We start from the raw sequence: 115343 nt of genomic DNA, 5'->3' as shown, positions 1-115343 counted from the left end.
AATGATAAACAATGATCAACTAAATCAGATGTTTAATCGTGAGAGTTATAAATTAAATGACGAGTTATGGGGTAGTAAAGAGAGAGAAACAATATATCTTGAAGGAAATCATTACTCTAGGGCTAAAATTGTAACTCAAGAGTTAATAAAACAGCAGCAGGAGCAAGAAGACTTTCTATTAGCAAAACAACTTCAGATAGATGAAATTTTGGAATATTGTGATCTTTCAAAGGATATCTCTGAGAGAGTAGAGATTGAGAGGGAGTTTGATGAGTTATTGGCAAAAAATGCTGATGGAAAAATTGGTGATGTTATAGGGCAGTGCATTAATGATGTACAGCAACGTATAAAATGCCTTGAGGAGCCAGTCTTATCAAGAAGGTGCAGTGTGGAAGAAGCACGTGTAGAAAAAACATTTTATCAACAACAAGTACCACAACCTGTAAGATAAGTCTTCAGAGTCTAGTGTGCCGTAGAGACACAAGGAATGTTCAAGTAAGAGCAAACTAAGTGCAAAAGCTACGCAATAGATGGGGGTGGGCCCCTCGGAGCCGGCTTACAAGAGCAGGCTTCAAACAACCATAAGCTGCTTTGGTAAAAAGCTAAGGTAGTGAGCGTTATGGAAAAGGCGCAAATATGCGTCATGTGTAAAATAGAGAGATGAATGAAAATGAACCACTGATAAAGTGTCGAAAGGAATTGGATGATGTCAAAACCAGGGGTTAGACTTAACCTGGGATAAATCTATCGGGAGCTTGTTTACTGGATAGATGGCGTCCGGCATAGAGGTGGCATGAATCTATTTTGGGCTATTGCGTGGAACTGCGGGAACCTGTCGTTTCGATGATAAGGGAGAAATCCAAGGAGCTGATCTCTGAGGATGAGAGTACCGATGCGGAAAACAGGGGCGGATCAGCTCGTAGTAGTGAAGAAGTTTCTGTAATGGAAATGGAGCGAAGGAGCTGAGTTATTTAGTTTTAGTTATTTATCAACCGAAAGGGAGGAGTTAATGAATAAAACAAAGTCTTTTGATATACCAAAGCAACTTATTTGGAGAGCTTATAAACAAGTATCGAAAAATAGAGGTGCTGCTGGTGTAGATGGGGTTTCGATAACAAAGTTTGAGGAAAATCTAAAAGATAATCTATACAAACTATGGAATCGTATGACATCCGGAAGTTATTTTCCAGAGCCTGTAAAAGCTGTAGCAATACCGAAAGATATGGGAGGAGGACAAAGAATTTTATGTGTTCCTTCAGTATCAGATAGGATAGCGCAAACAGCAGCAACAATGTATCTCGAACCGTTAGTGGAGCCAAAATTCCATGAGGATTCATATGGTTATAGATCGAATAAATCAGCATTGGATGCGGTAGATACAGCGCGTAAGAGATGCTGGAAGTACGATTGGGTGGTAGACCTTGATATATCAGGGTTCTTCGACAATCTGGATCACGACTTAGCACTTCAGGCTATCAAGAAACACACAGACTGCAAATGGGTCATACTATATGTTGAAAGGTGGATGAAATCCCCTATACAACTTGCAGATGGCAGTAAAGTAGTTAGGGATAAAGGAGTTCCGCAAGGAGGTTCAGTTAGCCCAATCATCTCTAATATATTCATGCATCATGTGTTTGATATATGGATGAAAAAGAACTATCCGACGGTACCATTTGAGAGATATGTGGACGATGCGATAGTGCACTGCAGAACAGAGAAACAGACAAGATTTGTGAAAGTAATGATCGAAGAAAGATTGGCTGAGTATAGGTTGAAATTACATCCTAAAAAGACACAGATAGTGTACTGTAAGGATGACAATAGGAGAGATGAATTTCCTAAACAAAGTTTTGATTTTCTGGGTTACACATTCAGACCCAGGTTAGCAAGAAATAAAATAGGGAAGCATTTTGTTTCATTTCTCCCAGCAATTAGCAACAAGGCCAAGAAAAAGATTACTACAACCATAAGATCATGGAAAATGCTACGAAATACGCATATAACATTAGAGGAGATATCAGGAAAAGTAAATCCAATAGTCAGAGGCTGGTATCAGTACTATGGCAAATTTTACAGAACTGAGGTCTACAAATCTCTAAAGAATGTAGAGCGGCATCTAGAAAAGTGGGTCAAAAGGAAATATAAGAGACTCAGGAGTCACGGAAGACTAGCAAGACAATTTCTAGGAAAGGTGAGAGATAGGTCTCCAAATATTTTCTATCATTGGACACTAGGTTTAGGGTCAAAAAGGCTAAATAATGGGAGCTGTATAAGCTGAGAGGTTTATGTACAGTTCTGCGAGAGACTGGTAGGGGAAGTTCCACTGGTCTACTCTCCCTCTCCCTCTCCTATACTTCTATAGGGGGGCATTCTATAATAAAAGCCATGCTCATTTTTAACCACTGCTTAATAAGAATAAAGTCTTAGCAAAACAAACACAAGAACAATAGGATTTCTTGCTTGCAAAGCAACTCCAAGATCGGGAGGAAAAAGACTTTTTCCTTGCAAGGCAACTTCAAGAGCAACCCTCACGCACAATCCCTTAACCCAAATGGAGGAAGTAAAAATAGAAGATCAGCAGCAACAAATACTTATAAAATAATAACTCTATGGTTAATGTGCGAGATTTAATTAAAAAATGTTGTCATTCGAGTAGCTGACACTGGGCTCCAATGTCAATTACTCGGATAACAAAAAAACACAGGCTTCACATGCATCTGCAGTACTGTATTAGTCTACTATCTTCATTCCCACAACATTATACCCTGAATCAACATGTAAAATTTCTCCAGTTGTACCACTACTCAGGTCGCTTAATAAGTATAGTGCTGCCTTGCCAACATCTTCTATTGTAACATTGCGTCTAAGTGGAGAATTACTTCTATTCCATTCCGATATGGAGTGAAAGTCACTTATTCCAGAAGATGCCAAAGTTCTGATTGGACCAGCAGAAATTGCATTTACTCTGATGTTCTGTGGTCCGAGATCACATGCTATATATTTTACACTTGCTTCAAGTGCTGCTTTACATAAACCCATCACATTATAATTTGGCATAACTTTTTCAGCACCATAGTAGGATAAAGTAAGTAAACTACCGCCATTTAACATCATTTTTTCCGCTCTTTGCGCTAAAGCAGTAAAAGAATAGCACGATATATGCATTGCATTAATAAAGTTGTTTAGTGAAGTATTGACATATTTACCATTTAGCTCATTTTTATCGGAGAATGCTATTGCATGTACCAAAAAATCAATAGCACCCCACTTCTCCTTTATTTCCTTAAAAGCATTATCTATAGTTTCCTCATTTGAAACATTACAGTGCAATATTAACTCTACATTTAATTCACTTGCTATTGGTAATAATTTCTCTTTTATTGTTTCATTTTGATAAGTGATTGCAAGCTCAGCTCCATGTTCTGAGAGGGTCTGTGCTATACCATATGCTATTGACCTTTTATTTATTATTCCGGTTATTAACCCTTTTTTGCCCTGCAATATCATAGAATTATTTGCCTTTTTTATAATTTGAAATATTAACTAGGCAAAGTCAATTATGTTTTAACTGTAGCTAACGTATAAAAAAGGTTCTGTCGCATCTATAAACCATAGGAAAGAAGATCATTAAAGGTGGGATTATAGGAGTTATTAACATAGCAAAATTCTCAAAAGTAGAAACATTATTTTAATAATTTGTCTTTTTTGAATCATACGAATATTTTCGGTTCTGTCGCATTTGTAGGGAAGTAGAAAGAAGAATGATATAATTGTCTAAAAAAAAAGCAAAGATGTTTCGTATCAATCAAAAATTGTTGCCATATTTCAAAGGATTTAGCTTTTCAGCGGATGTTATCTGTATACATGAAATGTCGATTCTCTTTGAGCTATCGAGATTTGGAAGAAATGATGAGTATAAGGGGAGCAAAATGCTACGTTACAAAGGTGGGTTATCACCACTGATAGATGAGGCAGTAAGGAAAAGAAAGAAGCAGGTTGGTAGTAGTTGGAGAGACTTACATTAAATTAAACGGTAAATGGGTTTATTTATATACTGTAGACTTGTGTGTTAGTAGAGACAAGTCTGCAGCACTTGCATTCTTTCGTAAAGCTTTCAGGAGTAACTATCTTCCTGAGAAAATTGTAATTGATAAAAGCGGCAGTAATACTGCTGCTCTTGATGATTTGAATGCAGAAATTTCTGAAGATTATAGCTCTTCTTATAATAGTCCGAACGGAGGTAAAAACGTCTTTATAGCTATTATAAGCCAAGAGGCCAGCAGTATGTTATTATGACCTGTTCGGATTATTGTGAGAAGAGCTATACAGTTCTTCAAATAAAATATCTAAATAATATTGTTGATAGATTTATCAAAAAACTAATAAAGCCAATGCTTGGGTTTAAAAGCTTCCATTCCGCAAAGATTACCATCACAGGCATAGAAAATATTCGTATGATTCAAAAAAGACAAATTATTAAAATAATGTTTCTACTTTTGAGAATTTTGCTATGTTAATAACTCCTATAATCCCACCTTTAATGATCTTCTTTCCTATGGTTTATAGATGCGACAGAACCGTTGGTAAACATGAAAGCGCTTTACAACGTTTTTTATGTGAAAGCCAATGTCAGCTACTCAAATGATACCATTTGTTATAAACTCACTTTTACTCTATGGTCTTGTCGATATCCTGAACAGATACAATATTTTTTATTTATAAAATGAAGTAACTACTTATCGTAAAGTTGATCTATAGATATAATACTACCATTTGATGACTTTTCAGCACATTTCTCACTTTCATATTCTTTATCAGAATCAACGCTAAATACTAAAGTATCTCCTGAAATTTTATCATGAAACTCACTAATAGCAAAAAACGGTACAGTGACTTGTTCTTGTTTTCCACGAAAGCTCAAACTGACGCTAAACTTATCTTCAAGAACTTTTAGACCAAAAAATTGATGCTGTAATATAATAAGCATTTGAGTAGGGTATGATTCTTTCAAGTAGTCTGGTATGACAACACCATTAAAGCGCGTAAAAAACAGTATCTCTAAGTGAGGAGTAAAAACATTATCTAATATAGTATTCAAAGCCTTTTTGATAACTTGAAATTTAGCATAACTAATCGACTTCTGATAATCTGTTTTATCCATATAACCCTTACATGTTTGGGGGAACTTCTGTTACCCGGCGTTCCCTAAACCGTGCTTATAGCAATGAAGTTATAGTGCCTAAATTAAGCAGCTAATGCAACATTGTCTTCAGCAGCAAAGTTATCGTTTGCATCTAAATTGTGAACTCTTAGCGGTGGTATCTAACCGAGCAAAGCTACCATCTTTACTATGCATGTCGATCCTTACTCGCCCCCGTATCAATCAAAAAATATGGTGGAGGCGCCGAGTACTGCCCTCGGGTCCAATACACCTATTACAAGGTAATTTTATTGCCATAGTGTATAAAAAATACACATGCTTATTATACAGTAGTATTGAATAAATGTCAAGTTATTGAACTCCAAATTGATTGGCAACTAAAAAACTAATATAAAAATTACTTCGCCTATTTATCTAATCTTAGTATACTCACAGTAGAGGTATTTTTAGAGCTCAAAATCTATCTTCGTCTGCAGACTTTTCTATCAAATAATCAAACTCAGTAAAAATGTAGCGTATCTTCTTCAGCGCACATGGGTGCACACATATGCTTAATCTCTGTCGTATGTGCGTTACATTTTTTCTGTTCTTTATTAATAAATATGGGGGATTCTATGCCTAATTCTTAACAAAAAACTACTCAAATGCTTTTGTAGCTATTGAATTTCTGAGTTCAAGAAAGCAAGAGACAGTGTGAGAAATGGCACAAGCCGAAAAAAAGATAAGTTGTGGAACAAAAAATGCAGACAACTGTGGAAAATTACCCACTGGAATCCAGACTTTGATTGTCAAATAAAAAATTCACATCTTAAAAGGATCATATACATTAATTTCCTTAATTTTCACTTTTTCATTTAATAATCTTAAGATGGGCTGTAAATCATCGTCGATTGATAAGCACAGTACTTCTCTATCAAGATAATTGGCTAAATGATTCTTCTTCTCAAGAATTTCTGTTTCTTCCAATAAGTCACATTTATTTAACACTACAATTTCCTCTTTTTCAACAAGATCGCTATTGTAAAGCTTCAGTTCATTATGCGTACAATTATAAGCTGAAATAATGTCATCGTGAGTTACATCAATTAAATGCAGTAAAATTTTGCACCTTTCTATGTGCTTTAAAAATTTGTGTCCGAGCCCAACTCCAAGATGAGCATCAGCGATTATTCCAGGAATATCTGCTATTACAATTTCGCTATAATCCACTTTTGCTACACCTAAATGTGGTCTTATAGTAGTAAATTCATAATCGCCTACTTTCGTATCAGAATTTGAGCAGCGGGTTAAAAATTTAGATTTACCTGCATTTGGCATACCAATAATGCCAACATCAGATAAAACTTTTAGCTTCAATATTATATTTCTTTCTTCGCCAGGCTGACCATGGGTAAAATGTCTTGGTGCCCTATTGGTAGCAGATTTAAAATTGGTATTCCCAAGTCCACCTTTTCCACCTTGCACTACTTGAAATTCGATGTCGGGTTTATCAAGATCTACTATCACTTCCTCACTTTCTTCATCGATTATTTGTGTACCAACTGGAACTTTAAGTATAATATCTTTTCCTGCTGTGCCAGATCTATCTCTACTCGTACCACTTTTTCCATTACTCGCTTTAATGTGTCTTCGACAACGAAAATTAAGCAAAGTGTTGAGATTTGCATCACTGATGAAAATTATGTCTCCTCCCCTGCCACCATTACCACCGTTTGGACCACCAAATTCAACGAATTTTTCTCGACGAAAACTCGCGCAACCATCGCCACCATCACCTGCTTTTAAATATAATTTAACTTCGTCTATGAAATCCATGCTAACCCGCGATAATATTTAGCATTTTCTCCTAATGAACTTTCTATTCTCATCAATTCATTATACTTTGCAAGCCTATCAGAACGCGACAGCGAGCCAGTCTTTATTTGCCCACAATTCGACGCAACTGATATGTGGGATATCGTTGTATCTTCTGTTTCACCTGAGCGGTGAGAAATAATAGCCCTATAGCCATTTGATTTTGCCATTTCAATAGCAGCAAAAGTTTCCGTAAGTGTTCCTATCTGGTTTGGCTTGATTAGTACAGCATTTGCCATTTTCTCCTCTATTCCTTTACTTATTAGTTCACAATTTGTAACAAATAAATCATCCCCGACTAATTGAATTTTACTTCCCAATTTTGCAGTAAGTAATTTCCAACCTTCATAGTCGTCTTCATTCATTGCATCTTCTATAGAAATTATTGGATATTTGCCTACAAGGTCAAAATAATACTGAACCAATTCCTCTGAAGTGAGTTCTCTGTTTTCAAATTTGTAAACTCTATTTTCATAAAAAGTAGATGAAGCAACATCAAGACCCAGTGCAAAGTGATTTTTCATCGAATAACCAGCAGATTCTACAGCCTGAATTATCAGATTAAGAGCTTCTTCAGTGCTACCAATGTCTGGTGCAAAACCACCTTCATCTCCTACGTTTGTGCTATAACCTTTTTTCTTAAGAATGCTGCGCAAGTTATGAAATACCTCTGCAGATATTCTTATTGCTTCACTGAAAGTTTCAGCACCAACAGGAAGAATCATAAATTCTTGAAAATCGAGTTTATTATCCGCATGTACTCCACCATTAATGACGTTAATTAGCGGAACTGGCATCTGCTCTTCCCCTACTCCCAAATACTTATATAACGGCATTTTAAAGCTGTTTGCTGCTGCTTTTGCAACAGCAAGAGACACACCCAAAGTTGCATTTGCTCCAAGTTTAGATTTATTTTTTGTTCCATCTAGTTCAATTAAAACTTTATCAATTGCACTCTGGTTTGCTGCATCCATGCCAATGATTTTATTTGCTATCACTTCACTCACAGATTGAACAGCTTTCAGCACTCCTTTACCACAATACCTTTTTTCATCTTGATCTCTCAGCTCCAATGCTTCTAGTTTACCGGTCGAAGCCCCAGAAGGGACAGCGGCTCTACCTGTTGCTCCATCACATAGTTCTATTTCTACCTCAATTGTTGGGTAACCCCTGCTATCTAAAATTTCTCTTGCAAATACACTGCTGATCGTCTTTTTCATCATGCTAAACCTCCACTAGATTCACAATTGTGTTCACGTTCGGGAAATGTCACCCCAGCGCTGTAACATTTCAGTGTACGAACATTGTAACCTACAGATAAACAGATAATTTGAGTAGCAGATGGTGTCATTCCAGTGCTTGACACTGGAATCCAGTTTTTATTATACAGCCACTTATTTAAAGTTAAGTCTTCTGGATCCCAGTGTCTGGGCACTGGGATGACACCATTCTTAATGGAAGCTATCCCCATATCACAATGTCTGTACAGTTGTTTGCCTAGACACTGGGATCCAGTTTTACTACACAATTTTATCATATAAATCACCAATGCTTAAGTTTATTTTACTAGCAGCAGCTTTGCAGCTTCTCTTGCTAGTTTAGCTATATTACTACCAGCACCAATAAATAATACTACATCTCCTGAACTTGTCGAATTACTAATAAAATGTGAAATGAGTAAAGCATCATTCATAATCTTCACATCATTAAACCCATTACTGATCAAGGCTTTTTGTATATCATCAATTCCACAGCCAGGAATAGGCTTATCTTCTGGAGGATGGACAGGAGTAAGAATTACATAATCAAACATCATGAAAATTCGTACGAACTCATCAAAAAAATTACGAACACGAGCAAAACGAAGCGGCTCGATAATTCCTGTTACCTTTCTTTTAGCAATCGAACGTGCTGCTGCCAGGGTTGCCTGTATTTCATTTGGGTGGTGAGCATAATCCTCAATTAACTTAACACCTTTAATATCGGCAATTAAAGAAAATCTCCTTGCTACTCCTTTAAATTCCAAAAGACCTTTTTTAATCTCTTCATCACTAATTCCAAGTTTCACTGCAACTGATATTGCAGCCAGGGCATTGCTAACTTTATGCATTCCTATTGCATTTGATAGCACTACATTCTTTATAATTCTGGTACAAGGTTGAATATCTTCTTTTTGTCTTTCGAGAGCGAGTTCTTTTAATCGAAACACTATATGTACATTATCATCATCAATTTCAATGCGTTGAACTAATTTTCTAATTATATTAAGTTTAGTCTCCCAATCTGCCTCTGATAAATCACACTTTTCCTTCGTTATGTGCTCTCTTACCATCTTAACTTCTTCCCATACTACCTCTTCTAGTATATCCGCGCGTATTGATTTGCTGTTACATTCACCAAAACGTTTTCCAGGACAACGATAGTAACTTCTTCCTCCCTTAGCATTACTCATTCCATAATAAACGGATTTGCAACACTGACATATCACTAACCCTTGTAATAAGTATTTTCTTCCACTTTGTTGCATTTTTTCTATTTGTAGCTTTTCTTTTTCCACACTGTATCTCTACGACTTATATATATTTTGCCTATAGTAAAATACGCACATAATGAGCCAAATCAAGGAAAGTGCAAACCAAGTAATTGCGTATTCAAGATGCTTTATTGGCTGTATAGTCAATTTGCCACCAAAATTATCTTGCCACAATATACATTTCTCTAGCTTAATACCTAGATCATTGGAGATTTCTTCTGTACTTAAGGTAAACCATGTATTTGAAGCAATATCATTTTTGATAAACCAATTTTTGCTACCATCACAATACAAAACGCCATCAGCAGCTACTTTTTCAATTTTTGCTTTTTCTTCTTTTTTTTCTCTGACTATTCCTTTATTTATTAACATGTAATGTCCATTGATAAGCAACATAGGAGACAGCACATGATAGCCACGTTGACCTGCGAAAACATATAGTTCTATATCACTTAAAATTCCGTCGATTTTAACGTTTCTGTAGTTAAACTTTGAAAGATTATCACTAGGCAGTAGATGAATAACTGGAAGATCCATATTTTTGATAATATTATTCTTCCAGCTCAATCTAAATAACTGCCATAACCCGAGTGAAAAAAGAAGTAAAAAAGGTATAATGAAAATAAATACTGTTTTTCTTAACACTCTATATTTGTGTTCTCAAGTAATTTTCAATACCCATAAGCTCAATAAGGTCAATCTGTTCTTTGATCCAATGTAAGTGCTCTTCCTCATTTTTCAGTAGTCCTTCTAATAACATTACACTCACGAAATCCTTTTCTTTTTCAGCAACGGAAATTGCCTCTTTGATGCCCTTAATACCTTCTTCTTCTAAGTTAGAATTATCTTCTAAGATTTTCTGCATTGTATCTTTTGTGAACTTTCCTTCATACTTTGAGATTTTATTTGTATCTTGAAAATTTGGCATGCCCTTAAGCAGTAAAATTCTTTCTGCTAGCCTATTTGCATGCTCAAGTTCTTCATTAAGCTCGTTTTTCATCTTTTCTGCAAGTTTATTAATTCCGCTATCTTTAAGAATCGCAAAATGCAAAAGATACTGGCGTACAGAAGTCAGCTCATTTGTAAGTAATTTATTTAAATGTTCTACTATTTCTTTATTCACAACCTTTCTTTAGCTAATATACCAATGTAATCTACATAACAATCAAGGCAACATCAATTCATTTTTCTCACAACAATCGTATCAAATAGCACATCATGAAATGCTTGTTTCCTCTGAGAGAAGCAAGCAACTAAATACCAACTGAAGGTAAGCATCACTATAATCACTTCTAGTGTACTTAAAGCATTTACTGATGTTTGAAAAAGTTTGATAAAGGTGATAATTGAATTATTTAGCATAGGAAGAAAAAACTGAGAGATAGTGCGATCAAATGCTAAGCTCAAACCTATTTTAGAACTATCTAAAGTGATAGTATATATATTCATTAACTGTTGACCAGGAGTTGCTTGAGCTGTTGAAGATATAAAATATGTAAAGTAGCCACAATTTATACACATGTATGACAGGTGTAAAATTAATGGAAAATCCCCTAATGACAACACAATTAGTAAGGTTGGAATTAATAAAATTGCTACATCTATTAAATATGCGCAAAAGCGCCTGTGTACACTAGCGATCTCTGTCATTACCACCTATCTTTCAAATACTTTACTATGAATTCTGTAAGTTTATTAAAATGTTGAAAATATAACAAATCTTCATAACCTCTTATTGATTGTCCGTATACAATAGGTAAGCAATTTGCATTTTGTGCACATAGAATGTCTGTGATGCTGTCACCAACAAAAAACACATTTTCTCTATTTACAGGTAGCGTACTCTCCTCTAGTGCAAATAGCAGTGGAGTTGCAGATGGCTTATCTTCTGCAGTATCACATGATCCAACTATTCTTTCAAAGTAAGAATCTAGTTTAAAGTAGGCAACTTCTTGACGTAAATTAGTATTTTTCTTATTGCTAACTATCGCTAGGTAAATATTGTGGCTTTTCAGTGTCTGCAGCATTTTCTCTACTCCTTCATTCAGAGTAATATTTTGTAACAATGCATTATCTAGGTATTTTTGATATATCTGATTCGCTTTTTTCCACTGATCACCAAACAAATTGACCATGTAGCTCTTTCTTGATTCATGAGAATTTCTATCAACAACTTTACTGCCAGATCCCATCAAATCTAAAGTATGCTTAATGGCATTAGAAATATTATCTTGAGTATCAACTAAGGTATTATCCCAATCGAATACTACCGCTAATCGGCTATTTTTCATTTTTATATTGTGACGTATTTTAAACTAATAAGTAAATAATATTTTGATGATAAAGCTTCTATGTTAATCATTTTTACATAGTAACCTAATACACTGGTTATATTATATGGTTCTGTCGCATCTATAAACCATAGGAAAGAAGATCATTAAAGGTGGGATTATAGGAGTTATTAACATAGCAAAATTCTCAAAAGTAGAAACATTATTTTAATAATTTGTCTTTTTTGAATCATACGAATATTTTCTATGCCTGTGATGGTAATCTTTGCGGAATGGAAGCTTTTAAACCCAAGCATTGGCTTTATTAGTTTTTTGATAAATCTATCAACAATATTATTTAGATATTTTATTTGAAGAACTGTATAGCTCTTCTCACAATAATCCGAACAGGTCATAATAACATACTGCTGGCCTCTTGGCTTATAATAGCTATAAAGACGTTTTTACCTCCGTTCGGACTATTATAAGAAGAGCTATAATCTTCAGAAATTTCTGCATTCAAATCATCAAGAGCAGCAGTATTACTGCCGCTTTTATCAATTACAATTTTCTCAGGAAGATAGTTACTCCTGAAAGCTTTACGAAAGAATGCAAGTGCTGCAGACTTGTCTCTACTAACACACAAGTCTACAGTATATAAATAAACCCATTTACCGTTTAATTTAATGTAAGTCTCTCCAACTACTACCAACCTGCTTCTTTCTTTTCCTTACTGCCTCATCTATCAGTGGTGATAACCCACCTTTGTAACGTAGCATTTTGCTCCCCTTATACTCATCATTTCTTCCAAATCTCGATAGCTCAAAGAGAATCGACATTTCATGTATACAGATAACATCCGCTGAAAAGCTAAATCCTTTGAAATATGGCAACAATTTTTGATTGATACGAAACATCTTTGCTTTTTTTTTAGACAATTATATCATTCTTCTTTCTACTTCCCTACAAATGCGACAGAACCCTAAAAAAGAAGTAATACATATAATCGGTATAGGTGGAATTGGAATGAGCGCAATTGCTGAAATTCTTCATAATTCCAGTTATAAAATTCAAGGCAGTGATACGCGATCAAACGACAATATAGATAGGTTACAAAAATTAGGTATAGAGGTCTATATTGGTCACGATGCAAGTAGTATTAGACAAGCTCAAATAGTTGTACATTCTTCCGCAATAAAACCTGATAATGTGGAGCTAGTTGCAGCAAGAAATAACAATAAAACAGTTTTGCATAGGTCAGACATGCTGGCTAAAATTATGAAAGGTAAATATGTGATAGCGGTTTCTGGTTCAAGTGGCAAGACAACAACAACAGCTATGATTGCTTCCATTTTTGATCATTCTGGTACTGATGCTACTGTAATTGTGGGAGGAGTATTAAACTCCTATCAGAGTAATTCAAAACTTGGCAAGAGTGACATTTTTTTAATCGAGGCTGATGAGTCTGATGGAACTATGTTAAAAATTCCTGCAAATATTGCTGTTGTAACAAGTATTAATGACGACCATATAGACCATTACGGTACATTTAACGAAATCAAAAATGCATTTTCTCGATTTGTAAACAACGCGGATTTTGCGGTTTTACCTGATTCTGCAAGCGTCAATTATGATGAGAATAATTCTATAACGTTTGGGTTTGGGAATGATAAGATTAGAGCTAGCAACGTCAAACAACACAATAATAGCATAGAATTTGATGTATTGATTAGTATAAACGAAAATAACTGGATTCCATTGTCAACTACTCAAATAGTTGATAGGGATGGGATAAAAGCAGCTCTTGATTCGTCACTTCAATGCTTGAAACGGGACTCTCGTTTCAATGTTGAACAAAATACTATAGAACTCAAGAAGACAATCCCTAGAAAATCTCTACATCCCAAAAAAAGTAAATCGTACTAATGCTATTTGAACGAACTAGCGCAAAAGTAAGCTAAATTTTTTAAGGTACAAAAATAGCAAGAAACAGTTGTTTGAAAAAAATTGGAATTTGATTGGATTGCTGAAATTTGGCTCTCAAACTTTAGACGCATGAGCAAGATAATACTCTTTAACTAATATAGATTAGGTGATTTGGAAGAGATACATCTAGAGCAGCTGGCAAAGTTACAATACATATTACCGCAATAACTAGAAATGAGAAGGATCTATATGGTGATTATAGATTTTTCCAGATCTTGAAAACAATAAATAGACAGTAAATTAGAACTACTGCAAAAAAAACAAGAATAGCTACACTGGTTGCTTGACCATCGTAAACGTAGCTTGTTAAGCCGATAAAAATAGCCATGATAGAAGCTCTAATAAATGAAATTGCAGAAGAAGTTGTGCCTTTCATTTCAGGGAAAACGTTTATTGATGAGTTAAAAACCACTGGCTGGCATATTGCACAACCAATAGAAAAAATAATCATAGATAGTGTTACCAAGTAAAAAGAATGGGGCATGATTACACTGAGTATTACAAGCAATAGAGATCCGATAGCACCCACGCTCGTACCAGAAATTACACACCATGCTGCTCCAAATTTTTTTAGGATCTTAATGGCAAATAGGCTAATTAGTGAGAAGGACCCAACTATTGCACCTTGATGTAGTGCATAAATAGTGCTGGATAAGCCAAAAGTTTCCATATACAAAAAAGGTCCGCAAGTAATGAATGACATATAAGCAGCAGAGAAGAGGCTCTGCTGCAAAGACAGAACCATAAATTTTGAACTCGATAATAATTTTCTGTAATCTTTCATCATTTTTTTCAAACTGAAAATATCGCGGTCCTTTTTTGTTTCTGGTAACAGAAAAAGCAGTAAAATCCAAGAGATCAAACAAAGTATTGCAACAGTTGCATAATTACCACGCCACCCTACAGCACCATTGATAAAACTTCCTAAAACAGGTGCAATTGCCATGACAACTGTAAGAACAGAATTCATGATTCCAATAAATTTTACTGCTTTGTCGCCTTGATAGCTATCTGCAATTATGGCAAACACAACTACAGACGTGCTGACACCAATACCCTGAACAAAGCGAGAAATTAAAAGCCAAAAAATCGACGGTGCAAAAACACAACCAACAGCGCCGACGAGTAGCAAAGTATTACCTATGATCATCATTCTCCTTCTACCATAACACTCGGATAATGGACCAAAAAACAACCCTCCTATGCAAAAGCCTAAAAAATTATAAGCAATAGTTAATTGAATTGTGCCTTCTGATACGTTAAAATAGTGCACCATATCAGGAAAACTGGGTACGGAAATGTCAATTTCAATGAACTTAGCAATTAGAGACAGGATTAACAGAAATGGTAGTAACATTTGAGATTTTCAATTAATGAATAAGAATATCACATTTAAAGCGTTGAAAGAAGGACATTTTTTACTGTTATTAAAATGGTTAGAAACACCTCACGTAAAGCTATGGTGGGATGCGGATATAAATTGGACACCAGAGTTAATTGAGAAAAAATATAGCAATTATGTCAAAGGATTCAAACGTTTAAAACTTAAGACACAAATTATTGAAAAACCAATGCATGCATTCATTATTAATTGTGACGGAGTTGATATTGGTTATATTCAATACTATAACAAACATGATTTTCCACCTGAGCAGGGCTACGATACTTCTGAGCTTCCAGAAAGCTGTGCTGCTATAGACTGGTATATCGGAGAGCTGGATTATGTGGGCAAAGGCATTGGTTTACAAGCTTTGAATATATTTTTAAACGAATTTGTCTTTAAAGTTTATGAGAATGCCTTTGTCGACCCAGGTATAGCAAATGTTTGTGCAATCCGTGTTTACGAAAAAGTTGGCTTTAAAAAAATTATGGAAAGTAATAGTGCGATTTTAATGATTAAGGCAAGAATTCCTGAGAACCATTCAAGATGAGTGTTTTTTCAACAATCTACCTAAATTACTACAAGTGGTTTATAAAAATATACAAGGAGCTTTATACAAACTTAACATAATTTAATCATAAAAATATCATTATTAAGTCCTATATAAGAACAAATTTTGGCACTCAGTGAATCTTTTTTTAACTAACTATGAACTTGATTAATTGGAAAATAAATTTTACTTACTTTTACAATACCTTAAAATCTAATATCACTTTATCAGCAAAGATATCACAATAGGCTAGTATGTTCTTTACTCTTTTCCTCAAAATATTACCTATTTACATTACAATACTTATTGGTTACTTAGCAGGAAGATATCTTAAAATTGATAGAAATACTATATCTCAAATACTCTTTTATATAGCTAATCCAATAGTGATTTTATACGGAGTATCTCATACAGAAGTTAATTTAAAAGTAATTTCTCTGCCGATTTTGATATGGTTTATAGGTAGTACTATGTCCTTATCAGTGTATTATCTTTCTTCTTTTTTATTTAAGGACAACACGAGAAACATATTAGCGTTTAGCTCGGGCAGCACAAGTATGGGTTATTTTGGTCTACCGATTGCCATGGCTTTATTTGATGAAGATTCAGTGTCTGTGTATGTTGTCTGTTACATAGGAATGGCACTATTTGAAAATAGTTTGGGATTTTATATAGCTGCAAATGGTATCTATACTGCAAAAGAATGCGTATTAAAGTTACTCAAACTTCCCTCATTATATGCAATGATTCTAGGTTTCTTTTTAAGTATATATGATATACAAATACCCACTTTTTTGACAGATGTTATGATAAATATCAGAAGTACATTTATCACATTAGGAATGGTGCTGCTTGGAGTAAGTATTGCACAAATTACAAATTTTAAAGTAGATTGGAAGCTTGCCTTGACCACTATTGTAGCAAAGTACATATTCTGGCCGTCATTTGTTTTGGGAATTGTCTTGCTAGACAAGCATGTTACAGGTATATACGATGAAAGCATCTATAAAGCACTGATGTTACTGGCTATTATTCCGATTTCTGGATCCAGTATAATACTTGCTAATATTTTAAATTACCAACCAGATAAAGCTACTTTATTGCTCCTAATTAGTACTGCAGTGGGACTATTTTATGTTCCACTTATAATATCATTATTTTTTACTAAACTTGTCCCTTTTTGATCAAAAATTTAAGCGCTAGCCTATTCACAAAACTTGAATTTAGACTAGACTTCTTGGATAATCATAAAAGAAACTAATCCTTTTTTCCTCTCCTTTCTTATTTTTTTACACAGAATAGGAAGTTATCAATTGATGGAATTTTCGCAATAATGTCAATAGCAGTAAGATTTCCTACACCTTTTAGCAGGTCTATAGTTGAATTTGGATGTTCTATGAGCAGCAACAAATAAATGTAACTTGCCTTTTTCTATATGATGCTATTAACCGAATAGGTATTCGCTTGACATTTCCATATCTTTGTTATCATTAGTAATACTAAAGGGAAAACTAAACTTAATAAGATTTGGAAGCATATTGTTGTTCTATGATTCACGTAATGCTGCTATGCCTTCGTTGCAGACGTTGTCATAAAGTAAATTAAATTCTTTAATATTTGAAAAACTACCACCCCTTAGCGCACTCATTAATATTATTTCACTTTCAACATCAATATCATTAGAAATTAAATCAAGTTTAATAAGATTTGGAAAGTTACCATTCTTTAACATTTAGTGATTGCTATTGAGCCTTCTGCGCCAATAATGCTAGAAGTTAATTTACACTCAGTAATATTTGGAAGATTAATATTCTCTAATGCTTCATTTAAAACTTCTCCGCACTGAGCATCAATATAACAATTAGATAAAGTCAAGCTTGTAATATTTTGCTTTTTCTGTAAAAAGTTTACTAGCTTTTCCATATATACATATAGATTATTTAACTCTAAGGTGTTACTATTAACATATTGATTAAAGTCAACTTCCATGGTTTCTGTAAGTTATAGAGCTGCTAATTATAGCATAAATTTAAATAATTGTCAACCTTATGAACAACTAACTTTACTTCTTTTTAACCTGATACCTATGCTTTGTTTCAAATTTCCATCAAAAAGTAACATTACCCCCTCCAGTCAACCTTTCTGCTTCATTTCGTGAAATCAATGCCTCAATAAATTCATCTAGTTCACCTTCTTTTATAATCTGTTCTAGTCGATGTGAAGTGAGATTAATTCTATGATCTGTTATTCTTGATTGTGGAAAGTTATAAGTTCTTATACGTTCAGAGCGATCTCCAGAACCAATTTGGCTTTTCCTCATTGTTGACCTTTCCATTTCTTTTTTTTGTCTTTCAATTTCGTATAGCCTTCCTCTCAACACTTTGAGCGCTTTAGCCTTATTTTTGTGCTGCGATTTTTCATCTTGCTGTATTACAACTATCCCTGTTGGCAAGTGGGTGACCCTTACTGCGCTGTCAGTTGTATTCACTGATTGCCCTCCAGGACCACTGGATCTATAAACATCTATGCGTAAATCTTTTTCTTCTATTTCAAAGTCAACCTCTTCTACTTCAGGTAATATTGCAACAGTAGCTGCGGAAGTGTGCAATCTTCCTGAGGATTCAGTTTCTGGCACTCTTTGTACTCTGTGCACCCCTGACTCAAATTTCAGTCTTGCAAAAACTTCTGTTCCATTAATGAGTGCAGAAGCTTCCTTATAGCCACCTATACCTGTATTAGAAATACTTATTGGCTCAAACTTCCAATTTCTTCTTTCTGCATATTTTTGATACATATGAAATAACATCGCTGCAAATAATGCTGCTTCTTCTCCGCCTGTGCCTGCTCTAATTTCTAATATTGCATTTCTTGAGTCATCTTCATCTTTGGGTAATAATGCCAACTTTAGTTTTGCTTTTACTTTCGGTAATAGTATCTTTTGCTTCTCAAGAAGTTCTTCTTTTGCTAACTCTTTTATATCACCATCGCTGTTCTCATCTTTCATGATTTCTTCTAAATCTGAAATTTCCTCTTTTAATATATTATATTCATCGATTATCTCGATAATTGGTCTGAGTTCAGAGTATTCCTTTGAAAAACTAACGAATTCTTTTTGACTCAAATTGGTAGGGTTTTCCAGATTTCTCTCTACATCAGAAAACTTTTTTTTTAAGTCTTGTAAATTATTCTCTATATCCATATAGTACAGGTCTAGTTTTCAGCTGTTTAAGTAAGTAATATATACTGAAATAAAAAATTTCTTATATCAAGCAATAACACTATAATTGTCTCGAATATTTCTACCTAAGTATAATGGCAAAACAGATAACATCAATCTGCAGCTTCATATTTGGAGCTTCAGACAAAAAATCATTACCAGATGAGTCGGCTCCAGAGATTGCATTTGCTGGTAGATCAAACGTAGGAAAATCAAGTTTAATCAACTTGCTGATAAACAGCAAAAAAGCTGCAAGAGTTTCTTCTAAACCTGGATGCACTAGACAAATAAATTTTTACTCTATGTACAATGATAAGTTTAGGATTGTCGACCTACCGGGTTATGGCTATTCTTGTGCAAGCAAGGAAGAAGCAGTACAATACTTAAACCTAATTGAGTACTATCTAATTCACAGGAGAAATCTAAAAAGAGTGTTTGTGCTTATAGATAGCAAGGTAGGATTAAAAGAAATAGACAAAGACTTTGTTTATTGGTTAATATGTAATAATATTAACTTTAATATTGTGCTAACAAAAATAGATAAAGTGAATCAGGAAAGTCTAGATGCTATTCTAGAAAATACTCAAAAGTGGGTTAATAATGAACATGTATCAATTCATCAAATAAGCATTCGTGTTAAGCATAAAATCACCAAGGTAAGAGATGAGTTTTTCAAATTTACAAGATAAAAAAATGAAAAGTGATGAATCTTTAAATGGTAAGATGCCATTGAAGGAAAAAACAGAAATATTATTTGAAGTTCTGTCTAACATACCTAAATTTGTAGGCGAAACTTTTATCATCAAATGCAGCAGTGTAATAATCTCAGATGAAACGCTGCTTAGTGCTTTTGCGCATAATGTTGTTCTGTTGAAACAGCTTGGTATAAATCCGGTGGTAGTTCATGACGGAGAATATGAAATTAACTTAGTGTTAAAAATGCTAGGTATGAATGATAAGTTTATAAATGGTGTCAGACTTACAGACAAAAGCACTATGAAAATCATTGAAATGGCACTGTGTGGTTCAATTAATAAAAAAATTGTTCAGCATATAAATTCTGCTGGTGGTTCAGCTATTGGACTATGTGGAAAAGATGGCAACCTCATAAAAGCTGAAAAGATAAGCACTACGCTTAGGGAAAATAGATTAAATAATATTGAAAAAATACTAGACATGGGATTTATCGGTAGACCAACTGAAATCAATCCTGATATATTATTCTTTATTGAAGAATCAGATTCTATACCAGTTATTGCACCTATCGGTTATGGAAAAAATGGAGAAACATATCATATTGATACTGATAGCACTGCAAGTGCAATTGCACTTGCAGTTTACGCATCTAAAATGATAATCTTGAGTGATACAGATGAAGAAATAAACAAAGTTGGCAATGGAAGAGTCTTGATTAAAAATTTAAAAGAATCGATTGATTGTGGAAAAATTAAAGGAGAAAAATTTGTTGAAAGGCTTATGTCATATACTAAAATGGTAGAAGAATGTGCAGGGGTTGTTCACATAGTTGATGGTAGAGTACCTAACATTATACTTGATTTATTTACTGAGAATAATTCAGGTATATCAATAATGGATGATTAATAGCTGTACTGCTTATAACCATATGAACATTGAAAATTTGGGAATAGCTTATGTCAAATTCCTATTCTCTTTTCCAGTTTTTTAGGTTTTTTTTTCTTGCAAGCATAATAGTTTCGTATACATAATGAAAGCAAATGGTATTTTTAGCTTGATAACAGAGGAAAATAAAGAGGGCTTGGGTGTAACACTCAAATAATGATTTACCTTATGGATACCGCTAGAAAAGTTGACTAAGGTATACAATTCTCTCTGCGTCAAGTTACTCAAGATATCGAATCTACAAACGCTTTGGATTGAGTGTGTTTGATCAATTTGAGTGCTTTAAATGAAAGGCGAAAATTGAGCATACTACGCCTCTGTACACAGTATCTTTAATGCAAATGCCCATGTGATTCCATAGATAATCTCTGTTTTTTTATTTTATCTGTCCATTTATCATTCTCTATATCTTGTTTGTTGGTTGCTCTTTTTTCTTGCTCAACAATTGCCTTATCTATCTTCTGATGAATTGCATCAATTGCATTAATTGCATTTTTTTCTTTGTATACTTCGCTTTTTCCTTCAACAATTAAATTGGTAAAAATATTTACAACAAACTGCACTTGATTATGATTAACCTGACCTTTTATCGAAGAAGGTAAAGAGTTTAATTCCATCAATACTTCTGATGCTGTTTTATCTTGAGTGGAAAGCCCTAAATTATCTGCTACTTCACTTATTAATAACTCTCTGTTTTCTTTATTATCTTCCAATTTAGTATAATCACGCAGTAGATCCATAACTGCAGATACTCTGACTTCAATAATATCATCAACATCTTCACCTACTAGAGCAACTCCTGATTCCAATAACTTCTCTCTGAGGTTTTTGCTTAAAAGATTAATAAATTCTTCATTTGCATCTGATCCTATGGTTGATATCGTACCATCTAAATAGTTATTTACTTTGATTTGAGTACCTAAGTCATGCTCTATTTGTATTTTTGTCTCATATTTAAATCCTAGTTCTGCACAGAATTTCTGAAAATATTCTTTAATAATGTCAAACAAGCTCTTGCCATTATCTTTATAGTTTTTTAGCTCTTCAGGAATAGTAAGTGATAACTTACCTTCTTTATATATTATACCATTTTTGCTATCTTGAGATTCAAGTGTGAATTCTAATGAGCTGGATAGGTCACATATTTTCTCTTTCGGATTGTTAAGCGTGGTTATAGGCATTGCCATATCAGACTTCACTTTTATGTGGTTGTGATCAGTGCAGTAAATGTTTAGCGCTTTTTTAGGACTATGTGGAATCAAGCTACAACTACTGAGTGCTGCATGAGATTCATTAAATATACCAGCTTCATACCCTGCTTGATTACAATTGGTGACTAGCTCTTCTAAAATAGCATTACTTGGAACTTCTGCCCCAGCGTACCTGAACATTTCCTTGAAAATTTCCTTTGCTAATGCACGGTAATCTTTTTTGGAGAATAGATGATAAGAGCTTCTCCCTGCGTTATAAAATCTCTCAAATTCCTTTCTATATTCATCAATTTTTTTTTCATCAGCAACTGTAGGGCTATTACAATGATTTTCCCAAACTTCAGATAGTCTATCTTGATCAAGCTCCTTAAGTGCTGGTTCCATAAAAGCTTTACCTTCTTCAGAGAGGTTATCAAAATTATCACGGTTAAAAATCTCATTTTTATAATCTTTAGCTCCTTCCTTAAATGCAATAATAAAATTTTTATCTATTTCTTTTTCATTAATAATAAAATTCATTCTTTGAAAATCTAAGAACATTGTTTCACCGGAATTCGCTAATTTATTATCTTGATCTGCTCTTAATTTACTAAAATTGAATTCTTTAGCTGTGGCCTTTAATCTAACTACCGGACTCTTCTTTGCCTCTTTCATAATTAACACCTTACTATAAATATGCTGTAAGTTGTACCATATAATGATGAATAATTTTATAATATATAAAAAAGTCGATAGTCTATTTCTTTATTTTAGGGATATAGGAAAGGCGTAGATTTCTCTTTTCATTTGTAGCATGCTGCATTAATATTTACGTATTAATCTAGAAAATAGTGATGAATAATATTGTAATTGTTGGTCTGCAATGGGGTGACGAAGGCAAGGGTAAAATAGTAGATTATCTTTCTGAGAATGCAGATGTAGTTGTGAGATTTCAGGGAGGAAATAATGCAGGGCACACTATAGTAATAGATGATGAGGTTTATAAATTAAATTTACTGCCCTCTGCTGTTTTGAGAGCGGACAAAATATCTATTATAGGAAACGGTGTTGCTCTTGATTCACATGCTCTAGTCTCAGAAATAGAGTCATTGAAAGTTAAAGGAGTGGACGTAAACTATAACAACTTGATGGTATCCGAGAGCTGTCCATTAATACTTAGCGTACATAAGGACAAGGAAAAGCTATTTGAAGATTTAAACGGAAATCACAAAATTGGTACAACAAACAAAGGGATAGGGCCATGTTATGAAGATAAAGTTGGCAGGAGAGCTATACGCCTTTGTGACTTAGAAAACACAGATGAGCTGAATCAAAGAGTGGATGCTCTCCTGAGTTACCATAATGCTATCAGAAAAGGACTTAACTACCAGGTAGTTAAAAAAGAAGAAATATTAAAGGAAATTCAAGAGATTTCAGAAAAAATTCTTTTATATAAAAAACCTGTGTGGAAGATATTAAATGATTTTATGAAAGAAGGTAAGAAAATAATATTTGAAGGCGCTCAAGGCGCATTTTTAGATATCGACCACGGAACTTACCCTTTTGTTACTTCAAGTAATACCGTAGCATCGCAAGCGATAACAGGCTCAGGATTATCCTACAATGCTCACATTATTGGTGTAGCAAAAGCGTATACAACAAGAGTGGGTAATGGTCCATTTCCTACTGAACAAAATAACGAGATTGGAGACAGCTTATTTTCTATAGGTAAGGAACTTGGAACAGTAAGCAATAGAAGAAGGCGCTGCGGATGGTTTGACGCAGTTTTAGTGCGCCAGGCCGTACAACTCTCTGGAGTTTCAAGCATTGTATTAACCAAATTAGATATTCTTGATTCTTTTGATACTATTAAAATAGGCACTGGTTATAAGTATGGCGGAAAAATGTATGATTATTTACCCGCATCACATTCAATACAAAAAGAATTAGAGCCAATATATGAAGAATTTCCTGGTTGGAAAGAGAAAACTCAAGGCAAAAGGTCAGTTAAGGAATTACCTGCAAATTTGATGAAATATGTGAGAAAAATAGAAGAATTAATAGGTGTACCAATTCATCTAATTTCAACTAGTCCCAATAGAGAGGATGTTATTAAGCTTAAAAATCTATGAAAACGTCTTGTTAACTTTTATCTAATAAAAAACGATACTTGTGTGACTTCAAGCAATCTATTATGCAAAGTAGCAGCGTAAACGTACAGTGAGCAGTGTGATTTTTCTTAAATACATGTTGATTGTTATAATATAAACATAGTTAAAGGAGGCGTATTATGATTGCAGGTTTGACTAAGGGAGACAAAGCAGTAAAAGCGGAAAAAACAAGTGATCAGCTGAGAGAATTGTCAGTTGCAGAATATGTAGTTAAGTCAATACATGACTTGCAAAAATTGCATAATAGATTATGTTCATCACAGGGCAACAATTGTGTTAATGATAGAGAGAAGTTTGTCCAAGATAGTGATGGGCTTGGTATATTTCAATTTCTCAAAAGCTATATTAATGATGCAGAAAAAAATGAGCCTTCCATTAAGAACCTTACTATAATGAAATTTCTTCGCTCAATTATAGAAGATAGGGAACTGTATAAAAAGTTATGCAGTTTCGATGATTTTCTCGATTGTGAGTTAGAAAATTTGAGAGATAAGATAAGCTTATTAGCGCTTTTGAGAGAAAAGATGGACTTTACTGATATACAAAAAGCTTATGGTAATTGGCGTTTTAGTAATCTAGTAGGTGATAATGATTTTAAGCGAATGTATGTGGATGAAGCAGTAAAAGAAAGAGAAAAGCCTGTTAATGAGGACTTTGAGAAAAATATAGGTAAATACATAGAGTTAGTAAAGGAAGGAAAAGAAGTTGCAAGTAGGTATTTTGGAAAATGGAAAGAGGACTTTCAAGTTTACTGTGAAGAAATTGACAATAATAATAAAGTTTTGAATATTAACCTTACTCATTACGACAATAGTGAGCCAACAAAGATTAGTGACGTTTTACAGCAAGAGAAAGATATTAAAGAACTGAATATCTATTGCAATAAAAAACATGAAATACACGCTCATAAAAAAGATAAGAAAAGATATTATGAATTTAAAGAAGGTGCATATTATGAAATGACAAGCACTTGGGCTGCAAAAGATGGATCAGGAATGTGTACCATGATTATGAATGTGAGTAGCGATGGCATAACTGAAATACTAAAATTTAATGGTGAAGATTTTGTTTCATCGAAGGAGATTTTAGAATTAATAAAGCAAAACGATGAATTATATATTCAAGGTCTCTCCTTATATGATGCTGTAATGGAATCACTAGAAGAGAATAGGGCTACTCCTATTAATCTTTACAATGAATCTATGGTGGCTTATCAAGGTAAGGAACCAGAGGGGAAGTTAGATCATAAAGTTGATGCTGATAATAGCCTTCCTTCTTCTCCTTCTATTAATAGCAATGCATTGGAAGCCAATTTACAGCATACTGAAACTCAACCAGAAATTGCTTCACAACAAATAACTGATTTACAAAACAGTTTTGGAAAAGAAGAGCGAAAAAACACGGAATTGCAAACTGAACTGGCACAAAAAGATGAAAAGTTAGCAAGTGTGTTAGCAGAGTTACAAGAGAAAGCACAAGAACTTAAAAATGTATGTGAAGCAAAAGGAAAGCTAGAGGGTAAGCTAAAAGGTGTTAATACAGAAAAGAAGGAGTTAGAAGACAAATTAAAAGAAGCAGCACACATAATGAAGGAAAAGGAGCAGTATGTAAGCAATTTAAAACTTCAAGTGCAAGAGTTGAAAGATGAGCATAAAGCACAACTGGAATCTTATGAACAAGGGATATGCAAACTAGCATGGGAAGTTGAAGAGTTAAGAAGCAAGCTAGAGTGTGAGAATGAATGGGATGATAAAGTTGTAGAAATAGCTGATGGACTGGGAGAAAAAATTCATGCTGATGAACAAAGAAGCCTCAATAATCAATTTTATACTCCAACAAGAAATATTTTTAATGAGACTAATAATGAGTCTTGTGTTCCACTGGAAGAAAAGATGACGTTACTCAGATCTTCAAGCTCTGATGGCGGGTATGGTAGTGATAATGGTTTATCTTCTAACATGAGTTCTATTGAACAAAGAAGCTTCAATCATCAATTTTATACTCTAGCAGGAAACGTTTTTAGTGAGCCTGATAGTGCCTCACAAAAGAAGACAGAGTTATCCAGATCTTCAAGTTTTGATAGTGGACTTGATAGCGATGAGGAAAATTGTGATAATGATTTATCTTCTAACATAACTTCTATTGAGAAGGTAGTAGAGAGTAGAAGCGTAGGTAGCTCGCTTTCCTCTTGCATTGTTAAGGAGATGATTGGAGTTAAGTTGCAAGAGCAATACTCAAGTAGAGTATAAAAATCTCCTGTATTGATAATAATTTAAAATCTATAGTAGACTGAAAAAGATTATTAAATTATAATACGACAATGATAAAAGAAGACAAATCAAAAACAATTTTTGAAGTGGAAGGGGCAGTAACTGCTTTACTACCTGCAGCAGAATTTAGAGTGAAGCTGGACAATGAACATGAGATTATCTGTCATGTATCAGGGAAAGTGAGAAGAAGTAAAATACGCATAATTATAGGCGATAGGGTGTTGGTTGAGATGAGTGTTTATGATAGGAATGCAAAAAAGGGTAGGATAATTAGAAGGCTTAAAGGTACAAGTGACAGAACGATCTCTAAATAATCTTATTCTTGCTTCATCATCGAAAAGGCGTATAGCTTTACTAAAACAAATAAATATTGAGCCAGGTTTAATTTTGCCAGCAGACATAGATGAAGTTCCTTTAAAAAAGGAACTTCCAAGAGATTACTCAATCCGTATGGCAAAAAGTAAAGCTGAGAAAACACAAAGTTCAAATCCAAATTACTTTGTGCTTGGTGTTGATACAGTTGTTGCTTGTGGTAGAAGGATACTGCTCAAAGCTGAAAACGTTGAGCAAGCAGAAAAATGCGTTCGCTTGTTATCAGGAAGAAGGCATAGAGTATACACCAGTGTGTGTTTATTAACTCCTGATCAATCTAAACAGCATATTAGGACTGTAGTTACAATAGTGAAATTTAAGCGTCTCAGCGAACAAGAAATTAAATACTATTTAGCATCAGAAGAGTGGAAAAACAGGGCAGGGGGGTGCAACATACAAGGTCTTGCAGGAATGTTTGTATTATTTTTACGTGGCTCATACTCTTCTGTAATAGGGTTACCATTACATGAAACCCATTGCTTGCTAAGTAATTACTTTAACCTATACTAATACCACTGTCCTTTTTTTGTTTTTCTTCAGCAATAAGTTTAGCCCAGATTCTATTTCTATTTGCTAATGCAATTCTATTGCGATCAGGACTATCATTGCGTTCTGTTAAAGTATCTTTTCTTTCCTCTTCTACTATTCCAGCTTTCAGTTGTGCTGCATCTTTTTCTAGCAATTTATATAGTTCGCTATTTTTGTCTATAGTCAGATTAGTATTATCATTTTCTTGTTCTGCTTCTTGTTCTGCCACTTTTCTTTCTAATAACTTACGTACAGGGTCATATTTTTTACCTTCTTTTATTTCTTTCAACATACTTTCTGAGAATAAATCTTTAGTAGCCTGGTGTGAAGGTTCTCTCAATCCTTTATTCAATTTTTCCAATGTATCTTTTGGTTCAATGGTTTCTAATTTCTTCTCTAATTGCTCAGAATTGACCTGAAAATTATAGTTACTAGTGTAAGTTGGAGATGAGTAACCTGAGTCGTTTATTTCTTTCTCCGCTGCATTGTCTTTTAGCAATCCAGCTGCTAATAAATGTTCTTTTGTTTGCCCACTCATTTTCTTTTGATTTACTGGTTTTAGCAGGAATTTCTGAGTTTCTTTATCCAACTTACTGGTAAATTCCGTAAGTAGGGTATCATCTCTTTGTTCAACATTCATTAAGCTCGCTTTTAACTGTCCAGAATTTACTCGAGATTTTTCATGATTAGAGTGAGTTGGAGATGAATAGCCCGAATCGTTTGTTTTTATGTCTGTTGAGCTGTATTCTAGAGATTCATTTTCTTGTTCGGTTTCTTTTTGTTCATCGTTTCCTCTTTCTTCGTTTTCCTTAGTGCTAAGATAATCTTTTTCTTGTTTATAATCTGATTGAGGCTTTGAAAGCGTTATATACTCATCTTCGTTATCGCTCCAACCATCTTCGAAGTCAGAAAATTCTTCATCATACTCACTTTCACTACGTAATAACTCATTTTTTGCTTTCCATGCAAGAATCGAAGCTACATCATTTAGTGGTTGCTTATTTCCAGTATTGCGTGATTCTTTAGCGTTTTCATACTTAAATGCATCTTTAACTTTTTTGAATGCAACGTCTTGTACTGGTGCAGCGCTTTCAGTAGTTGTAGGATCAAAAATTGCACCTTTTTGCCGATTATTAGATATTTGCTCACTTTCATCTGATTTTCGGCTTCCAGGTACAGCATGTCCAAATGTAGCAAATGTAGGATTGTCATACCGTTCATCCTCTTGTGTATTATCTTGATTGTAGATTACAGACTTGGTGAAAATAGTACTGCTTGAAGAAGCATCAGAATATGGAAAATTGTAGTTATTTCTACTATTAATCCGTATTGGCTGATACTCATCTTTTTTCTGATTATTAGGTAATGAACTAGCTCTAGGTGGAAGTGACGGTGGAATCTTTTTAGCAGATGCGTTATTAGAATTTGTAGTGCTAGTCGTTACATGCTTAAACTCAACTTCTTGATCTTGAGTAGCTTGAACGCCAATACCTTTACTAATATCACTTTCTATGAAAGTTTCAGATGATTGTTGTTTCTCTTGTTCTTGTCCTTTCTCCTTGAATTGTATTTGATATAGGAATAAGCCACCTATTTTTACATCTGTGTTTGCTTTTAATTGTTCCTCAGTAACACCATTACGTTCAGTTAGATCTACACCATCTTTATCAATCTTGATTTTGATAGTACATTTTTTTCCATTTTTGTCATGCCAATTCAAAGTCATTTCATATGAACCATCGGTTACAACATAATGCCTTATTCTTTTCTCTCCTTCTTCGGCAACAAAACCGTGCATTCCGCTCTTTCCATCACTATGCAGTGTTGAAAATCCCGAAATTCCTTTCTTCTGACAAAAGTCACTATTTAAAAACTCGCTGATTTTAAACTCTTTTTTGTCATCTCCCAGTGTAATACTTGCGTGATCGCCATATATTGAAACTCCTGCGATATCATCAACATACTCTTTTAACCTTGCTTTAACTTCACTTTCAAGCTTTTGTTCGGCTTTCTTTATCTTGTTCTGCTCTGGAAGAATAACTTCATAAGCTTTATTTTTGTCTTCATCTATCTCCAAATTCCAGATGGGGTGCTTTATTAGAAACTTTACTGCATTAAAACCAACTCTGGAATTATAAATTGGGTCGTCTTCCTTTTTTATTTCATCGAATAAAGTAAAAAATCCTCGAATGAATTCATGATATTGTTGTGTGCTTTGAGTATTCATATTTTCCCTCACTAATAACCCTCTGCCTTTTAGCCTTAGCTAGTACAATTATTACGGGAATTGATTTAGTTTTTATTAAAGAAGTTGTATTGCTAACGTGATGACATGAGCTATTTTATGTTCACATCAAGCAATTTAAGTTGTCATTCCAGTCTGGAATCTAGATTTTTCTAGACTTGATCCTATAGTCAAATTCATAACTACAAACGTTATAATATAAGAGTAATTTTCACCAAAAAGTATGTCATTCTAGTAGCTGACACTGGGATCCAGTCGCACTCAGTTAGTGAGCATAAAATTATTATGTTAAAACATAACATTTTTGATGAAGTTCATGAAAGGCTGGATTCCAGACTGGGATGACAACTTAAAATATTGCTTTAGCTCTGTTTTTGCAACTTCAAGTATTTGCTACTCATAGTAAATACTTCTGGATCTTGAGAAGTGAGCTTGAGTATAGCAAGTATGTTAATAAAAAGCAAAGCAGCAATCGAGATATCAGCTATATCCCAGAGTAACTTAACTCCACCGATTGCACCAAATGGAATGATTAAGGTAAAAACTACAGTCCAGATTTTGGTGTATTTATTATCCATAGATACATAGCGTATTGTTTGTTTTGAACAAAAAAACCAAGTAAAAATAGTAGTAAATGCAAAGCAAAACATTATGGTCATAATAAAATAGTCAATATAGGGCCAATTCATAGCTTTTCTAAAAGCAAATATGCACATGTTAGTGCTCTCTAAATCAGTAATCCAAGAATCTGTGACAAGCAGTACCATTGTTGTAATGAATACTATGAGTGCAACTATAAAAGGAGATATTATTGTGATTAGACTCTGTTCAATGATAAATTTATTGTTATTTTTTTTAGGAGTAATCGAGGAGTGTACAATTCCTTCGAGGCCAAGTCCTATATCTGTTGCAAAAATACCTCGCAAAGTTCCAACTTGAATAATAGTCAACATTTCTAAAATTAAACCTAAAGATAAACCAGAGTTAAAGCTACTAGTTGTAAAAAAACTGCTTGTTATTAATTTTAGAGAAGGAAGGATATTTTCACTAAACTTAAATAATATTATACCGCAAAGTGTAAGGTAACTCACCGTCATTATCGGTATCATAGCCGATATAAAAATTTTAATTTTTTTTAAGCTGAGAGCTGCAACAACAAAAAATATTATGGCCATTACAATGCCGCCAATAACTACAGGTACATCTACCATGCTGAGTGGTATTGATAGAGAATTTACCTGAACAAGATTACCAACTGTTATTGAAACTATTACCATAACAATTAGAAACACAATTGTAGCTTTGCTAGAGTTAAATGAGTCATTCATGTAGGCTACAGGTCCACCTATAAACCGTCCATTTTTTTCTTTTCTGGTTTTTATACTTAGGTAACAAGTAACATATTTTATCACAGAAGTAACAACAATAATGATTGCCATCCATAAAATGGATCCCGGTCCTCCGGTTTTTAGAGCAACAGCAGTTCCTGAAATATTTCCTACTCCTAAATTTCCCCCTAAGATTGTAAACAGAGCAGCTATAGAAGAAAATTTATTTTCTCCTCTTTTAGCTCCAATAAGTGAAAGGGCATACGGTAGTCTAAATATCTGCAACCATTTTAGTTTAACCGATAGGTAAACACCAGCAACTAGTATGAGTAGTATTGTTGGCAGTAATAAAACAAACTTTACTGTATCCATCTGTAAAAGAGAGATTTTTACTTGAGTATATAGCAAAAGTTGAAAAATACCTAACCTATTTTCTATGTATGACTTCGGTTCCATTATTCTAGCACCTCTTATCTTGTCATACCAATCACAACTGTATGAGCAGATCAAATTTTGCAACTTCTTCTTCAGCGCACAATTCAGTGCAAGAAAAAAGTAAAAGTAGGATTGAGTATATACGTATTTTCATAAATACTCTATTTATGAAGAAAATAATTTAAGTTCTATCTATTATAATAAAAATATTATATAAATCATTTGTTAATATAATATTATGCTAATACAAATATACTAGCAATTATAACTTTAATATATTATTTTTTTATTTTTAAGCAGTTATAATATTAAAGAGACGTAACAAATATAAATAGTAGTGGCTTTGCATAGAAAGTCACAAATTTATTTCCTTTATAAATGTAAGACTTTTTAGAACTAGAAAAATACCTTGGAGCAAGTTGCTCCAAGGCTCTTGTTTACTTAGAATCCACCCATTCCGCCCATTGCTCCTGCACCCATAGGTGATGAAGCATTTTCTTCTTTGTTTGGTAGATCAACTATCATAGATTCAGTAGTAATAAGTGCGCTTGCTACAGACACTGCCGTTTCAAAAGCAATACGAACTACTTTTGCCGGATCAATTACACCAGCTGTTGATGCATTAGCGTAGTTCATAGCCTCAACGTTGTATATAAGCTCTTTATCATTCTGCTTAATCAAATAGTCAATTATAACAGCAGATTCAAGACCAGCATTTTTAACCAATCTTTTGATTGGAGCACTGAGAACTTTTTTGACAATGTTGATACCTATTTGCTCTTCATCGCTTGAAGCTTTTAGCTTATCAAGAGCAGATGCAGCGTAAAGAAGTGCAACTCCACCACCGGGAACTATACCTTCTTCAATTGCAGCTCTTGTTGCGTGAAGTGCATCTTCAACTCTATCTCTGCGTTCTTTTACTTCTACTTCGGTTGCTCCACCAACTTTGAGCACAGCAACGCCGCCTGATAATTTCGCTAAACGCTCTCTCAGCTTTTCTTTATCATAATCAGAGGTTGAAGTTTCAATCTGAGATTTAATCTGGTTAACTCTAGCATCTACTCTGTTTTTTTTATCAGAGTCGCTGTCTTCACTAACAATTGTGGTATTGTCTTTAGTGATTTTAACATTTTTAGCAGTACCAAGATCTTCAAGAGTCAAATCTTCCATCTTGATTCCAAGCTCATCTTTTATGACATACTTAGCACCTGTTAAAGCTGCTATGTCTTCGAGCATCTCCTTTCTCCTATCACCAAAACCTGGAGCTTTTACTGCAGCAACTTTTAGACCACGTAATTTGTTGATCACTAAAGTGCTTAATGCTTCACCTTCAACATCTTCTGCAATGATAAACAAAGGTTTACCAGACTTAAAAATAGCCTCAAGAATAGGAAGTAAAGGTTGAATAATATTAAGTTTTTTTTCTGTAATCAGCAAATATGGATCATCAAGTTCCACGCTCATCTTTTCATTATTTGTAACAAAGTATGGAGAGAGATAACCACGGTCAAACTGCATACCAGTTGTAAGTTCAACTTCTAATTCTTTTGAACCCTTACTCTCTTCAACAGTGATGACGCCTTCTTTTCCAACCTTTTTAACAGCATCAGCAATGCTATTACCAATATCTTTATCACCATTTGCAGAAATTATTGCAACTTGTGCAACTTCATCCATTTCCTCTAAAGAAATTGTGCGAGACATTGATGTAATCTCCTTTAATATCACATCTTTTGCCTTCTGTATTCCATTTTTGATACAAATACGATCATTTCCAGCTGCAATTGACTTTGAAGCTTCCATTATCATATTGCTAGTCAGTATTGAGCATGTTGTGGTACCATCACCAACTTTGTCATTACACTGAGAAGCACTTTGAGCAATGGTGCTTACTATCGCAGAGTGTAATGGTTTTTCAGGCTTTATACCTTTCATTACCTTATAGCCATCCTTTGTGACCTCTGGTCCACCATATGGCTTGCTAATTCCTACTGTATTTCCCCTAGGCCCTGCAGTTGCTCCCACCGTTGAGTCAACCATTGCTGCAACTTCACGAAAGGCTTCTTGCAACTGTTCGCCTGATACTACTATGTTAGCCATTTTTATCACTCCTTAAATTAATAAAAAATTTAGAATATTAAAATACATAATGCACTATATAGCGCATTAGTTTAGTAAAATAGGAATACCTACTTGATAACAGCAAGTAGGTCTGACTCCTTCATCACGACATACTTTTCATTATCATGCTCTACTTCTGTCCCAGCCCACTGCCTGTAGAAAACCTTATCACCAGTTTTTACAGTTAAAGCTATACGCTCTCCGCTTGAGTTGCGTGAACCACTACCAATTGCTATAACTTCACCTTTAGTAGGCTTCTTTTCAGCACTTGATGGTAGTACAATTCCACCTTGTTTTTCTTCAGTAATAGGCTTTATTAGCACGTTATCATCTAATACATTCAAATTTACACTTGACATTTATGTTTCCTCATTAATAGATTAACCTACAATTCTATGTAGTCATCTAAAGGTTACATTTCAAGGGTTGGAGTTAGTAAAAGTGTATAATTAAGGTTTGAACAGAAGTTTTATGGGTTACATACCGCTAGCAAACCGTAGTCTAATATCTTTATACGGACCAGATACGAGAGATTTTCTTCAGGGTGTTATAACAAATGATATTAATAAACTAAGTAGCCAGCAGGCAATTTACTCTTTATTACTCAACCCTCAGGGAAAATATCTGTACGATTTTTTCCTCATTGAGCATGATAAATATATTTATTTGGAGTGTGAAAATGCCCATCTACAGCAAATAATTGAAAAATTAGACTTGCTCAAAACTTACCTTAGAGTGAGGATTAAAGACATTAGTTCACTATATAAGGTTGGAGTTTTATTTGATGCTAAGTTGGCGAAGTGTAGTAGTAAGTCACAAGTTATTTTTCAAGATCCAAGGCACAAGCTGCTAGGAATGAGGATCATACATGAAGATGAAATAAAAGAACCGGTTGGAGATTTTATTCAGTATGAAAAAGTTAGAATTAAAAACCTTGTCCCAGATGGAGCAAAAGATATGGTGCAAAATTCATCATTTCCGCTGCAATATTTAATCGATAAGATAAATGGTATAAGCTTTAATAAAGGGTGCTATATAGGTCAGGAAGTTGTAAATCGAATGAGCAGACAAGAAAAATTCAGAAGGAAACTTTACCTTGTTAAGGGAAAAAATGCACTTCCAAATATTGGCACTAAAGTAATCAGTGAACATAATGAAGAAGTAGGAGAACTACGCTCTAGTGTCGACAATATTGGACTTGCATTGCTTAATACTGGAAAAAGCCACGCAAATTTATATGTCGGTGGAGTTAGCATTAAGACGTTATAAAATATCTATTCGAGTAAAAGCCCCTTTTTCTTGTTTAAGTGTTTGTGATATTTAGTTAAATTATTGACTTTATTATTTAAATATATCATAATTAAAGTATATTATTATTTTTAGTAGGAGAGTTTGATATGGCGTTAACAGAAGAACAAAAAACTTTATGCAATGATCTAGAGCTTGTAATAAAAGGAACCGGAACTAAGGATATAGTTCAAATACTTGAAGAAGCTAAAACAGAAGATCTTTTTGCTGTTTTTAAATTATATAGAGGTGAAAAAGGAGACGAAGATTCTTCTTATACAAGAGTTAGCCTTTTATTCGATCTTCTTGGTAATAATAAAATTTGCGAATCAGCCGTTTTCGATATGGTTAAAAAGAGAAATATATTAAAAGAATTTTTAAGTATCGATCTTGGCTTTGTAGAATCGGATAATGGTATTCGCGAAGATTATAGAATGGTTGATATTATTGTGAAATCTTCAGTTAATATAACTGAATTTTTAGATTTAATCAAAGACAAATTTGGATTAAAAGAGTTTTGGAAAGCTTTACCTGAAGATTCAGATCGTAATATGATTAAAGGTGCTTTAGAAAGAGAGATGGGGAAACTGGAAGATGATCAAGAGAAAAGTAAATATAAAAATTTTCTAGAAGAAATCAGGATAATCGAATTGGAACAAGAGCTCAATACAATAACGTTAAGGGGAATGGAAAGGACACTAGATTTTGGAGATAACCGTGAGTTAAGGAAAAATGCAGCTAAGAAAGGAATGAAATTTGGTGCTATTGGTGGTGCTATAACTGCATTGGCAGTTGGGTTAGGATTGTATTTTGGTACTGGTGCCGCATTAACGGCATTGCCGACTATAATTGGTATAGCTTTAGTCGCTGCATTATTAGTTGGAGCTACGATTGGTGCTATTACGTACGATGTTTTAAAGCCTAAGAGTTGTATAGATACCGTTTATACGACAAAAGGGTTTGACACTGTAAAACAAGAAACTAATACAGCGACAGGTATATCAGTTTAATTAAGTAGAGCGAAGAAGTTTCTTCTTCCTTTTTCTCGAAATTTTTTACTTCGTTAGGTACCCTTAATCCTATTCAGGGTACCTAGATCTGATAATAGGTGTAACCATAAACTCGTGCAAAAGCCCCTTTTTCTTGTTTAAGTTATTCACAGAATTGTTAATAACTAAGTTGATAACCTAGTAGAGTATATAATTTTACATTTCTGAGTACTTTGGAGATCTATAATAAATATGATCTCCAAATACTAATATATATATATAATTGAGAACAAAAAAACTGTGGATAACTCTGAAAAAGATCAAAAAAGACATCAAAAAGAGTATGATTAGATTGAAATATTTACAGAAAAACTTACTCAATTGATAAATATCTTAACGCTTTTTAAGAAAAGACAAATAGAGGGTCGTATTGGAGCTAAAAGATAAAATTTTTAAGTGCTTTTGAAGTGATACTTTAGGTATTTTTAAAGTAATACTTTTAAAGTATCAATTGAACATTTTTGAGCATTAATCTGGAGGTTCAACAGGCACTTTTTTATGCTGTTTGAGAAGAGCAAAAATTGAATTTTCTCTTGCTGAAAGCTTGTGTTTCTTATATTTTCCATAATATACATTATGTAATTTTCAATACTAATAAAACTATTTCCCAATCTTTTAAACAACAACCTATCGAACCTCCGGATTAGTACTTAAAAGGAACTATTAAAGTACCTCTTTAAGTATTAAGAAGAACTTAAAATTTCAACCTTTAGCTCCAATACGACCCTCTATTTGTCTTTTCTTAAAAAGCGTTAAGATATTTATCAATTGAGTAAGTTTTTCTGTAAATATTTCAATCTAATCATACTCTTTTTGATGTCTTTTTTGATCTTTTTCAGAGTTATCCACAGTTTTTTTATTCTCAATTATATATAAAAAATTTGGAGAAAAGAGGAAGAAGTCTCTTCTTCCTTTTTTTACTTAACTACACTACCATACTTGCCGCTGTACTAGCTTTTTGTTCTGCATCAACGCTATCTAGCTTCTCACTAGGAACCTGCTTTGACATTGTATATGTAATACCAAAAACAACAAACCCTGTTGCTATAGCAACAGCTGCGCCAATAAAAGCCGATATTAGTAATGAAAGACCAGCAGCAGCAAAAAGTCCATTACCAACTCCCACTCCAGCCGTAATACCAACAATAGCAACAAATTTCATTGCTTTATTGCTTGTATTTATCTTCTGCCTTTTTTAAAAGCTGCTTTGATTCATCACGGGCATGTTTTCTTGCAGTCATTCCATAATGATCCTTTATAAAAAGATTAGCACCTGCATCTAGTAAAATTTGTGTTACCTCTTTGTCATGACTATTGTGCAAAGGAGTTTTTCCAAAAGAATCTCGTGCATTAACATTAGCACCTTTGTCTAATAGATATCGTATTAACTTCTTCTCCTCCTCCTCTAAGCAATCAAAATCTCCAACTATTACATGCAATAATGTAACTTTATATCTATACTCTCTTTTCTCTAAGCTAAATAGATGATTTATATCAAATTCTTCCTCCTTCCACCTTTGATATGTATCGCAAGCTTCCGTTGAAACGATAAAAAAGGGTGAAGTTACTGCTATTCACTTTTTGTATCTTTTTTAGCAAAAGCTTCCTCCCAAGTGCCTTGAGTTGCTGCACGGCTATACTCTGTTACTCTATTTTCAAAGAAATTTGTATGTTCCACGCCATTTAGTATTTCATCAAGCCACGGAATAGGGTTATCTTGAACATTATATATAGATTTAAGACCTAATTGCGTTAACCTTCTGTTTGCTATGTAACGTATATAATTGCGCACTTCCTCTGCAGATAGCCCTTCAACATCTCCTAAATCAAAAGCAAGACTTATAAATTCATCTTCAAGTTCAACAATAGTGCGACATGCAGAATATAATTCTTCTTTGAACTCGTCATTCCAAATTTCATTATTCTCTTTAATAAACGTATTGAACAAATTGATAATTGAATTGGTGTGCAAGGTTTCGTCACGTGCTGACCAAGCAATTATTTGCCCCATACCTTTCATTTTTCCAAACCGTTGAAAATTGAGCAAAATTGCAAATGATGCAAATAACTGCAATCCTTCAGTGAAGGCACCAAATACTGCTAAAGTTTTAGCAACATGTTTTTTATCGTGCTTTTTACTTTCCTCAAATTCTAACATGTATTCATACTTCTTTCTCATAGCATCATATTTTAAGAATGCTTGATATTCACTTTCTGGTATGCCAATCGTATCTAGAAGGTATGAATAGGCTGCAATGTGTATAGTCTCCATATTGGAAAAGCTTGCAAGCATCATACATATTTCTGTTGGCTTAAATATATTTGAATAATGCCTCATATAGCAATTATTTACTTCAATATCTGCTTGAGTAAAAAACCTAAAAATCTGGGTCAATAAATTTTTCTCTACATTAGAAAGTTTAGTTTTCCAATCTTTCACATCATCAGCAAGCGGAACTTCTTCAGGTATCCAGTGTATCCTTTGTTGCTGCAACCATGCATCATATGCCCAAGGATAATTAAAAGGCTTGTATATTGGATCTGCTTCTAGCAATGACATAAGGTACCTAATTATTTTGAAGTAAATATTATATTAAATGATATTGAGAATCAGTCAATTTAACTTTTTTGAAATTTGACGACAGATAGTTTATCAGTGTATTATGATTTCAAATAACTAATTGACAAAATGCGAGTATTAATATTTTCTGTTTTGCTGTTTTCAGTAGGCTGCATGCACACTATCTATAATCACGGAGTTCCTGGCATTAATGTTGAACTGTGGAGCAAAATAAAAGTAGGTGATGATAGAGAAAAAGTGGTTCATACTTTAGGATTGCCAACATTAGTATCAAAGTTCGACGAAAATGTTTGGTACTATGTCTCATATAAAATTAAACAAGCTAACTTCTTGGGAAAAAGGAAGTACAGTAGTAAGTCTCTGCAAATTTCGTTTAATCAGAATGACGAAGTTATAGATATAAGAGAAATCAACGTTGCAGAAAGGTCTTTAGCTGTTGTTGATTGAAAATTTGCTGATCTATTTTTCATCACAAGTAACTAATTCAGGTAACGTAAATTCACCTATTTAGAATAAAATCTAACGTGACTTCGCGCCAAATGTGATGATGCTCAGCAGGTAAGCCAATTAACGGGCTACATTTATACACTGCACGCATTGCATTATCTGCTGCTGATCTAAAAAGAGGATTATTTTGATAAGAACTACTATCTGCTACGTTGGCTACAACGATCTCGCCTTTACTGGATAATAATAAGTTAATTTTTATACTAAAATTTTCTTTATAAACTATGCCCTCAGGAATGCTCCAACACTCTGTCAGTTTATCCCTTATAGAATTAATAATTTCTGTTACAGCCAATTCATCATCTTTGTTCTCAATATTTTTCTTATCTCTTATTTCATTTTTCACCTCTTTGATGTCTTCTCTTAGTTTTCTTTCTACACCCTTTTTTCTTTTGGGAATTGGAATACCCTCATCAATTTCCTGTATTTCAATAATTTGCCTCGGTTGTACTAACTCAACTAATTCTTTTTTTCTTTGTGGTATAGGAATAACTGATGAATCATTCGTTTGGGCTTTCATTGAAAAAAGCAAAAAACAACATAGAGACAAAAGAAGAATATAATTAAAATAGAGAGGGCGCATATGTTAAGCAGCTTGTTTTACTGGTTTAAAGCTAATATTGCACATAAAGTCAATATATTTCAGTTGACTTAAACTCAAATTTGCTACACTAATTTTATTATCTCTATAATATCATATGGTCAATATACTCTAAATGAGATGGAAAGATGAAGGTGTTATTATAGCTGTTAAAAAATACGGTGATAAAAATTTAATTCTTTCTCTATTTACAAAAAATCATGGAAAGTGCAGAGGATTAACTAGGTTAACAAACAATAGCAATTATAAGTTTCAAATAAGTAATCTATTACATGCAGAATGGAGTGCTAAGCTACCTGAAAATCTAGGTTTTTTAAAGTGCGAATTGATTGAATCTCCATTTCATCATTTCTTTCAAGATAGGTTAAAAAGCATTGCTATTGTTTCTTTCTCGTCTATATTAGAAAAAGTGCTTCCAGAAAGTGAATCCTGCATCAAGTTGTATGATAATTTTAGACACTTCATCGATGTAATAAAACATAATAGCCAGTTTTGGCAAAGTCATTACCTTAACTTAGAGCTTCTGCTTCTTACGCAACTTGGATTTAAGTTAGACCTATCAAAATGTGCTGTAACAGGTGTGAAAGAAAATCTACAATTTATTTCTCCAAAAACTGGTAGAGCAGTGTCAAAAAAAGTAGGTGACTGTTATGCAGATAAATTACTACCTTTTCCACAGATGTTGCATGATGTATACAATAACAACCTACAAAATAGCTACTCATATCAAGAATTCAGACTAGGGTTAAAAATTACAGGGTATTTTTTAAATAAATATCTATTTCTGCAGTTAAATGCGAAATTTCCGGAGTTGAGAAATTTTATGCTATCATTTGAATCTTAGTTACTACTTATTTAAAAGAACTTCAACCAGTAACCACTCTATTTCTACCACTGTTTTTTGCTTTATATAAATATTTGTCAGCACGTACTATAAATTTTTTAACATCATCAAGGTCAGATCTTTGCATTGCTGAAATTCCAATGCTCACAGTTAAATTATGGGTTGTATTTTTATCCACAAGTATAAAAGGTTCTTTGGCAATAATTTTCCTTATTCTCTCTGCAATAGTATACGCATCTGATACATTGGTATCTGGCATTACAACAACAAATTCCTCACCACCAAACCTAGCTAATAAATCTGTCACTCTGATATTTTCAGAAATTCTTTTCTGTATTTCCTTTAAAAGTTCATCTCCAGCATTATGCCCAAAGTTATCATTCACCATCTTAAAATAATCTATATCAAGTATCATAAGAGATAAACTTCTATCTTTTTCCACAGAATCCTTAACAATATTTCTTAAGTGTGCATCAAAATATCTTCTATTATAACAGTTAGTTAATGGATCCTTTATAGACATTTCCACATTATTAAATAAATTCATTCTCAAGGCATCTTGATACCTTTTGCGTTTCACTTGCAAATTAACCCTAGCTATTAATTCACTCTCATCTAAAGGTACTGTTAAATAATCATTAGCACCTACATCAAGTGCCTTTACTAAATTGCTTTTATCATAATCTTCAGAAAGGATCAGAATTGGTGTATAACGTGTTTCTACTTTACTACGAAACTTAGAACACAACCGTAGGCCGTCAGTTTTTGAAAACTGCATGTCAGAAATAATCAGGTCGTAATTATCCTTAATACCAACCTTTAATGCTTCTTTTGGATCGTGCAGTATTTTAATTGATCTGAAGCGTTGCTTTAGAACATTGTGTATCTGCTCTGCTTGAAAGGTGTCCTCATCTACAACAAGTATGTTAGCATCAAAAATCTGATTAGAATAATCCATAATACTGCTTTCTGCTACTCCACCAATCTCAGCATTAGTTTCTCCTCTCAAGCACAACTCATCTATTATCATTTTTAAGCGCACAAGAGACTTAATTCTTGCAGATAAAGCAGTTTCATCTATCGGCTTAGTTAGAAAGTCATCCGCACCAGCATTAATTCCTTCCACTCTATCATGAGTGTCATGCAGCGCAGTTACCATAATTATTGGAATATAAGTCGTTAAGGGATCATTCTTTAGCTTCTTACAAACCTCAAAACCACTCATTTTTGGCATCATGACATCAAGTAAGATAATATCTGGCTGCTGTTCCGCTACTAAATCTATCGCCTCCTCGCCATCATAAGCTACAATAACTGTATAGTACTCTGCTTTTAGCTGAGCCTCCAAAAGCTTAACATTAGATGGTATATCATCTACTACTAGGATTTTTGCTGTCATTTTTTGTACTATCTACATTGTAAGTAGGATAAAGCTTGCCATCTTCACCAATTATGTAATTGACTTTTTCAACGTTATGCTCTTCATATAATTCTTTAATTCCGGTATCCTTCAACAATTTCCTAACTCTTGATTTTACAACCCAGAAATACCTATATATATTTTTAATAAGATTAAGAAATACAGGTACTTTACTTTTATCAAGAACAATTATACTCACTAAAGCTACAACTAAAACTTCTGACAGACCTATATTAAACATTTTTCCTATGAAGCAAGTATTTTAACTCTTCTGATTATGAGTATTAATTTACTTAAATCAAGTTTATAAGCGACCATCTCATCTAAAAAGCTATTGTAGCGCTCTATATAATCCTTATCATTAATAGCCCAAGTTTGAACCTTGTCTACATGATTATCAGTAGCTTTTATAACTTTAACAGCTAGCTTATGTTGATAATTGCTTAAATCATCTAATAAATCATTAATTAAGCTGCGATCCCAATAGGAAGAATGGCTTTTCATCTTGCCAGCAACTGTTCTAATCATATCAAATCTTAGCAGCGACTTTAATTCAAAGTATATTCTACCAGCCTCAAGGATGGACAAAGATGTCTGCTCAGCAACAGATATAACGTCCAGCGCATAAATAAGAATACGTAGATCAGCAACCCTTTTTGCTAGATCTTTATTTATGTTAAGCTCTAACAAAGAAGCTAATCCATGATTATAGACCTCTAATAGGTGCTCATCTAAAATATCATGGCCTAAAGTTTCAATTGCACCCCTAAATTTTGTAACACCATCTAGTTCTACAAGATTAAGCTTACCAAGATTTTTTACTAACCAAAATGATACCCTACCAATAAATTTTTGCACACTTCTCACTACTTGCAAATATGAATCAACATCAATTTTTCCATCCAATTCATCAATTTTCTGCCAAAGGCTAGTTAAATTATATAGGTGATTAACAACGATATATATGTTAACTGCTTCATGTACTTTAATTCCAGTACTCTCAACCAAATTATTAATAAATATACAGCCCATCCTATTTACTACATCGTTTGTAATGCAAGTAGAAATAATTTCCCTACAAAGTTGGTGTTTCAATATGGAATCCTTGAACTCTGTTACCATCCTTTGTGGAAAGTAATTTAGTAAGTAATCACGGCACAAAAAATCTTTTTCAGGTAGCTCAGAGTGTATAACTTCATTTTTTATTGCTGTTCTTGCATAAGACATCAGAACAGAAAGCTGAGGAGAACAGAAACCTTCTCCATCAGTTAACATTCTTGCTACCTCTTCTTCAGCTGGAAGAAATTCTACATCTCGGTTTAGCAGCCCAAATTTCTCTAAACTGAGTAATAATTTATGGTGCTGCTCCAACTTTTCTTTAGCTTGCAAGCACTCAAGAAGCAATGCTTTTGTTTCAATCCTGTTATGGTTTTCAAGTACCTTAGATGCAACTTCATCTATCATGCTAGCCAGTATTTCATTCCTTTTTTCCAAGGAAATTCCCCCTTCTTTCATAATTGCAACAAAAGCAATCTTGATGTTAACTTCAAGATCAGAACATATTACTCCTGCTGAATTATCAATAAAATCTGCATTGATATACCCACCTATTTTAGCATATTCTACCCTTCCAAGCTGCGTGCAACCAAGGTTGCCACCCTCTATAAACATAGAAGCTCTAATATCATGACCGTTTACTCTTAATTCATCATTTGCTTTATCGCCAACCATGCCATGGCTTTCACTTTTTGCCTTAACAAAGGTGCCAATTCCTCCATTCCATATGAAATCCACTTTTGCCTTGAGCAAATATCGAATCAAATCATTTGGAGATAATGTATCTTCCGTTATATCAAAGCACTTTTTCATTTCTTGAGAAATTTCTACTTGTTTGCTACTACGTTCAAATACCCCGCCACCATGAGAAATCAAATCTCTATTGTAATCCATCCAAGTGGAAAACGGTAATTCAAAGAGCCGTTTACGCTCCACGAAACTCTTTTCCGCATCAGGATTTGGATCAACAAAAATATGCATATGATTAAATGCTCCAATTAAACTCATATTTCTTGAAAGCAGCATGCCGTTCCCAAATAGATCGCCAGCCATATCTCCAATTCCAATAACAGTTGTATCCTGGTAAATATCCTTATTCATTCTCCAAAAATGGCGTTGTGCTGCAATCCATGCACCTCTTGCTGTAATACCCATCTTTTTGTGGTCATAACCTGCTGATCCACCAGATGCAAATGCATCTTCGAGCCAAAAGTTACATTCAGAGGATATTTCGTTTGCATAATCAGAAAATGAAGCAGTGCCTTTATCTGCTGCAACTACCAAATATGGATCATCTTCGTCATACCTAATCACATTTTCTGGTGGAGTTATTTTGCCATCAACTACATTATCAGTAATATCAAGCATTCCTCTGATGAAATTCTTATAGCATTCAACACCTTTCTCCCTTAAAATGTTTTTGTCTTTATAAACTTGCTTTATTACAAACCCACCCTTTGCGCCAACAGGTACAATGACCGCATTTTTTGTCATCTGGGCTTTCATGAGTCCCAAAACTTCAGTGCGAAAATCTTCCGTTCTATCCGACCATCTCAAACCACCACGAGCCAACTTCCCTCCTCTTAGATGTATTCCCTCAAAAAGGTTTGAATAAACATACAATTCACGGTATGGGCGCGGGTCAGGTAAACCATTTATTTTACTTGAATCAAATTTGATAGATAAGTATGGCTTATCATCTTGATAATAACTGGTTCTCAAAATTGCCATTATCAAGTTAAATATCGAACGCAAAACGTAATCATGTGAAACGTTGCTGATCTCTTTTAGTAGTTCTTCAATTTTTTCTATCAAAATGCTAGTAGTTTCTGCCCTATCAATATCTATTTTAGTATCAAATCTTGAATGAAATAATTCTACTAAATACCTTACTACTTTTGGATACTCTGATACTACTTTCTGGATATATTCTGGGTTATAGCTAAATGATGTCTGCTTTAGGTAGGCGCTTAGCGCTCTAATCAGAAGCACTTCCTTCCACTCGAGCCCAGCAATAATGATCAAGCTGTTAAAATAGTCATTTTTTATTTCCTTGCTGAACACTTTTACAAGTGTTACCTCAAACTGCTCTTTTAAAGTAATGTTGTCTATTAATTCATCAACTCTTGACAACACAAAATGATGTATCCATATTCCACCGTTGATTTCTATATAATAACCATTATGAGATAGAATCTTAGCCCCTAAATTCTTAGTAACCTTTAATATCTTTGACAATTCAAGGCCTCCGTTGCTTGGAGTATAAACCTTCAATTGATAGTTGAGATTGTCACGAGTAAGCCTCAAATCAACTTCACTGACTTTTTTCTTTCTCACTATCTCCAATTTTTTCATATCATAATACGCATCATGAGGTTCAAAATTCTCTTGATAACTTATCGGAAATGCCTTGCAATAGCGGATAAATATATCCTCAACAGTGCTAAAAGTATTATATAAATCGTCTATAAAACGATCTTCCCACTTTTCTGTAATGTTTCTTAACTTGTTTTCGATACGCAAAACTTCATCATCAAAAACGCTAGCGCTTTTGGTTCTTAGCACCACGTGTAATTTCATCAAATCATATTCATTGATAATGTGATTGTTATAAATATCTGAACTTTCTGCATTCGTTTCATCTTTCAATATATCGCGTATCTTAAACATTAGTCTTGCACTAGCATAACGCATCGGTATCAATACTATGCAACTAATAAAATTCCCTACCTTTCTCAAAAATAATTTGACTCTTGGTCTAATCGCAAGAGACATGATCGAGGTGCAAATTTCAAATAACTCGTCTTCATTTGATTGGAATAATTCGTCACAAGAAAATGCCTGTAAAATGGAAATTAAAGCTTTATTGTTATGGCCACCAGGAACAAATCCTGCCTTTTTTTCTATTGTTGTAACCTTATCCTTTATTAACGGAATAGTTCGAATATCTTGAACTTCTGCTATAGAAGTAAATAGCCCAAAAAAATGCTGTTCCCTTATTACATCACCCTGATCATTAAATTCTTTCACTCCTATACAATTCATATAGGTACGCCGATGAACTATTGAGATTAGGTCTGATCTTAGTATGTATAAAGAATTCAAGCTTTCAGAAAAAATTGATGAATTTTGGTACTCTTCACTTGCTCTCATTAACCCGAGGCTCTCCTTACCACTTAGAGCAAGCTTTCCTTCTTTATTAGTAATGTATTCTTGATAACCTAAAAATACAAAATTGTTATTTTTCAACCAAGCTAGAAAATCTCTGCCTCCAGCATCCAATGCCGGATGCTCAAGAAGCTTCTTGAGCATCAATTGCCAGTCCTTTACAACGCAGTTAACTGCTTTTAGCGTCTTTCGTAGAGATTCTTCTAGTGTATCAACAAAGCTACCACTTATGCCTTTAATAATTACATATATTACTGACTCTTTGATTCCATTACTTTCTTCCAAAAGATGAATTTTATCTATTAGGCTATTTTTTCTTTGAACATTAATTATGCTGTTACTATAATAGCATATAGTTAAACCGTGTGACTTAATAGTGGAAATGACAGAATCCACTAAAAAGGGCATGTCATAATTTGTGATTTTAATTATAGTGAAATTGCCTTCTATTCCTGAAATATCATTTACATTACTTACTGCCAATTTACTTTCTTCTTTTTCTTTTTTAAGAATGAAGTTGTATGCATCTTCTGCAATGTATAAAAGAAATTTATCGTTGACTTTTAGGTCACTATTATAAACAAAATTATAAAAGTACTGTATAAACTCTTTAATTTTTGCTTTCTCTTTTTTATTCCCTTGATCAACTAGCTTAAATAAAGACTCAACATTAACATTATGATTTATACACATTTTTCAAAACAAAAATACACAGCGAATCTAGATCTTTTTAACTAAGATTTCGTTACCAGAAGTATACACTATTAGCTCATCTCCTTCTACTATTTCCCCCGATAAAACTAACTTAGCTAGATTATTTTGAATGCATTCTTGTATTACCCTTTTCAGAGGCCGCGCTCCATATTCAGGGTCATATCCAGTTTGTGCTATTAGTTCTTTAGCTTCTTGCGATAAACTAATACTCAGTTTACGCTTAGCAAGCATCTTTTGTAAATAAGAGAATTGAACATCTATAATTTTATCAATGTCATCTTTGGTTAAGCTGTGGAATATAATAATTTCATCCAGTCTATTTAAAAATTCTGGACGAAACGCTGACTTAACTATTTTCATCACCTCATCTTTCACAGATTCGGTAGCTCCTCTTAGCATCACCTCAGCACCAAGGTTAGAAGTTAGAATCAGTATGGTATTGCGAAAATCAATCAATTTACCGTGGCTATCGGTGAGCCTGCCTTCATCCAAGATCTGCAGCAATATATTAAATATATCTGGATTTGCCTTTTCTATCTCATCAAACAAAATTACCTGATATGGTCTTCTCCTTACTGCCTCAGTTAACCTGCCACCTTGTTCATAGCCAACATATCCTGGAGGCGCACCAATTAACTTTGAAACGGAGTGTTTTTCCATATATTCTGACATATCAAAGCGTAGAAGTGCTGATTGATCATCAAACAAAAATTCGGCAAGGGATTTTGCCAACTCTGTTTTTCCAACTCCGGTTGGACCTAAGAATAAAAATGAACCAAAAGGTCGATTAGTATCCTGAACACCAGAGCGGGAGCGCCTTACTGCATTACTTATCGCTTCAATTGCATCTCTCTGCCCTATTACTCTTTTTCCTATTTCATTTTCCATGTTAAGGAGCTTTTCCTTTTCACTATGTATCATGTTATCAACTGGAATGCCTGTCCATTTTGAAACAATATTTGCAATATCACTCTCAGTAACTTCTTTCTTTAGGAAACTATCAGTAACTTTTTCCTGATTTTTTAACTCATTTTCAAGTTGAGGAATCACACCATACATCAATTCCCCTGCCCTTCCTAAATTTCCATTACGCTGAGCCAGTTCCAACTCTTTTCTCGAGTTATCCAATTTTTCAGCTGTTTCTTGTATTTTAGCTATCTTATTCTTTTCCATCTGCCATTTACTGCTTAAGTCAGCAAATTTACTGTTTAGACTCTCAATTTCCTCATTTATCTTTTTTAAACGTTGCTTAGAGTTTTCATCACTTTCTTTTTTCAAAGCCTCTGATTCAATTTTTAGTTGTATAATCTTTCTCTCAAGTTCGTCAATAACCTCAGGTTTGCTATCCATCTCAATTCTTACTCTGCTTGCTGCCTCATCAATTAAATCAATCGCTTTATCAGGTAAAAATCTATCTGTTATATATCTATTAGAAAGCGTTGCAGCAGCAATTATTGCACCATCTGTGATTCTAATACCATGATGCACCTCATATCTCTCCTTCAAACCTCTCAGTATTGAAATAGTATCAGTTTCAGTTGGTTGAGAAATAAACACAGGCTGAAAACGCCTTGCAAGCGCAGGATCTTTCTCTATATGTTGACGATACTCATCTAAAGTTGTAGCTCCTATACAGCGAATTTCTCCACGTGCAAGAGCAGGCTTTAGCAAATTTGAAGCGTCCATTGCACCACTTGTTGCTCCTGCTCCAACTAAAGTATGAAGCTCATCTATAAATAAGATAACTTTCCCCTCTGCTTTTGAAATATCATTGATTACTGCTTTTAATCTTTCTTCGAATTCTCCTCTGAATTTTGTTCCAGCAATTAACGCACCTAGATCCAAAGCTAAAACTTTTGCATCACGCAAACCAAGTGGTACATCATTTGCAACAATTCTGTTTGCTAAACCTTCAACTATTGCAGTTTTTCCAACACCAGGTTCACCTATCAGTACTGGATTATTTTTTGTTCGCCTCAACGATACCTGCATAGTTCTTCTGATTTCCTCATCACGACCAATTACAGGATCAAGCTTACCTTGCATAGCAAGCTCTGTAATATCTTTTGTATACCTCTTTGCCGCATTTAATTTTTCCTCGCTATTTGGAGAGTCTGCACTGCCACCTTTTCTCATTTCTGCAATAACTGAATTTAATTTTTGCGGTGTTACACCACCTTCTGCTAAAATTTTACCTACAATTTCATCTTTTTGTGCAGCAAGGCCCTGCAGTAACCGCTCAACAGTAACAAATGTGTCTTTATTTCTCCTCGCAATACCAATTGAATCATCAAAAACTTTTGCTACCTCTCTTGAAAGCTGAAGTCCACCACTACCTGGTCCTCCAACCACTGGAAACTTTTTAATTGCACTACTCACAGCATCAGAAATATTCTGAACATTTCCACCACAAGCGCCTATCAAATCCTGAACTAAACCTGACTCATCTTCAAGCATTACTTTAAGTAAATGTTCAGGCATAAAAATCTGATGCCCAGCTCCCAATGCTTTCATTTGAGCGCTCTGGATTAGGCTTTTTGCTTTTTCGGTAAATTTATTCAAGTCCATAATACAAATTTAACTCATACTTGCTGGTATATATAACAACTACTTTCTCAATTTTAAACTTAAAGTCATTCATCAATAAAAATTTTCTAAGTTCATACAAAACAAGAAAAAGCAGATTCTCTACAAAAGAGAAAACTTATATTAAAATATTAATTTGTTTTAAAACTAAACTAATATTAAGATATAAAGCATATAGCTTAATTTTTTTATAAAAGAGCAATGAATATCAATGATTTTAACATAAAGAACTTAACAACAATTTCTATAGTACAAGAAATAAAGAATGGCGTTAGGCTTGTTCCAGACATAATCAAACCTGGAATACAGGGTATATTTTAGGTTCTGTCGCATCTATAAACCATAGGAAAGAAGATCATTAAAGGTGGGATTATAGGAGTTATTAACATAGCAAAATTCTCAAAAGTAGAAACATTATTTTAATAATTTGTCTTTTTTGAATCATACGAATATTTTCTATGCCTGTGATGGTAATCTTTGCGGAATGGAAGCTTTTAAACCCAAGCATTGGCTTTATTAGTTTTTTGATAAATCTATCAACAATATTATTTAGATATTTTATTTGAAGAACTATAATCTTCAGAAATTTCTGCATTCAAATCATCAAGAGCAGCAGTATTACTGCCGCTTTTATCAATTACAATTTTCTCAGGAAGATAGTTACTCCTGAAGGCTTTACGAAAGAATGCAAGTGCTGCAGACTTGTCTCTACTAACACACAAGTCTACAGTATATAAATAAACCCATTTACCGTTTAATTTAATGTAAGTCTCTCCAACTACTACCAACCTGCTTCTTTCTTTTCCTTACTGCCTCATCTATCAGTGGTGATAACCCACCTTTGTAACGTAGCATTTTGCTCCCCTTATACTCATCATTTCTTCCAAATCTCGATAGCTCAAAGAGAATCGACATTTCATGTATACAGATAACATCCGCTGAAAAGCTAAATCCTTTGAAATATGGCAACAATTTTTGATTGATACGAAACATCTTTGCTTTTTTTTTAGACAATTATATCATTCTTCTTTCGACTTCCCTACAAATGCGACAGAACCGAAAAACTTCCTCTTATGGCTGTAAAAATGTTATGATAAGAGCTAATGTTCATGAGTAGGGAAATACCAAAATATTACTATCTTCCATCTTTTCTCTTTTCAATTCGTGCAACCATTTCTTTTACACTTACATTCGTGGAAGGTAAATTTTTGCTGGCAAGATGGTTGATCGAAGATTTTTTATTCCCTACTGGAAATGAACGAGATTGTTTTCTCTTCACACTGATATCCGTTTGTGTTACTGAAGTAGTTTTGTTTTCAGCAGGCAACACGTTCTTTACTTGATTTCGCTCAAATCTTTCTTTTAATGCCTTTACTTTACTACTCTCGCGAGTCACTTCTTTTTTCATAGCAACTACTAGTACTTTTGGTCCATCAGCTTTTTTTGCTGATTCTTTACCATCTTGATTTTCAGATTTTAGTGGTAGTATAGGGTTACTCTCAGCTGATTTTTCCACTACTATTTTTTGCTCTGTGCTTACTTTTTCGCCTAAATCTTTAGGCTTTGGTGGTACTGCAGGTTTATCTTTTTTCGGTTCTTGTCTAATTTTTTGATTGGCAGTAAACATTTTCTCTGGTACTGGTGGTACTCTTGGTGGTTTTGGTGGTGCAAGAGATTGAAGTTGTTGTTTCTTCCTATGTGCTCTTTTTGCTTCTATATGTTCTTTAGGAATTGTTGCATAAATCGGCTCCTCTTTAATTGATTGTAGATTACGCAAATCTTTTGTTAAAGATTTACTTTTTTCCTCTTGATAATTTGATATTTCTTCATACTCAGGATCTTCGTTTAATGAACCTCCATAACCTGAATCTTCTCGCTCATATAAGAGATTTTTCTTTTGCTGTCTATTTTCTAAATTTATTCCATATGACCTATATTTATCTTGACTTCTTTCTATTCGCTCTAAATCTGAAATTTTTTGAATAACATCTGTATATTCGATTACTGTTCTAGCAGTTGAAGGAGGCAATTTATCTTTTATAAAATTACTTATATTCCTAATCGAAACATCTCTTCCTAATATTCTATTGAATATCCTAAGAATTAATGGCTTTTTATTTACCTTCTTTACACAATTATTCAAGTCATCACGTATAACAAGCTTAGCTACATCTTCTGCCTTATCTGTAAAACCCTCTAAAGCATGAGATAAATCTGTTACTGTTTTACCATATTGTTTCTCTGAATTTCCTAGCTTTATAGCTTTGATCAGAGAATCGAGATTTTTTTTATAATCCTCACTTTTAAATGGATCATTCATACTAATTGTAATATTTTATTGAAATATAGATCTAAAATATTAAGATCTAGTGAATATTACTTTTTTAGTTCATATATAGCTATAGTTATACGGCGATAATGCGTAGCAGAATAACGATTTCGTCATTCTAGTATCTGCTGTTACCCCTTATCTAGGTGTGTAAAAGTGAAATCTAGTTTCGCTATATAACACAAGTCTCATACAAGTAGCTTCTCGATTGAGAGTTGTCTTCTGCATTGAGCTCAACATTATTTACTACTTTTTCAGTAATAATTTCGGCAAACTCAGGAGAAAGTTCTTTTGCAGAAAATGCAGCATGTACAGCATTTTTAACAAAGAAACACGTAGCAAGTGCAAATACTGCTGTTGGTACACAGCACCAAGGAGAAGCTATACTAAAAAAGTTGTAGAAGCTACTAAAGTAAATATTGCTTGAAGCATAATATACTGTTTATCAATGCCAACATATTCAGCCATCAATTTTCTAACTTTGTTATTGCTGCCGTATGGCAAAAAAATATCTTAATAAAAGCTGTTACACTATTACTAGCAAGATATCAATCACGCTCTATTGGATCTACATTTTGATTTAAAATCGCCTATTTTCTTGCACCTTTTTGCCATTCATAGAATGTTAACTTTAAACCTCTTGGCTACACATGCTCTACTTTCCCCTACATCCAATGCTTTTTTCCTTAAATCATAACTATATGCTGCTGGCATTCACATCTCCTCACTACTTTACCTATTCCATCATGTTCCGACTATTAGGAAAAGAGCTGTAATTTTCAACACTAACAAAACTACTTCCTAATCTTTTACACAGCAACCTATAGAACCTCCAACTTCAGGAAAATAGTTGAAAGACAATCAAGGAAACAAACCTTTCTTCTTCATTTTGATTGGTTTCTTATTTCTCTAAAGTTTTAATGTATTCCGTTAAAGCCCTGAATCCAATGTTAGAAACTGTATCTTTTGTTATAAAGGCTATTTCCTTCAATTTTTGATGTAAACTAGGTGGCAACCTTAACACTGACTGTGCTGGCCCTGGTTTTCTAACAGTAGATAAGGCTTCCTCATAAACAGATTCAAATTTTCTAATTGCTTTTAAATCGTCTGATTCAACAATACCCATACCTTTGCGAGAGGCACGTGAAATTGCAATTCGCTGACTCAAAAAACTATCGAACCTTGTTAAGTTGTCAAAACAGCTTAAAAAAGCATCACATTCTTCAATTCCTGTTTTAGTTACAACTGGATTAGTATTCATTCGATTAAGTAAGATTCTTGCTTGAAAGTTTTTGTTACAACTCTGAGCACCGGCAACTAAGTTGCTCAGAGTGTTAAACGTCCACATATCAGGTGCAGATGGAAGAATCGGAAATATAGCTAGATTAGCTAATGATAAGGCAGCCCTTAAAGTTTCATCTGCTCTTCTTGCGTCAACAATAATATCTTGATATTTGGACTGTAAAGCTTGTAGCTCATTTCTGATTATTACACCAATGTTAATTTGGCCTAACACCTTGTGAATACTGTTAATTTTCGGTAAACTTTTGTCCTTGTCTCGCTGGGATGCCCACAAGGTAGCTAGCATTAATGGGTCAAGATCATAGAGAAGGACATTTCTACCTTCCCTAGCACGCATCACCGCTATATTTGTGGCTATGGTCGTTTTACCAGTACCACCTTTTTGACCACCAACAACTATTATCATAACACACCTCATAATATTTTAATTCACTTGGCGTCTACTAAAAAATCAATAAGGGCAGTTTACATAATCCCATTTCAATGTTCAAGAAAAAGTGCTCCGGTGCTCATTCTTTGTTTATAAATAATATTCTTAATTCAATCCTTTGCTTTCTTCTCAATATATCTACATATCAGAATAGACAGCTCATATAATACCAACATTGGAATTGCAAGCCCTACTTGGCTTAGTACATCAGGTGGAGTTAAGATTGCAGCAATAATGAAAATTACTACTATCGCAATTCTACGTTTATTTGACAAACTTTGTGCAGTGATTAGCCCTACTCTCACCATTAAGGTTAGTATGACTGGAATTTGAAATGCAGTACCAAACGCAAACATGAATTGAAGAACAAGGTCTAAATATTCACTAACTGATGGCATAAACTCTATTGGTATACCGAAAGATTTACCGCTATGTTCAAAAGCAATAAAAAATTTCCAGGCTAGGGGAAATATGTAGTAGTAAACTACAGCGGCTCCCGTTACAAACAAAACCGGTGTTGCAATTAAGTATGGCAATAACACTGCCCTTTCTCTTTTATATAAGCCAGGTGCTAGAAACATATAGAATTGCCATGCAAACACAGGAAAAGAAAACAACAGTGCACTCATTATTGCAACCCTGAGATATACAAAAAACGCTTCTGTTAAGTCTGTATAGATTAGAGAAAAATCATTGCTATCTTTTGTAACTTCTATTAAAGGTGCAAGTAAAAAGCGGTATATATTTTCTTTAAAGTAGTAACAAAACCCGAAGGTAACACAAAAAAATAGAAAGCAAAAAATAACCCTTTTTCTAAGTTCCGCAAAGTGCTCATAAAATGAAGCATATTTTTGTGAGTTTTCGTTCATACTTTACAATAAAGATATATCTAACATTCTCAGTGAAAAAGCCCATTCATTATCGTACCACGCTGCAACTCTACAGATATCACCTGTGACATATGTACCAGCTAAATCCACAATTGCACTATAAGGGTTATGGACAAAGTCTATTGAAACTAAAGGCTCGTTACATATGGAAAGCACATGATTTGCTGAATTCTTAAACATTTCATTTATTTCTCCAGCTGTTACCTTCTTATCAGTCGTAAATTTAAAATCAACCATAGAAACGTTGCTAACCGGAACTCTAATAGCAGTACCATCTAGCTTACCCTTTAACTGAGGAATGACAGAACCAATTGTTTTTGCTGCTCCAGTTGTAGTTGGCACCATAGAAAGGCCACAAGCTCTTGCCCTACGTAAGTCTCTATGGTTGCCATCAAGAATATTTTGATCATTCGTATAGGCATGTATAGTGGTCATAAAACCGCTTTTTATACCTAAATTGGAGTGTAAAACGTGTACAATCGGAGCCAGACAGTTTGTAGTACAAGAACCTGCTGAGATCACTTTATGCTCCTTTTTTAGCATATCGTTATTTACGCCGTAAACTACAGTTACATCAGCATCTGAAACTGGAGCAGAGACAATTACTCTCTCTGCATTATGCTTTGCTGCTTCCGCACGCTTGTTGAATGCACCAGTGCATTCAAGCACTACATCAACATTCCAAGGAATATTTTCAGGGCTACGTTCTCTATATAAAGAAAATTTCCTGCCATTTATAGATAGCCAATTTTCAGACTCGTTAAAATCAATATCGCCGTTAAATTTGCCATGAACAGAGTCATATTTAATCAAATGTGCATGCTGCTCAGCACTGAGCGACCCATTTACCGCCACAACTTCTATTTGCTCGCTATAGTTTTCTACTTCAAAAATAGCACGCAATACACTTCTGCCTATTCTACCAAGACCATTAATTCCTACACGAATTGTCATTTTTCCATCTTAAAAGTTTAATTATAGAGGATATTGCCTGATATTTCATTCTATTCTTTTAGCTGTTAATCCTAATGTTATAATATATTGATTGACTAAAGAAACTGTATCACTTAATTAATAATATCTAAATTTTAACTTGGAGTAGGTTATGCATGGATTACCAATGACAAATTCAGATAATCAGTATCAGCAAAGAAAAATAGAAGCATTGCAAAAAGAAAATAAAGGACTGTCAGAAAAAGTGAAAACACTACAGAAAATGTCAGTGCTGCACAATGAAATGCTAGTAATGCTACAGTGGAAATCAATACCAGAGAAACTGCGCACAGAAATATTAAAAAAACTGCTAGAAACACCTCAAGAAGCAGCAGCATTTCAATTAGAAGAAAGAGATGAAGATCAGCAAGTAATAGAAGACATACTGGATATGCAAGAAGAATTTGAATCTTCACAAAATTTGGAAATGCGGGAGTGTTAAATAAACCATACGCGTCAAGTTAAGGAAAAGTGGTATAAGGAAGAAAGGAAACGAAAAAAAACTATTTTATATATTAAGTAATAAAGTTATTAATTTATAGATTCTTCTGAAAAAATCATCTTCTTCTAGATAAGAACTCCCTAAAAAAATAAATGTAACAAATAAAATGCCCATCTCAAATGTTGCTATATTTCACGATATTTCCTTAACTTGACGCGTATGGTTAAATAAACTGTGTCAAACCGAGAAGTAAAGTAATAAATTGATAAAAAAATGGAGGTTTGACAATGAGTCAAGCAAACACAACTACCGGTTTGGTAGACTATAAAGAATTAGAAACAAATATCTTATCATCTATACGAGAAGGAAGACCATTGATAGGAAGAGATGGAGCATTAACACCATTTATAAAAAAACTGCTAGAGGGAAGGCGAGATAGAAAACCATTTGTCGGCTGAAAGCGAAGAAAACAACCGAAGAAATTCAAAGACTTTACGGACAAGTATTTGAACTATTGACACCAAGAGATAGAGAAGGAAGTTTCGAGCTACAAGTAGTCAGAAAAAGGCAAACAACCGAACTTGAAGCAAAGGTTTTAAGTACATATGCCAGTGGCATGGGATATAGCATCGCATGTAGAAGAAATATAAAATATCTGCAGCAGAGATATCAAGTATTACTGACAAATTGTTACCGGTAATCAACGAATGGCGCAGTCGTCCGCTGCAATCTGTATATCCAATAGTGTTCATGGTTTTTTAAGGTCAAGGAGGACGGGCATTGTGTAAGCAAATGTATGTATAACATATTAGCAAAATGGCAGAAAAGAAGTTTTGGGTTTTTATTTGGCTGAAAGTGAAGTTCTGGTTGGGAGTACTAAATGACCTAAAGGAGAGAGGAGTAGATGATATTCTGATAGCTTGTGTTAAAAAGCTTTCCTACAGCTATAAATAGCGTATTTCCTAAAGCAGAAATGTATAGTACATCAGATAAGAAATTCACTGAAATATGTATCGAGCAAAAGTTTTCATGAATGATTTGAAAAAAACATATCAAGTAGAGAAATAGCCGAGAATTATTTACTTGAACTGGAGGAAAAATGGGGAGAAAAATATACTTTAGTTTTGGGAGAATAATTGGGAAAATCTGTCTAGTTATTTTAAATATTCCGGCCCTGTAAGAAAGTTAATTTATACCACAAATCCTATTGAAGGGTTACATAGACAGATCAGAAAATTTACTAAAACTAAGGGCTCATTTACCAGCACAAATGCCTTGCATAAACAGGTATATTGTGCTATAAAGAAGGCAGGAGAGAAATGGACTATGCCTATACATGATTGGGCTTTAACTATCTCTCAACTTGATATCTTTTTTCCTGGTAGGTTAAAAATCGAGTTGAACTAAAAATGCGATTTGACACAGTTTGTTTAACACTCCCGGAATTCAAGCATATTTCTCCCCTTAACATAACTCTACTCATAGCCAGATATATGAAATTTTCAGTGAGTAAATCTTATTCTTTCGATAGTCTTCTATTCCTAAAGCAAGAGTCCTTTCTACAACCCACCTTCTTGGCTGCACTTTAAACCCCTCATTGGTAGTAGCTAAGGCGGTGTGTCTTTGTTGACTTAGAACCTACATGAAGGCCTTTTGACAATCTCAATATCCATACCATATTCTTCCTTTATATGATTTTTTAAATTTTCTCCTTGGTATCCCATCACATAGTAAATACCGCCATTTACACCTATACACAATACATAGAAAATTGCTTCTAATATTTCTCTTTTGCTATACTTTGACGACCTTCCTCCTTTCCTGTATGATACTCTGGAGTAGCTTTCTATTCTTGTCCATTCCCTTTGACTTAGGTCTGCTGGATGCTTTTTTCTCATCTTTACCCAGCACTAAAACTTTAGATATTATAGCCTTTTACTAATCTCTGGACAAGCTCTAGCTTCGGTAAACTCAGTAGAAGGTTCTTTTGCAAAAAATGCAGCATGTACAGCATTTTTAATAAAAAAACACGCAGCAAGTGCAAATATTGCTGTCGGTACATAGCGCAAAGGAGAAGCTATACTAAAAAAAGTAGCAGAAGCGACGATTAAGCAACAACAAGTCAGTATCGTTTGATCACGTAGATAACGTCTATCAACTCCACCGTATTCAGCCATCAACCCTTTAACTTTATCATTGCTACCGTATGGCAGAGTAAGCGTTTTAATCAAATTCATTACACCATTATTAGTGAAATATGGAGCACACTCTATAACTCTGGAGCCATTAACCTCCTGATTAGGATCTGCACCATACTTTAGAAGCAACTCTAAATATTTTTCGCGTTTATCGTTGTCACAATTGATTGCTTGATATAATGGACCTCGACCATTTTTATCTACCATATTAGGGTCAGCACCATATTTCAAAAGTATTTCCATAGTATGATCATCATCACACAAAAGCGCTTCAAACAAAGGATTTTTACCATTTTTATCTACCATATTAGGGTCAGCACCATATTGTAACAATAACTCTACAATTCTGCTGTCATCGAGAACCATATAATAGTGTAACGAAGCTTCATTATGTAATAGCTTTATATTAGGATCAGCACCATTTTCTAAAAGAAGTTTCAAAATACTATAATCTCTTGAATTTTTGGCTTGCATTAAAGCAAGAGATAATGGAAAGTAAATACAAATAAGTTCTTCATTGATGTAATCACCAAATCTTCCATCTTTACTGCTTTTAAATTTGGAAAAAAGCTTTTCAAGAAACTTTATATCCTGATTATATAGAGACCTACTTAAGTAAAACCTCAAATCTCCAGGCGAATTAATTTCATTTAAATTTTCGTCAGTTAGATTTGTAACCTCTTCTATGCTTTCCTTAGTAAGAAATTCATATGCAGAACCTAGCTGCTTAAATTTTTCTTCATTTTGTTTCTTCACAACCTCATTTTTACCTGAATGTTTATCAGGATGATATTTCAAGGCTAATTTTCTATACGCTGATTTAATTTCTTGTTCACTGGGCGCATCGCTTGATTCAAAACCTAATATTTTTAAAGCTTCCTTTCTACCTACAATAAATTTCCCACTGAAATATGTTAAATTAAACGTAACCCAAAATTTCAAAAAGTAAAGCTTTTTATGTCAAATTACGTCTATTTCATAACTGTACAAATATTGTAGATCAGGAAACTTCAGTCCTTGATACTGGAATAACATCTCTATACTACTTAGAGTCAATCTCAATATTAAAAAATTTCTCAAATAGAAAAAAGGCAAAAGGAACCCTGTCAGATACTATCTAGTTTTTAAATTGGCGTTCTTTATTGTCTAATTTGACATCCACTCAATAGATACCATTTTTGCATTTAATTTACAGAATGTAGTCTAAGTACAAACTTGTGAAAGGCTTATGTGTAATGCTTCTCCACATAATCACTAATAATTTCCTTAAATTCTTCAAAAATATTATCACCTTGTAAAGTTTTGAAATATTTGCCGTCTTTGTAGACTGCTGAAACAGGTTTTTCTCCGTATCCAGGCAGGCTGATCCCCAGATTTGCATGTTTGCTCTCTCCAGGACCATTTACTATGCATCCCATAACAGCAACGTTCATATACTCTACACCAGGATTCTTTTTCTTCCATACCGGCATATGAGTTTTTATGTAGCCATTTACTTCCTTAGTTAATATACGAAAACGATCGCTACTTGTGCGTCCACAACCAGGACATGAACTCACCTGAGGGTTAAAGTAGCGCAAACCTATAGACTGCAGTATTTCCTGACATACTACCACCTCATTAGTGCGTGATTCACCAGGGCGCTGAGTTAAAGAAGCCCGGATAGTGTCTCCAATACCATTTTGCAATAAATAAGTAAGCCCTGCTGTGGTATTTACTACGCCTTTGTTACCCATACCAGCTTCGGTTAAACCCAAATGCAGCGCATAATTGGAAGATTGTGCAAGTGCCGTATAAACTAAAATTAAATCTTGCACTCTACTGACTTTACATGAAATGATTATTTTCTCTGCATTAAGGCCAATCTTTTCAGCTTTTTTTGCACTACCAAGAGCAGACATTACAAGCGTCTTACGTAATATAACATCAGAAGTTTTTGGATTACTAGACAAGGAGTTTTCATCCATTAATTTTTGTGAAAGGTACTTATCAAGACTACCCCAATTTACTCCAATTCTGACAGGAAGATCATGCGTTATTGCATACTCTATAATTTTTTCAAATTTTTCATCACGTTTATCACCAAAGCCTATATTACCTGGATTTATCCTAATTTTACCCAGAATTTTAATGTTGTCTGGATAATCCTGAATCAGCCTGTAGAGCTCATATTGTCCACAGCCTACTAATATCTTACCATCAAAGCCTTCTTTATTTATTTCCTCTACTATATAAGGTATTGCTTTTGCTACTTCCTCTGAGTTCAAAGCAATTCGCACCAATTCTGAACCTGCATGCGCTAGTTCTATTACTTCTTTTGCATATTTCTGAGCACTACTTTTTATGTTGTCAGAATCTATATGTGCACCAAGTGCCATGGATTGAACAACTATAGGATTATTTCCACCTATCTTCACTTGTCCAACTTTTACAGTATGAGTTTTATGCCTGGAAACCGGCGATGACTCATATGCATCATCACTCAATGTCAGGTCTCTATCTAGCATATTATTAATCGTGACACTATTTTACTGTGTCAACTACACTGCCAAATGAACTTGAACCATTTAAACTATGCTGTGGTGTTCTATTTAGATCAGTAATAGAATCATGAGAGCACGTTCTTCTTGATGGACTTTCTTTTATAGTAACATTTATAGGGGAAACTTTTTTTTCTCGTGTTGAAGTAACTTTTTTCCCTTTTTGTTGTTCACTTTTATGCTGCTTACTTTCATACTGAGAAACTGGCTCTTGATCTATAAATACAGCACCCTTTAAACGTGCAAGATTAATACCATGCTGATTGATCATAGCATCCTCCCCATCTTCAACTATGCAAGCTCCCACGTTGTTTGGCTCGTTATCAAGGCTAGCAATTTTTTTTTCTTTTAATTTTTTGATTAGATCTTCTTTATTTATGTTAGCATTAGATTGCACTTGTAACTTTTTTTTCTTGAGAATCTCCCTACGCTTTTCATATAATTTATATGAATCAGCAAATTCCTCATCTTCATGAAAGTTTGCACCACCAGGATTACCAGGAGGTATGTATCTCTTACTGAGCTTTACTTTAGACTTAGCTTCAACATTATGTACAGTTAAGAAACTAGAAACCAAAAGTATTAATGTAAATAAAACTTTAGAAAAGATCTTAAGCATGCTATAGTGAATATTGTACTTTAAAAGATACCAATTAACGAACTTTAAGTAAATCAGAATCTCTACTAACTTTATAATACAAACATCTTTCTAAAAAATTTACTACCAAAACCTGCAAAATCTAAAGAAAGTTTAAGGTGTTACAAATTTTACGTAACACCTTTTCAAGAAGAGCATTATCAACTCAAAAAGTCAATCAGTGGTGTTTCATGACTAACAACATTGCTTGCGTCAACTTTTCCATTTGGTGTACCTTGAGACAAGTCATTTTTCTTCTCTTTATCAAGTTTAACTCCCTGATAGATACAGAATGCAACAAAACTAGTTACAGCTATTGCAGCAACAGCACTGACTATGGCACAAGTTAGTATTGCTTGTTCTTGTCCCCCTACCATGTCTGCAAATGTTTCTACTTTTTCTTCTAAGCCTGTAAATTTTTCTTGCAAGCCGCTTAAGTGCTCTTGCATAGCTTGAAACTGCTCAGTACCAATCTTGTCTTCTAATGCACCAAAAACTCTTTCAAATTGCTCAGCATCTATCTTTTGAGCTTCTTGCCATTCTTTTAATGCACTAAATACCTCTTCAAACTGTTTAGCATCAATATTTTGAGCTTCTTGCCATTTTTTTAATTCACCAAAAACTTTTTCAAACTTCTCAGCATCTATCTTTTGACTTTCTTGCAATTCTGTTATACCTAACCAATTGCGGAAAATTCCTTTTACCATTTTAACCCCCTAGCTAATTAATATATTATAATTTTACATTCCCAATGTTTAAATTATTATTAAATTAACTATCACTATACATTGATCTTAAAATAACTTTCCTTGGTTTAAGTTAAGGGTTATTCTACCAATATCTCTCTCTTTCCTGAGTAACTCGGAGCGCTGACAATGCCTTCTTTCTCCATTCTTTCAACAATATTTGCAGCTCTGTTATAGCCTATTCTAAGCTGTCTTTGAATATAACTAGTTGAAACCTTTTGATCCCTCTGAATGATGGCTACTGCTTGCTTGTATAGATTGTTCTCTTCATCTTCTGTTTCACCTTCTGATTCCGCGAAAGAATTTTCATCTTCTTGAGTGATTTCCTCCATGTAGTTTGGCTCACCTTGCGTTTTTAGATGATCAACTATATTTTGCACCTCATCATCACTTACAAATGGACCGTGAACTCGAATAATCTTACCACCAGAGGCCATATAAAGCATATCACCCATACCGAGCAATTGTTCAGCCCCTTGTTCACCAAGTATTGTACGGCTATCTATCTTAGAAGTAACAGCAAAACTAATTCTCGTTGGAAAGTTTGCTTTTATCACACCTGTTATCACATCTACAGATGGGCGTTGTGTTGCCATTATGATGTGTATTCCTGCAGCACGAGCCATCTGAGCTAAACGTTGAATAGAGCATTCTATATCTTTGCCAGCAACAAGCATTAAATCTGCCATTTCATCTACAATCACCACAATATACGGAAATGTCTCCATTTTAATCGGTATTTTTTCAAACAAAGGTTTACCAGTTGTTGAGTTAAAGCCAATCTGTACAACACGTTCCAATTCTATTCCGCTATTCATCGCTTCTGTAATTTTTTGATTATAGTTTATTACATTCCGCACATTTAAATATGACATCATACGATAGCGATTTTCCATCTCTTTCACGATCCACTTAAGAGCAATAACAGCTTTTTTTGGCTCTGTTACCACTGGTGTTATTAGATGCGGTATTGCATCATATATTGAAAGCTCAAGCATTTTTGGATCGATCATTATCATCTTGCATTCATCAGGACTTAGTCGATAAACAAGCGACAGAATCATCGTGTTAATTGCAACCGACTTACCTGACCCTGTAGTTCCGGCAACAAGCAAGTGGGGCATTTTAGTCAGATCTGCAATAACTGGTTTTCCGCTTATTTCCTTGCCAAGCGCAATTGGAAGATTTAAGTTTGCATTTTGGTATTCTGGCGATTCAAGTAAATCACGCAGCATCACAATCTCTCGCTCCTTGTTTGGCAATTCTATTCCCATGGCATTTTGTCCACGAATTATTGAAATACGTGCAGAGAGTGCACTCATTGAACGTGCAATATCATCTGCAAGACCAATTACTCTTGCAGATTTTGTACCTGCTTGTGGTTCAAGTTTGTATAAAGTCACAACCGGTCCATAACATACACTTATAATTTTTCCTTGCACGCCAAAATCACTCAGCACCTGTTCGAGCAGAGATAAATTCTTATTGCTCTCTAATGCATTCAACTGTTTTCTCTGCATAGATTCTTCTACTTTAGAAAGTAAGTGAATGCTTGGAAACTCAAACTCGCTAGAAGGTGGTTTAAAAATCTCTTCGGTAGCTTTTTTCTGTCTTTCTTTTGATTGTTGTCTAGTGGTTCTATATTTTCCCTCTATTACTAATGGTGCTATTGAATAATCAGTAGTTTTACGTAACCTGAAAAACAGAAACTTTGCAAAAAAGGAAGCTATTTTTTTGCATAGGAAAAGTAAAGAATAAACTGTTCTCTTCCAACCAACCAACCCTACAACACCTATTGATGCTACTACTGTGAATATGTAAAATGGGCAGTGGTCAATTAGAGCATTACCAACTATTCCACCGTGCATGTATCTAGCAGTAATGCCAAGCGAAAGTTGCGACAATATAGCATATATTGCTACATTGATTAACGTTAGGTAGATAATTTTCAGCAATGATGCTCTGAAAATTAAAAAGTAAACTATGGTTGTAGCTATTGTAATACTAGCGAGTCCAAAAAATTGAACTAATATATCAGCTAAATATGAACCTACTATTCCACCTAAATTTGTTACTTTCTCATCTGTAGCTGTATTTAAGGATGGATCTTGATAATTATAGCTAAAAACCAATATATATATATACATTAAGAGTAACAGGTATATCGCTGATTTTAGCTGTTTTTTTAACATCTACTTAAAGTAATAAGTAATTGTATATTTTACAAAGTGAATTGCTATTATCAATATCATCACGGATAAATCTAATCCATTGAACGGTTGTATATACCTTCTGATAACCTTTAGTGGAGGATGGGTAAGTCGGTTTAAAGTTTGCATTATGTTTCTTACAACTTCATTATACATGTTCACTACATTCAATTTAATCAACAAATCGAGAACAACTGAGCATATTAGAATGAAGCTGTAAAGATCAAGTAGCAGGTTAAGTAAGTATATGATTGGATGCATATTACTAATTTATACTAAAGTCTATTATGTGTAGTGATATATATAAAATCAAGCCTCACAATAATTTTCATGCTGAAATAGGTATAAACAATAACTGATTAGTCTGTTTATCAACTGATATGTCGGTTCTGTCGCATCTATAAACCACAGGAAAGAAGATCATTAAAGGTGGGATTATAGGAGTTATTAACATAGCAAAATTCTCAAAAGTAGAAACATTATTTTAATAATTTGTCTTTTTTGAATCATACGAATATTTTCTATGCCTGTGATGGTAATCTTTGTGGAATGGAAGCTTTTAAACCCAAGCATTGGCTTTATTAGTTTTTTGATAAATCTATCAACAATATTATTTAGATATTTTATTTGAAGAACTGTAATCTTCAGAAATTTCTGCATTCAAATCATCAAGAGCAGCAGTATTACTGCCGCTTTTATCAATTACAATTTTCTCAGGAAGATAGTTACTCCTGAAGGCTTTACGAAAGAATGCAAGTGCTGCAGACTTGTCTCTACTAACACACAAGTCTACAGTATATAAATAAACCCATTTACCGTTTAATTTAATGTAAGTCTCTCCAACTACTACCAACCTGCTTCTTTCTTTTCCTTACTGCCTCATCTATCAGTGGTGATAACCCACCTTTGTAACGTAGCATTTTGCTCCCCTTATACTCATCATTTCTTCCAAATCTCGATAGCTCAAAGAGAATCGACATTTCATGTATACAGATAACATCCGCTGAAAAGCTAAATCCTTTGAAATATGGCAACAATTTTTGATTGATACGAAACATCTTTGCTTTTTTTTTAGACAATTATATCATTCTTCTTTCTACTTCCCTACAAATGCGACAGAACCCTTAATCCACTCTATTATGTTCTGAGACCATACATCTAAGACTTTTACTTGTTACAACTACTGTGCCTGCAATCTTATCGTGCCAAGTTTGGCAACGTTTGTCGAAGCTTGCCCATATGAAACCTAAGAATAGTGGTGAAGTTGACAATATAAAGGAAAAAAACCTCTTTATTGCTTGTTTTAGAGTCAATTTTTCAAAAGTTTGTGCATTTACAACTCTGAGTCCAAGTAATAACTTTCCAGGTGTAGCGCCAAATCTTATCCACATATATGCTACATAACTAAAAAGCATAATAAATTGAACTATCTGATTTAGAACTAGTAACTTGATTAGTTTACTCTGCATTGCTGTTTCCTCTGCAGATAATGGTGTTTGCATCTGATATTTCGCAGCAATTTGGCCTAATATTTTACTGCTCTCTGAGTTCATGAAGAGTTGGCTTAAGGCTTGGCCGCAAAGCTGCAAGAACAAAACGATGATAATTAAATCAAGCAGCACTGACAAATAGCGTCTAAGTCCTGTTACGTAACATATTCCATTTTCATCTTTCTTTACCCTTTGAATAGCATTTATCGAAGAAAGAATGGAAAATAAACGATTAAAAAACTTGTGTAACATAAAGCATTTTCCAATATTTGAGTGCCCCTGGCCGGACTTGAACCAGCATGCTTTTGCAAGCAACAGATTTTGAGTCTGCCGTGTCTACCATTCCACCACAGGGGCCTACTTTAATGCTATAAGCAACACAGGATTAGTCAAATTTTTTCTCTTTCAAGTAAGGACTGAATATTCTACAATAATCAATCATTACTCTGAAAAATTAAAATGAATGAATTAGCCAATCTTATTGATTCAAGAGAAGAAATATGTAAATTGCCACACAATTTAGAAGCAGAGCAAATGCTCATTGGTGCAATGGTTCGTGATAATAGAATTTGTGATGCAGTCGAAGATATAATTGCAGCAGATAATTTCTATGATCCACTACATCAAAGCATTTTTACCCAGATATCTAAAACCAGAAAACACGGTATAGTTGCTAATGAACTGAGCCTCAAGATGTTTTTCGAGAATGATAAAGCATTTGCCGAATGTGGTGGAGTTGAGTACCTAGCAAAACTTGCAGCAAAGGCAAGCATTGCGCTTGACATCTATAGCTTGACCAGAATAATCCGTGATACTTATTTAAGGAGATGCTTAATCAAGCTCGGACAGGAGATAGTTGACGATAGTTACAACTACGACATTGAAAATCCTGCACAGGTACAAATTGAGCAGGCAATGACAAAGTTGTTCAACTTAGCAGTAAAAAAGCAAGGTGATAAGACATATATAAAGCTTGCAAGTTCAATTAAAGATGTGGTTGAGAAGATCAGCAAGCTGAAGAATAACCCAGAGGCTCTAGGTATTACAACCGGACTTCAAGACCTAAACCAGCTTCTTGGTGGTTTGCAGAAATCTGATCTGTTAATTATAGCTGCAAGGCCCTCAATGGGAAAGACAGCATTGGCGCTGAACATCGCACTTAATGCTTGTAAGATTTTGCAAAAAAGAACAGATAAACAACATTATGTAGCATTCTTTTCACTTGAAATGTCAGCAGAGCAATTGACCGCAAGATTGATTACTATAGATTCAGGCATTGGTTATTATAAGGCACTGACTGGGAGAATTAGTGATTTTGAATTACACGAATTCATTAATGCTAGTACAGATCTATCCGAATTACCTTTCATCATAGATGACACTCCTGCGTTATCAATTAGTGCTCTTCGTACCAGAATACGTCTTCTCTATCAACTATATAATGTAGAGTTGGTCTTTATCGATTATCTGCAGTTAATTCGAGGAACAACAAAAAGGAGTAGTGAAAATAGAGTGCAAGAAATCTCAGAAGTGACGCAGGGTTTAAAAGCAATTGCAAAAGAACTAAATATTCCCATTGTTGCACTATCACAGCTCTCTCGTTCTGTTGAGCAAAGGGATGATAAAAAACCACAACTTTCTGATTTACGTGATTCAGGAAGCATAGAGCAGGATGCGGATATAGTAATTTTCCTTTATAGAGAAGAATATTATGAATTAAGAAAGCAACCAAATGAAGGAAGTAATAAACATCGAGAGTGGCAAGAGAAAATGGAGAAAATTAGAAATATTGCAGAACTGATCATTGCAAAACAAAGAAACGGGCCAATTGGTAGTGTGAAACTACATTTTGACTCCAATAGAGGTGCATTTAAAGATTATACAGAAAGATATAGTCTGTAGCGGTTTTGAGTAATTCTGGAAGTGTTTAACAAACCATACGTGCCAAATTAAGTAGCTATCGTGAAATATAGCAATATTTAAGATTGGCATTTTATTTGTTACATTTATTTTTTTAGGAAATTCTTATCTAGGATAAGATATTTTTTTAGAAAAATCTATAAATTACTAACTTTATTACTTAATATATAAAATAGTTTTTTCTTATTTCCTTTCTTCCTTACGCCACTTTTTCTTAACTTGATGCGTATGGTTTATTTAACACTTCCGATATAGAACTAAAAAATAGCAAATTCTCTATAACTTGAATATAATTTTAGCTTTACCTAAACAGAAAGATGAATTACTTAATGGATTTTGTTTTAATATCTCTTTCCTTGCCACTTTTTATTACTGAGAATTATTTGTTAATTACTGCGTTGATCCCACTTTTAAGTGCATTAGCTATTTCTTTTACTAGTAAATGGCCCAGAGTGAACAGTAGCGTTACTGTTGCTTCTTCTATGCTTCTGTTTGCGTATACATCTCTATGCACTTTATATTTGGTGTATGGTGATCATTCTCAATTTATTCTCATGGATTTTGGTAATAATTTGCATATTAGTTTAAAGCTAGAGTCTAGTGGAGCAATATTCAGTTTATTAATATCATTTTTGTGGGTACTAACCAGTATATATGCAATATGTTATATGAGAAATAACTATGCTGATAGCAATCACTCAAGTTTTCTATGCTTTTTTTCAACATCAATCAGTTGTGCAATGTTTATTGCTTTTTCTGGAGATTTGCTCACTACATTTGTCTTTTATGAGCTTCTAACTATTAGTACATACCCTCTGATTACTTACAACTCAACAAATGAATCAGTAATTGCAGGACGCTATTACTTTGGTTTACTATTTCTCTCTTCTTTAGTATTATTTTTTCCTGCAATAGGCCTATTATATAATGAATTCCATACTTTAGATTTTGTAAGTGGTGGAATATTCAAGTTTGATACTTCACTCATCACTTTTATTGCAGTGTGTTTTGCTATGCTGATTTATGGAATAGGAAAAGCTGCATTAATGCCAATGCATTTTTGGTTACCAAAAGCAATGGTTGCACCAACTCCTGTGAGTGCACTATTACATGCTGTTGCTGTTGTGAAATCCGGAGTTTTCATCATCATCAAAGTTATATTATACACTTTTGGCGTCGATAATATGCAACGTTTTGTGCAGCAAAATTGGTTTGCTGGAGGGTGGCTTCCGTACGCTGCTGGATTTACTATCATTACTGCATCGTTGATTGCATTAAAGCAAAAGGAATTAAAGAAATTGCTTGCTTACTCTACCATCTCCCAATTGTCGTATATTATATTGTTCGCTTCAATTTTTAGTGAATTCAGCATGAAGATTGCAATCTTTCAATTAGTTTGCCATGCATTTGCAAAAATTACTTTATTTTTTTTTGCAGGTATCATAATAACGAAAACGGGTGAAAAATATATAGATAGAATTCACGGTATAGGACGTAGTATGCCAATTAGCATGATAGCATTCACTATAGGTGCATTGTCCATGATAGGAGTACCTCCTGCTCCGACTTTTTGGAGCAAATTTCTCATCTTTCAAGCTGTTTTCAACTCTAGTAATGTAACACTTTCTGTGTTTGTAACTCTAGTGTTAATTGTTAGTACTATACTCAATGCTCTATACTTTTTACCAATAATTTACAACGCCTTTTTCTCAAAACCTTCTAGAAATTATTTTATTAAAAAGACACCAATGCTTCTAGTTTTACCCCCAGTTATTACTGCTATATGCACTTTAGTTATTTTTTTTAGCTACCAAATAATGTTATAAATATAATCATCTATATTTATAGCTATTAACAATAAATTTAAATGGCACTATTCCAGCTAGAGTTGCTTTTATATTTGACAAAGTGAAGCTGACCTCCACAGCATAATCTTTCATCTTCTTATTTTGCTCAGCTGTAAAAACTACAGTAGCGTTTCCAGCAAATGTAACTAAGTTCTTGGTCAACCGGTCAATAGATAATGTTGTTACGTTTATGTTGGTAATTTTTCTTGTGGATGAAACAGCTTCATTGTTCACTTTTTCCTGAAAGTTTTGGTAGATTTTGTATACAGAATTGTTTTTTATAAAATTTTCTTGATACTTTGGCTCAACAGTCCGAGAGGACTCATATGTTTCAATATATTTACTTATTAAATACCTTGCTATGGAAATGTACTCATCTTCTTTTTTACTAAAACTAAGTTTATGTATTGCAGAGAACTCATCTTCTGTGTGGTTCATATACTTCACAAAATTTAAATCTTTTTTAACAGGAAGTAATAGGTATATGTTTAGTAGTGATAAAAATAAACATACTAAGAGAAGTAACGCTATTAACGCCATCCAAGATCTTTCTACAACGCAGAACAGGTATCTGTGGCAATACCATTCAACTGCTTTCCTGAAGTAACTTTTGTTTTTTACTGATTCAAGTAATTTATCTTCCATAATACAAACCCAATTATATAATATACTGGATACTCTAAAAAACTTTAAAATATGTCTAAATTTTCCAAAATAGGATGAATTATTATATCACCTTGTTCTGCAATAAGGTGAAATTTATCAATTTTGCTCACATCTAAATTTATCATTTTTACACTAAAGCTTTCAGGATCATAAGTATTACTTTCTGCACTTTTGTGATAATTATAATAGTGTAATGTGTTTTGATCATCGAAATAACCAAACTCATCAGCAAGGGTTCCCACTTTTTTGCCTTTACCATCTCTGGCTAGCTCAAAAAGATCAATTACATGATTTTCAGATCCAGGCTCAATAAGACCTTCTACAGCAAAAAATTTAGGTGCATGACCAACATACTCCTTAAATTTTAGATTATTAGTCTTTTTTACACTACCAAAATCCACGAATTTATATTCATCTGAAAGATTAGAATATTGTGGATCATACTTTTTATATTCAAAAAACTCATTACCTAAAAAATTACAAAACGTTAGTTTATAGTCATCATGATTGAGTTTAATAACTTTAAGATAATGAAAATCTCTAGGAATCTTTACTTCTTCTTTCGTAATATGATTAAGTATGACTAACTCGCCACTGAGCATGCGATAGCCAATTTTTGGCAAAGTAGCTATATTGATTGCCTTGTTTAGCTTAAAATTTGCCTCATAGATGCCACTTGATAGCTCCTTCCCTTTTTCTAAAGTGACGTCTTGATCTAAAGATGTATTCTTGATTAAACTCAATTCTTTCTGCATGTTCAGTATAGTGTTTGTTAAAACTTCTATTGATTGCCATACAGTTAATTTATTATCATTCAAGTTATATACTTTCAGTATTAAATTAGCAGAATTTTATCATAAATTTATGTTAAAAGTATTACATTTTTGTGTCATGATGTTAACTACATTAGCTAAAACATGCTTTTTATCTAAGCGAAATTGCTTTGCAGCAACGAAAAGTTCATCTATTTCTTTCCATTGACTTAGTAGAATTTCAACATTATTTACTTCTTTCTTTATACTTTCTAAAATGGAGGTTTGAATTATATGTGATGCTAGTTCTAGCTCAATCTCACTATTAATTATTTTATTAACTATATCAGAATTATTTAGATTACGGAAAAATGTATAAAAATGCTTATGTGACTCATAAGCACCACTGTTTATTGCATTTATTATTACTCCCGGAGTTCCAGGAAACAAAGTAATGATCTCACTAAATATTTTATCGTCGAATTTACACTGAGATGAAACAACCTGCTTTGTTTCATCGTAAGTTAATGGAAGTAAATTCAGCTGAAAACACCTACACCGGATGGTGGTTTGTACATCATATGGCTTATGGCTAATTACAAATATTTTAGAATTTTGTGGCGGCTCCTCTAATATTTTTAATATTGCATTTTTAGCATTATTAGTCATTGACTCTAAGCTATCTATTATAGCTATTTTATATTCTGATTGAATGGGGCTTAAGTGCAAAAAGTTTTTCATTTCTCTCACCTTTTCCACTCCTATTGTATCACCTTCAACAATGTGTAAGTCTAATGCTACTTCATCGTAATTTTTGATAAGAAACCAATTAGAAAAGGATTTTGCGAATGTTGCTTTTCCTATACCTTTTTTACCACAGATCAGCCAAGATTGAACAGACAAGTTGTTCATTATCTTTTTTTTTGCTTGGTTGTGGCCTATCACCTTTTTCATTCTTTCTCCTATAGATCTTAGTTTGAAAATTCGTTATTTATTGTTTGTAATGAAATTTTACCTTTTCTTAAAACCTTAATCTTGTCTCCAGTTAAGTCAATAATAGTAGATTCTATACCAGAAACTAATTCATCATCTTCAATTACTGCAGATAAGTGTTGCTTAATAGACTGAGGTATATCTCTTGCTTTGCATATACTTTTTTCTCCTGAAATGTTAATACTAGTTGCAACTACTGGAGTTTTCAGTTCATTTAATATTGAAATCGCAATAGGATGATCAGGAATTCTTATGCCTATACTATCTTTAAAGAACTCATTTGGTAATATACTGTTATCTTGAAGTGGTAAAATATAGGTCATTGGTCCAGGAGAAAAATAGTTTATTAAATCGATATACTCTTCCTTTACCTTTGCTATATTTATCAAACTATCAATATTACTAACAAATACAGAGAGCGGCTTGTTTTGAGAACGCTTTTTTATTCGATATATTTTTTCTATAGATTCGTTACCTAGCGCATTACAAGAAAGAGCATATACTGTCTCTGTTGGAAAGCATGCTAACAAATTATTTTTTATTGCATTTATTACTTCAAATACCATATAGCTAAAACTTATGTCTACAATAGCTCTGGGTTTACAGTTATCTCGCTATATGGTAGCAATTAAGATACCGAAATGGCTAGCACGCATCTGTTGTATACTTACAGTAAATTTTATTAGCAACTGCTCGTTTTTACAACAGATTTACTACAATCCGAACTCCGCATTGATTTTATCGACTATATCCTGTGGCGGATCATCTCCCCATCCTGAATGTAAAATCTCTCCATAATCTGCAACATCTATAGAGCCAGTTCTACTTTTTGCCAGAAACATTTCTCTTTTATCTTTATCAACTAATACATAGTGCCAAGCTGATCTTCCTCGATCTTTACCACGAACTAGATATATGAGATCTGATCTACTTCTTCTTGTTGCATCAGCAAAGGATCTTTCGTTGATAGTTCTGCTTTTACTCTTTATGCCGCCACTTTCAGAAAAAGCTTCCTTGGCTTCAGCTTTTTTGTTTGCCAATTCAGAAATTTTTCCTTTTGCTCCTAGTGCATGTTCTTTGGTATTTTGAGATGAATACTTACTGGAAAAACCTCCTCTTGTCTCATTAGAGGTCCTATTTGTAAAACGCTTAGTAAACGAGTTATCGTTATCATTTTCTGCCATAAAAGTCTCCAAATTTTAGATTGTAGAATCCAAATTTTTACTACACCCTATCATAGGTTAGTTAAATTAATATAAATGAAGGATAATATAGTAATTATTACAGGAATTACAGCCTCAGGTAAATCAGAATTATGCGATAACTTGATAAAAAAGTATAAAAACATTAGCATAATAAACTGTGACTCAAAGCAGGTATACAAAGAGATTCCCGTAATTACTGCTCAACCACCAAAGCAGAAAGAATTTTATAGGCTATACGGTTATGTTTCAGCAAGAGAAAATTATTCCGTAGGTTTATGGCTAGAGGATTTAAAGAGGGAAGTTAACAACGCGCTGAAAAATTCACGAATACCCATCATCACTGGAGGAAGTGGGCTTTACATTAGCAGCTTAATCAAGGGATTATCATCGATTCCACAAATAAGCCAGGAAGTGAGAGAAAACGTAAATGAACTTAGGAAAAATTTAAGTAAAGAGGAATTCTACAAATTAGTGCTAAGCAAAGATCCAAGGATTCAAGGTAAAATATTTATTAATGACTCACATCGCCTCTCAAGAGCACTTGAAGTTATCACTGAAACTGGCAAGACAATCTTTGTATGGCAAGAAAATAGACAGCCTCCTTTGTTCAATAATTTTAAGGTATATACAATTCTACCTAAACGTGAGGATATATACCGAAAAATAAATTCTCGTTTTATTGAAATGGTTGAAAATGGAGCAATTGATGAAGTAAAAAACCTACTTAGCATGAACCCATCTCCACATTTGCCAGCTATGAAAGCACATGGAGTACCAGAAATTATAAGATACTTAAAAGGGGAGATTACTTTAGACGAAGCAATACAGATTGCTCAAACAAACACAAGGCATTATGCAAAACGCCAGTACACTTGGTTTAAAAATCAATTTCCGAATTCTCAAGTGATTGACTGTGCAAATAAATTGACAGAATTTTAGATATTTTGATTATTATGTATTATATTGCTATGCCTATGCAAACTTTTCTTGATAGTATTAAACTTTTTTCTTAAAGAACTTTCATCATTGCCTAAATTGTGATTATTAAATTCTTTGTAAAAATATTCTTACTTATGAAGCGCTACTATACCTGTAAGAGCCTTTATCACTAAATGAACTATATCACGCAATATTTCATCCTCAATTTTTCTATATTCTCTCACTAATCTTGTAACCACAATCTCCACTTTCATATCCTTGTATAGCTCTTCTCATAATAGTAGGAACAAGATAAGATAGTGATTTAGTATAACAAGAAGGTAAAAATGCCAGCAGCGTACAGTTATGACTTAAGGAAAAAAGCCATTCAGGCGTTGGATGAAGGAGAGAGCAAAACAGCAGTAGCAAATTTTTGGCCCTCTCTAATAACTTCAACATCACTAAATTCAAGGGATTGGTCTTCTATTATTTGGAATCTTTCATGTCCTTTTCCTGCAACTAGCAGAATCATATTTTCATCATGTGCTATATTTATACCTTTCTCTATAGCTTTTTTTCTATCTCCTATCTCCAGTGCATCAGGGCAATGTAACAAAATATCGTGACGAATTTTCCCAGGATCTTCATCACGCGGATTGTCATCTGTGACTATAACTTTACCTGCAAGCATTTGTGCTATTTTACCCATCTCTGCACGTTTTGTTTGATCACGATTCCCGCCACAACCGAACACTAGAACTATCTTTTTATTGAAGTGCCATTTTAAAGACAACAGAGCTTGTTTGAGTGCACTTGGAGTATGAGCGTAATCGACAAATGCAAAAGTGTTCACTTTTTCCATTCTTCCAGGTGGAGAAGCGAGTTTATCTATACACATTCTTTGATAGTCCATACCAGATGAAATAACTACACCGATTGCACACAACAAATTATATGCTTGAAATTGCCCAAAAATCGGAAAAAATGCGTTATAAATTTCATCACCGATTTGAATTGTTAGGTATTGACCATTGGCAGTGGGTATCTGCTTTAATAAAGTAATGTCAGAGTTTTTTTTTCCATAGGTTATAACTTTGTTGCCACGCTTTTCAGCTATGTTGAGCAACTCTCCATATTCGCCTATATCTGCATTTAAAATCGCTGTTTTTTCTTTTGGCAATACCTCATCAAACAACCTTTTCTTGGCCTCAAAATACTCATCGATACTTTTGTGATAGTCCAAATGATCTTGAGAGAAATTAGTAAAAGCTGCAGCATTGAGCCTAAGTCCATGGATTCTGTATTGATCGATTCCATGGCTTGAAGCTTCTAATGCTAAGTGTTCTACGTTCTTATTATTTATGTCACGCAATGTGGAATAAAGATCATCTGCACTTGGCGTTGTAAGGCTATTATCTTTTCTATTATTATTGACACATGTTCCCAGTGTTCCTATAGACGCTGCATTATCTTGCCAAATCTGGCGACAAAACTCCACTACTGAAGTTTTACCATTCGTACCAGTTACAGCAGCAATATATTTAGGTTGTTTGAATTGATAAAACCTGCTGACTATTTCACTGTATATTCCTTGAGGGTCCGAGTGGTAAAGCACTGCAAAACTTGGAGTACTTGTCATTCGAGTAGCGGACACTGGAATCCAGTTTTCATTATACAATTGTCTAGTATGCTTATTTACAATTAAATTTTCTGGATCCCAGTGTCTGAGCACTGGGATGACATCTTTCTTGGCCCCTTGTATTACAACGTCTACACAGTTGTGTACACATCCATTAGGAAGACATGTTACGTGTTCTTTACTCCTTTCTGACACACAAACAAAAAGGTAACCTTCTTTAACTCTCTTAGGATTACATGTGACGCCTTTGATTTCAATATCAAAGTCAGCATTTACAATGTTATGCAGTAGCTCTTTCAGTCTCACAATCATCTTTAACACTTGAACATGGCAGTCTTATTAATGCAGTATTCAAGTCAAAAATCAAATCTTCAGGATCTTCTAGTCCGCAAAATATTCGCACAAAACTTCCACCATAATCTGAATTCATTACAGATCTTGACATAGATCTATGGTCTACTGGTAATATCAAACTGTCACATCCTCCCCAAGAAGCACCAATGCCGAAAACTTTCATGTGATCAACCATGCAGCCTAGTTCTTCACATGAATATTCTCTATCGAGTACTATACTAAATACGCTACTTGCCCCTTTGAAATAACTTTTCCATAAATCATGCTGAGAATAGGAAAAAAGTGCGGGGTATAAGACTTTTTTGATTTTTGGATGTTTTTCCAGCCACTTTGCTACTTGCATTGCTGTACTTTGATGCTTCCTCATGCGTGTTTGCAGTGTTCTAAGTCCCCTGTGTGCAAGGTAACAGTCATGCGATTGAATGGTGACTCCATAATTTTTATAGCTCTCATAAAGCAATTTAAAAATTTTACTTTCAGCAACCATAGCTCCCATCACTAGATCTGAGTGACCGGCTAGATACTTTGTCACCGCGTATAGTGCAACATCAATTCCATAATCAAGCGGCTTAAACAACAAAGGAGTGGCCCATGAATTGTCACAAACGGTTACGATTCCAAGTGCTTTAGCAACTTTTACTATATGCTCTATATTTGAAATCTCAAACGTTATAGAACCAGGAGTCTCAATCATGATGAGTGAAGTATTACTCTGAACTAAATCAGTTATATCCTGTGTCGGATTATAAAAAGTTACTTCTACTCCTCTTTTTGGTAGTTCATTTTCGGCAAATCTCTTTAGCCTATAATAACTATTATCTTGTATCAGGACATGTGAACCTGCTTTAGTGAAAGTCAAAATAGCAAAAGTAAGTGCAAATAATCCAGAAGGGTAGATGAGTGCTTGTCCCCTACCCTCAATTTCAGCCAGTGCATTTGAAAAATAATGAACAGTAGGCGTACCAACATTACTGTAACTGTAATCCCTTGCAACACCATCATTGATTACATCGTATATACTTTCTCCATTTGCTGCATTTAAGTAGTCCTTGTAAGTAGGAAATAATATAGTAGAAGAATGATAAACTGGTGGGTTCATCGACCCTTTATAATCATTAAATTTTCTTCCTGCTTTAACTAATAAAGACTCTTCGTTCACATTTTTATTATTTATTTTTTAGATTGTATTCGCTTTGCGTATACAAGTGAAGAGAAATCGCATGTAATCGCTCTATTTCACTCTTTAATAATTCATAGATCAATTTATGCCTCTTTAAAGAGCTCATTCCAGAAAAGTCGTTAGATATTAATACTAATTTGATATGTGAAGGTAGTGTCGAAGAAGAAGCAAAATAATGATCTACATGCTTTGCTGATTCATCGATAATATTAATATCAATTACACCTATTGAATCGCGTAATTTTTCTTCTATTGTCTTAATAATATCCACAATAGTTCCTTTAAGCAACAATACGCTCCTCTTGTCATCCCACAGTATCTGGGCACTGGGATGACAATCGAATTACTTATTCTCTTCTTTATTATCCATGTCTTGATAATCAGAATCTACTACTTTTTCTTCCTCATTATTTGTTGTGGATGAGCTTTCTCCACCTTGTTGTTGTTGAGATTCCTTATACATAGCTTCTCCAAGTTTCATAGATAACTGAGAGAGGTTAGTAACTTTCTGTTGTATTGAATCAGCATCATCAATGTTGTCAGATTTACTCACTTCCTTTAACTCATTAACTGCATTTTCAATAGCAGATTTATCTTCTGGAGAAATTTTATCACCATATTCTGTCAGAGATTTTTCTGTAGAATGAACTAAACTATCCGCTTGATTCTTCACTTCAATAAATTTCTTACGCTTTTCATCTTCTTGTGCTTTTTCCTCAGCTTCTCTCACCATCCGATTTATTTCATCCTCCGATAAACCACCTGAAGACTGAATACGTATTTTTTGCTCTTTTCCAGTAGCTTTATCCTTTGCAGAAACATGCGCTATTCCATTTGCATCTATATCAAATGTCACCTCAATTTGAGGAACCCCGCGAGGAGCAGGTGGTATTCCTTCTAAACTAAACTGACCAAGCAGTTTATTATCAATCGCCAATTTTCTTTCACCTTGATGTACCTTAATTGTAACGGCTGTTTGGTTATCTTCTGCAGTTGAAAACACCTGAGATTTTTTTGTGGGAATAGTAGTATTACGTTCAATAAGTGGAGTGAACACTCCCCCTAGAGTTTCAATACCAAGAGAAAGTGGAGTTACGTCAAGTAGTAACACATCTCTTACATCACCTTGAATAATTCCTGCTTGTATTGCAGCCCCAATTGCTACAACTTCATCAGGGTTAACTCCTCTATGTGGATCTTTGCCAAAGAATTCTTTAACTTTCTCTATGACTTTTGGCATACGAGTCATGCCACCAACAAGAACTACTTCACCAATTTGACTAGCAGACAAACCAGCATCTTCAAGAGCTTTTTTGCAAGGAATTATAGTCCTTTCAATTAAATCATTCACTAAACTTTCAAGCTTTGCTCTTGTTAGCTTCATATTTAAGTGTTTTGGGCCACTTGCATCAGCTGTAACAAACGGTAGATTTACTTCTGTTTCCATTGCACTTGACAATTCTACCTTTGCTTTTTCTGCAGCTTCTTTGATTCTTTGCATAGCCATTGGATCGTTTTTCAAATCAATGCCATTACTTTTCTTGAATTCACCCAGTAAATAATTTACTACTGCATTATCGAAGTCTTCTCCTCCAAGGTGAGTATCACCATTTGTAGCCTTTACTTCAAAAACTCCGTCACCTATTTCAAGAACTGAAACATCAAATGTACCACCACCAAGATCATACACTACTATTGTGTGTCCGTGCTTTTTATCAAGACCATAAGCAAGTGCTGCAGCAGTTGGTTCGTTAATTATTCTGAGGACATTTAATCCAGCAATTTTTCCTGCATCTTTTGTTGCTTGACGTTGAGAATCATTGAAGTACGCCGGCACTGTTATCACAGCATCCTTTACTTCTTCCCCAAGATAAGCCTCAGCTGCTTCTTTCAGGTTTTGTAGTATAAATGCACCAATTTGACTAGGAGAGTATTCTTTACTATCAGTTGTTTTAACCCATGCATCACCATTTTTTGCTGCAAATACCTTATACGGTACACCTAGATTCTTCATTTCAGGATCGCTATATTGGCGACCTATCAATCTCTTAGTTGCAAAAAAAGTATTACTTGCATTGGTAGTTGCTTGCCTTTTTGCTGGAGCGCCAATCAACCTTTCTCCAGATGAAGTAAATGCAACTATAGATGGAGTAGTTCTTGCTCCTTCTTTATTCTCAATTACTTTTGTATCCTTGCCTTGCATTATTGCAACACAAGAATTTGTTGTTCCAAGATCTATACCTATTGCTCTTCCCATAATGAATACTCCCTTTTAAATATTATCTGATGTAAAATATATAAGTATAAAACTCGTTAATTACAAGTCCCGTTTAGTTGTTAGAGCCCAAAAGGCGCGAAAGCCATTTAGTTAACCAAAAGTTGCCCGGTAGTTTATCTGAACTACCAGCTTCTTTATCCCTGCTATTCACAATTTGACATCCAGAATTCTGCAATGGCTTATAATCATTAAAATTAATATGGTCTCCTTGCTTTAAAATAAATGTATCTGCATCTAAGCTATTATCAATACTAACATTTAATGTAATATTGAACTCTTTTTCGATTGTAGAAACCATATCACGCTTATTATTAAAAATGTGCGCTATAACTGCACTGCGTGCTATTAAATCAAAGGACTTATTTTGATTTTTATTAGCAATATGTTGCAAATCCCTTAGTATCGATGCAACAACCACTTCGTTTGATTTCACTCTTCCAATACCTTTACAGCGTAAGCACTCTGTAGTATTAATTTCCTGTATATTTGGTTTAATTCTTTGTCTTGAAAAGACCATTAAACCAAAGTCATTGATAAAGCTAAATTGAACTTTAGCTCTATCATCTTTAAACGCCTGCTTGATAGCAAATTCAACATTTTTGCAATACTCAAGTTTCAACATGTCAATAAAATCAACAACTATTAACCCTGATAAGCCCCTGAGATTCGCTTGCCTTGATATTTCAGATAATGCCTCCATATTAGTTCTATAAGCTGTTTCTTCTATGTTATCTTCTCCTGTCATTTTCCCTGAATTTACGTCTATTGAAACAAATGCCTCAGTTAAGGTTATCACCAAAGACCCACCAGATGGCAATTCTACTCTATTGCTATATAATTCAGAAATTTGATCTTCGACTCTATAGTAAGTAAAGATTGGAACAGAACCTCTATATAATCTAGGACGCAATTTCCCTTGTAACACATTTTTAGTGTATTTTCTTACCGCTTCACAAACTTCTCTATCAGATACTATAATTTCTGTATCATTACTACAAAAGTCACGTACAGATCTCATAACTACATCTGCTTCGTTGTAAATTAATGATGGAACATTTAAAGAAGAGAAGTTTTGCTGGATATTTCGCCATAATAAGGTCAAATTATCGTAATCTTGCTCAATTTCTTTCCTACTTTTTCCTGCACCAACAGTTCTTACTATTAAACCTGAGCCTTTTGGTAAATTTATTGAATTTAATATATCCTTTAACTGTTTTCTAACGTTGGTATCTTCAATTCTGCGAGATACTCCACCCCTACTTATGGAATTGGGCATGAAAACACAGTATCTACCGACCAAAGTTACGTATGTTGTAAATGAAGCTCCTTTATTTCCTCGTTCTTCTTTAGTTAATTGAACCAATAACTTTTGATTTACTGAAATCACATCTTGTAACTTATATTTTCTATGTAAAGGTACCTCCCTCACAAAACCACTGCTGGATTCATTACTAGCTGTAGAATCCAGGCCTTCTTCTGTGCAATTATCATTTGAACAGTCCACACCGCTCGAATAGCCTTCGTCAGGGAAAATTTCCTTCTCTTTTTCTGGAATATTAAAGTAATTTAGAGATATCTCAGAAAAAGACAAAAAACCTTGCTTATTTTTTCCATACTCAATGAACACGGCCTGCAAAGCAGGCTCTATACGCTTTACATAAGCAACGTATATATTACCTCTTAATTGTCTTTTTTCCTTGAATTCTTGTTCAAACTCTACAACCCTACCATTAACTAGTAGGGCAACCCTTACCTCGTTAGAACAGGTAGTACTTTCTATCAATAATAACCTTTTGCCATCACTCGCCACTTATTTACCGTCTGCTTTTCATTCTGAAATCTTTTTATACTACTTAATATATTATTGATTGTCAAGAATTTTGCGACCTGCATTATTGGGTTGACTTTCAGTGTTTTGCGTTCTAAACTTGCATAGAGTTTATTATATCACTAACAATTATGGCGAAAAAAAATGCTTCTTTGCTTGTCAAGCTAGTTAGCACTGCAACTAAAACAACAAAAACTGGAGAAGAGAAACTAACAGGCTATTTTTGTGTAAAAAAACGTAATCCTAAGAACCTTCCCAAAAAGCTCGAGTTTAGGAAGTATGACCCAGTGGTCAGAAGACACGTATTATTTAAAGAAGAAAAATTAAAGTAAGTTTATTGTTATATATAGTTTATAATCAAGTTATACTCTAATAATAGAGCTCAGAGATATAATGGAAGGGAAGGTGAAACTCATAGTGTTGATCATTACACAATTAATAAACATAAAGTATAAAACACAGAAAACGCTCTAAAACCTAAAGTGTCACACGTTAGTAGGTCAAAAATCTAAGGGTTTTCCTTAGAGGGTTTATTGGACTAGATCGGATCAATATATAAACGTAAAAATAACCTGAGCTTGACTAATATAAAAAGGTTCATGTAATTTGAATACAGAGTAAGCAGTAAAATGGCAAAATAAAATAGATAAAAAAATAGAAGTAAATGCAGATACTGATTTTTCATAAATCAAAAGGTGTGCTAAGAATTCCAGCATCACGTGTATAGCCGTGCGGACATTGTGGTAATTTGCGTAGTAGAAGGTGTCATCCCAGTACTTGATACTGGGATGATATACTTCTGGTAGATAATGTCGGTATAGTTGTGATTGGAATAGAAAGCACTAAGTTTGCAATGCTATCTGAATAGATAAAAGAACTCATTACTCAGTGAAACAAGACTTGAAATTTTGTGCAATGCTGCTGATTATATCTAGATATGCATCCTTTCCAGGCTCTACATCTGATCCAATAGGATCAAGAATCACCATTTTTACGTCACTAGAAAAGACATTAGGCTTTATGCTATCCTCTCGTGAATGAGAAACAATACATTTAACGTTTTCCTCTTTCATTACCTTTTTTAATTTCATTAAACTCTTCATACCTATGTAAGAATCCTCTTCTATAGAAAGAATGGCGCTTGGGTAACTTAAATCAAAATATTTTTCGAAATATTGATAAGCATCGTGAGTAACTATGTATTTTTGATTTTTTAACTCATCCAATTCTTTCGTAATTTTTTCTACTTCTTGGTCTATCTTTCTTATAGCCTCCTCTGCGTTAGTATTGTATCGATAGGTATTTTCTTTATCTATATTAGATAATGTTGCACTGATAGAAAGTATCATACTTTTTGCATTTTTAGGACTCAGCCAAATATGCAAATCTTTTTCATCTTGAATGTGACTAGAAAATGAATGTGGTCGAGCAGGAAGTAGATCGATTGCACTTGATAGCGGTATTAACTTCTTATTTTCTTTAGCGAAAGTTTTAATGAATGTTTCCAAAGAATCATCGATATAAAATATAATATTACTAGATTCTAATTTACTTGCATCTGAAGGCCTGAGCATGTAGTTATGTTCAGACACTATTTCGTACATTAGTAATTCTGGCTTTGAAATCCCATCTGTAACAGAAGCTACAAGTGAGTGTATAGGTTTGATTGTAGCTACAATTTTTAAATTGGATGAAAAGGCACTATTGTAGTATAGTGTAAGTGAAAGTAATAGAAAAAAAATCAGTAAATGTCTCATATAAATATTGAGAAGAAGTCAATTTTCGCCAAAAAGTTAAGTAATGTCAATAACTGCATTCTAAAAATAGAAAACCTTACTCTTTCATACGGTAATAAAAAAGTTCTTGATAATATCAACATATCAGTACAAAGAGGAGATATAGTTACAATACTTGGTCCAAATGGCGGAGGTAAAACCTCTTTAGTGAAAGCAGTTGCTGGTATAAATAAAGGCTATATTGGCAGTATTTTATTTGCCGATAATGTAAAAATTAGCTATATGCCACAAAATTTTAGTATTGGTAATTTGATGCCAATAACAGTTGAGTCTTTCCTTTTCAATAGCTCCTCGAAGAGATTCAAAAAAAATCAATCTATCGTTACAGAAGCGATAGAATTGGTTGGCATCGGTAACATTTTAAAGAATCAAGTATTAGAAATTTCTGCAGGACAAACACAACTACTGCTACTTGCACGTTGTTTAATTTCAGAATCTGATTTGATCATTTTAGATGAACCAGTCAGTGCAATGGATATTAACGCACGAGCTAAATTTTACGATATTATAAATAAAATCGCAAAAGAACGATCAGTGTCGATTCTCATGACTTCTCATGACCTTAACTCTGCTCTACCATCCTCAGATTACATAATTTGCATAAATAATACTATCTATTATCAAGGTAAACCTGATGAAATTATGGAGATAAATGAAATATTTGGCAGTTACGCAGCGAAATGATTCAAAATATTCTACGTCTTCTGCAAATAACTACAGTGCTAACACGCTACAATGTGTTACCTTATTTACTTCCACCATCAAAAAAATCAATAAATAAAATACAAGGTCATAAACTAAAGCGTGCTCTTGAAAGATTAGGTCCGGTGTTCATTAAATTTGGGCAATCCATTTCATCACGCACTGATATTTTAAATGAGGACATAACAAATAACTTGCTATTGATATGTGATAGATTGCCATCATTTTCGTATAAAATAGCAGTTAAAACTATAGAAAGTGAGTTTAATTGTAAATTAAGCGACATTTTTTCAAGTTTTTCTGAAAAGCCAATTGCAGCAGCATCAATTTCTCAGGTGCATAGAGCAGTTACAATTGAGGGTAAGGAAGTTGCTGTAAAGGTTTTGAGGCCAAATATTGAGAAAACATTCTCAAGGGATATAAAAATGCTTTCTTGGCTTGCAGAAATTGCAGAAAAATTTAGTGAACAATCAAAAAGGCTGAAGCCAGTTGAATTAGTCAAAACTTTTGCTGAAATTTGCCGATTAGAGTTAGATCTACGCTTTGAGGCTGCCCACTCTTCGGAACTGAAGGAAAATACTAAACATGACAGAGGTTTCTACGTACCTGAAATAGATTGGAGTAGAACTTCAAAAAAGGTTTTAACATTAGAATGGATGGAAGCTATACCAATATACGAAGTTGAAAAGCTGAATAACCGAAAGCAAATAGCTATCAATCTTATAGAATCTTTTTGTAATCAGGTATATAGGGATTGTTTTTTTCATGCTGATATGCATCCTGGAAATTTAATGATCGATAGTAATAACAATATTATTGCCCTGGATTGTGGAATCATGGGTAGAATAGATCGTGAGACATGCTATTACGTTATAGAGATACTCAAAGGCTTTTTAAATAGGGATTATGATCACGTTGCAAAAATGCACTTTAGAGCCGGTTATGTTCCATCACAGCATAGAAATTTTGTTACAGCTTGCAGGGCAATAGGTGAGCCCATTGTTGGACAGCCTATACAGAAGATTTCATTTGCTCGATTACTTACTCAGCTACTAAAAATAACTGGTGATTTTGATATGAAAGTTCAAACACAATTGTTATTGCTGCAGAAAACTATGATTTTATTAGAAGGAACATGTAGGAAAGTCTATCCAGAAATCAATATGTGGAAAGTAGTTGAAACATGGATAAACAGTCAACATGAAAGTAAAATAGGGTATAGGGAAAAAATTAAAAGCTCTTATCCCATCAAAACAATCCAAGGAATATTTAGCCTTATAGAAAAATTAAACCTAATAGCTGACAAAAAATTACAAGTGAAAAATAGATCAAATGGAAAAGCCTACTTTTTACTTTGGTCTGTAATTATAATTCTCATCGTTAAACTTTTAATTTCTTGAACTAAAAGATAATAAAAGCAAGTTTACAACAACTATTTAAGTCTTGAAACCACTCAGGTTCACATTCACTCGAATTATCAAGGTATTTTCAGGATGTATAAAACTTTCAGCAGAGTTTAGAGAAGAAGTAAAAACCTTAACTCTATCTTAAACTGATAACATTACCAAATTCAGTGCTTGTCACATCACTCAGTACTGTACTTGCTTTATATGAACAGTAGCACCCAATTGCAATGAAAACAAGTGCAGCTACAGCAAGTGAAATACATATTTCTAAATTCGATATTGTTAAACATGCACCAACAGCAAACGCTCCAGATAACACAAAAGAAGCATAGGCATAGTTACTTTGCCTTCTATTATAAATGTTTGCTTCTGAAAGTTTTCTGTTTTTGTTCTTTAAGTCTTGATTTTGAGCTTGAAGTTCTGATCTCTCTTGCCTAAAATTCCTTTCTAACTGTGAAATTTTGTTAGTGTCTCTTTCACTTACAACCCTATTCAGCTCTTTCTCTTTTTCTGTAAGTCGAATTTTTGTTCTTTCAAGCTCATTTCTAAGGTTTTCGAGCTGCTGCAATTCTTGAGCAATCAAATCGTCGTTTATTTCCGGGGCAACATTATGTACATTTGCTGAAGACTGTTCCACAGTTGCAGGGAATTTTCCATTTAGATATTCTCTGACAGGATTAAAACTTTTAAGCAACTCAATAACAATTTGATCATTCATAAAGCAATTATCTTCTACTAATTTTTTTATATCATCCAAATCTTTTCTATTAATAGCATCAGTTAATCGCTCTTTCATAACTTGCTCAATTATTTGCTTCACCCATGGATTTTGCTCTATAGCTGATATTGGCTTTATTTGACTAAAATCTAGCTCCTTATGTTTTAAAAGTTTTCTCAATACTTCTTTGTTACTTTCTGTTATTCCTTGTAAACATGATTTGATAATCAGGCTAAGTGGTGTTTCTATTTCTCCATTTGAATTTCTTTTCCAACAATTAGGGTTGAGTTCTTGATTTAATAGTTCTTTTGCTCGGTCAATATTTCTGTTAGAAAGAGCATTCAATAATTGTTTTCCTGTTTCTGCTTTTTGTATTTCTATGATCAAATGCTCAGCACGATTTTTTTTAGCACATTTCTCAGGATCTTGAAGTCTTTTATTTAGTAGATACATCATTATTCTCGGATGACTTAGTAAGAGTTGTAACACTTTCCTTTGTTGAAAGGACATTGCTAGATGCAAAGCTGTATTGCCATCACCTTTTTTTTGAATATTAACATCTATGCTTCGGTGAAGTAGAAGTAACCTAATCATACTCTGATATTCTTTTTCTTCTTCTGTTTCAGAGCCTGCAGATAAATCATAAATTATAGATATCAAAGGTGTCATGCCTTCTTCATTAAACGCATTAACATCCGCACCTTCTTGCAATGCTTGTTGAAAATGATTCAAAGCTTCTTCAGGTGTTACTCTTTCATCATCAGTGCCTTGAAATTGAATAGCTTTAAATAATTTTTTTGTTGATTGTCCTGAAGTTGTTTGATTTTGAGCTCGTAATCCTGTATCATTAACAACACTTCTTCTAAAACCTACATTACTTCTCGAAAGCATACTAAATTCTCCTCAATCTATAATTTATTAACATAATTATAAAAAAAACAAAGAAAATTGCAAGTAATTTAGTTAAAAATTTTAGAACTAATTATGATTCCAAAAATTTTTCTGCATCAAGTGCAGCCATGCACCCTGTACCTGCTGCAACTACTGCCTGGCGATATACCTTATCTTGAACATCACCAGCAGCAAACACCCCTGCCCTACTGGTTAGAGTTGTTCCAGGTTTCGTAATTATATAACCTTGCTGATCCATTTCAACAAAGCCCTTAAAAATACCTGTATTTGGTGCATGCCCAATTGCAATGAACACTCCATCTACTTTCAATTCCTGGGTTTTATTGATGTCTGTCGATTTAATTGTAATGCCAGTAACTTTTTTAGGATTTTCTTCTCCAAGAATCTGCTCTACGGTATGATTCCATATTACCTTTATCTTATCATTTTTAAAGAGCCTGTCTTGCATTACTTTCTCTGCTCTTAACTTATCACGCCTGTGTATCAGTATAACTTCCTTAGCAAATCGAGTTAAAAATATTGCTTCTTCAACAGCAGTATTTCCACCACCAACCACAGCTACAACTTTATTTCTAAAAAATGCACCATCACAAGTTGCGCATGCCGAAACTCCGTAACCTTGAAATTTCTTTTCACTCTCCAGGCCAAGCCATTTTGCTTGTGCACCAGATGCAATTATAATTGCATTTGAATAGTAGTCACTAGCATTACCACAAGATCTAAATCCATATTCACCAGAACCTTCAAGTTGTTCTACACTTTTTATCTCATCGTCTATTATTCTTGCTCCCGCCTTCTCTGCATGCAACCTCTTTTGTTCCATGAGTTCTGGACCTTGTATAGAAATAAAACCTGGATAGTTTTCAACATCCGTAGTAATTGTAAGCTGACCACCAGGTTGCATTCCTGTTACTACAATTGGCTCTAAATTTGCACGTGCTGCATATATAGCAGCAGCATAACCCGCTGCTCCAGATCCAATAATAAGAACTTTTGTACTCAATTTATAATTCTGCACTGTGTGAGTTTAGATAATCAGCCACTCCTTCATCGCTTGCCTGCATTGCTGGCTTACCTTTTTTCCACCCTGCTGGACATACTTCACCATGCTCTTCATTATGTTTTATTGCATCAATAATTCTAATAAACTCATCGATATTACGCCCTAAAGGAAAATCATTTATCGATTGGTGACGTACAACAAACTTATCATCAATAACAAAAGTTGCTCTTAGTGCAATTGAGTCATCATATAAGACCCCATAGTCTCTTGATATAGACTTTTTGATATCAGACACTAAATTGTAGCTAACCTCTCCAATACCACCATCATTAACTGGAGTGTTTCGCCATTTATAGTGTGAAAATTTTGAATCTATACTTATTCCTATCACTTCAACATTACGTTTTGAAAAATCTTCTATTTTGTTGCTAAATGATATCAACTCAGTTGGACAGACAAAAGTAAAATCAAGTGGATAGAAAAAAAGGACAGCATACTTATCCTTTATATGTTTACTTAAACAGAAATCATCAACTATTTTTCCACTAGCAAGAACAGCCGAAGCAGTAAAATCGATAGCGGATTTTGTTACAAGATTCATAACTAACCTATTCATTCTTAATATTTATAATTTTATACCTTGATACATTTACATGCAAGTTTTCTTTAGCCCCAATCCTATAAAAACGGTTCTGTTGCATCTATAAACCATAGGAAAGAAGATCATTAAAGGTGGGATTATAGGAGTTATGAAGCCATTAACATAGCAAAATTCTCAAAAGTAGAAACATTATTTAATAATTTGTCTTTTTTGAATCATACGAATATTTTCTATGCCTGTGATGGTAATCTTTGCGGAATGGAAGCTTTTAAACCCAAGCATTGGCTTTATTAGTTTTTTGATAAATCTATCAACAATATTATTTAGATATTTTATTTGAAGAACTGTAATCTTCAGAAATTTCTGCATTCAAATCATCAAGAGCAGCAGTATTACTGCCGCTTTTATCAATTACAATTTTCTCAGGAAGATAGTTACTCCTGAAGGCTTTACGAAAGAATGCAAGTGCTGCAGACTTGTCTCTACTAACACACAAGTCTACAGTATATAAATAAACCCATTTACCGTTTAATTTAATGTAAGTCTCTCCAACTACTACCAACCTGCTTCTTTCTTTTCCTTACTGCCTCATCTATCAGTGGTGATAACCCACCTTTGTAACGTAGCATTTTGCTCCCCTTATACTCATCATTTCTTCCAAATCTCGATAGCTCAAAGAGAATCGACATTTCATGTATACAGATAACATCCGCTGAAAAGCTAAATCCTTTGAAATATGGCAACAATTTTTGATTGATACGAAACATCTTTGCTTTTTTTTTTAGACAATTATATCATTCTTCTTTCTACTTCCCTACAAATGCGACAGAACCTTTTCATGATACTGTTTATAATCCTCAAGACTCTTTGATATTTTGCCTTTTAACTCTTCTTGCGAATCTTTGCTTTTTAACGTTTCTTGCAAATTTTTGTCTTTTAACAACTCGTTAGCGTGAGATTTTTCAATTTTTTGCTTCCATTCATCATACGTATATTTACCACGTTGTGTATCTTGACACTCGCCTCCTACATTAAATAGTTCTTCATTACAGATTGTATTACCCTGATAAAAGTAATCGCTTATATTAATTTTATCGCTAGTTAAAGTTTGTCTAATTGCTGCTTTATTTTCTGCAAGTTCTTCTCTGTACTTGTTAATGCAATTTAGTAATTCTTTTTTGCAATCTGTAGTCATAAGCTGTTTCCTTTAATAAAATAAAACCTATTTTAGCATAAAATAATTAATACTTTATTACTAATCTGAGGTATACTAAGGTAGTGATAAGAAGTCCAGCATCTACAAAGTTTGTTTAAACTATTTTCAAAACGAATAAAATGTAATTTTAGGTAAATAAAATGAATTACGATGTAATCATTTCAGGTAGTGGGCTAATTGGTCTTATTACTGCTATTGGCCTGAGTAATGACTCTGTATCTGTAGCCGTAATTGAGAAAAATAGTTTACCACGTGCAGTTGATGATAATCGAGCATTTGCTATTTCTCAAGGGTCAAAAAAAATACTAGAAAAATTAGGAATTTGGCAGTTCTTAGAAGATGAAGCTGAACCAATACTTGATATATGCATATTAGATGGAGATAGCCCATTTACTGTTCATTATGACCATAAAATGGTTGGTGAAGAGCCAATGGGTTATGTAATCAAGAGCGCTATTATATGGAATGCAATTAATAATAATTTTTTGCATAAACTCAATATATATTCTCCACGTTTCTATAAAACAATCGCTTGTGACGAAGGATACGTGGAAGTTACTCTTGATAATGATCAAAAATTGATATCATCGCTATTTATCTGCGCTGAAGGTAAAAACTCTAAGCTGCCAGAGTTGTTTTCTATAACAATAATAAAATTTGATTATAAACAAAATAGCATGGTATTTAATGTAAAACATGAACTACATCACCAAAACTTAGCTGTAGAGAGGTTTTTTCCTGGTGGTCCATTTGCAATTTTGCCAATGAAAGGTGGCTATACTTCTTCAATAGTTTGGACAGAAAAATGCGAAATTTCAAAAATGCTGATGAGCTTATCTGAAGAGGAGTTTATCATAGAACTCAAAAAAAGATTTGGTTCTTATTTGGGAGAAATTGAATTAGAGGGTGAAAGAAAATCTTACCCTTTGAGTTTTACTTTTGCGAGAAAGCTTCATAAAAGCAGAATTTTGCTTATTGGCGATGCAGCACATTCAATCCATCCAGTTGCAGGTCAAGGACTTAACCTTGGAATGAGAGATGTAGAGAGTGTTATTAGACAAATAACTGCTGCAAAATCCTCTGGCATTGATGTTGGCAGTAATTATCTATTGAAGAAAATTTCACGTGATAGATACTTTGATAATTTTACTATGGCACTTGCAACTGATGGACTAAATAGAATATTTTCCAACAGAATACTTTGCGTTAAAGTTCTGAGCAATCTTGGTTTAATGGTAGTTGAAAATTCAGATTTTCTTAAAAAAAGCTTCGTTCGACATGCTATGGGGTTGGTTCTGTCGCATTTGTAGGAAAGTAGAAAGAAGAATGATATAATTGTCTAAAAAAAAAGCAAAGATGTTTCGTATCAATCAAAAATTGTTGCCATATTTCAAAGGATTTAGCTTTTCAGTGGATGTTATCTGTATACATGAAATGTCGATTCTCTTTGAGCTATCGAGATTTGGAAGAAATGATGAGTATAAGGGGAGCAAAATGCTACGTTACAAAGGTGGGTTATCACCACTGATAGATGAGGCAGTAAGGAAAAGAAAGAAGCAGGTTGGTAGTAGTTGGAGAGACTTACATTAAATTAAACGGTAAATGGGTTTATTTATATACTGTAGACTTGTGTGTTAGTAGAGACAAGTCTGCAGCACTTGCATTCTTTCGTAAAGCCTTCAGGAGTAACTATCTTCCTGAGAAAATTGTAATTGATAAAAGCGGCAGTAATACTGCTGCTCTTGATGATTTGAATGCAGAAATTTCTGAAGATTACAGTTCTTCAAATAAAATATCTAAATAATATTGTTGATAGATTTATCAAAAAACTAATAAAGCCAATGCTTGGGTTTAAAAGCTTCCATTCCGCAAAGATTACCATCACAGGCATAGAAAATATTCGTATGATTCAAAAAAGACAAATTATTAAAATAATGTTTCTACTTTTGAGAATTTTGCTATGTTAATAACTCCTATAATCCCACCTTTAATGATCTTCTTTCCTATGGTTTATAGATTCGACAGAACCTTTTTTTTGACTCTGTTGAATTAAAAAGGCTAACTACAGAACGGCCAACTCAGTCTAGTCTTGTAACGGCTTACTAAGGATTCTTTAAATATCGATCCTCAAAAAAATCGGCGTAGGTTTAGGCAGTGTAATGCCTAAGCTTACACATGCGTTGCACAGAGATTTTAAATCACGTTGTTCTTTTGGAATTTGCAACTGATCGAGTATCATTTTTGCTGACTTTGGAGCAATTGGCTGCAGCAAAATGCCAATCATTCTAATGTATTCAAGTAATTTGTAGATTACTAAATCCATGCGCTCTCTATCGGTTTTACTGAGTGTCCAGGGTGCACTTTTATCTATGTAAGCATTGGCCTTGGAAGAGATATTGATAATCAGGAGTATAATCTGGTTAAATTCATACTTTGATAGATGATCCATTACTTGATCAATTATGGCTTTGCAATTTGGTAAACTCTCATCATCTTTAAGCAAATTGCGATCGACCACTGGTACAACTCCAAAGCATTGCTTGTGCAGAAATGAAATTGTTCTTTGCACTAAATTGCCTATATTGTTTGCCAGCTCTGAGTTTATGCGGCTGATCATGTTCTTCTTACTGAAATTACCATCTTGACCGAAACTTGCTTCCCGAAGGAGAAAATAGCGTAGTTGATCAACACCAAACTCTTCTGCCAGACCAATTGGATCTATAACGTTACCAAGGGATTTGGATATTTTTTCCCCCTCGTTCAGCCACCAACCATGAACTGCAATTTGCTTTGGCAGTGATAAATCTGCTGCAAGGAGGATCGCTGGCCAGTATACAGCGTGAAAACGCAATATGTCTTTACCGATCACATGAACGTTGAAGGAGTTTGTCCAAAATTTCTTATATTCCTCATCTTCTATATTAGGAAAGCCTATTGATGTGAGATAGTTAGTGAGCGCATCTATCCAAACATAAATTACGTGCTTGTCATTCCCTGGTACTTTTATTCCCCAATTAAAACTAGTACGAGAAATCGAAAGGTCAGTAAGTCCTGATTTTACAAACGATACCACCTCGTTTTTTCTGCTCTCAGGAAAGATGAAATTCGGCTGATTTTCGTATAACTCTAGTAATTTATTTTGCCAACTTGACAAACGAAAAAAGTAGCTCTCTTCTTTTATCCACTGAACTTCAGCACCTGTTGGTGCTCTGCCATCTATCAACTCTGATTCCTGATAAAACGCTTCATCACGAACTGAATACCAACCTGAGTAAGAATCCAGATATATTTGCCCTCTCTCTTCAAGCCTATTCCATAGAGCTATAACTGCTTTTTCATGACGTTCTTCTGTGGTGCGAATAAAATCATCATAATCAAAGTTCATTAGCTCAGCCAATTTTCTGAACGTAACACTTATTTCATCTGTAAATTCTTTTGGCTCTATTCCCTTTACCTTAGCCGCTTTTTCAATTTTCTGTCCATGTTCATCTGTACCAGTGGTAAATTTGACGTTCTTTCCAGCTAATTTCATAAATCTAGCTGTAACATCACAGATAAGGGAAGTATATGCGTGGCCGATATGTGGCTTGTCGTTTACGTAATATATTGGCGTAGTGATGTAAAAGCTCTCAAATTGCTCCATCTTGTAGTGCTTAAAGCTTTATCGTATCTGCACTAGTAATAAAAATCAATATATATCCTATCGTACAAGCAATCTGAAAAGCCATTATACCGCTGCGTTTTGCAGCGGTATAATGTGAGTAACTTACGTTTGAGTTGCTATGATATTGTTGTCCATAACTTCACAACTGTACAAACATTCGTCTGTGAAAGCAGTGTGTTAAATATTATAGCAGATTTTGCCTCAAACACAAAAATGTCATCCCAGTGCCCAGACACTGGGATCCAGAAAAATTAATTGTAAACAAACGACTATACAACATGTTCAATAAAATTACAAAAAAGCTGGATTCCAGTGTCAAGCACTGGAATGACACTATTTGCTGTACAATTTACCTTCTAAAATCAATGTTCATACATTACATCCATGATTTCCAGAATGTTTTTCCGCATTAGAATGAGAAAACAACCCACTAGGTCTGGTGTCATCATAAGAAGGAGCAGTTGGATCAGTATTAAAATCGTAAGGAGGTGGTGCCTCGCGATGAGAAGAATCTCCCAAATCATATCCAGGTCCTGATTTATGATAGTTAATTACCGCTTCTTCAGCCTTCTTAATATTTTCTGACTCTTTCTTATGTTTCATATGAAAAGCCACACCACCAGCAAGACACACAAGAGAATTAATGCCAAGAATGACTAAACCCCAAACTGGTAAGACTGGGTTAATAGCGAAACCTATCAAAGCTGCTAAAGAAATTGCACCAACTGCAAATTCTATATTTCTGAACATTTTAAGTTGACTATCTAGATAATCTATTTTTTCTGACTTTCTAGCCGTTTTTTCGCTGCTGTTGTACCAAACACACATTAAAGCATGGAAAGCAACACACGCAACTACAGCTACTATCCCTAAAGCTAATAATTTCCTGCTGTCTTCTGAGTCTTTTTTCTTATCTTCTCTGCTTTGGTAGCCAACAGTATCAAAACCAGGGTTATTTATAACTGTAGTACGACCACCAAACAGGTTGCTAAGTAGTAAATAATCCCAAAAATCTAAACCTCTATTATCGTTTATATGTACGTGCGTGACTTGAGGGCCTGTAGTTTGTTGCCTATTGCTTCTATCATATTCTGTACTGTTCTGCTCATTAGTTAGATTACTGAGCTTAAATTCCTTATACGCATCTTCAAAAATTTTATCACTCCAGTTCTCAATATTTTGCATACCACGAGAACGTAAAAATTCTTGAACACCATTGTCACTGCCATTTTCTTTTATATAGGCAAGTGCATACCTTTTTAAAACACTACTACGCATAAAAATTCCCCCAGAATTAAGATTAAATTAATAAAGAATTATTATAACAGAGTAACGTTTTCTTGTCAATTCAACCATACCCTAATACCCAGTTAATATCCTTTCCACCAATTCTTTTACTGTCGGTACGTAGCCATTCTCATAAAATGGGTCTTGCTTAAATCTGTAAACATTGTGTCCAGAAAACATGAGTTCATTTTCAACATTGCCGTCATGTACAATGTTTTGCAGTGTCTTTTGTATACAGAAACTCCGTGGATCTGGCTTTCGCCCTGTTGAATGGTCACCATGATCTTTCCAATTGCTAAACAGACAATGGCTCAAACATCCCATGCAATTAATTTGATCTTGTCTTATCTCCGCAAATTTGCTTGGTGTCACAAAAATAACAGTTGTATCTGGAGTTTTCATTGCCTCTGTATAACCTTCCTGAGTCCACTTATCTGCCAGTTCTTTGTCTTGTGCAGTAAGGTAAATCTTTCTACCTCTGCTGCCCATTGCAAATTCATTGTTAAACTCTCCGCTTGCACTTTCCGAAAATTTTATTTGACGTGAATTCCTCTCCTGTAGCTCACGTATGAAGTTATTTCTTACTGCAGATGAGTAAAACCCTGTTGGACTAAATTTGTTTAAAAATACATCACCTTCTTCTAAAGTAAGTAACTTCTTTTTCCACTCTGTAGAAATCGGGCTTTCTTTTGTTAAAAGTGGACGAGTACCAAGCTGAAAAGCTATTGGTCCGATTTGTAAATTGTCAAACCAATGTTCCCAATCCTTCAAATGCCACACTCCCCCTGCCATAACAATTGGCGTTTCAGCAAGACCAACTTCGTTCATGAAAGATCTAAGCTCTGCAACTCTTTCAAATGGAGCCTGTAGTAATTCCGGATCTTCACTATTACTTAGTCCATTGTGACCACCAGCAAGCCACGGATCCTCGTATACTACTCCACCAAGTAAAAAAGAAGATATTTTTTGGTAAGCACGTTTCCATAACGCTTTAAAAGCGCGTGCTGATGAGATAATAGGGTAATAATAAACTTGATATTTAGCTGCAATTTCTCCGAGTCTGTAAGGCATACCAGCACCGCAAGTGATGCCATGAACTAAGCCTTTTGCTTTTTCTAATATACCATGAAGTACATGTTCTGCTGCCCCCATTTCCCAAAGCACATTCATATGTACTCTCCCATGGCCTTTTGATATTTCATTTGCTATTTTTACTTGACTAACTCCAGCCTCAATGCTATATTTAATTAATTCTTCGTGCTTTTCATTTCTTGTTTTACCTTTATAAATTAGTGGTACCAGCTCGCCATTGCCATCGATAAGTTTAGCATTTGCACCAGAAAACGTACCAACAGCATCCGCTGCAGCAAATGCCCCACTTGATCCTCCATCACTGATTGCAATACCTTTACCGCCCTCAATGATTGGCCACACTTCTTTCCCTGAAATCACTATCTTTTTTATCTTATCTTTCAAAATTTCCTCTTAATCTTTCACTCTATTTTACTTAATTACTAAAAAAATAATAGCTTTTCTTTTTATACCTATGCATTCAGTTTTAAATAGGCATAGGAGATGCTATAAATATAGTTTTATAAGAAATTTGCTATATGATCATAGGTTTAACAGGTGGGATTGCAGTTGGAAAGAGCTTTGTAGCCAATTGCTTTAAAGAATTTGGTGCCGCTTTGTTTGATGCCGACTCTGTCGTGCACCAGCTTTATAAAGTGGACAAAAACATAATAAGTTATGCAGAAGAAAAATTTCCTGGGGTGGTAGTAAATGGTAAAATAGACAGAGCAGTATTGTCTGAATATTTTTTAGCCTATGATGAAAATTGGAAACAATTCCAATCTTTAGTGCATTCCGTTGTGCGAAATGAATTAGAAATTTTTATTGCTCAGGAGAAAAAAAATGATAGAAAATATCTAGTTCTAGACATTCCACTCTTGCTGGAAACAAGATTCCGTTTATATTGCGATTTTATTGTTTTTATCCATGCAGATAGCACTGTACAAGCTCAAAGGCTCAGTGAGCGTAATATGGATAAAGAAAAGCTGAATCTAATGTCCAGTATTCAGCTACCTATTGAAGAAAAAAGGCAAATGAGTGATTTCATCATCGATACCAGCGCAAATGTTTTTTCTCAAGTGAAAAAAATAGTGGATTCATTAAACCTAAACACGTAGCTTTACGTCATACCGTCACTTGGCCGCTAACAAGCAGCGGGATGACGGTTATCAGGGTAGCTGTCATCCCAGTAGCCTCCCTCTCCTGTCATCCCAGTGCTTGACACTGGGATCTAGCTTTTTGGTAATTTTATCGAAAATGTTTGCTCGTTTACAATCAATTTTCCTGGATCCCAGTGTCTGGGCACTTGGGATGACACCCTACTTAACCGTCATACCGCCGCGGTATCTCTTAGCCACTAACACGTAGCGGGATGACGATTGTCGATAAATCTAAGTTACTTTAGCAACAGTTATTCTCCACCAGATTACTCCGAATTTTAGCTGTACTATCAGCAGATTTTACCATTAAAATCTCAAACCTTGAGCCTGCGTTCAAAAATGATTCAACTGACTTACCGAAAAAATCATATCTCCACCCCTTGAATAGTTTATCTATCTGCCCAGATATTGAACCAGCTAACTCATCTTTTGATGAAACTAACTTTCTTGATATGTTATTTTCCTTACATTTGCTCTCTAAAATAATCGAGAGTATATCAAATACAGATTTATCATAATTATCTGACAGAGTATAATTTTGCTGCACAAACTCCTTCTCATTCTCATTGAAAATATTCATAAATTCTAATAAATCTTCCTCTTTTATATTTTTTGTGTTCCTCTCAAGATCATCTAAAACCTCGTCAATACGCTCCACATTTTTTTCAATAAGACCAATTATTACAGCATTATTAATTACTTTATTACGATTGATGTTATAGCGTTGTGCTAAAGTCTCTTGCCACTCACTCACTGCTTTAATAACTAACATTAGCCTCGGATTTGCTTCATAGTTAAATTTAATCCTCCTCCATGCATCTTTTGGACTATGCAAATACTTATTTATATCAACCAATAATTCCATCTCTTCTTGAAACCAACTCATCCTATTACTTTCTTCAAGTTTATTGCACAATATTTGGTATAGATCATATAGATATACCACGTCGTTTATTGCATAGTCTAGTTGATCCTCAGACAATGGACGCCTTAACCAGTCTGAATTTTTAGCTTTAATTTTATCCAGTGCTATTCCTTGATATTGCTCTACTACTTTTGAATAACCAATAAAGTCATGATAATAATGGCAAAACATAGCAGCAACTTGGGTATCAAAAATAGGAGTGGGAACACATTTAAACACAGTGAGTAAGGATTCTATATCCTGCCGGCAGCTATGAAACACTTTGATTATTCCCTGATTTAGCATCATTTTCTTAATGAATGATAAATCAATTTCTGGCACTAATGCATCTACAATAAAACTCTTCTCTCCGTAAGAAATTTGAATTAACGATAATTTTGGGTAGTAGGTTAAATTATTTCTAATGAACTCCGTGTCAATTGCTATAAATTTTGGATCTTTTTCCATCAATTCTTTACATGCATTTTCCAGTTCCGATGTCGTACTAATTAGCATATATTTTTTATTCAGTGGCTATATTTTACCACTTATATTAAATCTTTACAATTGATTGAAATTGAGAGCACAATTGTATAATAACTAACTCTTCTGTAAATATACAGTTTTGCCAGACACAACGGTACGTACTACGTGCCCTTTCACTTTGCGTCCACCGAAAGGCGAATTCTTTGATTTACTAGCAAAGTTGTCAACTTTAATTTTCCATTCATGATCCAAATCAACTAAAATTAAGTCCGCTGCAAGGTTTTTCTGTATGCGGCCACGTGACACATGTATGATATCTGCAGGCTTATATGTCAATTTTGCAAGCACATCAAGTAGACCCATTTGTCCACTGTGATATAGTTCAAGTGAAATGGGCAGCATTGTTTCAAGGCCAACAATACCAAATGCAGCATTTTCAAGTGGCAAATCTTTAGAACTAAGATCATGCGGAGCATGATCGGTTGCAATACAATCAATCACACCTGTCTTTAAACCTTCAATCATAGCTAAACGATCTTCCTCTGTACGCAGTGGCGGGTTCATTTTTGCGATTGCTCCATGTTGCTTTACTATATCTTCAGTTAAAGTAAAGTGATGAGGAGTTACTTCACATGTAACATTTAACCCCAAATCTTTTGCTCGTTTAATAGCATCAAGTGAATCTTTTGAAGAGACATGTAAAATATGGTAGTGTACATTTTTTATGTCCTTCATTAGTAGTATATCACGAGTTACCATAACCGATTCTGATGCACTCAAGATCCCCTTTACTCCCAATTCTTCAGAAATCTTACCCTCATTAATTGCGCCATCAGCAGATAGATTTAAATCTTCTGCATGTTGAGCAATAGGAACACCAAGCATACTTGAATAAAGCAGTGCCTGTCTCATAATCATTGGATTCATAACTGGCATACCATCATCGGTGAACCCAACCGCACCTGCTTCCTTTAAAAGCGCCATTTCAGTTAATTTTTCTTCCGAAGTGGTAATTTTGGCGTAAAATTCAACATTCACATGTGAAGTTTCAAGTGCTCTATATTTCAAATATTTAGCCAAGACAACACTATCAATTGCTGGAACAGTGTTTGGCTGACAAACTACAGTTGTAACGCCTCCTGCAGACGCAGATTTGCTGCCTGTATGTATAGTTTCTTTATGCTCTTGACCTGGTTCACGAAAATGTACGTGAATGTCAATAAGACCTGGCATTAGAACAAGCCCTTTACAGTCTATTGTTTCATCAACCCCATTTGGAACTCCATTTGAAAATAATGATTCACCAAAGTCAACAATTTTATCCCCTTCAGTCAATAATGAACCTTTTATATCAAGCTTAGTTTCGGGATCGATAACACGAGCATTGGTATACGCAATTTTATAGCCTTCCTTTTGTCCTGCCTGCAATAAACTCCAAGTTTGTGTCATTATATTTGAATATCGATTATAAAATAAATCTAAAGTTTTCTTTAGTAAAACACAACCAAATTAAAGTGATGATATAAAACTAGCAATAAAGAATATTTAAATTAATACTCAAGCAGCTATTCTATAACTACCATTTTCGATTTCAACGTTATTAAGTGCGGTATTTGCGTTATAAGAACAGTAACATCCTACTGCAAGAAAAGTTAATGCAGCTACAGCAAGCGAAACACACATTGCTAAATGAACCATTGTTAGACTTGTACCAACAGCAAATGCTCCAGATAATACAAAAGAAACAGAAGCATAATTACCTTGCCTTTTACTATAAATTTTTGCTTTCAAGAATTTTTCATTTAGCTCTTCATCCTTGCTTTCAGATTGTTTCTGTTGAGTTACTTCATCAGTTAGACCTTGCCTTGTATCATTCAGCTGCCCTTCCGGTTCTGTCGCATCTATAAACCACAGGAAAGAAGATCATTAAAGGTGGGATTATAGGAGTTATGAAGCCATTAACATAGCAAAATTCTCAAAAGTAGAAACATTATTTTAATAATTTGTCTTTTTTGAATCATACGAATATTTTCTATGCCTGTGATGGTAATCTTTGCGGAATGGAAGCTTTTAAACCCAAGCATTGGCTTTATTAGTTTTTTGATAAATCTATCAACAATATTATTTAGATATTTTATTTGAAGAACTGTAATCTTCAGAAATTTCTGCATTCAAATCATCAAGAGCAGCAGTATTACTGCCGCTTTTATCAATTACAATTTTCTCAGGAAGATAGTTACTCCTGAAGGCTTTACGAAAGAATGCAAGTGCTGCAGACTTGTCTCTACTAACACACAAGTCTACAGTATATAAATAAACCCATTTACCGTTTAATTTAATGTAAGTCTCTCCAACTACTACCAACCTGCTTCTTTCTTTTCCTTACTGCCTCATCTATCAGTGGTGATAACCCACCTTTGTAACGTAGCATTTTGCTCCCCTTATACTCATCATTTCTTCCAAATCTCGATAGCTCAAAGAGAATCGACATTTCATGTATACAGATAACATCCACTGAAAAGCTAAATCCTTTGAAATATGGCAACAATTTTTGATTGATACGAAACATCTTTGCTTTTTTTTTAGACAATTATATCATTCTTCTTTCTACTTCCCTACAAATGCGACAGAACCCTTTGTAGTACTCTCTCAATTTCTTCTGTAAGTTTTTTACCATTATTCATAAAATATACTCCTCGTTAATAACAAATTGTTTTTAATTATTTACTGCTGTTTTTTATCAGCATTGGCATAAAGCTATAGCTTTCGAGTGAAGTCAAATCAATTTTTCAATCTTTTTTACTTATTTTTTCATCAAGAAATTAAGATATTAACAGATGCTTATTTTATCTAATTGAAAATTAATTCTTTATGTAAAAGAAGTTGTTACTATTTTAGAAATAACATCAGTAGAAAAACCTAACTTGAGTAAATTATTTGCAACTTTCATTTCCTCTACTTTATCAATCTTCTCTTTGTAAATTTGCTTTCTTTGCAATAAAAATTCTACCCATATATTCAGTTCATCTAGTGATTCTTGATTATCAATTTTTCTATATTCTCTTGCCCAACTTAATAATTCATTTTCTGCTTCACCATCTTTGCAATCATTTTCTTTATATTCCTTTATCAAATCTTCAACATCCACTGATAATTCTCTTGCTATTTCCCATAACCTTTCACTTAAAATCGTAACACTCCCTTGCTCGTAGTGATGTATCTGTGAAGGTCCTATATTAAGCTTTTTTGCTAATTCTTCTTGCGTATAGCCTCTTCCACTTTTTTATCTCTTGTCCTCTGTTTGGCTCTTATCTCTCTTTATCAGCATATTCTTCGGTTGATAAGCCTGTTGCTTGATAGATAATCTCAGTATCAAGCCCTACCTTAACTAGATCCTTTGCAATTTTTATTCTTGCTGCTTTTATATTACTTTCTTCCTCAGTTCGGATAGATTTGGTTAATGCATAAATTGCTTTGCGTCCTTCTATTCTTTTGTATTTTTCTATGAAATTATACATTTCCTGGATCTTAGCTTTGTCAAAACAACTGCTTTCTTTTAGTACTTTTCGCCCAGGAAAGAGATTTCTAATAGGAATTGATAACACCTCTGCTATAACTTTTAGCTTTTCAGTTGGAATGCCACATGTTCCTTGCTCATATCTTAGCAGTGTATGATAGTTTATGCCTGCCTTTTCTGCTAAGTTTTTCAGGGTATATTTTTGTTTTAACCCCCAGCTCCTTACTTTTTGTGCTATCTGGTACCTTATCGAGATGTTTATCATAAATATTATACAGGTTAATACTACCAAATAAAGATATACAAAAGGGATGCTTCTTTCTATGTTTGAATTTTAGTTGAATATTTCTTCACAATTGTGTATAATTATTAATGCTTTTTAAGTGGATTTTCTATGGCTCTCTCAAGATTTTTAGATCCTAAGCTTGATTTAACATTTAAGAAAATTTGTAGGGTCGAGAACTGGCGCGCCTTCTTTAGGGTTTAGTGGCTATTCCGTCGTTTTCACTGTGGGCCTCAATCCAAATTCCCATGTTAACGTTTCCAGCTCCCGCCTCGTCAAACGCAGCATGCGGTTTTCCCGCACTACGCTTTCCTAGCAAGTTCTTTACCAAAGTTTATCACATATTGTGTTGGTGATGCTTTCGGTCTGTAATACCTTATTCTGTAATCTGAATATAGACCCAGCGTTTTGTATATCCATTCGCTACTCCACTTCTTCCACCCAAACCCTTTCTTTGCTTTCCTGGCTCGCATTAAGTTGCGTCTTACCTTCTTTTCCACCCAATGTTTTACGTAATTGAACTTTCGACCAGAGTTCCCTATCCTAAAGTAGTTTACCCACCCTCTCAATATCGGATTGATGTCATTTATCACTCTTTTTATCGGTTGCGATTTATGGCGCCGAAATATTTCCTTCAACTTGCGTAGCAGGTTTGTTCGTGCTTTCATCTGCGGTGTTTTCCTGACATTCCACTTTCCTTGTCTTGTGATATTCTCTTGAAAATCAAACCCTAGGAAGCTAAATGTTTCTCCTTTCTTTAGGTCGATGACTTTTGTCTTTTCTTCATTTACGCTCACTTCTAGTTTTGCTAATTCTTCTTCCAACCTTCTGTATACTGCTCTTTCTAGCCATTCCCGTTTCGGGTATTCTCTGATCAGTATCACTAAATCGTCTGCCCATCTGGCATATTCCATACGTTGGTACTTTCCTTCTTTGGTCACACCTTTTGCTTTCTCCAACATTTTATCTACCTCATTTAGGTATATATTGCTTAGTAGTGGCGAAAGTGGTGATCCTTGTGCTATTCCTCGTTTTCCTCCTGTTTTGAGGATTAGCTTAACCATGTGCATGATTTCTTTGTCATTTATTCTTTTGGCAATCTTTTCCATCAGAATATGATGTCGCACATTGTCGAAGTAGGATTTCAGATCTACGTCAATTACTTTTGTATTGCCTTTGATTGCTGCTTCCGTTACTTTTTGTACTGCTTCATGCGCATTACGCTTAGGTCTATACCCGTATGATCCTTTTTGGAAGTCTGATTCGAATATCGGTTCAAGTATTAGCTTCAGTGCTGTTTGCACTATTCTATCCCGGATGCAGGGTATGTTCAACTTTCTGAATTTTCCTCCAGATTTTGGTATTTCCTTCTGCCGGTTCCTACTTGGGCTATAGGTCTTGGTTATTAGTCCGTGTCTTATTTGTTGAAGATACTTCTCTAAGCCTTCTGCCTCTATCGATTCGAATGTCATCCCATCTATTCCTGGTGCCCCATTACTCTTCTTTGTTAGCTTATATGCTTCTTCCAGTGTCTCCATCTTGCAGACGTGAACATAGATTCCCCAGAATCGCCATTCCGGTTCTGCTTTCGCTTTGATATATATCTTTCTTCTCAGGTCTTGTAATTTTATTGGCATTTTTATCATTTTTACCTTTACCTTCCTTTTGTTAAAAGATTTCTACTAGCAGGGTGCCTTTGCTCCATGAGCGTTACCTCACTTCTTCACTACTACGCACCCATCCGCCACCCTCTCATCTTCGGTTCACTTCCTGTTTTCCAGTTATAGAACCTATCTCTCCAAGGTATTTCTCCTTGGGATGAGGAGGGCTTCTCCAGTTGCTTTGTATGTCCTCATTGCCATGCCGTTACTAACACCCCGCTGAAGTAGACCAATCGTTTCATCCGTTTTTCGTCTGGTCTATCCTGTCTTCGCCAGTACCAAGATGGCTCGACCTTCAGAATATTTCTTTCGAGGCAATCTGTGTATTCGCTTTCGCTACGGCCTGGTAATTCGCCATTATCCTACGATAATGTTGTCGGTAGGCTTCAACATTTTGGTTTCCCTCCATGCTGCTACCCAAGCTACAGGATTCCGACTTTTATCCTGGTAGGTCTATCTCCTACTGAACAATACTCACCTTCTCTGGACGCACTTGGTACTGAAAAAAATAAGAATATCCTTATCCACTTTTTGAATGATATTTTGGGGTTTACTGAAATAAATACTATACAAGAAGTTGAATTCCTTAGCACCATTATGGACCCTGAAATTGCCTCTGATAAGCAGAGTATTGTCGATGTTCTGTGCAGAGATTCTACTGGGGCCAGATACGTGATTGAGATGCAACTCGCTCGTGATAAAGGCTTCGAAAAACGGGCTCAATTATATGCTGCTAAGGCTTACTCAAGGCAGGCTGATAAAGGTGGTAAGTACATTGATTTAAAGAAGGTTTTCTTTATTGCTATTTCTAACTGTAATTTATTTCCTGATAAGCTTGATTATATATCTAGCCATACCATAAGAGATGAAAAAACTAACGAGCATGACTTAAAAGATTTTCAATTTATTTTCATTGAGTTACCAAAGTTTCCTAAGAGTAGAGAAGAGCAGCTAGAAAATGTAGTAGATCGTTGGCTATTTTTCTTTAAATATGCAGAAGAAACTACGGATGAAGATTTAAGAAAAATAGCAGAAAAATCACCAATAATAAAGCTAGCATATGATGAGTTAGATAAGTTTCACTGGAATGAAAAGGACTTAGTAGCTTATGAAGAAAGGGTAATGGATTTACAAAAAGAAGCTGCTATCTTGGAACAAAAACTCGATGATGCTACTCAAAAAGGCATCCAAATCGGCCATAAAAAAGGTAAAGCGGAAGGTAGGGAAGAGGGCGAAAAACAGGCTAAAATAGCAGTGGCAAAAAATTTACTTGAAGCTGGTGTATCTATTGACTTAATAGCTGAATCTACTGGTCTTCCTCAAGCTGACATTACACAACTTAAGGAAGAAATTTTTTAGTGTCCCCCTTCGGGGATTGTCCCGCCTTGAGGCGAAGGGCAAGTTACAATAGTCGCGTATGCGACGTTATGGGTATAATGCACACTCTAAGTACGATATGAAAGTACACTTGGTATGATATCGCAAAAGGGTGCTAATAGGCCAAATTGCTGTTAGAGTTAGGGAGCTGTTAAGGCAGGTTACTATGGAAAATGAGATCCAAATTATCTCAGGCAAAGTTGCAGTAGATCATATTCATATGTTTATATCATATAAACCACAGCAAAGTGTTAGTAAAATTGTACAACTTTTGAAAGGAACAAGTTCAAGGTTGCTGATGCAAGATTTTGCAAGTCTAAGTTTGGGGCAGGCACCTTTGGGCACGTGGATATTGAGCCGTAAGTTCTGACAGACGAGGTTATACAAGAGTACATATCTATCCAGGAAGGCGGGAGTGTTAAATAAACTGTGTCAAACCGAGAAGTAAAGTAATAAATTGATAAAAAAATGGAGGTTTGACAATGAGTCAAGCAAACACAACTACCGGTTTGGTAGACTATAAAGAATTAGAAACAAATATCTTATCATCTATACGAGAAGGAAGACCATTGATAGGAAGAGATGGAGCATTAACACCATTTATAAAAAAACTGCTAGAGGGAAGGCGAGATAGAAAACCATTTGTCGGCTGAAAGCGAAGAAAACAACCGAAGAAATTCAAAGACTTTACGGACAAGTATTTGAACTATTGACACCAAGAGATAGAGAAGGAAGTTTCGAGCTACAAGTAGTCAGAAAAAGGCAAACAACCGAACTTGAAGCAAAGGTTTTAAGTACATATGCCAGTGGCATGGGATATAGCATCGCATGTAGAAGAAATATAAAATATCTGCAGCAGAGATATCAAGTATTACTGACAAATTGTTACCGGTAATCAACGAATGGCGCAGTCGTCCGCTGCAATCTGTATATCCAATAGTGTTCATGGTTTTTTAAGGTCAAGGAGGACGGGCATTGTGTAAGCAAATGTATGTATAACATATTAGCAAAATGGCAGAAAAGAAGTTTTGGGTTTTTATTTGGCTGAAAGTGAAGTTCTGGTTGGGAGTACTAAATGACCTAAAGGAGAGAGGAGTAGATGATATTCTGATAGCTTGTGTTAAAAAGCTTTCCTACAGCTATAAATAGCGTATTTCCTAAAGCAGAAATGTATAGTACATCAGATAAGAAATTCACTGAAATATGTATCGAGCAAAAGTTTTCATGAATGATTTGAAAAAAACATATCAAGTAGAGAAATAGCCGAGAATTATTTACTTGAACTGGAGGAAAAATGGGGAGAAAAATATACTTTAGTTTTGGGAGAATAATTGGGAAAATCTGTCTAGTTATTTTAAATATTCCGGCCCTGTAAGAAAGTTAATTTATACCACAAATCCTATTGAAGGGTTACATAGACAGATCAGAAAATTTACTAAAACTAAGGGCTCATTTACCAGCACAAATGCCTTGCATAAACAGGTATATTGTGCTATAAAGAAGGCAGGAGAGAAATGGACTATGCCTATACATGATTGGGCTTTAACTATCTCTCAACTTGATATCTTTTTTCCTGGTAGGTTAAAAATCGAGTTGAACTAAAAATGCGATTTGACACAGTTTATTTAACACTCCCGAAAATGCTACCACTGAACAACAAAATATTCAAGGACAGAGCATATAGCTACTTTTACCGTTATCCCAGTGTTGTAAAACTGGGGTAACACCTTCCGCTACGCAAATCACCTACAAAACACAATCTTTTTATTCCCCCAAACAATTAGCTGTGAATTTAAGCAATCATATTAATATAGTAAATATTTACTTAATATACTAGTATTTACCTTGACTAAACAATTATAGTGCTGTATGATTTGTACTTAAGCTTTAATAGTGAGGTGTTGATGGACACACAAGAATTAGAAAACTTACAGAAAAGTTCATCAACAAAATCCCAAGATGCTGAGGAGAAAACATCAGAAGAGTTGGAAAGAAATTTAAACCCGAATGAAGCCAATAATGATATATTCTAAAATCTATCAAGAATACGAGGGAGAAACATGGACAGAGTCATTAATGAATGGTTTTATAGCAGCTGTTTCTTTGGGATTTGGCTTCCTTCTAGGAAAAATAATTACTCCTACAAACGAAGCTGTTTCTACAAATCTAGAAAACGCTGCTGTTGAACAACCCAATGTGCAACAAACCCTACCCTTATATATATAAAATGACAAATTTTATAACTAAAAAAGTACTTCCCCATTTTCAAAGCACTGCATACAATAGAATTATATTGCAGTGCCTTATACTCATCCTGAGATATAGGAAAACAATCTATACAACATTTTAAGCTGGCTCAGAGCGCTGGCAAACCCAATACCATAATTTACAAGGAGGACTTATGAATAAGAAATTTCTCTATTCACCATTGTCAATAAAAAGCATAGAAGAAAACGGAGTATTTTCTGGCTATGCGAGCGTTTTTAATATAGTTGATAAGCAAAATGATCTGATATTACCAGGAGCATTTAAGAATAACTTAAATAAAAGTCAGATAAAACTTCTTTGGCAGCACAATCCGAGCGAGCCTATAGGTAATATTACGGATATTTGCGAAAATGATGTTGGCCTATATATAACTGCACATTTGCTTTTTGGTATTCAAAAAGCAGAGGAAGCATATTTAATGCTCAAAACTGGAACTATTAACGGGCTTTCGATTGGCTATATACCAATAGAGTATGATGTTGATCATGAAAGCGGAGCTCGAGTGTTAAAACAAGTGGAGCTATGGGAAGTTAGTTTAGTCACTTTCCCTGCAAATTTGTCAGCTCAGGTAATCAATGTGAAGAATCATTACAATGAACAAGAAATGTTAGCAAGAGCAATAGAAAAAGCAAATTCTGTGCTTACGAACATGTGTATTTCTACTTAAAATCTATAAAAATTTTCACACAATTTAACATTTATATTATTATTTATTTAATAATTATATTAATATATATAACTTCAATACTTTAAAAATTAGGTAATTTTATGCTAAATGCTAACAATAAGGTTAATTACGAACCTAGTATTAAACAAAAGGAAAAAAAATACAGCTTATCCACTGTGCTTGCTTGGCTATATCTAAAAACAATCGGACGAATATTGCCAGGGAGATGGAATCAATGGGCAAAGAATATCCTACACCACAATAAAGTTATTGTGAATAATGGAGTTCAAACTGATGCTCCCGAAGTAGTAGATCAAAGTGTTCAAATTTCTGAAGTTGTAGCACAAGAGGTCCAAAGTAAAATAATTAGTGAAGGTAAAACTACATTTAAAGATACAGAAATTCAGACTGAATTTGTTGAGACAGAGGATAAGAATGAAAAATTAAAGGAGCAACTGGAAGGTGTAAGTCAGGCACTAGAGGTGTTCATTGGGCTCTATAATAATCAAGCAGAGTATATTGAAAATTTACAATTAGAGAGTGATTTTTTAAAAGAGGAAAAAGAACAATTAAACTCCTTAATTAAAAAACTTAAAGAGAGTTATAAAGAATTAGCAAAAGTTGCACGAAAAAGAGGAGAAGAATTTTTAGTACAGTTGAAGAAAAAGTCTGAAGAGATATTACGTTTGCAGAAAGAATTAACTGAGCGCAGTAAAGAATTTGCAAATAAAATAGAAATGCTCTCAGTAAGGTTAGAAGAAAAAGATGGGGAAATAGGTAGATTAACGCAATTAAATGAAGTATTAGAACAAGAGAAAAAGGAAATGGAGACTAAAAATAACGAACAAAAGCAAGTTATATCTGATCTAGAGAAAAGAATAAAAGAGCAAGAGGATTTAATAAAGTCATTTCATGAAAATAAAGATATAAATGAAACTGTGAAGAAAGAGAATGAAAACCTACGAGTGCAAAAAACAGAACTTGAGAATGAAGTTAGTAAGTTAAAAAACGAATTTGATACTAAAATAAAGCAATTAAATGAACAAAAAAAAGCAGAATTAGAGCAAGCTAAGAAAAAAGATGCTGAATTTAGAAAAAAATTGGAAAGTGCTCAGCAACAATTAGAGCAAGAAAAGACTAATCTAAATACCATTGAAAAAAAGAAACAAGATTTAGAAAGTGAAATTAATGAATTGAAAGAACAAGCTAAGGAAAAAGATGCTGAAGTAGAGAATCTTAAACAACAATTAGAGAAAGAAAAGACTAATCTAAATACCATTGAAAAAGAGAAAAAAGACTTAGAAGGTGGAGTTAAAGAATTGAAAGAAAAATTACAGATATTAGAAAAAAATAGTGCTGAAATAGAAAAACAAAAGACCGATTTAGAGAAAAAATTAGAGCCTTCACAAAGAGAGAATAAAAAGTTACAAAAACAAGTTGAACATCTGAGTCAAGAACGAGAAAAAGCAACAAGTATCGCAATATCTTCTGTTGAAAATAATGTAGAAACACTTAGTGAAACATTAAAAAATCAACAGATTGAAAGTTCAATAGCTGAAGATGGACCACAAGAGTTAAAAGAAAAGTCAAATAATGTTGATACAAAATTAGAAGGGATTGATGAAAAAACTAAAGCACAAGCAAAAACTAAAGAGGTAGATAAAGTTAGTACAGTATCTATTGCAAAATCAACTACTTATTCTATAATTCCAAAGAGTTTATCTAAGCTTCGCGGGAATGAGGATCTCAAGAACTTTTTATCTAAGAAAAATGAGGAGTTGAAAAAAGGTTTTCCTGAATTTAAAGAAAAACACTTTTGCCATAACGTGTTTGAGAAAACTATACAATCTCTACCATATCAAAATGGTTATAAATTTAAAAGTGATAAGTTACTTGCACTGTTGAAAGAGAATTTGGTTAAATCTGGAAAAGCGATCATAGAAACTAAGGTTAACACAGTTGTTGAAAAAGTTGGTAAAAAGCATTCTATCGAACAGGTAATTTTTGTTCAAGAGTGTGCAAAAGGGTTATATTTAAATGAAGAAGATAGTCAAGCAATAATAAGTTCCTTAATGGAATTTTTAGCTCACAAAAATAATAGCAATAATGACTCAGTCAAAAAATTTGTTGTGCAGAAGTTAACGGAAGCTGAAATGAAATGTTTTTCAGATAAGATTCAAGGATTACAACTAGCATCAAGCATACGAGATAAATTTTTATCTCCAGATCAGAAAATGTGCGTTCAAACTTCAGAAGAAAACAATGAATACCAATTAACAAAAAAAGCTAAAGAAAAATACAAATTAACACCTAATCCTTCCATGAGTCACACTAATAGCACTCCGGTAAGTGTGAAGCAAGAAGCAAAGTCTAGATAAAACTTTTAGCATAAAGTATCAGCTCCTCCTTTGTTAAAGTGTAGGAGCTGTCTTCCCAATGTTGTCGTAGCAATTCCAAGTTTCTACCTAAACTTTTCCCTGGTTGATGACCTATAGTTATTAAATCATCACCAGATAAAGGAAATTTTGGAATGTTAAACATCTTAGCAAATGAAATATACTCATCAACATTTATTCCAGACTCAATACCACAAATCTTCATTAAGTCACAATATAATTCCTTACCAAATAAAGATATGTATTTCTTTTGCTCTTTTTCTGAAAGCTCTGTTTTGATATTGTTTGATAATAAAAATAATATTTTTTTCTTTTGCTTATTTGAAAGACGTAAAAACTTGCTCACTTCTTCCCCAAGACTAACTCTATCTTCAGCAGTCCTAATAAGCAACGCTAATTTTGTTAGTGCATCGATTGTGGGATCTAGGAAAGGCGTATGGCCATACGCTGAGGGTTTTGTAGGAGGTTTAGTGTTGATAAGAAGTGGTGAAGATAAAATTTCGCATTTTACTTCTTTTGGAATAATTTTTTGTAAAACATCAGATTTTTGCATGCTCTTAAGTGTTGGAGCAGGATCATTGCATTCCAAGAGTTTAAATATTTCTTCTCTTATTCTCTCTCCAGAGAGGTTTTGAATCATGTGCGAATGCTTTTTGCACACATCCAATATTTCATCACTTAAATCTCCTATGCATATTTTAGCGTGAAAACGAAACGCTCTTAAAATACGTAGATAGTCTTCCTTAATCCTATCTTCAGCGTTACCTATAAAGTTTAACTTTCGTGCTTTTAAGTCCTGAATGCCACCAAAGTAGTCGTATATATGGCCATATTTGTCTGCATAAAGAGCATTAAACGTAAAGTCGCGCCTTGAAGCATCAGCTTGCCAATCATTAGTAAATTCTACCTTCGCATGTCTACCGTCACACTTTACATCATGCCTTAGCGTTGTAATCTCAAAGGATCTTTTATTTAAAATCGCAGTAATAGTTCCATGTTTTAAGCCAGTTGGAATAGTTTTTATATTACGGAGTTTTAACGCTTTAACTGCTTGATTAGGCAGCAGATTAGTAGCAAGATCGATGTCGTGAATGTCACGCTGTAAAATTGAATCTCTAACACATCCACCAACAAGCCTTGCCTCACCACCAAATTTCTCTATGGCCTCAATAATTACACTAGTTTCGTGATCAATTTGCATTTAGGTTACACATACTGAAAATCATGTTACAAAAAATGCGAAACTTTTGCAAAAATCCTCATATAAAAATATATAGGCAGGAGAGTGGTAAAATAAGAGGGTAAAGTGATAGAGTAAGTCTACAACAAATCCAGTGCCTAGAAACTTATAAGTATAAAAGTAATGTTAAAATACAATGTTTTCGATGATTATAAAAAAGCTGGATGAGCTACTTGCATGACACCTTTGTAGCCTTCTCTTGTCATCCCAGTACCTGCTCAAGTAACTGACACTGGTTCCCTTTATGATGGTGTTATCCGAGTAGCTCATCCAGCTTTTTATCAGGAACGTTGATTACTCTTTATTCTTCGCCCTTCCTGCACGTTTACGTTCATTTGGATCGAGGAACTTCTTACGCAAACGTATAGATTTTGGAGTTACTTCTACCAATTCATCATCGTCTATATATGCTATCATATCCTCCAGTGTCATTATTTTTGGTGGAGTAAGCTTTATAGCTTCATCGCTACCTGAAGCTCTTACGTTTGTTAATTGCTTACCTTTAAGTACATTTATTTCTAAATCATTGTCACGACTATGCTGACCGACAATCATACCACAATATACCTTATCTTGTGGCTTAACAAACATAATTCCCCTATCTTGCAGATTGAAAATTGCATACGCTACTGCTTCGCCTTTGTCTGTTGAAATTAAAACCCCATTACGCCTTCCGGAAATTGAACCTTTATGTGGAGCATAACTGTGAAATAAACGGTTGATTATACCAGTGCCGCGAGAATCAGTTAAAAATTCTCCTTGATAGCCAATTAATCCCCTTGATGGCACTAAAAATGTCAACCTAGTTCTGCCACTACCAGAAGGTCTCATATCAGTTACTTCACCTTTTCGAAAGCTAAGTTTTTCCATGATGATTCCACTATACTCATCATCTACATCAATTACTACTTCCTCTATAGGTTCAAGTTTTTTGCCATCTTCTTCTTTAAACAGCACTCGAGGCCGTGAAACTGAAAGTTCAAAACCTTCCCTTCTCATATTTTCAATCAGTACCCCAAGCTGCAACTCACCACGTCCACCTACTTCAAATGCTTCACCACTTGGAGCCAAAGTTACAGTAATTGCAACGTTTGTTTCTGCTTCTGCATATAAACGATCTTTTATAACAGTTGAGGTAAGTTTTGTTCCCTCTTGCCCAGCAAAAGGTGAGTCATTAACGCTTATAGTAATCGCCATTGTTGGCGGGTCAACTGGAGTTGAGCTGATCGCAGTTGTAACTTCTGGTGCTGCTATAGTGTCTGAAACTGAAGCTTTCTCAAGTCCTGCAATGGCAATGATATCACCAGCTACAGCTTGCTCTACTGGAACGCGTTTTAAGCCAGAAAATGAGAGTAACTTAGTTAATCTCCCTCGCTCAACCACTTGACCATCAAGATCAATTACCTTAAGATCTGAGTTAACTTGCGCGATTCCTTGGTAAATCTTTCCTGTCAATATTCTGCCAAGAAATTTATCAGATTCAAGTAAAGTAACTAGCATAGCAAAAGGTGCATTTTGATCATAAACGGAAGGTTTTATGTAATCTATCACCGTTGAAAATAATGGGCTTAAATCTTTTCTTTCATCAGATAGCTCCTTAGCACACCAACCATTTCTACCTGAAGCATAGAGTACTGGAAAATCTAGTTGCTCGTTGGTTGCATCAAGGTTAAAAAATAACTCATATATTTCATTTAGTACTTCATCAATTCTGCTGTCTGGTCGATCAACCTTATTGATTATCACAATCGGTTTTAAATTTGCCTTTAGTGCTTTTGACAACACAAACTTAGTCTGTGGCATTGGACCTTCTGCAGCATCAACCAGTAGTAATACACCATCTGCCATGCAGAGCACCCTTTCCACTTCTCCACCAAAATCCGCATGTCCTGGTGTATCAATGATATTGATTTTCTCATCACCCCACATTATTGACGTACATTTTGCAAGTATTGTAATCCCACGTTCACGTTCTTGATCACCACTATCCATCACTCGTTCTTGAACTTCTTGATTCTCACGAAACGTGCCACTTTGTTTTAACATGTTATCAAGTAAAGTAGTTTTTCCGTGGTCAACGTGTGCAATTATTGCAATATTGCGGATTGATTTAAATTCACTCATTTCTTATCATTTCAAATTTAATTTAATAACAAGTATACGTATAATATATTTAGAGTAAATAACTAAAGCCGTGCTTTCAGAGTATTTTAGGCAGATCATGGAACTCTAACAAAAAGGTTTCATGTTCGCTGTACTTTGTAGCAACTAACACCAAGACAAAGAAGAATCTTGCTTTAGCAGTACATTTATATAAAATTAAAATAAACTAAAGTAATCATTTAAATGCTAACAAGATTCGCTCCAAGCCCAACTGGCTACCTACATGTAGGAAACATACGCACTGCACTCATTTGTTGGATGTACACACGTAATCAAAATGGAAAATTTTTACTACGTTTTGATGATACTGATCTTGAGCGTTCAGATATCAAATATGTAGATAATATCATAGAAGACCTAAAATGGATTGGCATAAATTGGAATTCAAGTTTTAAGCAATCAGAGCGTTTTGAGAGCTATAACGAGGTGTTCTTACAGTTAATGAAAGAAGGTCATATTTATGCATGTTATGAAACAAGAGAAGAATTAGACACTAAACGAAAATTTCAATTAAAACAAGGTCTTCCCCCTGTTTACGATAGAGGTGCGTTGCTTCTAACTGAGCAAGAGAAAATTCGTTATGAGCAAGAAGGACGAAAACCACATTTCAGATTTAAATTGAATAGAAACGAAATTGTAAAATGGAATGATGAAGTTAAAGGTGAAATAAATATTGCAACAATTCACATTAGCGATCCTGTGGTAAAAAGAGAAGATGGAATTTATACATACATGTTACCTTCTGTTGTTGATGATGTTGACTTTAATGTAACCCATGTTGTACGCGGGGAAGATCATGTAACTAATACCGCAGTTCAGATCCAAATTATTAAAGCATTAAAAGCGAAAATTCCTATATTTGCTCACCTTCCCCTACTACATTTTGATGATAGCAAGATATCGAAACGGAAAGGTGGGTTGGATATTAAGTCCATAAGAGAAGATGAGATTGAGCCAATGGCGCTAACTAGCTATTTAGCAAAACTTGGCACATCTGATCCGATAGAAGCTCATGTTGATATGCAGTCTTTAATTAACTCATTTGATATTAAAAAATTTAGCTCAGCATCTGCACAATTCAGCTTGAGTGAAATGTATAAGCTAAATAGCAAAGTGCTGCAACAAATGCCATTTGAAATGGTGCAAGATCGTTTAAGTCAAATTGGCTCAGAGTTTTGGTATTTTATAAGGAGTAATATAGAAAAGTTTTCTGAGGTGGCCAAATGGTGGAAAACATGCAAATTTGGTATAGAGCCTGTGGTTCTTAATAAAGAGTTTATAAAAATAGCGCTAAGTTCATTGCCTAAAGGTGATTGTAATGAAAACACATTATCAGAGTGGGTTAAAAATATTCGACAGACAGTTGATATAAAGGCAAAAGATCTATTTATGCAGTTGCGCCTCGCTTTAACAGGAACAGAAACAGGTCCAGAACTCGCTAAATTATTAATTTTTATCGGTAGAGAGAGCATTGTTGCAAGGTTAGAAGAAAATCATACAAAAGGTTTAAATGCACCGAATGTATTTGAATGACACCAATAAGCATTGTTCAGGAAATGTGAAAATATTAGATTTCTTGTCATTCCAGTTTCTGCTCCTGTCATTCAAGTAGCTAACACTGGAATCCATAATCTTGCCAAAACGTTGTATTTTAAAATAACTTCTACACATATCCCATATTTCTGGATCCCAGTGTCAGCTACTTTCATGACAACATTTAGTTGTTTTTTCTCGTCTACCTTATTTTACTACTCTGCTGAACGAATAACACCAATAGTTAATCTCATGCTGAAAGATCATTTTATGGTCCAAGTCAGTTCTTTTACAAGTCACTTCCAAGCTCATCAAATTTTCTAAGATCTTCTTAAGTTCTGAAAGTTGCAAACTTTTCAAATGAGATTTAAAACTCTGCAATTGTTTGAAGAACAATGGAGGACTCAGCTGGTCAATTGCAGCTTGTTCATTCATTCCATTTTGTATTAACAGCAA

General features: G+C 34.2%; 96 protein-coding genes, 1 tRNA gene, 1 other RNA gene and 14 pseudogenes (2 of these 112 running past the window's edge). 37 read left to right on the top strand and 75 right to left on the bottom strand.

All coding sequences use genetic code 11. From position 1 onward, the window contains the following. The 3 genes from OOL05_RS02825 to ltrA (OOL05_RS02815) form a co-directional block, all read left to right on the top strand. Window positions 1-451, top strand: the 3' end of a protein-coding gene (locus tag OOL05_RS02825) for a hypothetical protein (RefSeq protein ID WP_010406367.1). 731 nt of this gene lie to the left of the window's left edge; only the last 451 of its 1182 coding nucleotides appear in the window; the start codon falls outside the window, past its left edge; it ends in the stop codon at window positions 449-451. A 392-nt stretch (window positions 452-843) separates the two neighbouring features. Then, window positions 844-966 carry a hypothetical protein gene (locus OOL05_RS02820; RefSeq protein ID WP_255446080.1) on the top strand — a complete coding sequence of 41 codons (123 nt, stop codon included), beginning with the start codon at window positions 844-846 and terminating at the stop codon, window positions 964-966. Between the two features lie 43 nt (window positions 967-1009). Next, window positions 1010-2281 carry a group II intron reverse transcriptase/maturase gene (ltrA, locus tag OOL05_RS02815; RefSeq protein WP_264377358.1) on the top strand — a complete coding sequence of 424 codons (1272 nt, stop codon included), beginning with the start codon at window positions 1010-1012 and terminating at the stop codon, window positions 2279-2281. 452 nt (window positions 2282-2733) lie between these two features. Here the strand turns inward: ltrA (OOL05_RS02815) and OOL05_RS02810 are convergent, their stop codons facing one another. Beyond that, a complete protein-coding gene (locus tag OOL05_RS02810; protein ID WP_010406361.1) occupies window positions 2734-3510 on the bottom strand; it encodes an enoyl-ACP reductase FabI in 777 nt (258 codons plus the stop codon). Between the two features lie 284 nt (window positions 3511-3794). On the opposite strand from OOL05_RS02810, the pseudogene OOL05_RS06780 reads away from it, so the two are divergent. Then, window positions 3795-4478 (top strand): annotated as a pseudogene (locus OOL05_RS06780) (IS6 family transposase); the annotation flags it as partial. A 257-nt stretch (window positions 4479-4735) separates the two neighbouring features. Here OOL05_RS06780 and OOL05_RS02795 read toward each other — a convergent pair. From OOL05_RS02795 to OOL05_RS06775, 11 genes and pseudogenes are all read right to left on the bottom strand, one after another. Continuing rightward, window positions 4736-5164 (bottom strand): ClpXP protease specificity-enhancing factor SspB, encoded by a 429-nt coding sequence (locus OOL05_RS02795; RefSeq protein WP_264375599.1) that lies wholly within the window; start codon window positions 5162-5164, stop codon window positions 4736-4738. A gap of 16 nt (window positions 5165-5180) precedes the next feature. Next, window positions 5181-5518, bottom strand: a transfer-messenger RNA (tmRNA) gene (gene ssrA / locus OOL05_RS02790). A 447-nt stretch (window positions 5519-5965) separates the two neighbouring features. Next, on the bottom strand, window positions 5966-6979 hold the full coding sequence (cgtA, locus tag OOL05_RS02785) for an Obg family GTPase CgtA (protein ID WP_264730713.1): 1014 nt from the start codon (window positions 6977-6979) through the stop codon (window positions 5966-5968). Next, window positions 6967-8241, bottom strand: coding sequence for a phosphopyruvate hydratase (gene eno / locus OOL05_RS02780; RefSeq protein WP_064085315.1), 1275 nt, complete (start codon window positions 8239-8241; stop codon window positions 6967-6969). Before eno ends, cgtA begins: the two co-directional genes overlap by 13 nt. A gap of 66 nt (window positions 8242-8307) precedes the next feature. Then, window positions 8308-8459 (bottom strand): annotated as a pseudogene (locus tag OOL05_RS06825) (WPE palindromic element domain-containing protein); the annotation flags it as partial. Between the two features lie 117 nt (window positions 8460-8576). Then, window positions 8577-9575, bottom strand: a complete 999-nt coding sequence (locus OOL05_RS02770) for a recombinase zinc beta ribbon domain-containing protein (protein ID WP_264730711.1) — start codon at window positions 9573-9575, stop codon at window positions 8577-8579. A 9-nt stretch (window positions 9576-9584) separates the two neighbouring features. Next, complete coding sequence (locus tag OOL05_RS02765) at window positions 9585-10196, bottom strand: SURF1 family protein (protein WP_052264983.1); 612 nt, start codon at window positions 10194-10196, stop codon at window positions 9585-9587. 1 nt (window position 10197) lies between these two features. Then, complete coding sequence (bfr, locus tag OOL05_RS02760) at window positions 10198-10674, bottom strand: bacterioferritin (protein WP_007302660.1); 477 nt, start codon at window positions 10672-10674, stop codon at window positions 10198-10200. A gap of 53 nt (window positions 10675-10727) precedes the next feature. Then, window positions 10728-11201: an RDD family protein gene (locus OOL05_RS02755; RefSeq protein ID WP_064085312.1), complete on the bottom strand. Its 474-nt coding sequence runs from the start codon at window positions 11199-11201 to the stop codon at window positions 10728-10730. Beyond that, complete coding sequence (locus tag OOL05_RS02750; RefSeq protein ID WP_010401658.1) at window positions 11201-11842, bottom strand: HAD family hydrolase; 642 nt, start codon at window positions 11840-11842, stop codon at window positions 11201-11203. The genes OOL05_RS02755 and OOL05_RS02750 overlap by 1 nt, the downstream gene beginning before the upstream one ends. Window positions 11843-11944: 102 nt before the next feature. After that, window positions 11945-12738, bottom strand: a pseudogene (locus OOL05_RS06775) (IS6 family transposase). A gap of 52 nt (window positions 12739-12790) precedes the next feature. On the opposite strand from OOL05_RS06775, the pseudogene OOL05_RS02735 reads away from it, so the two are divergent. Continuing rightward, window positions 12791-13579, top strand: a pseudogene (locus OOL05_RS02735) (Mur ligase domain-containing protein); the annotation flags it as partial. A 424-nt stretch (window positions 13580-14003) separates the two neighbouring features. Here OOL05_RS02735 and OOL05_RS02730 read toward each other — a convergent pair. Next, on the bottom strand, window positions 14004-15164 hold the full coding sequence (locus OOL05_RS02730) for a multidrug effflux MFS transporter (RefSeq protein WP_264730709.1): 1161 nt from the start codon (window positions 15162-15164) through the stop codon (window positions 14004-14006). Window positions 15165-15180: 16 nt separating this feature from the next. Here OOL05_RS02730 and OOL05_RS02725 point away from each other — a divergent pair, with 16 nt between their 5' ends. Continuing rightward, complete coding sequence (locus OOL05_RS02725) at window positions 15181-15738, top strand: acetyltransferase (RefSeq protein WP_264375590.1); 558 nt, start codon at window positions 15181-15183, stop codon at window positions 15736-15738. A gap of 254 nt (window positions 15739-15992) precedes the next feature. After that, window positions 15993-16922 (top strand): AEC family transporter, encoded by a 930-nt coding sequence (locus OOL05_RS02720; RefSeq protein WP_064125222.1) that lies wholly within the window; start codon window positions 15993-15995, stop codon window positions 16920-16922. Window positions 16923-17284: 362 nt separating this feature from the next. Here the strand turns inward: OOL05_RS02720 and OOL05_RS02715 are convergent, their stop codons facing one another. The 3 genes from OOL05_RS02715 to prfA form a co-directional block, all read right to left on the bottom strand. Beyond that, on the bottom strand, window positions 17285-17470 hold the full coding sequence (locus tag OOL05_RS02715) for a hypothetical protein (RefSeq protein ID WP_264375589.1): 186 nt from the start codon (window positions 17468-17470) through the stop codon (window positions 17285-17287). Further along, a complete protein-coding gene (locus OOL05_RS02710) occupies window positions 17464-17727 on the bottom strand; it encodes a hypothetical protein (RefSeq protein ID WP_264375588.1) in 264 nt (87 codons plus the stop codon). Before OOL05_RS02710 ends, OOL05_RS02715 begins: the two co-directional genes overlap by 7 nt. Before the next feature lie 118 nt (window positions 17728-17845). Continuing rightward, a complete protein-coding gene (gene prfA, locus OOL05_RS02705; RefSeq protein WP_264730707.1) occupies window positions 17846-18937 on the bottom strand; it encodes a peptide chain release factor 1 in 1092 nt (363 codons plus the stop codon). A gap of 110 nt (window positions 18938-19047) precedes the next feature. On the opposite strand from prfA, the gene yihA reads away from it, so the two are divergent. After that, window positions 19048-19644 carry a ribosome biogenesis GTP-binding protein YihA/YsxC gene (yihA, locus tag OOL05_RS02700; protein WP_369800778.1) on the top strand — a complete coding sequence of 199 codons (597 nt, stop codon included), beginning with the start codon at window positions 19048-19050 and terminating at the stop codon, window positions 19642-19644. Further along, entirely contained in the window at window positions 19619-20557 is a 939-nt protein-coding gene (gene argB, locus OOL05_RS02695) for an acetylglutamate kinase (RefSeq protein WP_017531630.1), read from the top strand. Before yihA ends, argB begins: the two co-directional genes overlap by 26 nt. A 371-nt stretch (window positions 20558-20928) precedes the next feature. Here the strand turns inward: argB and OOL05_RS02690 are convergent, their stop codons facing one another. Next, on the bottom strand, window positions 20929-22461 hold the full coding sequence (locus OOL05_RS02690; RefSeq protein WP_264730705.1) for a hypothetical protein: 1533 nt from the start codon (window positions 22459-22461) through the stop codon (window positions 20929-20931). A 179-nt stretch (window positions 22462-22640) separates the two neighbouring features. On the opposite strand from OOL05_RS02690, the gene OOL05_RS02685 reads away from it, so the two are divergent. The 4 genes from OOL05_RS02685 to OOL05_RS02670 all read left to right on the top strand — a co-directional run bounded on the left by OOL05_RS02685 (window position 22641) and on the right by OOL05_RS02670 (window position 27109). Then, on the top strand, window positions 22641-23918 hold the full coding sequence (locus tag OOL05_RS02685) for an adenylosuccinate synthase (protein WP_010401253.1): 1278 nt from the start codon (window positions 22641-22643) through the stop codon (window positions 23916-23918). 158 nt (window positions 23919-24076) lie between these two features. Beyond that, window positions 24077-26206, top strand: a complete 2130-nt coding sequence (locus OOL05_RS02680) for a hypothetical protein (RefSeq protein WP_264375585.1) — start codon at window positions 24077-24079, stop codon at window positions 26204-26206. Between the two features lie 71 nt (window positions 26207-26277). Next, a complete protein-coding gene (gene infA / locus OOL05_RS02675) occupies window positions 26278-26541 on the top strand; it encodes a translation initiation factor IF-1 (protein WP_052264695.1) in 264 nt (87 codons plus the stop codon). Continuing rightward, window positions 26519-27109 (top strand): Maf family nucleotide pyrophosphatase, encoded by a 591-nt coding sequence (locus OOL05_RS02670; RefSeq protein WP_010401248.1) that lies wholly within the window; start codon window positions 26519-26521, stop codon window positions 27107-27109. The genes infA and OOL05_RS02670 overlap by 23 nt, the downstream gene beginning before the upstream one ends. On the opposite strand, the gene OOL05_RS02665 is transcribed toward OOL05_RS02670, so the two are convergent. The 4 genes from OOL05_RS02665 to OOL05_RS02650 form a co-directional block, all read right to left on the bottom strand. Next, a complete protein-coding gene (locus OOL05_RS02665; RefSeq protein WP_264730702.1) occupies window positions 27096-29354 on the bottom strand; it encodes a hypothetical protein in 2259 nt (752 codons plus the stop codon). The genes OOL05_RS02670 and OOL05_RS02665 overlap by 14 nt on opposite strands. 380 nt (window positions 29355-29734) lie before the next feature. Beyond that, entirely contained in the window at window positions 29735-31072 is a 1338-nt protein-coding gene (locus OOL05_RS02660; protein ID WP_029237595.1) for an alanine:cation symporter family protein, read from the bottom strand. A gap of 504 nt (window positions 31073-31576) precedes the next feature. Then, window positions 31577-33235: a chaperonin GroEL gene (gene groL, locus OOL05_RS02655; protein ID WP_264730700.1), complete on the bottom strand. Its 1659-nt coding sequence runs from the start codon at window positions 33233-33235 to the stop codon at window positions 31577-31579. Window positions 33236-33324: 89 nt separating this feature from the next. Beyond that, window positions 33325-33615: a co-chaperone GroES gene (locus tag OOL05_RS02650; RefSeq protein WP_007302813.1), complete on the bottom strand. Its 291-nt coding sequence runs from the start codon at window positions 33613-33615 to the stop codon at window positions 33325-33327. 112 nt (window positions 33616-33727) lie between these two features. Between OOL05_RS02650 and ygfZ the strand changes: the two genes are divergently transcribed. Both ygfZ and OOL05_RS02640 read left to right on the top strand, forming a co-directional pair. Next, the gene (ygfZ, locus tag OOL05_RS02645) at window positions 33728-34525 is read left to right on the top strand and encodes a CAF17-like 4Fe-4S cluster assembly/insertion protein YgfZ (RefSeq protein ID WP_264685469.1); all 798 of its coding nucleotides are present in this window, start codon (window positions 33728-33730) and stop codon (window positions 34523-34525) included. Between the two features lie 128 nt (window positions 34526-34653). Then, window positions 34654-35553, top strand: coding sequence for a hypothetical protein (locus tag OOL05_RS02640; RefSeq protein ID WP_264685470.1), 900 nt, complete (start codon window positions 34654-34656; stop codon window positions 35551-35553). A gap of 964 nt (window positions 35554-36517) precedes the next feature. Here the strand turns inward: OOL05_RS02640 and OOL05_RS02635 are convergent. The 3 genes from OOL05_RS02635 to OOL05_RS02625 all read right to left on the bottom strand — a co-directional run bounded on the left by OOL05_RS02635 (window position 36518) and on the right by OOL05_RS02625 (window position 38152). Beyond that, on the bottom strand, window positions 36518-36754 hold the full coding sequence (locus OOL05_RS02635) for a hypothetical protein (RefSeq protein WP_264730697.1): 237 nt from the start codon (window positions 36752-36754) through the stop codon (window positions 36518-36520). A 4-nt stretch (window positions 36755-36758) separates the two neighbouring features. Continuing rightward, a complete protein-coding gene (locus OOL05_RS02630) occupies window positions 36759-37031 on the bottom strand; it encodes an ankyrin repeat domain-containing protein (RefSeq protein WP_264375578.1) in 273 nt (90 codons plus the stop codon). 131 nt (window positions 37032-37162) lie between these two features. Beyond that, window positions 37163-38152: a ribonucleotide-diphosphate reductase subunit beta gene (locus tag OOL05_RS02625; protein ID WP_264730695.1), complete on the bottom strand. Its 990-nt coding sequence runs from the start codon at window positions 38150-38152 to the stop codon at window positions 37163-37165. 129 nt (window positions 38153-38281) lie between these two features. Here OOL05_RS02625 and OOL05_RS02620 point away from each other — a divergent pair, with 129 nt between their 5' ends. Further along, complete coding sequence (locus tag OOL05_RS02620; protein ID WP_264730694.1) at window positions 38282-38620, top strand: outer membrane protein assembly factor BamE; 339 nt, start codon at window positions 38282-38284, stop codon at window positions 38618-38620. A gap of 52 nt (window positions 38621-38672) precedes the next feature. Here OOL05_RS02620 and OOL05_RS02615 read toward each other — a convergent pair whose 3' ends face one another. Beyond that, on the bottom strand, window positions 38673-39200 hold the full coding sequence (locus OOL05_RS02615) for a hypothetical protein (RefSeq protein ID WP_010401890.1): 528 nt from the start codon (window positions 39198-39200) through the stop codon (window positions 38673-38675). A 196-nt stretch (window positions 39201-39396) separates the two neighbouring features. Between OOL05_RS02615 and recO the strand changes: the two genes are divergently transcribed. After that, window positions 39397-40125 carry a DNA repair protein RecO gene (gene recO, locus OOL05_RS02610; RefSeq protein ID WP_007302913.1) on the top strand — a complete coding sequence of 243 codons (729 nt, stop codon included), beginning with the start codon at window positions 39397-39399 and terminating at the stop codon, window positions 40123-40125. 22 nt (window positions 40126-40147) lie between these two features. Here the strand turns inward: recO and OOL05_RS02605 are convergent, their stop codons facing one another. The 6 genes and pseudogenes from OOL05_RS02605 to OOL05_RS02580 form a co-directional block, all read right to left on the bottom strand. After that, the gene (locus tag OOL05_RS02605; protein WP_010401888.1) at window positions 40148-41524 is read right to left on the bottom strand and encodes a PleD family two-component system response regulator; all 1377 of its coding nucleotides are present in this window, start codon (window positions 41522-41524) and stop codon (window positions 40148-40150) included. Then, complete coding sequence (gene tatB, locus OOL05_RS02600; RefSeq protein ID WP_010401887.1) at window positions 41496-41786, bottom strand: Sec-independent protein translocase subunit TatB; 291 nt, start codon at window positions 41784-41786, stop codon at window positions 41496-41498. The genes OOL05_RS02605 and tatB overlap by 29 nt, the downstream gene beginning before the upstream one ends. A gap of 5 nt (window positions 41787-41791) precedes the next feature. Beyond that, on the bottom strand, window positions 41792-46462 hold the full coding sequence (locus tag OOL05_RS02595) for an NAD-glutamate dehydrogenase (protein ID WP_264375575.1): 4671 nt from the start codon (window positions 46460-46462) through the stop codon (window positions 41792-41794). A 27-nt stretch (window positions 46463-46489) separates the two neighbouring features. Further along, complete coding sequence (gene clpB / locus OOL05_RS02590) at window positions 46490-49051, bottom strand: ATP-dependent chaperone ClpB (protein ID WP_264375574.1); 2562 nt, start codon at window positions 49049-49051, stop codon at window positions 46490-46492. 335 nt (window positions 49052-49386) lie between these two features. Next, a pseudogene (locus OOL05_RS02585) lies at window positions 49387-50062 on the bottom strand (IS6 family transposase). A gap of 142 nt (window positions 50063-50204) precedes the next feature. Then, a complete protein-coding gene (locus OOL05_RS02580; protein ID WP_264730691.1) occupies window positions 50205-51389 on the bottom strand; it encodes a hypothetical protein in 1185 nt (394 codons plus the stop codon). A gap of 236 nt (window positions 51390-51625) precedes the next feature. On the opposite strand from OOL05_RS02580, the gene OOL05_RS02575 reads away from it, so the two are divergent. Continuing rightward, window positions 51626-51799: a hypothetical protein gene (locus tag OOL05_RS02575; RefSeq protein WP_264375571.1), complete on the top strand. Its 174-nt coding sequence runs from the start codon at window positions 51626-51628 to the stop codon at window positions 51797-51799. Between the two features lie 160 nt (window positions 51800-51959). Here the strand turns inward: OOL05_RS02575 and OOL05_RS06765 are convergent. From OOL05_RS06765 to gap, 4 genes and pseudogenes are all read right to left on the bottom strand, one after another. Beyond that, a pseudogene (locus OOL05_RS06765) lies at window positions 51960-52112 on the bottom strand (IS630-like element ISWpi11 family transposase); the annotation flags it as partial. A gap of 187 nt (window positions 52113-52299) precedes the next feature. Next, entirely contained in the window at window positions 52300-53106 is an 807-nt protein-coding gene (locus OOL05_RS02565; protein WP_264730689.1) for a nucleotide-binding protein, read from the bottom strand. Window positions 53107-53240: 134 nt separating this feature from the next. Next, window positions 53241-53999 (bottom strand): twin-arginine translocase subunit TatC, encoded by a 759-nt coding sequence (gene tatC, locus OOL05_RS02560; RefSeq protein ID WP_010401503.1) that lies wholly within the window; start codon window positions 53997-53999, stop codon window positions 53241-53243. 3 nt (window positions 54000-54002) lie between these two features. Continuing rightward, window positions 54003-54974, bottom strand: a complete 972-nt coding sequence (gene gap, locus OOL05_RS02555; protein WP_264375569.1) for a type I glyceraldehyde-3-phosphate dehydrogenase — start codon at window positions 54972-54974, stop codon at window positions 54003-54005. A gap of 151 nt (window positions 54975-55125) precedes the next feature. Between gap and OOL05_RS02550 the strand changes: the two genes are divergently transcribed. Both OOL05_RS02550 and OOL05_RS02545 read left to right on the top strand, forming a co-directional pair. Next, window positions 55126-55455: a hypothetical protein gene (locus OOL05_RS02550; RefSeq protein WP_064085722.1), complete on the top strand. Its 330-nt coding sequence runs from the start codon at window positions 55126-55128 to the stop codon at window positions 55453-55455. A gap of 287 nt (window positions 55456-55742) precedes the next feature. After that, window positions 55743-56862, top strand: a pseudogene (locus tag OOL05_RS02545) (IS256 family transposase). Window positions 56863-56911: 49 nt separating this feature from the next. Here OOL05_RS02545 and OOL05_RS02540 read toward each other — a convergent pair. From OOL05_RS02540 to OOL05_RS02495, 10 genes and pseudogenes are all read right to left on the bottom strand, one after another. Beyond that, a pseudogene (locus tag OOL05_RS02540) lies at window positions 56912-57353 on the bottom strand (transposase); the annotation flags it as partial. A 27-nt stretch (window positions 57354-57380) separates the two neighbouring features. Next, complete coding sequence (locus OOL05_RS02535) at window positions 57381-58547, bottom strand: ankyrin repeat domain-containing protein (RefSeq protein WP_406721752.1); 1167 nt, start codon at window positions 58545-58547, stop codon at window positions 57381-57383. A gap of 332 nt (window positions 58548-58879) precedes the next feature. Beyond that, entirely contained in the window at window positions 58880-60160 is a 1281-nt protein-coding gene (ispG, locus tag OOL05_RS02530) for a flavodoxin-dependent (E)-4-hydroxy-3-methylbut-2-enyl-diphosphate synthase (protein WP_264375566.1), read from the bottom strand. 16 nt (window positions 60161-60176) lie between these two features. After that, the gene (locus OOL05_RS02525) at window positions 60177-60812 is read right to left on the bottom strand and encodes a TRP75-related protein (RefSeq protein ID WP_264337096.1); all 636 of its coding nucleotides are present in this window, start codon (window positions 60810-60812) and stop codon (window positions 60177-60179) included. Between the two features lie 179 nt (window positions 60813-60991). Next, window positions 60992-61537, bottom strand: coding sequence for a hypothetical protein (locus tag OOL05_RS02520; protein ID WP_264375565.1), 546 nt, complete (start codon window positions 61535-61537; stop codon window positions 60992-60994). A gap of 119 nt (window positions 61538-61656) precedes the next feature. Further along, the gene (locus OOL05_RS02515; RefSeq protein WP_264730686.1) at window positions 61657-63768 is read right to left on the bottom strand and encodes a DNA translocase FtsK; all 2112 of its coding nucleotides are present in this window, start codon (window positions 63766-63768) and stop codon (window positions 61657-61659) included. Next, window positions 63769-64047, bottom strand: coding sequence for a YggT family protein (locus tag OOL05_RS02510; RefSeq protein WP_264375563.1), 279 nt, complete (start codon window positions 64045-64047; stop codon window positions 63769-63771). Between the two features lie 178 nt (window positions 64048-64225). Next, window positions 64226-64844: pseudogene (locus OOL05_RS02505) on the bottom strand (IS6 family transposase); the annotation flags it as partial. Between the two features lie 66 nt (window positions 64845-64910). Then, window positions 64911-65528 carry an RDD family protein gene (locus tag OOL05_RS02500; protein ID WP_264374840.1) on the bottom strand — a complete coding sequence of 206 codons (618 nt, stop codon included), beginning with the start codon at window positions 65526-65528 and terminating at the stop codon, window positions 64911-64913. A gap of 22 nt (window positions 65529-65550) precedes the next feature. After that, a tRNA-Leu gene (locus tag OOL05_RS02495) sits at window positions 65551-65633 on the bottom strand. Between the two features lie 102 nt (window positions 65634-65735). Here OOL05_RS02495 and OOL05_RS02490 point away from each other — a divergent pair. Both OOL05_RS02490 and OOL05_RS02485 read left to right on the top strand, forming a co-directional pair. Then, entirely contained in the window at window positions 65736-67178 is a 1443-nt protein-coding gene (locus tag OOL05_RS02490; RefSeq protein WP_264730684.1) for a replicative DNA helicase, read from the top strand. A gap of 347 nt (window positions 67179-67525) precedes the next feature. Beyond that, on the top strand, window positions 67526-69022 hold the full coding sequence (locus OOL05_RS02485) for a proton-conducting transporter transmembrane domain-containing protein (protein WP_264375561.1): 1497 nt from the start codon (window positions 67526-67528) through the stop codon (window positions 69020-69022). 6 nt (window positions 69023-69028) lie between these two features. Here OOL05_RS02485 and OOL05_RS02480 read toward each other — a convergent pair whose 3' ends face one another. The 5 genes from OOL05_RS02480 to OOL05_RS02460 all read right to left on the bottom strand — a co-directional run bounded on the left by OOL05_RS02480 (window position 69029) and on the right by OOL05_RS02460 (window position 72638). After that, window positions 69029-69688: a VirB8/TrbF family protein gene (locus OOL05_RS02480; RefSeq protein WP_139686506.1), complete on the bottom strand. Its 660-nt coding sequence runs from the start codon at window positions 69686-69688 to the stop codon at window positions 69029-69031. Between the two features lie 44 nt (window positions 69689-69732). Beyond that, on the bottom strand, window positions 69733-70527 hold the full coding sequence (locus OOL05_RS02475) for a hypothetical protein (RefSeq protein WP_264375560.1): 795 nt from the start codon (window positions 70525-70527) through the stop codon (window positions 69733-69735). 36 nt (window positions 70528-70563) lie between these two features. Continuing rightward, window positions 70564-71415: a DNA polymerase III subunit delta' gene (locus OOL05_RS02470; RefSeq protein ID WP_211908312.1), complete on the bottom strand. Its 852-nt coding sequence runs from the start codon at window positions 71413-71415 to the stop codon at window positions 70564-70566. A 17-nt stretch (window positions 71416-71432) separates the two neighbouring features. Further along, window positions 71433-72020, bottom strand: coding sequence for an L-threonylcarbamoyladenylate synthase (locus OOL05_RS02465; protein WP_006013379.1), 588 nt, complete (start codon window positions 72018-72020; stop codon window positions 71433-71435). A gap of 147 nt (window positions 72021-72167) precedes the next feature. Then, on the bottom strand, window positions 72168-72638 hold the full coding sequence (locus OOL05_RS02460; protein ID WP_264730682.1) for a hypothetical protein: 471 nt from the start codon (window positions 72636-72638) through the stop codon (window positions 72168-72170). 75 nt (window positions 72639-72713) lie between these two features. Between OOL05_RS02460 and miaA the strand changes: the two genes are divergently transcribed. Further along, window positions 72714-73598: a tRNA (adenosine(37)-N6)-dimethylallyltransferase MiaA gene (gene miaA, locus OOL05_RS02455; RefSeq protein WP_010407423.1), complete on the top strand. Its 885-nt coding sequence runs from the start codon at window positions 72714-72716 to the stop codon at window positions 73596-73598. Between the two features lie 128 nt (window positions 73599-73726). Here miaA and OOL05_RS02450 read toward each other — a convergent pair whose 3' ends face one another. From OOL05_RS02450 to OOL05_RS02425, 6 genes are all read right to left on the bottom strand, one after another. Further along, window positions 73727-73852, bottom strand: coding sequence for a hypothetical protein (locus OOL05_RS02450; RefSeq protein ID WP_006013387.1), 126 nt, complete (start codon window positions 73850-73852; stop codon window positions 73727-73729). Between the two features lie 113 nt (window positions 73853-73965). After that, window positions 73966-75528 (bottom strand): Mur ligase family protein, encoded by a 1563-nt coding sequence (locus OOL05_RS02445; RefSeq protein WP_264730680.1) that lies wholly within the window; start codon window positions 75526-75528, stop codon window positions 73966-73968. Beyond that, a complete protein-coding gene (gene metC / locus OOL05_RS02440) occupies window positions 75497-76729 on the bottom strand; it encodes a cystathionine beta-lyase (RefSeq protein WP_264730678.1) in 1233 nt (410 codons plus the stop codon). The genes OOL05_RS02445 and metC overlap by 32 nt, the downstream gene beginning before the upstream one ends. Before the next feature lie 7 nt (window positions 76730-76736). Further along, window positions 76737-77021 (bottom strand): BolA family protein, encoded by a 285-nt coding sequence (locus OOL05_RS02435; protein ID WP_064085813.1) that lies wholly within the window; start codon window positions 77019-77021, stop codon window positions 76737-76739. Window positions 77022-77093: 72 nt separating this feature from the next. After that, on the bottom strand, window positions 77094-79007 hold the full coding sequence (dnaK, locus tag OOL05_RS02430) for a molecular chaperone DnaK (RefSeq protein ID WP_264375541.1): 1914 nt from the start codon (window positions 79005-79007) through the stop codon (window positions 77094-77096). 73 nt (window positions 79008-79080) lie between these two features. Next, the gene (locus tag OOL05_RS02425) at window positions 79081-80838 is read right to left on the bottom strand and encodes an Rne/Rng family ribonuclease (RefSeq protein ID WP_264730675.1); all 1758 of its coding nucleotides are present in this window, start codon (window positions 80836-80838) and stop codon (window positions 79081-79083) included. Window positions 80839-80987: 149 nt separating this feature from the next. Between OOL05_RS02425 and rpmG the strand changes: the two genes are divergently transcribed. Beyond that, entirely contained in the window at window positions 80988-81188 is a 201-nt protein-coding gene (gene rpmG, locus OOL05_RS02420; RefSeq protein ID WP_012481745.1) for a 50S ribosomal protein L33, read from the top strand. Window positions 81189-81737: 549 nt separating this feature from the next. Here the strand turns inward: rpmG and OOL05_RS02415 are convergent. Beyond that, window positions 81738-82613: a zinc ABC transporter substrate-binding protein gene (locus OOL05_RS02415; protein ID WP_264730673.1), complete on the bottom strand. Its 876-nt coding sequence runs from the start codon at window positions 82611-82613 to the stop codon at window positions 81738-81740. Between OOL05_RS02415 and OOL05_RS02410 the strand changes: the two genes are divergently transcribed. Together OOL05_RS02410 and ubiB are read left to right on the top strand one after the other, a co-directional pair. Next, complete coding sequence (locus OOL05_RS02410) at window positions 82605-83336, top strand: metal ABC transporter ATP-binding protein (protein WP_010401464.1); 732 nt, start codon at window positions 82605-82607, stop codon at window positions 83334-83336. The genes OOL05_RS02415 and OOL05_RS02410 overlap by 9 nt on opposite strands. After that, on the top strand, window positions 83333-84754 hold the full coding sequence (ubiB, locus tag OOL05_RS02405) for a 2-polyprenylphenol 6-hydroxylase (RefSeq protein WP_264682647.1): 1422 nt from the start codon (window positions 83333-83335) through the stop codon (window positions 84752-84754). Before OOL05_RS02410 ends, ubiB begins: the two co-directional genes overlap by 4 nt. Window positions 84755-84896: 142 nt before the next feature. Here the strand turns inward: ubiB and OOL05_RS02400 are convergent, their stop codons facing one another. The 5 genes and pseudogenes from OOL05_RS02400 to OOL05_RS02380 all read right to left on the bottom strand — a co-directional run bounded on the left by OOL05_RS02400 (window position 84897) and on the right by OOL05_RS02380 (window position 89189). After that, window positions 84897-86369: an ankyrin repeat domain-containing protein gene (locus OOL05_RS02400; RefSeq protein ID WP_264730670.1), complete on the bottom strand. Its 1473-nt coding sequence runs from the start codon at window positions 86367-86369 to the stop codon at window positions 84897-84899. 91 nt (window positions 86370-86460) lie between these two features. Further along, window positions 86461-87408 carry a thioredoxin-disulfide reductase gene (trxB, locus tag OOL05_RS02395; protein WP_264375537.1) on the bottom strand — a complete coding sequence of 316 codons (948 nt, stop codon included), beginning with the start codon at window positions 87406-87408 and terminating at the stop codon, window positions 86461-86463. After that, window positions 87395-87994, bottom strand: a complete 600-nt coding sequence (locus OOL05_RS02390) for a peroxiredoxin (protein ID WP_010401485.1) — start codon at window positions 87992-87994, stop codon at window positions 87395-87397. The genes trxB and OOL05_RS02390 overlap by 14 nt, the downstream gene beginning before the upstream one ends. A gap of 146 nt (window positions 87995-88140) precedes the next feature. Beyond that, window positions 88141-88761: pseudogene (locus OOL05_RS02385) on the bottom strand (IS6 family transposase). 47 nt (window positions 88762-88808) lie between these two features. Next, window positions 88809-89189, bottom strand: a complete 381-nt coding sequence (locus OOL05_RS02380) for a hypothetical protein (RefSeq protein WP_264730668.1) — start codon at window positions 89187-89189, stop codon at window positions 88809-88811. 161 nt (window positions 89190-89350) lie between these two features. Here OOL05_RS02380 and ubiH point away from each other — a divergent pair, with 161 nt between their 5' ends. Both ubiH and OOL05_RS02370 read left to right on the top strand, forming a co-directional pair. Beyond that, window positions 89351-90520, top strand: a complete 1170-nt coding sequence (gene ubiH, locus OOL05_RS02375; protein ID WP_264730666.1) for a 2-octaprenyl-6-methoxyphenyl hydroxylase — start codon at window positions 89351-89353, stop codon at window positions 90518-90520. Window positions 90521-90566: 46 nt separating this feature from the next. Continuing rightward, a pseudogene (locus OOL05_RS02370) lies at window positions 90567-91185 on the top strand (IS6 family transposase); the annotation flags it as partial. Window positions 91186-91323: 138 nt separating this feature from the next. Here the strand turns inward: OOL05_RS02370 and metG are convergent. The 3 genes from metG to OOL05_RS02355 all read right to left on the bottom strand — a co-directional run bounded on the left by metG (window position 91324) and on the right by OOL05_RS02355 (window position 95637). Continuing rightward, window positions 91324-92853 carry a methionine--tRNA ligase gene (metG, locus tag OOL05_RS02365; protein ID WP_264375458.1) on the bottom strand — a complete coding sequence of 510 codons (1530 nt, stop codon included), beginning with the start codon at window positions 92851-92853 and terminating at the stop codon, window positions 91324-91326. A gap of 390 nt (window positions 92854-93243) precedes the next feature. Then, window positions 93244-94152 carry a DUF1129 domain-containing protein gene (locus OOL05_RS02360; RefSeq protein WP_264730664.1) on the bottom strand — a complete coding sequence of 303 codons (909 nt, stop codon included), beginning with the start codon at window positions 94150-94152 and terminating at the stop codon, window positions 93244-93246. An 81-nt stretch (window positions 94153-94233) separates the two neighbouring features. Further along, window positions 94234-95637, bottom strand: a complete 1404-nt coding sequence (locus OOL05_RS02355) for an NAD(P)H-dependent flavin oxidoreductase (RefSeq protein ID WP_264730662.1) — start codon at window positions 95635-95637, stop codon at window positions 94234-94236. A gap of 134 nt (window positions 95638-95771) precedes the next feature. Between OOL05_RS02355 and coaE the strand changes: the two genes are divergently transcribed. Further along, window positions 95772-96350, top strand: a complete 579-nt coding sequence (gene coaE, locus OOL05_RS02350) for a dephospho-CoA kinase (RefSeq protein ID WP_264730661.1) — start codon at window positions 95772-95774, stop codon at window positions 96348-96350. A 283-nt stretch (window positions 96351-96633) separates the two neighbouring features. On the opposite strand, the gene OOL05_RS02345 is transcribed toward coaE, so the two are convergent. The 7 genes and pseudogenes from OOL05_RS02345 to ltrA (OOL05_RS02315) form a co-directional block, all read right to left on the bottom strand. Then, window positions 96634-97812 (bottom strand): ribonuclease D, encoded by a 1179-nt coding sequence (locus OOL05_RS02345; protein WP_264730659.1) that lies wholly within the window; start codon window positions 97810-97812, stop codon window positions 96634-96636. 84 nt (window positions 97813-97896) lie between these two features. Continuing rightward, on the bottom strand, window positions 97897-99231 hold the full coding sequence (locus tag OOL05_RS02340) for a dihydroorotase (protein ID WP_264730657.1): 1335 nt from the start codon (window positions 99229-99231) through the stop codon (window positions 97897-97899). A 108-nt stretch (window positions 99232-99339) separates the two neighbouring features. Further along, entirely contained in the window at window positions 99340-99573 is a 234-nt protein-coding gene (locus OOL05_RS02335; protein WP_064085884.1) for a TomO hydrophobic C-terminal domain-containing protein, read from the bottom strand. A gap of 156 nt (window positions 99574-99729) precedes the next feature. Continuing rightward, window positions 99730-100351: pseudogene (locus tag OOL05_RS02330) on the bottom strand (IS6 family transposase). Window positions 100352-100651: 300 nt separating this feature from the next. After that, window positions 100652-101017 (bottom strand): transcriptional regulator, encoded by a 366-nt coding sequence (locus tag OOL05_RS02325; protein WP_320109916.1) that lies wholly within the window; start codon window positions 101015-101017, stop codon window positions 100652-100654. Between the two features lie 73 nt (window positions 101018-101090). After that, window positions 101091-101564: a helix-turn-helix domain-containing protein gene (locus OOL05_RS02320; RefSeq protein WP_264730655.1), complete on the bottom strand. Its 474-nt coding sequence runs from the start codon at window positions 101562-101564 to the stop codon at window positions 101091-101093. A gap of 320 nt (window positions 101565-101884) precedes the next feature. Then, window positions 101885-103228: a group II intron reverse transcriptase/maturase gene (ltrA, locus tag OOL05_RS02315; protein WP_264729829.1), complete on the bottom strand. Its 1344-nt coding sequence runs from the start codon at window positions 103226-103228 to the stop codon at window positions 101885-101887. A 456-nt stretch (window positions 103229-103684) separates the two neighbouring features. Between ltrA (OOL05_RS02315) and OOL05_RS02310 the strand changes: the two genes are divergently transcribed. From OOL05_RS02310 to OOL05_RS02280, 7 genes and pseudogenes are all read left to right on the top strand, one after another. Next, a complete protein-coding gene (locus OOL05_RS02310; protein ID WP_264730800.1) occupies window positions 103685-104602 on the top strand; it encodes an Rpn family recombination-promoting nuclease/putative transposase in 918 nt (305 codons plus the stop codon). Window positions 104603-104660: 58 nt separating this feature from the next. Next, window positions 104661-105046, top strand: a pseudogene (tnpA, locus tag OOL05_RS02305) (IS200/IS605 family transposase). A 56-nt stretch (window positions 105047-105102) separates the two neighbouring features. Beyond that, window positions 105103-106222, top strand: a pseudogene (locus tag OOL05_RS02300) (IS256 family transposase). 302 nt (window positions 106223-106524) lie between these two features. Further along, window positions 106525-106653, top strand: coding sequence for a hypothetical protein (locus OOL05_RS02295; protein WP_264375850.1), 129 nt, complete (start codon window positions 106525-106527; stop codon window positions 106651-106653). Then, window positions 106640-106846: a hypothetical protein gene (locus OOL05_RS02290; RefSeq protein ID WP_264683336.1), complete on the top strand. Its 207-nt coding sequence runs from the start codon at window positions 106640-106642 to the stop codon at window positions 106844-106846. Before OOL05_RS02295 ends, OOL05_RS02290 begins: the two co-directional genes overlap by 14 nt. Before the next feature lie 175 nt (window positions 106847-107021). Further along, on the top strand, window positions 107022-107555 hold the full coding sequence (locus tag OOL05_RS02285; RefSeq protein WP_264374754.1) for an HK97 family phage prohead protease: 534 nt from the start codon (window positions 107022-107024) through the stop codon (window positions 107553-107555). A gap of 101 nt (window positions 107556-107656) precedes the next feature. Then, entirely contained in the window at window positions 107657-109933 is a 2277-nt protein-coding gene (locus tag OOL05_RS02280) for a coiled-coil domain-containing protein (protein ID WP_264730651.1), read from the top strand. On the opposite strand, the gene OOL05_RS02275 is transcribed toward OOL05_RS02280, so the two are convergent. Together OOL05_RS02275 and typA are read right to left on the bottom strand one after the other, a co-directional pair. Further along, window positions 109926-111152: a CCA tRNA nucleotidyltransferase gene (locus tag OOL05_RS02275; protein WP_264730649.1), complete on the bottom strand. Its 1227-nt coding sequence runs from the start codon at window positions 111150-111152 to the stop codon at window positions 109926-109928. The genes OOL05_RS02280 and OOL05_RS02275 overlap by 8 nt on opposite strands. 333 nt (window positions 111153-111485) lie before the next feature. Next, a complete protein-coding gene (gene typA / locus OOL05_RS02270; RefSeq protein ID WP_007302691.1) occupies window positions 111486-113315 on the bottom strand; it encodes a translational GTPase TypA in 1830 nt (609 codons plus the stop codon). Window positions 113316-113537: 222 nt separating this feature from the next. Here typA and gltX point away from each other — a divergent pair, with 222 nt between their 5' ends. Next, complete coding sequence (gene gltX, locus OOL05_RS02265) at window positions 113538-114887, top strand: glutamate--tRNA ligase (protein ID WP_264375854.1); 1350 nt, start codon at window positions 113538-113540, stop codon at window positions 114885-114887. A 207-nt stretch (window positions 114888-115094) separates the two neighbouring features. On the opposite strand, the gene holA is transcribed toward gltX, so the two are convergent. Next, on the bottom strand, window positions 115095-115343 hold the final stretch of the coding sequence (gene holA / locus OOL05_RS02260; protein WP_264375855.1) for a DNA polymerase III subunit delta. 771 nt of this gene lie beyond the right edge of the window; 249 of the gene's 1020 nt are visible here — the last part of the coding sequence; its start codon lies off the right edge, out of view; its stop codon occupies window positions 115095-115097.

Source organism: Wolbachia endosymbiont (group B) of Episyrphus balteatus (assembly GCF_947250575.1).
Classification (GTDB): Bacteria; Pseudomonadota; Alphaproteobacteria; order Rickettsiales; family Anaplasmataceae; genus Wolbachia.
Note: the sequence above shows the minus strand (reverse complement) of the source record. Positions and strands in the feature narration are given on the sequence as shown.

Bases quoted from the DNA above. Each gene is read 5' to 3' on its own strand.
- OOL05_RS02820 (WP_255446080.1), top strand. From the start codon at position 844: ATGATAAGGGAGAAATCCAAGGAGCTGATCTCTGAGGATGAGAGTACC.
- ltrA (WP_264377358.1), top strand. From the start codon at position 1,010: ATGAATAAAACAAAGTCTTTTGATATACCAAAGCAACTTATTTGGAGA.
- OOL05_RS02810 (WP_010406361.1), bottom strand. From the start codon at position 3,510: ATGATATTGCAGGGCAAAAAAGGGTTAATAACCGGAATAATAAATAAA.
- OOL05_RS02795 (WP_264375599.1), bottom strand. From the start codon at position 5,164: ATGGATAAAACAGATTATCAGAAGTCGATTAGTTATGCTAAATTTCAA.
- cgtA (WP_264730713.1), bottom strand. From the start codon at position 6,979: ATGGATTTCATAGACGAAGTTAAATTATATTTAAAAGCAGGTGATGGT.
- eno (WP_064085315.1), bottom strand. From the start codon at position 8,241: ATGATGAAAAAGACGATCAGCAGTGTATTTGCAAGAGAAATTTTAGAT.
- OOL05_RS02755 (WP_064085312.1), bottom strand. From the start codon at position 11,201: ATGACAGAGATCGCTAGTGTACACAGGCGCTTTTGCGCATATTTAATA.
- OOL05_RS02750 (WP_010401658.1), bottom strand. From the start codon at position 11,842: ATGAAAAATAGCCGATTAGCGGTAGTATTCGATTGGGATAATACCTTA.
- OOL05_RS02730 (WP_264730709.1), bottom strand. From the start codon at position 15,164: ATGTTACTACCATTTCTGTTAATCCTGTCTCTAATTGCTAAGTTCATT.
- OOL05_RS02725 (WP_264375590.1), top strand. From the start codon at position 15,181: ATGAATAAGAATATCACATTTAAAGCGTTGAAAGAAGGACATTTTTTA.
- OOL05_RS02720 (WP_064125222.1), top strand. From the start codon at position 15,993: ATGTTCTTTACTCTTTTCCTCAAAATATTACCTATTTACATTACAATA.
- OOL05_RS02715 (WP_264375589.1), bottom strand. From the start codon at position 17,470: ATGTTAAAGAATGGTAACTTTCCAAATCTTATTAAACTTGATTTAATT.
- OOL05_RS02710 (WP_264375588.1), bottom strand. From the start codon at position 17,727: ATGGAAGTTGACTTTAATCAATATGTTAATAGTAACACCTTAGAGTTA.
- prfA (WP_264730707.1), bottom strand. From the start codon at position 18,937: ATGGATATAGAGAATAATTTACAAGACTTAAAAAAAAAGTTTTCTGAT.
- argB (WP_017531630.1), top strand. From the start codon at position 19,619: ATGAGTTTTTCAAATTTACAAGATAAAAAAATGAAAAGTGATGAATCT.
- OOL05_RS02690 (WP_264730705.1), bottom strand. From the start codon at position 22,461: ATGAAAGAGGCAAAGAAGAGTCCGGTAGTTAGATTAAAGGCCACAGCT.
- OOL05_RS02685 (WP_010401253.1), top strand. From the start codon at position 22,641: ATGAATAATATTGTAATTGTTGGTCTGCAATGGGGTGACGAAGGCAAG.
- OOL05_RS02680 (WP_264375585.1), top strand. From the start codon at position 24,077: ATGATTGCAGGTTTGACTAAGGGAGACAAAGCAGTAAAAGCGGAAAAA.
- infA (WP_052264695.1), top strand. From the start codon at position 26,278: ATGATAAAAGAAGACAAATCAAAAACAATTTTTGAAGTGGAAGGGGCA.
- OOL05_RS02665 (WP_264730702.1), bottom strand. From the start codon at position 29,354: ATGAATACTCAAAGCACACAACAATATCATGAATTCATTCGAGGATTT.
- OOL05_RS02660 (WP_029237595.1), bottom strand. From the start codon at position 31,072: ATGGATACAGTAAAGTTTGTTTTATTACTGCCAACAATACTACTCATA.
- groL (WP_264730700.1), bottom strand. From the start codon at position 33,235: ATGGCTAACATAGTAGTATCAGGCGAACAGTTGCAAGAAGCCTTTCGT.
- OOL05_RS02650 (WP_007302813.1), bottom strand. From the start codon at position 33,615: ATGTCAAGTGTAAATTTGAATGTATTAGATGATAACGTGCTAATAAAG.
- ygfZ (WP_264685469.1), top strand. From the start codon at position 33,728: ATGGGTTACATACCGCTAGCAAACCGTAGTCTAATATCTTTATACGGA.
- OOL05_RS02640 (WP_264685470.1), top strand. From the start codon at position 34,654: ATGGCGTTAACAGAAGAACAAAAAACTTTATGCAATGATCTAGAGCTT.
- OOL05_RS02635 (WP_264730697.1), bottom strand. From the start codon at position 36,754: ATGAAATTTGTTGCTATTGTTGGTATTACGGCTGGAGTGGGAGTTGGT.
- OOL05_RS02625 (WP_264730695.1), bottom strand. From the start codon at position 38,152: ATGTCATTGCTAGAAGCAGATCCAATATACAAGCCTTTTAATTATCCT.
- OOL05_RS02620 (WP_264730694.1), top strand. From the start codon at position 38,282: ATGCGAGTATTAATATTTTCTGTTTTGCTGTTTTCAGTAGGCTGCATG.
- OOL05_RS02615 (WP_010401890.1), bottom strand. From the start codon at position 39,200: ATGAAAGCCCAAACGAATGATTCATCAGTTATTCCTATACCACAAAGA.
- recO (WP_007302913.1), top strand. From the start codon at position 39,397: ATGAGATGGAAAGATGAAGGTGTTATTATAGCTGTTAAAAAATACGGT.
- OOL05_RS02605 (WP_010401888.1), bottom strand. From the start codon at position 41,524: ATGACAGCAAAAATCCTAGTAGTAGATGATATACCATCTAATGTTAAG.
- tatB (WP_010401887.1), bottom strand. From the start codon at position 41,786: ATGTTTAATATAGGTCTGTCAGAAGTTTTAGTTGTAGCTTTAGTGAGT.
- OOL05_RS02595 (WP_264375575.1), bottom strand. From the start codon at position 46,462: ATGTGTATAAATCATAATGTTAATGTTGAGTCTTTATTTAAGCTAGTT.
- clpB (WP_264375574.1), bottom strand. From the start codon at position 49,051: ATGGACTTGAATAAATTTACCGAAAAAGCAAAAAGCCTAATCCAGAGC.
- OOL05_RS02580 (WP_264730691.1), bottom strand. From the start codon at position 51,389: ATGAATGATCCATTTAAAAGTGAGGATTATAAAAAAAATCTCGATTCT.
- OOL05_RS02565 (WP_264730689.1), bottom strand. From the start codon at position 53,106: ATGATAATAGTTGTTGGTGGTCAAAAAGGTGGTACTGGTAAAACGACC.
- tatC (WP_010401503.1), bottom strand. From the start codon at position 53,999: ATGAACGAAAACTCACAAAAATATGCTTCATTTTATGAGCACTTTGCG.
- gap (WP_264375569.1), bottom strand. From the start codon at position 54,974: ATGACAATTCGTGTAGGAATTAATGGTCTTGGTAGAATAGGCAGAAGT.
- OOL05_RS02550 (WP_064085722.1), top strand. From the start codon at position 55,126: ATGCATGGATTACCAATGACAAATTCAGATAATCAGTATCAGCAAAGA.
- ispG (WP_264375566.1), bottom strand. From the start codon at position 60,160: ATGCTAGATAGAGACCTGACATTGAGTGATGATGCATATGAGTCATCG.
- OOL05_RS02525 (WP_264337096.1), bottom strand. From the start codon at position 60,812: ATGCTTAAGATCTTTTCTAAAGTTTTATTTACATTAATACTTTTGGTT.
- OOL05_RS02520 (WP_264375565.1), bottom strand. From the start codon at position 61,537: ATGGTAAAAGGAATTTTCCGCAATTGGTTAGGTATAACAGAATTGCAA.
- OOL05_RS02515 (WP_264730686.1), bottom strand. From the start codon at position 63,768: ATGTTAAAAAAACAGCTAAAATCAGCGATATACCTGTTACTCTTAATG.
- OOL05_RS02510 (WP_264375563.1), bottom strand. From the start codon at position 64,047: ATGCATCCAATCATATACTTACTTAACCTGCTACTTGATCTTTACAGC.
- OOL05_RS02500 (WP_264374840.1), bottom strand. From the start codon at position 65,528: ATGTTACACAAGTTTTTTAATCGTTTATTTTCCATTCTTTCTTCGATA.
- OOL05_RS02490 (WP_264730684.1), top strand. From the start codon at position 65,736: ATGAATGAATTAGCCAATCTTATTGATTCAAGAGAAGAAATATGTAAA.
- OOL05_RS02485 (WP_264375561.1), top strand. From the start codon at position 67,526: ATGGATTTTGTTTTAATATCTCTTTCCTTGCCACTTTTTATTACTGAG.
- OOL05_RS02480 (WP_139686506.1), bottom strand. From the start codon at position 69,688: ATGGAAGATAAATTACTTGAATCAGTAAAAAACAAAAGTTACTTCAGG.
- OOL05_RS02470 (WP_211908312.1), bottom strand. From the start codon at position 71,415: ATGAAAAAGGTGATAGGCCACAACCAAGCAAAAAAAAAGATAATGAAC.
- OOL05_RS02465 (WP_006013379.1), bottom strand. From the start codon at position 72,020: ATGGTATTTGAAGTAATAAATGCAATAAAAAATAATTTGTTAGCATGC.
- OOL05_RS02460 (WP_264730682.1), bottom strand. From the start codon at position 72,638: ATGGCAGAAAATGATAACGATAACTCGTTTACTAAGCGTTTTACAAAT.
- miaA (WP_010407423.1), top strand. From the start codon at position 72,714: ATGAAGGATAATATAGTAATTATTACAGGAATTACAGCCTCAGGTAAA.
- OOL05_RS02450 (WP_006013387.1), bottom strand. From the start codon at position 73,852: ATGAAAGTGGAGATTGTGGTTACAAGATTAGTGAGAGAATATAGAAAA.
- OOL05_RS02445 (WP_264730680.1), bottom strand. From the start codon at position 75,528: ATGATTGTGAGACTGAAAGAGCTACTGCATAACATTGTAAATGCTGAC.
- dnaK (WP_264375541.1), bottom strand. From the start codon at position 79,007: ATGGGAAGAGCAATAGGTATAGATCTTGGAACAACAAATTCTTGTGTT.
- rpmG (WP_012481745.1), top strand. From the start codon at position 80,988: ATGGCGAAAAAAAATGCTTCTTTGCTTGTCAAGCTAGTTAGCACTGCA.
- OOL05_RS02410 (WP_010401464.1), top strand. From the start codon at position 82,605: ATGTCTCATATAAATATTGAGAAGAAGTCAATTTTCGCCAAAAAGTTA.
- OOL05_RS02415 (WP_264730673.1), bottom strand. From the start codon at position 82,613: ATGAGACATTTACTGATTTTTTTTCTATTACTTTCACTTACACTATAC.
- ubiB (WP_264682647.1), top strand. From the start codon at position 83,333: ATGATTCAAAATATTCTACGTCTTCTGCAAATAACTACAGTGCTAACA.
- OOL05_RS02400 (WP_264730670.1), bottom strand. From the start codon at position 86,369: ATGCTTTCGAGAAGTAATGTAGGTTTTAGAAGAAGTGTTGTTAATGAT.
- OOL05_RS02390 (WP_010401485.1), bottom strand. From the start codon at position 87,994: ATGAATCTTGTAACAAAATCCGCTATCGATTTTACTGCTTCGGCTGTT.
- OOL05_RS02380 (WP_264730668.1), bottom strand. From the start codon at position 89,189: ATGACTACAGATTGCAAAAAAGAATTACTAAATTGCATTAACAAGTAC.
- ubiH (WP_264730666.1), top strand. From the start codon at position 89,351: ATGAATTACGATGTAATCATTTCAGGTAGTGGGCTAATTGGTCTTATT.
- metG (WP_264375458.1), bottom strand. From the start codon at position 92,853: ATGGAGCAATTTGAGAGCTTTTACATCACTACGCCAATATATTACGTA.
- OOL05_RS02360 (WP_264730664.1), bottom strand. From the start codon at position 94,152: ATGCGTAGTAGTGTTTTAAAAAGGTATGCACTTGCCTATATAAAAGAA.
- coaE (WP_264730661.1), top strand. From the start codon at position 95,772: ATGATCATAGGTTTAACAGGTGGGATTGCAGTTGGAAAGAGCTTTGTA.
- OOL05_RS02345 (WP_264730659.1), bottom strand. From the start codon at position 97,812: ATGCTAATTAGTACGACATCGGAACTGGAAAATGCATGTAAAGAATTG.
- OOL05_RS02340 (WP_264730657.1), bottom strand. From the start codon at position 99,231: ATGACACAAACTTGGAGTTTATTGCAGGCAGGACAAAAGGAAGGCTAT.
- OOL05_RS02320 (WP_264730655.1), bottom strand. From the start codon at position 101,564: ATGATAAACATCTCGATAAGGTACCAGATAGCACAAAAAGTAAGGAGC.
- ltrA (WP_264729829.1), bottom strand. From the start codon at position 103,228: ATGATAAAAATGCCAATAAAATTACAAGACCTGAGAAGAAAGATATAT.
- OOL05_RS02295 (WP_264375850.1), top strand. From the start codon at position 106,525: ATGGACACACAAGAATTAGAAAACTTACAGAAAAGTTCATCAACAAAA.
- OOL05_RS02290 (WP_264683336.1), top strand. From the start codon at position 106,640: ATGATATATTCTAAAATCTATCAAGAATACGAGGGAGAAACATGGACA.
- OOL05_RS02285 (WP_264374754.1), top strand. From the start codon at position 107,022: ATGAATAAGAAATTTCTCTATTCACCATTGTCAATAAAAAGCATAGAA.
- OOL05_RS02280 (WP_264730651.1), top strand. From the start codon at position 107,657: ATGCTAAATGCTAACAATAAGGTTAATTACGAACCTAGTATTAAACAA.
- OOL05_RS02275 (WP_264730649.1), bottom strand. From the start codon at position 111,152: ATGCAAATTGATCACGAAACTAGTGTAATTATTGAGGCCATAGAGAAA.
- typA (WP_007302691.1), bottom strand. From the start codon at position 113,315: ATGAGTGAATTTAAATCAATCCGCAATATTGCAATAATTGCACACGTT.
- gltX (WP_264375854.1), top strand. From the start codon at position 113,538: ATGCTAACAAGATTCGCTCCAAGCCCAACTGGCTACCTACATGTAGGA.